The following is a 115343-nucleotide window of genomic DNA, read 5'->3' on the forward strand; positions in this document are numbered from 1 at the left end:
TTGGAACACTTAGAAGAACTTTGGGCTAAAGTTCTCTCTGAAGTAGAAAAGAAAACATCTAAACCAAGTTTTGAAACTTGGCTGAAGTCGACCAAACTACTTTCATATAAAGGAGAAACTGTTACGATAGCTGCACCTAACTCATTTGCTAGAGATTGGTTAGAAAATCATTATGTTCACCTAATAGCTGGCATATTAACCGAGTTAACTGGAAACGAACTATTAATATCTTTCGTTGTGCCGAAAAATCTAGACATGGATGATTTCGACATGCCTAAACCAAAAATCTCTGCAAATAATGGAGATCAACCAGATTTTTCACCAGGAATGTTAAATTCCAAGAATACATTTGACACGTTTGTCATTGGATCTGGGAATCGCTTCGCCCATGCAGCCTCTTTAGCTGTTGCCGAGGCCCCTGCTAAAGCTTACAATCCACTTTTCATATATGGAGGAGTTGGACTAGGAAAAACCCACTTAATGCATGCGATTGGTCATTATGTACAAGAACACAATCCAAATGCTAAAGTGGTTTATTTATCTTCTGAAAAGTTTACAAATGAGTTTATAAACTCTATAAGAGATAATAAAGCAGTCAATTTCCGCAATAAGTATAGAAATGTAGATGTGTTATTAATAGATGATATTCAGTTCCTTGCAGGAAAAGAATCAACTCAAGAAGAATTTTTTCATACATTTAATGCTCTGCATGAAGAATCTAAGCAAATTGTCATTTCAAGTGACCGTCCGCCAAAAGAAATTCCTACTTTAGAGGATCGTTTGCGTTCTCGCTTTGAATGGGGATTAATCACGGATATTGCACCACCAGATTTAGAAACTCGTATTGCTATTTTACGCAAAAAAGCTCGTGCTGATGGATTAGATATCTCAGATGACGTGATGGCATATATAGCAAACCAAATAGACTCTAATATTCGTGAGTTAGAAGGTGCTCTCATCCGAGTAGTAGCCTATTCTTCTCTTATAAATAAGGATATTAATATCGACTTGGCAGCAGAAGCTCTTAAAGATATCTTGCCCAATGCTCGTCCAAGAATTATCACGATTTTAGATATTCAAAAGGTTGTTGGGGAGCATTTTCATATTAGATTAGAAGATTTTGTTGCAAAAAAACGTACAAAGTCCATAGCATTCCCACGCCAAGTAGCTATGTATCTTTCACGAGAGCTGACTGATTTTTCGTTGCCTAAAATTGGAGAAGAATTTGGTGGACGTGATCATACGACCGTTATTCATGCACACGAAAAAATATCCAGAATGCTAAAAGATGATGCAAATCTTCAAGACGATGTAAAACAAATCAAATCTATTTTAGGTAGGTAAAAAAGATTTTGTGGATAAATGCATAGTTTACTAGATTACTTAGACACAACTTATGCACATATGGACAAGTAGGTATACGTTAAGAAAAAGATACTTATCAACATATCCACAAGCCCTAGTACTATATCTATTATTCTTTTAAATAAATATAATTATATAAGTGAGGTATAAAAATGAAATTCGAAGTAATGAGAGATAGTTTATTAGAGGGATTAAGCGATGTTATAAAAGCAGTAAGTTCCAAAACAACAATTCCAATTCTGACTGGATTGAAATTAGAAATTACTAATAAAGGACTTTATATTACTGGTAGTGATTCAGATATTACTATTCAAACTTTTATACCTGTTGAAAAAAATGGTGAACAAGTTATTAGTATTACAGAACCTGGCTCTATCGTCCTACAAGCAAGAGTATTCAATGAAATTGTACGGAAGTTGCCTACCAATAATGTAGAAATTGAAGTTACCAATCAGTTTCAAACACATATTAGATCAGGAAAATCAGAATTTAATCTTATTGGATTAGATGCATCGGAATATCCAATGCTTCCTGAAATAGAGGAAGAAAGACAATTCTTCATTCCATCTGATTTACTTAAGTCAATTATTAAAGAAACAGTATTTGCAGTATCGACTTCAGAAAGTCGTCCAGTCCTTACTGGTGTCAATTGGCAAGTTAAGGATGGGGAACTTCACTGTATAGCTACTGATAGTCATAGATTAGCTAAGAGAAAAACAGCTATTAAAGATTTACCAGAGGAAGAATATAGTATCGTTATTCCTGGGAAAAGCTTAAATGAATTAAATAAAATTTTAGAGGAAACATCATCAGAAGTTGCGATTGTGATGACTCAACAACAAGTTTTATTTAAAACAGGAAACGTGCTATTTTACTCTCGATTATTAGAAGGTAATTATCCGGATACTTCAAGATTAATCCCAAATGAAAGTAAAACAACTATCTTGGTTAACAGTAAATCTTTATTGCAAGCAATTGATAGAGCTTCTTTACTTGCACGTGAGGAAAGAAACAATGTTGTTCGTTTTTCCACTTTAGGAAATGGATTTATAGAAGTTTCTTCTAACTCACCAGAAATAGGTAATGTCGAAGAACAAATTCAAGCTGAAGAAATAGATGGCGAAGAATTAAAGATTTCATTTAGCGCCAAATATATGATGGATGCTTTAAAAGCTATTGATGGTCAAGATGTTAAGATCTTATTCACAGGGGCTATGAGACCATTTATATTGAAATCTGTGCATGATGATTCCATACTACAACTAATTTTGCCAGTTAGAACTTACTAATATTCATGAGGTAGTCACATTTGTGGCTACCTTTTTTTTTAGGGATTTTTTCCTTACATATTGTCCGCGTTGGTTGCGTAGATGCTTGAGTTACTTCCAGATATCGATAAAAGCTAAGGCGGCCTTTTCCTAGAATTCTTCCAGCAATTGATACGCTGATAAGCTCAACGAGGAAGACCATTGTCGGAGCATATATAGGGGCTCACGCTTTTCTTTGCTTATTTCGGTATTTGAGGTAAAATGAAGGGATAATGAAAATGAGAAGAGGTTGAGTTATTGATGGAAGAAATTCGATTTGACTCAGAATATATAACACTTGGGCAATTATTAAAAATGACAGATACAATTAGCTCTGGCGGAATGGCCAAATGGTTTTTAAGTGAGCATGAAGTATTTGTTAACGGAGAAGTAGATCAACGAAGAGGTCGTAAATTACGTCATAATGACGTCGTAAATATTCCGGAAGTAGGAAGATATAAATTGGTTGGACCTGAGAACGGGGCTTGACATGTATATTGAACGTTTAGAGTTAAAAGATTTCCGTAATTATGATTCAATTGAAATGAATTTTTCCTCTAAGATCAATGTATTAATAGGTGAAAATGCGCAAGGTAAAACAAATTTGATGGAGTCTCTCTATGTATTATCCATGGCCAAGTCTCATAGGACCTCAAACGATAAAGAATTGATACGTTGGGACGCAGACTATGGTAAAATAAAAGGGGATATTCAAAAAAAATATGGACACTTACCTTTGGAATTAATTCTTTCCAAAAAAGGGAAAAAGGCCAAGGTAAACCATTTAGAACAAACACGGTTAAGCGATTATATAGGTCAGCTTAATGTCGTAATGTTTGCTCCAGAAGATTTATATTTAGTAAAAGGTAGTCCACAAGTGAGAAGACGATTTCTTGATATGGAAATCGGTCAAATTTCCCCTATTTATTTACATGATTTACTTCAATTCCAAAAAATAATGAAACAGCGAAATCATATTTTAAAACAACATCAAGGGAAGTCTATGTTAAATGATGTGATGTTCGATGTTTATACAGAACAATATATAGAATCCGCTGTAAAAGTGATTCAAAAGAGATTTCACTTTATGCAATTGCTGCAACAGTGGGCAGAACCCATTCACTTTGGGATTTCTAGAGGTTTAGAAAAATTGCGAATTACCTATAACTCTTCAACTGGGATTCAACCAGAATGGTCAACAAATGAAATGAAAAATCATCTCGAAAAAAAAATAGCAGAAAGTCAGAGTAGAGAACTTTACCGTGGTGTATCTTTAATCGGACCACATCGTGATGATTTACAATTTTTTGTAAATGACTATGACGTTCAAACTTATGGGTCTCAAGGACAGCAGCGAACAACAGCATTATCTTTGAAACTTGCTGAAATTGAATTAATAAAACAGGAGGTTGGTGAATCTCCTGTTTTATTACTGGATGATGTTCTATCCGAACTAGATGATTACCGACAATCTCATTTGTTGAATACAATTCAAGGAGATGTACAAACATTTGTAACGACTACAAGTGTAGAAGGAATTGCACATGAAACGATTCAGCAGGCCGAGTTGTTTCATGTGGAACAAGGGACAATAGTAGACCCGTAAAAATTAGTGACGAATATAAATGGTAAACAAAACAATTATTAAATGATTCACCATTATTGAAGGAATGAAAGAGTGGGTGAGCAAGTTGGCTATGGAAGAAAAAGACCTAGAGCAATCTTATGATGCTGATCAGATACAAGTATTAGAAGGATTAGAAGCTGTTCGAAAGCGTCCAGGAATGTATATTGGTACAACAAGTTCAAGAGGGCTTCATCATCTTGTTTGGGAAATTGTTGATAATAGTATTGATGAAGCATTAGCAGGACACTGTGATCATATTATTGTCACTATCGAAAAAGATGATTGGATACGAGTAGAAGACAATGGTCGTGGTATACCAGTCGATAATCAAGAAAAAATGGGTAAACCAGCAGTAGAAGTAATTATGACAATTCTACATGCAGGTGGTAAATTTGGCGGTGGCGGATATAAAGTATCCGGAGGACTACATGGTGTAGGTGCCTCAGTAGTAAACGCCCTATCCGAATATACAGAAGTATATGTTAAACGTGATGAAAAAATTCATCTTATCAAATTTGAACGTGGAGCAGTTTCCGCTCCTTTAGAAGTTATTGGAGAAACAGATGTTACTGGAACAACTACAAGATTCAAAGCTGATAGCGAGATATTCACAGAAACTACAGTATATGAATACGAGATACTTGAACATCGTGTTCGTGAACTTGCGTATTTAAACCGTGGGTTGTCTATAACACTTGCTGATGAAAGAGAAGGAAAAGAAAAAACGATTAAGTATTACTACGAGGGTGGTATTAAATCATACGTAGAAGATTTGAACGAGTCCAAAGAACCTATAACAGAAGAGGCTATCTTCGTTGAAGGGGAAAAGGATGGAATCTCTGTAGAAATTGCAATGCAATACAATTCAGGATACTCTTCTAACATTTTATCTTTTGCTAATAACATAAGTACCTACGAAGGTGGTACGCATGAATCAGGCTTCAAAACAGCATTAACTCGTGTAATTAATGACTATGCAAGAAAAAACGGTTTGTTAAAAGAGGCAGACACCAACTTATCAGGGGATGATGTGAGAGAAGGCTTAACTGCAATTGTTTCTATCAAACATCCAAACCCTCAATTTGAAGGACAAACAAAAACAAAGTTAGGTAACTCCGAAGTAAGTACTATTACTAATAGTCTTTTCTCCGAAGGATTTGATCGATTTTTATTAGAAAATCCTCAAATTTCAAGAAAAGTAGTGGAAAAAGGCTTGATGGCTGCTAGAGCTCGGGTAGCTGCTAAGAAAGCTCGTGAATTTACACGTCGAAAATCTGCATTAGAGGTTTCTAGCTTACCAGGTAAGTTAGCAGACTGTTCTTCTCGTGTTCCCGCAGAAAGTGAACTATATATCGTAGAGGGTGACTCTGCCGGTGGTTCTGCTAAATCTGGTCGAGATCGTCATTTCCAAGCAATATTACCTTTACGTGGGAAAATCCTGAACGTGGAAAAAGCACGTTTAGATAGAATTTTAGGAAATGCTGAGATTCGCGCAATGATCACTGCACTTGGAACTGGTATTGGAGAAGAGTTTACATTAGAAAAAGCTCGTTACCATAAAATTATTATTATGACAGATGCTGACGTAGATGGAGCACATATTCGGACATTGTTACTTACTTTCTTCTTCCGTTTCATGAGACCATTAATAGAAGCTGGCTATGTATATGCAGCCCAACCACCATTGTATCAAGTGAAACAAGGAAAGCATGTAGAGTATTGTTACAACGATGAACAATTAAAAGAAATATTAGATCGTTTACCTAAAACCTCAAAACCAAATATTCAACGTTATAAAGGGTTAGGAGAAATGGATGCAGATCAACTTTGGGATACTACTATGGATCCTGAAGAACGTACATTACTACAAGTAAATTTAGATAATGCAATGGAAGCAGATAAAGTCTTTGAACAATTAATGGGCGAAGAAGTAGAACCAAGACGTCTTTTTATTGAAGAGAATGCTGTATACGTGAAAAACTTAGATATATAAGAAAGTGTGTGACTGGAGGTCTTTAGGATGTCAGAAATACCGAATAAAGGCGTTAAAGGGATTAATATTAGTACAGAAATGAGAACCTCATTTCTAGACTATGCAATGAGTGTTATTGTATCCCGTGCCTTACCAGACGTTCGTGACGGGCTAAAACCTGTACATCGTCGAATTTTATATGGTATGCAAGAGTTGGGGAATACGCCTGATAAACCTCATAAGAAATCGGCTCGTATTGTAGGAGACGTAATGGGGAAATATCATCCACATGGTGACTCATCTATTTATGATGCAATGGTCCGTATGGCGCAAGATTTTAGTTATCGTTATATGCTAGTAGATGGTCATGGAAACTTTGGTTCTGTAGATGGTGACGGAGCAGCGGCCATGCGTTATACAGAATCACGTATGTCTAAAATTGCTTTAGAGTTATTGCGAGATATCAATAAAAACACCATCGATTATAAAGATAACTATGACGGACAAGAAAAAGAACCAGTTGTATTACCTAGTAGATATCCTAACTTACTTGTAAACGGTGCTTCTGGAATTGCTGTTGGGATGGCTACGAACATTCCATCACATAATCTAGGAGAAGTAATTGACGGAGTGTTAGCTCTAGCTGAAAATCCTGCTATTACGATTGAAGAGTTAATGTCGATTATACCTGGACCAGATTTTCCAACGGGTGGTATTATTTTAGGCCGCAGCGGAATTCGTCGAGCTTATGAAACAGGTAGAGGCTCTATATTAATCCGTGCAAAAGTGGAAATTGAAGTAAAATCAAGTGGTAAAGAAGTTATTCTTGTTAAGGAATTACCATATCAAGTAAACAAAGCTCGTTTAATAGAAAAAATCGCAGAATTAGTACGCGATAAAAAAATTGATGGAATTACGCATTTAGCAGATGAATCTGATCGTAATGGAATGCGAATTGTCATTGAAGTACGGAAGGATGCAAATTCTCACGTATTATTAAATAACTTATATAAACAAACTGCATTACAGTCAAGCTTTGGCGTTAATATGCTTGCATTAGTAGATAACCAACCAAAAGTTTTGAATATAAAAGAAATGCTTTATCATTACTTAGAACATCAAAAAGTAGTAATACGTCGTCGCACACAGTTTGAACTGAACAAGGCTCAAGATCGAGCACATATTTTAGAGGGACTTCGAATTGCTTTAGACCATATCGACGAAATTATTAAGTTAATCCGTGCTTCACAAACAGGCGAAGAAGCCAAAAATGGATTGATAGAGACTTTCAATTTATCAGAAAGACAAGCACAAGCTATATTAGATATGCGTTTACAACGTTTAACTGGTTTAGAACGTGATAAAATTGAAGAAGAATATAAAAACTTAATGACACTAATTGAAGAACTAAAATTCATTTTGGCAAATGAGTATCGTGTAGTGGAAATAATTAAAGAAGAAATCTCTGAGATTAGAGATCGCTACGCAGACAAACGCCGAACTGAAATTGTTGCTGGAGGAGCAGAAGTTTTAGAGGATGAAGATTTAATCCCTGTAGAAAATTCTGTGCTTACTTTAACAAACAAAGGATATATTAAACGACTACCTGCTAATACGTATAAGAGCCAAAAAAGAGGTGGACGTGGTGTACAAGGAATGGGTACAAATGAAGATGACTTTGTAGAACATTTATTGTACACATCAACACATGACACAATTCTCTTCTTTACAAACAAAGGGAAAGTTTATCGAGCTCGAGGATTTGAAATTCCAGAATACGGTCGTACAGCTAAAGGCTTGCCAATTATAAACCTATTAGGTGTAGAAAAAGACGAACAGGTTACTGCTATGATTCCAATGGCATCATTTGAAGAGGAAAATTACTTTATCTTCACAACGAAGTATGGGATAACAAAACGTTCTCCTGTTACTGGATTTGCACATATTCGTGCAAATGGATTGATTGCTATTTCATTGCGTGAGGAAGATGAACTTATTGCTGTACGCTTAACTAATGGTGAGAAACAAATCATTATTGGGACAAGACAAGGTAAATTAGTTCGATTCGAAGAAACCGATATACGTTCGATGGGTAGAACTGCCGGAGGAGTAAGAGGGATTCGTCTGAAAGACGATGACTATGTAGTTGGTATGGAAATTATCGAACCTGAGCAAGAGATTTTAGTTGTTACAGAAAATGGATACGGCAAACGAACTCCAGAGTCGGAATATCGCCTGCAAAGTCGCGGTGGTATGGGTGTTAAAACTTGCCAAATCACCGACAAAAATGGTCCTTTATCAGCTGTTAAGGCGGTTAACGGAACAGAAGACTTAATGCTAATTACGATTAATGGAATGCTTATCCGTATGGATGTAAAAGACATTTCTAAAACAGGCCGTAGTACACAGGGCGTTCGCTTAATGAGGTTATCAGGAGATGAATTAATTTCTACTGTAGCTAAAGTTGAAAAAGAAGATGATGACGAAGATATTTTAGAAAATTTAGAAGAAGATTCTACATTGGAAGAAATTGAAACACCATCAACGGAAGAACAATCTGAATAAAAAGTAAAAACACACCCTTAAATAATTTTATTTAAGGGTGTGTTTTTGTATCTAGTTTAAATTCCATATACTTTCATGATGAATATTTAGTATAATAAATGAAATATTAGGAAAGAAGGAATACTTTATGAACCAAAGCCTCATTAACTTAGAGGAATTAAAATTAGGTACGATAATTGCAGAAGATATATTAGTAAACACTAATTCACCTATCATTCATAAAGAGGCAAAGGTAACTAGAGAACTTATTCAAGTGTTGCGAGCTTTTAATATAACTAAAGTACCCGTTGTTCTAGAAAATGTTTTTAATAGATCAGATGAAGAGATTAAAAAGTTAAATGAGGATAGAGTAGAATCTCTTCCAATAGATGAAAAACCGATAGTGACTACGAGTTTTGTTCAATTATATAAAGATGCTGTAGATAGCTTCTATAAAGAATTCATGGGCTGGGAATCAGGCATGAAAGTAGATGTAGCAAAACTAAGGAACATTATTATGCCTTTAGTTGAAAAAGCAATGGTAGAAAAACAAGTATTTTCTCTCTTAAATATGTATTCTAAAATGGATAAATATATAGCACATCATTCTATAGCAGTTGGAATTATTTCAGGAGCAATAGCGAAAAAGTTGAATTACTCTTCTGGTCAAATAACGCAAATGGCTACGGCCGGTCTAATGGCTGATATAGGTATGGCAAAAGTAGATTCCAAAATAAGAGATAAAAAGTCTGCCCTAACTGAATTCGACTTTTCGGAGATAAAAAAACATACCATTTATAGTTTTCAAATGATAAAAGATAGTCCTTTATTAAAACCTGAAATGAAGTTAGCAATTTTCCAACATCATGAACGTTTAGACGGAAGTGGATATCCGAAAAGTGATAAATTGGATAATGTTTCTGTTTACTCACAAATAATAGCAGTAGCTGATGTCTATCATGCGATGACTTCAGAACGAGTTTACCGTGCCAAGAGTTCCTCTTTTAAAGTATTAGAAATGATTCGGGAAGAAGGATTTGGAAAGTATAATATAGAAGTCGTAAACAAATTAATAGAATTAGTAGGGTCTTTACCAATTTCAACGCGGGTTCTTCTATCAAATGGAGAAAAAGGAGAAGTAATTTTCTTACATAGAGATTCTCCTATGCGCCCAATGATTCGATTATCTGATAGTGGGCAAATAATAGATTTAGCTGCTAAAAGAACTCTTCATATAGAAAGTGTTATTAGTTAAAGTAACCTAAACTCTTTCTTCTTTTGTTAGGAGAGGAAAGAGTTTAATATTATTTTACAATAAAGTGTTGACATACTTCCGAAAGCTTGATATTATATAGAAGTCGCCAAAACGACATTACAACAACATGAACATTGAAAACTGAACATGCAAAACGTTAAGAAACATAGCTTTCAACTAACTTGTTAGGATGATAGCAAAACAATTTTGGACATCATTTAATGATGATGCCAGCAAAACAAAATGAGCTTTTAAACTAGTTCTAATTTGTTCGCTTTCAATGTGCTCTGCATACTGGAAGTGAACTATTATGGAGAGTTTGATCCTGGCTCAGGACGAACGCTGGCGGCATGCCTAATACATGCAAGTCGAGCGAATGACGAAGAAGCTTGCTTCTTCTGATTTAGCGGCGGACGGGTGAGTAACACGTGGGCAACCTGCCCTGTAGATTGGGATAACTCCGGGAAACCGGGGCTAATACCGAATAATCCATTTCCTCACATGGGGAGATGTTAAAAGACGGTTTCGGCTGTCACTACAGGATGGGCCCGCGGCGCATTAGCTAGTTGGTGAGGTAACGGCTCACCAAGGCGACGATGCGTAGCCGACCTGAGAGGGTGATCGGCCACACTGGGACTGAGACACGGCCCAGACTCCTACGGGAGGCAGCAGTAGGGAATCTTCCACAATGGACGAAAGTCTGATGGAGCAATGCCGCGTGAGTGAAGAAGGTTTTCGGATCGTAAAACTCTGTTGTGAGGGAAGAACAAGTACGAGAGTAACTGCTCGTACCTTGACGGTACCTCATTAGAAAGCCACGGCTAACTACGTGCCAGCAGCCGCGGTAATACGTAGGTGGCAAGCGTTGTCCGGAATTATTGGGCGTAAAGCGCGCGCAGGCGGTCCTTTAAGTCTGATGTGAAATCCCACGGCTCAACCGTGGAAGGTCATTGGAAACTGGGGGACTTGAGTACAGAAGAGGAAAGCGGAATTCCAAGTGTAGCGGTGAAATGCGTAGAGATTTGGAGGAACACCAGTGGCGAAGGCGGCTTTCTGGTCTGTAACTGACGCTGAGGCGCGAAAGCGTGGGGAGCAAACAGGATTAGATACCCTGGTAGTCCACGCCGTAAACGATGAGTGCTAAGTGTTAGGGGGTTTCCGCCCCTTAGTGCTGCAGCTAACGCATTAAGCACTCCGCCTGGGGAGTACGGTCGCAAGACTGAAACTCAAAGGAATTGACGGGGGCCCGCACAAGCGGTGGAGCATGTGGTTTAATTCGAAGCAACGCGAAGAACCTTACCAGGTCTTGACATCCCGCTGACCGGCCTAGAGATAGGCTTTTCCCTTCGGGGACAGCGGTGACAGGTGGTGCATGGTTGTCGTCAGCTCGTGTCGTGAGATGTTGGGTTAAGTCCCGCAACGAGCGCAACCCTTGATCTTAGTTGCCAGCATTTAGTTGGGCACTCTAAGGTGACTGCCGGTGATAAACCGGAGGAAGGTGGGGATGACGTCAAATCATCATGCCCCTTATGACCTGGGCTACACACGTGCTACAATGGACGGTACAGAGGGTCGCAACCCCGCGAGGGTGAGCAAATCCCATAAAACCGTTCTCAGTTCGGATTGTAGGCTGCAACTCGCCTACATGAAGCCGGAATCGCTAGTAATCGTGGATCAGCATGCCACGGTGAATACGTTCCCGGGCCTTGTACACACCGCCCGTCACACCACGAGAGTTTGTAACACCCGAAGTCGGTGGGGTAACCCTTACGGGAGCCAGCCGCCGAAGGTGGGACAGATGATTGGGGTGAAGTCGTAACAAGGTAGCCGTATCGGAAGGTGCGGCTGGATCACCTCCTTTCTAAGGATAATATCGGAATACGAATTTTTATTCGTATCTTAACGTTTTGCAGTTCAGTTTTGAATGTTCATTTTATATGAAGATTCAACTCTTGTTCTTTGAAAACTGGATAAAACGACATTGAAACAATAAACAACAAGAAATTCTGTTGTGATTATTTACGTAATCACGACGTGTAAGACTTTTTAACTTTTAGGTTAAGTTAATAAGGGCGCACGGTGAATGCCTTGGCACTAGGAGTCGACGAAGGACGGCACTAACACCGATATGCTTCGGGGAGCTGTAAGTGAGCTTTGATCCGGAGATTTCCGAATGGGGAAACCCACTGTTCGTAATGGAGCAGTACATTTGCGTGAATACATAGCGCATCTGAGACACACCCAGGGAACTGAAACATCTAAGTACCTGGAGGAAGAGAAAGAAAATTCGATTCCCTGAGTAGCGGCGAGCGAAACGGGAATAGCCCAAACCAAAAGGCTTGCCTTTTGGGGTTGTAGGACACTCTACATAGAGTTACAAAGGAATGAGTTAGACGAAGCGATCTGGAAAGGTCCGCAGGATAGGGTAAAAGCCCCGTAGTCTAAAATTCATTCTCTCTTGAGTGTATCCTGAGTACGGCGGAACACGTGAAATTCCGTCGGAATCTGGGAGGACCATCTCCCAAGGCTAAATACTACCTAGTGACCGATAGTGAACCAGTACCGTGAGGGAAAGGTGAAAAGCACCCCGGAAGGGGAGTGAAATAGATCCTGAAACCGTGTGCCTACAAGTAGTTAGAGCCCGTTAATGGGTGATAGCGTGCCTTTTGTAGAATGAACCGGCGAGTTACGATCCCATGCAAGGTTAAGTCGAGAAGACGGAGCCGCAGCGAAAGCGAGTCTGAATAGGGCGAATGAGTATGTGGTCGTAGACCCGAAACCAGGTGATCTACCCATGTCCAGGATGAAGGTAAGGTAACACTTACTGGAGGTCCGAACCCACGCACGTTGAAAAGTGCGGGGATGAGGTGTGGGTAGCGGAGAAATTCCAATCGAACCTGGAGATAGCTGGTTCTCTCCGAAATAGCTTTAGGGCTAGCCTCAAACGTTAGAATCTTGGAGGTAGAGCACTGTTTGGACTAGGGGCCCATCCCGGGTTACCGAATTCAGACAAACTCCGAATGCCAATGATTTATGTTTGGGAGTCAGACTGCGAGTGATAAGATCCGTAGTCAAGAGGGAAACAGCCCAGACCACCAGCTAAGGTCCCAAAGTATTTGTTAAGTGGAAAAGGATGTGGCGTTGCTTAGACAACCAGGATGTTGGCTTAGAAGCAGCCATCATTTAAAGAGTGCGTAATAGCTCACTGGTCGAGTGACGCTGCGCCGAAAATGTATCGGGGCTAAACAAATCACCGAAGCTGTGGATTGATACCTTTGGTATCAGTGGTAGGAGAGCGTTCTAAGGGCGTTGAAGTCAGACCGGAAGGACTGGTGGAGCGCTTAGAAGTGAGAATGCCGGTATGAGTAGCGAAAGACGGGTGAGAATCCCGTCCACCGTATGACTAAGGTTTCCTGAGGAAGGCTCGTCCGCTCAGGGTTAGTCGGGACCTAAGCCGAGGCCGATAGGCGTAGGCGATGGATAACAGGTTGATATTCCTGTACCACCAAACCACCGTTTGAGTAATGGGGGGACGCAGAAGGATAGGGTAAGCATGCTGTTGGTTATGCATGTCCAAGCAGTAAGGTGTGAATGTAGGCAAATCCGCATTCTTTAACATTGAGCTGTGATGGCGAGGACGTATGTCTAGAGTTCCTGATTTCACACTGCCAAGAAAAGCCTCTAGCGAGGTGAAAGGTGCCCGTACCGCAAACCGACACAGGTAGTCGAGGAGAGAATCCTAAGGTGAGCGAGAGAACTCTCGTTAAGGAACTCGGCAAAATGACCCCGTAACTTCGGGAGAAGGGGTGCTCTTTTGGGTTCATAGCCTAGAAGAGCCGCAGTGAATAGGCCCAGGCGACTGTTTAGCAAAAACACAGGTCTATGCAAAACCGTAAGGTGAAGTATATGGGCTGACGCCTGCCCGGTGCTGGAAGGTTAAGAGGAGTGCTTAGCGCAAGCGAAGGTGCGAATTGAAGCCCCAGTAAACGGCGGCCGTAACTATAACGGTCCTAAGGTAGCGAAATTCCTTGTCGGGTAAGTTCCGACCCGCACGAAAGGCGTAACGATCTGGGCACTGTCTCAACGAGAGACTCGGTGAAATTATAGTACCTGTGAAGATGCAGGTTACCCGCGACAGGACGGAAAGACCCCGTGGAGCTTTACTATAGCTTGATATTGAATTTTGGTGCAACTTGTACAGGATAGGCAGGAGCCTTAGAGCCCGGAGCGCCAGCTTCGGAGGAGGCGTCGGTGGGATACTGCCCTGGTTGTATTGAAATTCTAACCCATACCCGTAACCCGGGTAGGAGACAGTGTCAGGCGGGTAGTTTGACTGGGGCGGTCGCCTCCTAAAGTGTAACGGAGGCGCCCAAAGGTTCCCTCAGAATGGTTGGAAATCATTCGAAGAGTGTAAAGGCAGAAGGGAGCTTGACTGCGAGACCTACAAGTCGAGCAGGGTCGAAAGACGGGCTTAGTGATCCGGTGGTTCCGCATGGAAGGGCCATCGCTCAACGGATAAAAGCTACCCCGGGGATAACAGGCTTATCTCCCCCAAGAGTCCACATCGACGGGGAGGTTTGGCACCTCGATGTCGGCTCATCGCATCCTGGGGCTGTAGTCGGTCCCAAGGGTTGGGCTGTTCGCCCATTAAAGCGGTACGCGAGCTGGGTTCAGAACGTCGTGAGACAGTTCGGTCCCTATCCGTCGTGGGCGTAGGAAATTTGAGAGGAGCTGTCCTTAGTACGAGAGGACCGGGATGGACACACCGCTGGTGTACCAGTTGTTCTGCCAAGAGCATCGCTGGGTAGCTATGTGTGGACGGGATAAGTGCTGAAAGCATCTAAGCACGAAGCCCCCCTCAAGATGAGATTTCCCATTACGCAAGTAAGTAAGATCCCTCAAAGACGATGAGGTAGATAGGTTCGGGGTGGAAGCGTGGCGACACGTGCAGCTGACGAATACTAATCGATCGAGGACTTAACCAAATTTTGTTTAACGTAACAATGTCGTTTATCCAGTTTTGAGTGAACAAGCACTCTATTTTACATGAGGGTTTCAAGATACAAGCAGTGCTAGGAATCAAGTGAGAGAAGGAAGGAACGTACTAACGTACGTGACTGACAGATCGAATGAAGTTGACAACGCAATGCGCCGTATATTGGAAGCCGAATAAGTCTAGTGATGATGGCGAAGAGGTCACACCCGTTCCCATACCGAACACGGAAGTTAAGCTCTTCAGCGCCGATGGTAGTTGGGGGTTTCCCCCTGTGAGAGTAGGACGTCGCTGGGCACCAAAAAGAAGTCGTTACCGAGTAAAATCGGTAACGACTTCTTTTTATTCTATCCAATACTAAAAAAACTTGATCCTCCGCAGATAGAATAATCTCTTAAAGTATATACCTATCGATAAAATGAAAATTCCACTAAATTTAACATCTATAAAGCACCCCATTTGATCTGGTTAAAATAAGTAGTCTTATATAATTGCTCAAACATTAATTATATTTCTACTTTATATATACATAGTTGATTTAAATAATATAGAAAGAAAAATCCGAATAAACATATTATTTGCGGATTCTTGACACTTACAAGAAGCGCTGATAACCTTGTAATAATATTCATTTAACGAGGAGGAATTTTGAAAAATGTGGGAGTCTAAATTTCAAAAAGAAGGATTAACATTTGATGATGTTTTATTAGTTCCAGCTCAATCGGAAGTTTTACCAAAAGATATCAATTTATCTGTGCAATTAACGGATAAAATTAAATTAAATATACCAATGATTAGTGCAGGAATGGACACAGTAACAGAAGCTAAAATGGCAATAGCAATGGCACGTCAGGGCGGACTTGGAATTATTCATAAAAATATGAGTATTGAAGAACAATCTGAACAAGTACTAACAGTTAAACGTTCAGAAAATGGAGTTATTACAGATCCTTTCTTTTTAACTCCAACTCATCAAGTATATGATGCAGAGCATTTGATGGGGAAATATAGAATTTCCGGTGTCCCTATTGTAAATAATGAAGAAGATTTACAATTAGTCGGCATTATCACCAACCGTGATTTACGTTTTATTCAAGATTACTCTTTAAAAATTGATGATGTAATGACAAAGGAACAACTAGTTACAGCTTCTGTTGGAACCACTCTTGAGGATGCAGAGAAAATTCTTCAACAATATAAAATTGAAAAGTTACCTATCGTTGATGAAAATGGAAAACTAAAAGGATTAATCACTATTAAAGATATTGAAAAAGTGATTGAATTTCCTAATGCTGCAAAGGATCATCATGGACGCTTGTTAGTTGGCGCTGCAGTAGGTGTTACAAAAGATACGATGCTTAGAGTGCAAAAACTTGTAGAAGCACAAGTAGATGTGATTGTTATTGATACAGCACATGGTCATTCTCAAGGGGTTATGGATACGGTAAAAGAAATTCGCAACACTTATCCAGATTTAGATATCGTAGCTGGAAACGTTGCTACTGGTGAAGCAACTAAGGCTTTATTTGAAGCAGGAGCTGATGTTGTCAAAGTTGGTATCGGCCCTGGTTCTATTTGTACTACTCGTGTTGTAGCGGGTGTTGGGGTTCCTCAAATTACAGCTATATACGATTGTGCTACAGAGGCTCGCAAAGCAGGTAAAACAATAATTGCTGATGGTGGTATTAAGTATTCAGGTGATATTGTAAAAGCTTTAGCTGCTGGTGGACATGTTGTTATGTTAGGAAGTTTACTTGCTGGTACGACAGAGAGTCCTGGAGAAACAGAAATTTTCCAAGGCAGACGTTTTAAAACTTATCGCGGAATGGGATCAATTGCAGCTATGGAAAAAGGCTCAAAAGACCGTTACTTCCAAGAAGATGCTAAAAAATTAGTTCCAGAAGGCATTGAAGGCCGTCTTCCTTATAAAGGACCACTTTCTGATACTGTGCACCAATTACTAGGTGGTGTTCGTGCAGGAATGGGGTATTGTGGAACAGGTACACTTGAAGCGCTAAGAGAGAATGCGCAATTCATCCGCATGACTGGTGCTGGATTACGTGAAAGTCATCCTCATGATGTTCAAATTACGAAAGAAGCTCCAAACTACTCTATATCGTAAGTAATTGCACTGGATAGAAACTTTTGCACCCATTTGTCGTCTTAAACTAGGACGAATGGGTGCTTTTTTGTATACAAGTGTCCTACCTTGCTAAAGTATGATAAAATGAGCAATGATAAAACCAAAAGGTGGAGGTACGATAGTGAAGAAGGTATGGATGACATCAATGATAAAGTGGCTTGTACTTCCGATGTTTCTTGTGTCAGTAGTATGTAGTATGCCTGCTGCTACAAAAGCAGAGGAAAGCTTGAATTTAAATGTAGATGCAGCAATTTTAATCGATGCAGAGACAGGAAAAATTTTATATGAAAAGAATTCTGAGACAGCGCTTGGAATAGCAAGTATGACGAAAATGATGACGGAGTATTTGTTATTTGAAGCAATAGCAGAAGGTAAAGTAACATGGGATCAACAATATAATGTTACTGAATATACATACAAAATCTCTCAGGATCGTCGTTTAAGTAATGTACCACTACGTGAAGATGGTAGCTATTCTATTCAAGAGCTTTATGAAGCAATGGCCATATATTCTGCAAATGCTGCTACTATAGCAATTGCTGAAACAATTGCAGGTACTGAAGATAATTTTATAAAGCTAATGAATGAAAAAGCAGCAGAGATGGGACTAGAAGGATATAAATTCGTCAATTCTTCAGGTCTAAATAATGAAGATTTACAAGGTATGCATCCAGCGAGTACTAATGCTTCTGATGAAAACGTAATGCCTGCCAAATCAGTGGCAATTCTTGCATATTATTTGATGAAAGATTTCCCTGAAGTTTTAGAAACTACAAAGATTCCTAAGAAAATATTCCGTGAAGGAACTTCTGATGCAATAGAGATGAGTAACTGGAACTGGATGTTACCAGGTTTAGTATATGAATATGAAGGCGTAGATGGATTGAAAACCGGAACAACAGAATTTGCAGGTCATTCCTTTACTGCAACTGCTCAAAAGAACGGAATGCGTGTTATTTCTGTCGTAATGAAAGCAGTGGGTGCAGATGGAAAAGGTTCGTACAAAGCACGTTTTGATGCAACAAGAGCTCTATTAGATTATGGGTTCTCCCAGTTTTCTAAAGAAGAGATTGTTCCAGCAGGATTTAAAATTCCAAAACAAGCCACATTAAAAGTAGAAAAAGGGAAAGAGGACACAGTTGCAATTGCTGTGAAGGAACCCATTTCTATGATTATTAAGACAAATGAAAAAGAATTGTACAAGCCTGTATTTACACCAACTAAAGAGACGCTTGAAGCAGCTATTAAAAAAGACACAGTTGTAGGTAAAGTTCACTTAGAGAAATCTGAAGGAACTGACTATGGCTATATAACTGATCAAGCGGCAGAAACAGATGTAGTAACTACTGAAGCGGTAGAACGTTCTAGTTGGATAAGCTTAATGTTCCAAGGGATCGGTAAATTTTTCGGTAATTTATGGAACAGCACAACAGACTTTATAGGTGGATTATTTTAAATAGCAGAAGCACCGTAGCTCATCAAGAGTTACGGTGCTTTTTAATTTCTAGTGCTTTCATCAGTTGATGAATAGAAGAAGCAACTTGTTCCATTTTTAGGCCACCAAAACCTAGTACAAGCTTTGGAAAAGTTTGCTCATCTAAATTCGATGAAATGTAATCCTGAAGACCATAAATCCGAATGTCCGCTTGCTCAGCAAGTTTCACTAGTTCTGTCTCTGTTTTAGTTGTACGAATGGTCAGTAAAATATGCATTCCCGCCTGTTCTCCAGAAATACTAACCGTGGGATGGTATTGTAAAATAGTTTTTGTAATAATTTCTAACTTACGTTTATAAATTTTTCTCATTCTATTTAAATGTTTTGCGAAGTAACCATCTTCCATAAAGTTTGCTAGTATATGCTGATCCATTCGAGGAACTGTAGCTGCATAATAAGAAAATCTTTGTTTATATTGTAAGATTAGAGACTTTGGTAGAACTGCATAGGCTATTCGCAAAGAAGGCATTAGTGACTTAGAAAATGTACTCAAATAGATGACCCGTTCATTTTGATCTATACCTTGTAGGGAGGGAATAGGCTTACCCGTGTATCTAAACTCGCTATCGTAATCATCTTCAATAATGTATCTATTATCCTGCTGATATGCCCACGCTAGTAACTGGTTGCGGCGGGTTGCAGACAATACTGCTCCTGTCGGAAACTGGTGAGAGGGAGTCACATACATCACATTTGCAAAAGATTGCTCTAGTTTAGAAACTATGACCCCATCATTATCTACTGCTATAGGTACAGACATCCTACTATCATTAAAAAATAAGTGATGTGTAAGTGGATACCCAGGGTTTTCAAATCCATACACTGCCTTTTCACCAAGCAAATGAATAATGAGCGGCATAATTTGTTCAGTACCTGAGCCTAGAATAATTTGTTCAGGTGTACTCTTTACTCCCCTAGATTGGAATAAGTAAGAAGAAATTTGCTGTCTTAATAAATAATCTCCTTGGGGATGACCTAACTGTAGTAACTCCCCATTTTCTTCATTTACAATGTCCTTCGCATATCTTCTCCAAGTCTTAAAAGGAAAAGAGTCTGTATCAATTTTACCTGTAGAAAGATCGACCGAAAAGGAAGGTGTATCTGTCGATTCCGGCACGATAGAAGCAATACCTTGTTCAATGATCGCTAATTCTTCTAAATTTTGAACAAAGTATCCACGTCGAGGTTCAGATACTATAAACCCTTCAGCAACTAACTGGCTATAGGCAAACTCAATCGTTGTCTGACTGACTGCTAAATATTCGGCAAGCTTTCTTTTAGAGGGAAGCTTAATACCTTCTTCAATTGTTCCGTTTATTATGGCTTTCTTTATGGATTGATATAATTGTTCATATAGTGGGGTTTTTGAATTATGTATTAACTGAAACATTAGGAAATCCATTATTTCTCCCATCTGACCACTTCTTTTGATTTATTTTAGATACTTATAGTATGGTCATATTTCATTATACTAAATTTAATAAAAATAATGGAGCACTTGCATAAACAATTGGAAATCCTTTCACAAACTCTCGTCATGTAGGAAGGCAATGTTATATTGTAGAGAAGATATAGGAAAGTCTTGCAAAAGAAGTTCACGTATAGTAAAGTATGAGTAATTTCATGAATCAAAAACGATGATAGGAAGCAGTAACAAGCTCGTTTTTTATAGAGAGTCAGCGGTTGGTGAAAGCTGATATAAACACTTGTGAATCCGTCCTTTGAGTTGTGCGGCTGAATGATTAGTAGGTCGTGCCGGTTGAAAAGCCGTTAGAGTACAAGTAAGTGGATTCTGTCTATGACAGGATCAATCAGGGTGGCAACGCGGGTATGCTCTCGTCCCTTTTTCATGGGATGGGGGCTTTTTTGTGTTTTCAAAATTTTAAGGAGGAATATTATATGTTGGATGTAAAATTTGTACGTGATAATTATGAAACAGTTAAAGCAAAACTTGCTAAGCGTGGGGAAGATATTTCAGAATTTGATCAATTCCAACCTTTAGATCAAAAGCGTCGTGAATTGATTGCGAAAACAGAAGTGTTAAAGGCTGAAAGAAACGAGTTTTCTCAAAAAATATCTCTGATGAAACGAAACAAAGAAAATGCGGATGAACTTATCGCACGTATGCGTGAAGTAGGCGATGCAATCAAATCATTAGACGATGAGCTACGGGATGTAGAAGAAAAATTTGAACATATGATGATGCGAATCCCGAATATTCCGCATGATAGTGTACCGATTGGTGATTCGGAAGATGATAACGTAGAAATACTTAAATGGGGAGAAGTTCCGTCATTTGATTTTGAAACGAAAGCACATTGGGATATTGCGACAGATTTAAAATTAGTAGATTTTGAACGAGCGGCAAAAGTAACAGGAAGTCGTTTTGCATTTTATCGTGGACTAGGAGCAAGACTGGAACGTGGATTATTAAACTTCATGATGGACCTACATGCTGAAGAGCATGGCTATGAAGAAATGCTTCCTCCTTATTTAGCAAATCGTGCAAGTCTTACAGGCACTGGGCAACTTCCAAAGTTTGAAGAGGATGCTTTCCTAATTGGAGAAGAGGATTATTTCTTAATACCAACGGCAGAAGTACCTGTAACAAATTTTTATAGAGACGAAATATTAGATGGAGCGGAACTTCCACAAGCGTTCACTGCTTATAGTGCTTGTTTCCGTTCTGAAGCTGGATCAGCAGGTCGCGATACTCGTGGGTTAATACGTCAACATCAATTTAACAAAGTCGAGTTAGTTCGTTTTGTAAAGCCAGAGGACTCTTATGAGCAGTTAGAACTTTTAACTGGACATGCAGAAAAAGTATTACAATTGTTAGGTCTGCCATATCGTAAACTTCATATGTGTACAGCAGATCTAGGCTTTACAGCTGCAAAGAAATACGATTTAGAGGTTTGGCTACCAAGCTATGGTGAATACAAAGAAATTTCTTCATGTAGTAACTTTGAAGATTTCCAAGCTAGACGTGCAGGAATTCGTTTTCGTCGTGAAGCTGGAGGAAAACCTGAGTATGTGCATACTTTAAATGGCAGTGGATTAGCACTGGGACGAACAGTAGCGGCTATATTAGAAAATTACCAACAAGCGGATGGAACAGTTATAGTTCCAGAAGTTCTTGTTCCATATATGGGTGGAAAAACTGTTATTAAATAAAAAAAGAACCAGATTCGCTATAAACCGCGTTTCTGGTTCTTTTTTTGTTCACGAAGGTTACGGAAAAATTGAGTGAGTATACTGCCGCATTCTTCTGCTAAAATGCCTTCTGTGACGTCACAGCAATGGTTAAATCTATCGTCATTTAATAGTCTGTACAGGGAATCTACACAGCCGGCTTTGGTATCTCTTGCTCCGTAAACTACTCTAGGAATTCGTGACTGTAAAATTGCTCCTGCACACATAGGGCAAGGCTCCAAGGTAACATATAAAGTTGTTTCTTCTAATCTCCAATTATTAAGTGCTGCACAGGCCTCTTGAATAGCGAGCAGTTCTGCATGGGTTGTGGCATTTAGGCTTGTTTCTCTTAAGTTGTAAGCCGATGCAATAACTTGATCATTATGTACTATTACAGCACCTATAGGAACTTCTCCAATGGCTGCTGCCTTCTTTGCTTCTTCTATGGCTAAATTCATATAATATTCATCCATTTTTCATCGACTCCTTCTTCTTAGTTTAGCATGTTTTTTTGAGAACTTGCATACTCTAAGATGAAGGAGTGATGCATTGATCCATATAGTTAAACAAGGAGATAGTTTATATGCAATCGCCAAACGGTTCGGAACAACAGTGGAAAGTATTGTCTCTATAAATGAAATTCCTGACCCTGATGTATTAGTAATAGGCCAGGCGCTGGTACTACCATCAACTCCAAGTCCAAACAGACCTACCATTGAAACAAATTTGTATGTTGAATGGTATACAGAAGTACCTGCGGAACGTGTGCTAGAGCAAGTAGAGAAGGTAGCCTCCAATTTAACGTATATGATGCCTTTTTCGTATGAAGTACTACGAGACGGCTCATTGACGGAGATGAATTGGGGGACGTTAAGTGAAATTGCTAAAGAGCAACAGGTAGAAACAGTGATTGTGATAGCGAATATTGAAGATTATGGGTTTAATGCTTCTCTAGCTCATACCATTTTCACCGATGAAGCAGTGAAGACCAATTTGTTTAAACAAGCAGTAGCAGAGGCTGAAAAAAGAGGAACGAAGCATATTCATATAGATTTTGAATATATGGAAGCGACGGATAGAGAAAACTACGTGAACTTTATAAAGGAATTTAAAGAATTTGCTAAAGGATATGTTATATCCGTAACACTTCCGCCTAAGACTAGTGCCGATCAACCAGGAAGATGGTATGAAGCTTTTGACTATAAGGCAATAGGAGAAGTAGCAGATTTTGTTGTTATTATGACTTATGAATGGGGATATAGTGGTGGGCCACCGATGGCTGTCTCTCCAATTGGACCAGTTCGTAGAGTATTGGAATATGCAAAGACAGAAATACTGCCAAGTAAAATTATGATGGGGCAAAATTTGTATGGATATGATTGGACATTACCTTATAAGGTAGGAAACCCAAATGCTAGAGCATTAAGTCCACAACAGGCTATTCAACTAGCAAAGGATCGAAATGCCGCAATCGAGTACGATCAAAATGCACAGGCTCCTTTCTTTCACTATTGGCAGAATGGTATCGAACATGAGGTTTGGTTTGAAGATGCACGTTCTATTCAAGCTAAATTCAAACTTTTAATAGAACTGCAGCTGCTAGGAATAGCATATTGGCATAGTGGATTTGACTTTCCACAAAATTGGTACTTACTTCATGAAATGTTCCAAGTGAAGAAAAAATAGAGCAAATTAGCCTTTCCTTGGAAAGGTGGATTTGCTCTATTTTTCGTTTTCAGCGTGTGCTAAAATAGATGATACGACTTGAAATCTTAGAGTGAGGTTAAAACTTATGTCCATTCCATTTATAACAGTAGAAGGTCCAATAGGGGTTGGGAAGACTTCCCTGGCGAAAGCTATTTCGGCCAAATATCAATTTGCATTACTGAAAGAAATTGTGGATGAGAATCCTTTTTTAAACAAGTTTTACGAGGATATAGCAGAGTGGAGTTTCCAAACAGAGATGTTTTTTCTGTGTAATCGTTATAAACAATTAAGTGATATAGAGAAAAAATATTTATCAAAAGAAAATCCAGTTGTGGCTGATTATCATATTTTCAAAAATCTAATTTTCGCGAAACGTACATTGAGTGAAGTAGAATATGAAAAGTATGAATCAATATATCAAATCCTAACAAAGGATATGCCTGTTCCTAATATGGTCATATATATAGATGCAAGTATAGATGTACTTCTTAGTCGAATTGATATGCGAGGAAGGGATTTCGAGAAAAAAATTAGCCCTGACTACTTAGAGCAGCTCTCAGCAGATTATCGAATGTTTATCGATGACTTCGAACAAAAGCATCCTGAAGTACCAGTTCTTCGAATAAGCGGAAACGAGATAGATTTTGTTCAAAATGGTAAGGACCTACAAATAATACTAGAAAAAGTAGATGCAACATTGCATAAAAGGAGTTATTAATAATGAGTTTAAGAGAGAAATATGGCATCCCTTCAAATGCAGTCATTACAATTGCAGGAACTGTTGGAGTGGGTAAATCAACAATGACTAAAGCATTAGCAGAAGCATTACATTTTAAAACGTCTTTTGAAAAAGTAGATACCAACCCTTATTTAGATCGTTTTTACGAAGACTTTTCTAAGTGGAGCTTTCATTTACAAATCTACTTCCTAGCTGAACGTTTTAAAGAGCAAAAAAGAATGTTTGAGTATGGCGGTGGCTTTATACAAGACCGTTCTATTTATGAAGATACTGGTATATTTGCACAAATGCATAAAGAAAAAGGTACGATGGATCCTGTAGATCATGAAACCTATACGAGCTTGTTTGAAGCTATGGTAATGACTCCATATTTCCCACATCCAAACTTACTAATATATTTAGAAGGATCAATGGATGACATTATCGATCGAATTCACGATAGAGGTCGCCCAATGGAGCAGCAAACCCCTATCTCTTACTGGGAAGAAATGCATGGACGCTATGAGCGATGGATTGATGCATTCAATGGTTGTCCAGTACTTCGTTTGAATATTAATGATTATGATATTATGACAAACCCGAATGACGTAGAAACAATTTTAGAACGCGTTGGTCAATTCATGGAACAAACTGCTATTATTCGTAAATAAATAAAATCCTCCTGTGATTATTTACAGGAGGATTTTTATATAAGTAAGTTATTTTGGCATAAAAAAAGAAGCTAACGGATATCGCTACCTTCTTAATATTCTGAACACAATGTTTTAAGAAAAATTCGTTACCTATGTAACGAATTCAATCTCAAATTTATGCGTGTGTATATAAAATGGAGGAGGAAGAGGGATTCGAACCCCCGCGCGGTATGACCCGCCTGTCGGTTTTCAAGACCGATCCCTTCAGCCAGACTTGGGTATTCCTCCGAAGTACATCAACTAATTTATCATAGAAGAAAATGAATGTCAACATATTTTTAGTCAAATGAGTGTGAGAAACTATATATGACCATTGTGAAAAGAAACGAGCGAATATTATCTCTATTTTTTAAAAAATCTTTATGTTATTACTATAAAATAGTAAATGTATATAAATTTACTTGTGCTTTATCATTGATTTTTGTCTATAAAAAAAGTATACTTGTAAATGCCGTGCTAGGTGGGAAGGTAGCGGTGTCTTGTAACTCGCAATCCGCTCTAGCGAGACTGAACTCCTTCTCTGAGGTTGAATACATGTAGGGTCTGGTATTTGCACGTGACGTTGACGTTTGGGTCCTGCGCAATGGGTACCCATGAACCATGTCAGGTCCGGAAGGAAGCAGCATTAAGTGGTGTTTTCTCATGTGCCGCGGGGTAGCCTAAACTGAGTTAACGACAAAGGTGCCGCTTATGTGTTTCAATCGAAGGAAGGTGCACGGCATTTAATATTAAACTTCAACTCATTTGTCTAATAGACAGATGAGTTTTTTATTTGGAAAAAAGATTTACTATACATAAATAAGCGAAGTCTAGTTAGCTTTATGGTATAATAGAAACCATTAACAATTAGAAATGAGAAGGAGGGAAATGATTGTCGTATCAAGCTTTTTACCGTGCTTATAGGCCACAATCGTTTGCGGAAATGTCCGGTCAAACTCATATTAAGCAAACTCTTCAAAATGCCCTCCTTTACAACAAAACAACACATGCTTATTTATTTTCTGGTCCTCGAGGTACAGGTAAAACTAGTGCAGCGAAAATATTTGCAAAGGCTTTGAATTGTGAAAATGGTCCAGCAAAAGAGCCTTGTAATACATGTGAAACTTGTAAAAGTATAACAGAAGGCTCAAATACAGATGTGATTGAATTTGACGCAGCTTCTAACTCTCGAGTAGAAGAAATGCGTGATATTATCGAAAAAGTACGATTTGCACCTTCTAATGCTAAATATAAAGTGTATATTATCGATGAAGTGCATATGCTTTCCACGAGTGCATTCAATGCATTACTGAAGACACTAGAAGAACCACCAGCCCATGCTGTGTTCATCTTAGCAACAACAGAACCACATAAAATACCATTAACTATTATCTCTAGGTGTCAGCGTTTTGATTTTAAACGAATTACATCCAGTGATATTGTCTCTCGCATGGAAGAGGTATTAACGGATGCAAAAATTGAATACGATGAAGATGTACTGAAAATCATTGCGCAATCAGCCGCCGGCGGTATGCGTGATGCACTTAGTATGCTCGATCAAGTTGTATCCTTTAGTGCTGATAAAATGACCATTGAAGATGCATTACTGGTAACTGGTTCAATCGGGCAGGAAGTCTTTTTTCAATTAGCAGATGCATTGATAGACAAAGATATAGCCAAGGCCTTAGCTTGTATAGAAAAGTTAATCGAAGATGGCAAAGATCCAGTTCGATTAACAGAGGATTTTATAACTTTCTATAGAGACTTACTTGTCCTGCTTGTTGCTCCTGAGCAAACTGAATTACTAGAAATAGCGACAGGAGACTCTATGTTTTTAGAGCTTGCTTCCAAGTTTCAAGTAGATACCTTATACAAAGGCATTTCTATCTTGACAAATACACAACAAGAAATGCGTTTTTCTAATCATGCGAAAGTATATCTAGAAACAGCAATAATTCGATTGGCACACGTACCAAAAGAAGGAACCGTATCAAGTGAGAGTAACTCGGAGTTAGAAACAAAGGTACGAGTACTTGAAACACAATTACAACAACTACAACAGCAATTAAGCCAAGGGATGACATTGCAAGCTACTACTGGAACGCAAGATCAACCAAAGCGTCAAAGACAAAAGTCCTCTGGAGGCGTCAAAGTATCGAGTGGTCGGATATCAGAAATTTTGAAGACCGCCACAAAAACCGATATCCAGGTGATTAAATCTCAGTGGGCAAGTATTTTACAACAATTGCAAAAATCTCATGCTGCTTTATTAAATGATGCAGAGCCTGTAGCAGCATCTTCTAATGCATTTGTGTTAAAATTCAAGTATGATATTCATTGTCAAATGGCCATGGAGAACAAAACATTTTCTACTTCGTTTCCCCAGTTAATTGCTAACTTAACAGGGACTATGTATGAAGTGTTATATGTGCCTGAAGAAAATTGGTTAAAGATTCGAGAAGACTTTATTAAGCAAAACGGTTTAAAACAAAGCACTCCAGAAACTGATGGAAATTCCTCTGAGCCAAATGACTCAATGGAACTATTACAGGCGATGGAACAAGTATCAGAGGATCCGTTGATAGTAGAGGCGGAGAAATTATTCGGAAAAGAATTTGTAGAAGTACAAGATAACTAAGGAGGAAAATTATTATGCGTGGAATGGGAAATATGCAAGGTATGATGAAACAAATGCAAAAAATGCAAAAGAAGATGGAAGAGGCACAAGAAGAACTAGCTACTCAACGTTTTGAAGCAGTAGCCGGTGGTGGCATGGTGAAAGTTATAGTTTCAGGACAAAAGGAAGTACTAGAAGTAGAACTAGATCCAGCAGTAGTAGATCCAGATGATATTGAAATGCTTCAAGATTTAATCGTTATTGCTACAAATGATGCTATTAAAAGAGCAGAAGAAACAGCGAACTCCACAATGGGTCAATTCACGAAAGGGTTGAACCTTCCTGGCATGTTCTAGGAGGAATAATAGATGCATTATCCTGAACCGATATCAAAACTAATTGATAGTTTTATGAAATTGCCGGGAATAGGGCCGAAAACAGCGGCCCGTCTGGCTTTTTTTGTCTTAACCATGAAAGAAGATACTGTTTTAGATTTTGCAAAAGCTTTAGTTGATGCAAAACGAAATTTAAGCTTTTGTTCTGTATGTGGGCATATAACCGATATTGATCCTTGTCATATTTGTCAGGATCAACAAAGAGATGCATCTTTAATCTGTGTGGTTCAAGATACAAAAGATGTAATTGCCTTGGAAAAGATGAGAGATTATAACGGACGATACCACGTACTTCATGGAGCAATTTCACCAATGGATGGAATTGGCCCAGAAGATATCAATGTACCTTCGCTTTTGAAAAGATTGCAAAATACAGAAATCGAAGAACTAATACTAGCTACCAATCCTACTATAGAAGGAGAAGCAACGGCGATGTATATTTCACGTCTTGTTAAACCGTCTGGTATTAAAACAACTAGAATTGCTCATGGATTACCTGTAGGTGGAGATTTAGAGTATGCAGATGAAGTAACTCTCTCTAAAGCTCTAGAAGGTCGCCGAGAGTTGTAGGAGGATGTGTTGGTGTGATGTTTTCTAAAAAAGGGAAAATGAAAAAGGAATTCGATGAGCAATTCATTACACTCATGAAAGAAACAAAGTCAGAGTGGCATCAAGCCCAGTTAATAGAGGATTACTTAAATGACTACGATTTAGATGCAGTTGCTAAAAGGAAAATGGCAGAAAGTATCCACTTCTATCTATATAAAGAAGCAAGGATCCGAAATGTCATCCTCAAATAGAATAACAAGAGCAATAGTTACATATAATGATAGATATGATTTTATGGAGGGTGTAACTCATGAAGTTTGTTATCATTATATGTTCACTATTGCTTTTATCTTTTTTGTTATTTCGTAATTCATTCCCAAAGTTTTTTGAAGGACTATCTATCTTGTTGTTTCGTTTAGGTTTTTCCATACTCTTATTATATGGTGTACATTTATTGGTGGGGTCAATGGGTTATGCAATACCGGTGAATTTGTTTACAGGTACTGTAGCGGCAGTGTTAGGTATACCCGGAATCATCTCTGTTGTAGCGATTTCTATATTAATTTAAAAAAGTTTGCAAAAAGTGTTGACTTTATCATGAGAAGCGAGTAATATTGTAGAAGTCGCCAAGAGGTAATACATTATGGCAGACAACATGAACATTGAAAACTGAACATGCAAAACGTTAAGAAACATAGCTTTCAACTAACTTGTTAGGATGATAGCAAAACAATTTTGGACATCATTTAATGATGATGCCAGCAAAACAAAATGAGCTTTTAAACTAGTTCTAATTTGTTCGCTTTCAATGTGCTCTGCATACTGGAAGTAAACTATTATGGAGAGTTTGATCCTGGCTCAGGACGAACGCTGGCGGCATGCCTAATACATGCAAGTCGAGCGAATGACGAAGAAGCTTGCTTCTTCTGATTTAGCGGCGGACGGGTGAGTAACACGTGGGCAACCTGCCCTGTAGATTGGGATAACTCCGGGAAACCGGGGCTAATACCGAATAATCCATTTCCTCACATGGGGAGATGTTAAAAGACGGTTTCGGCTGTCACTACAGGATGGGCCCGCGGCGCATTAGCTAGTTGGTGAGGTAACGGCTCACCAAGGCGACGATGCGTAGCCGACCTGAGAGGGTGATCGGCCACACTGGGACTGAGACACGGCCCAGACTCCTACGGGAGGCAGCAGTAGGGAATCTTCCACAATGGACGAAAGTCTGATGGAGCAATGCCGCGTGAGTGAAGAAGGTTTTCGGATCGTAAAACTCTGTTGTGAGGGAAGAACAAGTACGAGAGTAACTGCTCGTACCTTGACGGTACCTCATTAGAAAGCCACGGCTAACTACGTGCCAGCAGCCGCGGTAATACGTAGGTGGCAAGCGTTGTCCGGAATTATTGGGCGTAAAGCGCGCGCAGGCGGTCCTTTAAGTCTGATGTGAAATCCCACGGCTCAACCGTGGAAGGTCATTGGAAACTGGGGGACTTGAGTACAGAAGAGGAAAGCGGAATTCCAAGTGTAGCGGTGAAATGCGTAGAGATTTGGAGGAACACCAGTGGCGAAGGCGGCTTTCTGGTCTGTAACTGACGCTGAGGCGCGAAAGCGTGGGGAGCAAACAGGATTAGATACCCTGGTAGTCCACGCCGTAAACGATGAGTGCTAAGTGTTAGGGGGTTTCCGCCCCTTAGTGCTGCAGCTAACGCATTAAGCACTCCGCCTGGGGAGTACGGTCGCAAGACTGAAACTCAAAGGAATTGACGGGGGCCCGCACAAGCGGTGGAGCATGTGGTTTAATTCGAAGCAACGCGAAGAACCTTACCAGGTCTTGACATCCCGCTGACCGGCCTAGAGATAGGCTTTTCCCTTCGGGGACAGCGGTGACAGGTGGTGCATGGTTGTCGTCAGCTCGTGTCGTGAGATGTTGGGTTAAGTCCCGCAACGAGCGCAACCCTTGATCTTAGTTGCCAGCATTTAGTTGGGCACTCTAAGGTGACTGCCGGTGATAAACCGGAGGAAGGTGGGGATGACGTCAAATCATCATGCCCCTTATGACCTGGGCTACACACGTGCTACAATGGACGGTACAGAGGGTCGCAACCCCGCGAGGGTGAGCAAATCCCATAAAACCGTTCTCAGTTCGGATTGTAGGCTGCAACTCGCCTACATGAAGCCGGAATCGCTAGTAATCGTGGATCAGCATGCCACGGTGAATACGTTCCCGGGCCTTGTACACACCGCCCGTCACACCACGAGAGTTTGTAACACCCGAAGTCGGTGGGGTAACCCTTACGGGAGCCAGCCGCCGAAGGTGGGACAGATGATTGGGGTGAAGTCGTAACAAGGTAGCCGTATCGGAAGGTGCGGCTGGATCACCTCCTTTCTAAGGATAATATCGGAATACGAATCTTTATTCGTATCTTAACGTTTTGCAGTTCAGTTTTGAATGTTCATTTTATATGAAGATTCAACGCTTGTTCTTTGAAAACTGGATAAAACGACATTGAAACAATAAACAACAAGAAATTCTGTTGTGATTATTTACGTAATCACGACGTGTAAGACTTTTTAACTTTTAGGTTAAGTTAATAAGGGCGCACGGTGAATGCCTTGGCACTAGGAGTCGACGAAGGACGGCACTAACACCGATATGCTTCGGGGAGCTGTAAGTGAGCTTTGATCCGGAGATTTCCGAATGGGGAAACCCACTGTTCGTAATGGAGCAGTACATTTGCGTGAATACATAGCGCATCTGAGACACACCCAGGGAACTGAAACATCTAAGTACCTGGAGGAAGAGAAAGAAAATTCGATTCCCTGAGTAGCGGCGAGCGAAACGGGAATAGCCCAAACCAAAAGGCTTGCCTTTTGGGGTTGTAGGACACTCTACATAGAGTTACAAAGGAATGAGTTAGACGAAGCGATCTGGAAAGGTCCGCAGGATAGGGTAAAAGCCCCGTAGTCTAAAATTCATTCTCTCTTGAGTGTATCCTGAGTACGGCGGAACACGTGAAATTCCGTCGGAATCTGGGAGGACCATCTCCCAAGGCTAAATACTACCTAGTGACCGATAGTGAACCAGTACCGTGAGGGAAAGGTGAAAAGCACCCCGGAAGGGGAGTGAAATAGATCCTGAAACCGTGTGCCTACAAGTAGTTAGAGCCCGTTAATGGGTGATAGCGTGCCTTTTGTAGAATGAACCGGCGAGTTACGATCCCATGCAAGGTTAAGTCGAGAAGACGGAGCCGCAGCGAAAGCGAGTCTGAATAGGGCGAATGAGTATGTGGTCGTAGACCCGAAACCAGGTGATCTACCCATGTCCAGGATGAAGGTAAGGTAACACTTACTGGAGGTCCGAACCCACGCACGTTGAAAAGTGCGGGGATGAGGTGTGGGTAGCGGAGAAATTCCAATCGAACCTGGAGATAGCTGGTTCTCTCCGAAATAGCTTTAGGGCTAGCCTCAAACGTTAGAATCTTGGAGGTAGAGCACTGTTTGGACTAGGGGCCCATCCCGGGTTACCGAATTCAGACAAACTCCGAATGCCAATGATTTATGTTTGGGAGTCAGACTGCGAGTGATAAGATCCGTAGTCAAGAGGGAAACAGCCCAGACCACCAGCTAAGGTCCCAAAGTATTTGTTAAGTGGAAAAGGATGTGGCGTTGCTTAGACAACCAGGATGTTGGCTTAGAAGCAGCCATCATTTAAAGAGTGCGTAATAGCTCACTGGTCGAGTGACGCTGCGCCGAAAATGTATCGGGGCTAAACAAATCACCGAAGCTGTGGATTGATACCTTTGGTATCAGTGGTAGGAGAGCGTTCTAAGGGCGTTGAAGTCAGACCGGAAGGACTGGTGGAGCGCTTAGAAGTGAGAATGCCGGTATGAGTAGCGAAAGACGGGTGAGAATCCCGTCCACCGTATGACTAAGGTTTCCTGAGGAAGGCTCGTCCGCTCAGGGTTAGTCGGGACCTAAGCCGAGGCCGATAGGCGTAGGCGATGGATAACAGGTTGATATTCCTGTACCACCAAACCACCGTTTGAGTAATGGGGGGACGCAGAAGGATAGGGTAAGCATGCTGTTGGTTATGCATGTCCAAGCAGTAAGGTGTGAATGTAGGCAAATCCGCATTCTTTAACATTGAGCTGTGATGGCGAGGACGTATGTCTAGAGTTCCTGATTTCACACTGCCAAGAAAAGCCTCTAGCGAGGTGAAAGGTGCCCGTACCGCAAACCGACACAGGTAGTCGAGGAGAGAATCCTAAGGTGAGCGAGAGAACTCTCGTTAAGGAACTCGGCAAAATGACCCCGTAACTTCGGGAGAAGGGGTGCTCTTTTGGGTTCATAGCCTAGAAGAGCCGCAGTGAATAGGCCCAGGCGACTGTTTAGCAAAAACACAGGTCTATGCAAAACCGTAAGGTGAAGTATATGGGCTGACGCCTGCCCGGTGCTGGAAGGTTAAGAGGAGTGCTTAGCGCAAGCGAAGGTGCGAATTGAAGCCCCAGTAAACGGCGGCCGTAACTATAACGGTCCTAAGGTAGCGAAATTCCTTGTCGGGTAAGTTCCGACCCGCACGAAAGGCGTAACGATCTGGGCACTGTCTCAACGAGAGACTCGGTGAAATTATAGTACCTGTGAAGATGCAGGTTACCCGCGACAGGACGGAAAGACCCCGTGGAGCTTTACTATAGCTTGATATTGAATTTTGGTGCAACTTGTACAGGATAGGCAGGAGCCTTAGAGCCCGGAGCGCCAGCTTCGGAGGAGGCGTCGGTGGGATACTGCCCTGGTTGTATTGAAATTCTAACCCATACCCGTAACCCGGGTAGGAGACAGTGTCAGGCGGGTAGTTTGACTGGGGCGGTCGCCTCCTAAAGTGTAACGGAGGCGCCCAAAGGTTCCCTCAGAATGGTTGGAAATCATTCGAAGAGTGTAAAGGCAGAAGGGAGCTTGACTGCGAGACCTACAAGTCGAGCAGGGTCGAAAGACGGGCTTAGTGATCCGGTGGTTCCGCATGGAAGGGCCATCGCTCAACGGATAAAAGCTACCCCGGGGATAACAGGCTTATCTCCCCCAAGAGTCCACATCGACGGGGAGGTTTGGCACCTCGATGTCGGCTCATCGCATCCTGGGGCTGTAGTCGGTCCCAAGGGTTGGGCTGTTCGCCCATTAAAGCGGTACGCGAGCTGGGTTCAGAACGTCGTGAGACAGTTCGGTCCCTATCCGTCGTGGGCGTAGGAAATTTGAGAGGAGCTGTCCTTAGTACGAGAGGACCGGGATGGACACACCGCTGGTGTACCAGTTGTTCTGCCAAGAGCATCGCTGGGTAGCTATGTGTGGACGGGATAAGTGCTGAAAGCATCTAAGCACGAAGCCCCCCTCAAGATGAGATTTCCCATTACGCAAGTAAGTAAGATCCCTCAAAGACGATGAGGTAGATAGGTTCGGGGTGGAAGCGTGGCGACACGTGCAGCTGACGAATACTAATCGATCGAGGACTTAACCAAATTTTGTTTAACGTAACAATGTCGTTTATCCAGTTTTGAGTGAACAAGCACTCTATTTATGAGGGTTTCAAGACACGAGTAATTCGAGGAAACAATTGAGAGAGGAAAGGAACATACTACCGTATGTGACTGACCGAACGAATGAAGTTGACGAAGAAGTACGATGTGTATTGGAAGCCGAAAGAGTCTAGTGATGATGGCGAAGAGGTCACACCCGTTCCCATACCGAACACGGAAGTTAAGCTCTTCAGCGCCGATGGTAGTTGGGGGTTTCCCCCTGTGAGAGTAGGACGTCGCTGGGCACCAAAAAGAAGTCGTTACCGAGTTATATCGGTAACGACTTCTTTTTTCTATACTGAGTCAAAAAAATAGACGATCATGCTCCAACCTTCACTAACGGAGTACTATACCCTGTATTCATTGGAGTGCCCGTGGAAGCGTCCACCTACTTGTATATCGCTCTACACTACCTTCAAAGAATGAAAGTGTGTTGAAACGGAAACAAGGAGTATTTTTCATTCTTTCCTCTCTTATGAATCCAGTGTTTGCAGGACACTTTTTAAACTTAAGGACAATTCATGTATAATAGAGAAGGAAATTAGAACGTATTGTGAGGTAAATATGATGCAAGAAAAAAGACCATTAGTTGAGGCATTGGAGCAATTTCATAAGAAAAAGTCGATTTCTTTTCATGTGCCTGGACATAAACATGGACTTTTATCCAATCTACCACAACTTATTAGCAATTCGATGCAATATGATTTAACTGAGTTAGATGGATTAGATGATTATCACCATCCAAAAGAAGCAATTAAAGAAGCAGAAGAGTTACTTACTAGACTATATAACACCGATGACAGTTTCTTTTTAGTGAATGGAACGACTATTGGAAATATAGCTATGATATATGCGACTTGCCAGTACGGTGAACAAATTATTGTGCAACGGAATGCGCACAAATCTATTTTTCATGCAATTGAACTGGTGGGCGCAGAGCCAATTTATGTATCACCTATATGGGATGAACATAGTAAGACGGCATCTTATGTACCGTTAGAGGTGATTGAAGAAGCAATTCAACAGTATCCTTTTGCTAAAGCAGTTGTCCTAACCTATCCAAACTATTATGGAGTTTGTTCTCGGGACTTAGAGGAGATCATTAACCTTTGTCATAGTCTGGAAATGCCTGTGCTAGTAGATGAGGCACATGGCGCACACTTCCAGTCACATAAAGAGTTTCCAAAGTCAGCTTTGTTATATGGAGCTGATGTGGTTGTCCAATCAGCACATAAAACACTACCTTCGCTAACAATGGGTTCATATATACATATTCGCTCTCACTTGATTGAAAGTAAGAGAGTTAATAAATACTTAAGAATGTTACAATCCAGTAGTCCTTCTTATTTAATCTTAGCCTCTCTTGATGATGCAAGAAGTTATGTGGAAAGATATAGCCCGATGGATTATAAACAGTTGTTGGATAGAAGAGAAGTGTTTATAGATGCATTAGAAACTATTCCATTAATAGAGGTAGTCCAAGTAGACGATCCTTTAAAACTGTTAATACGAGTCGGAAAATATTCTGGGTTTCAAGTGCAGCAAGCTTTTGAAAAACAAAATATATATGTTGAGCTTGCTGATATATATCAAGTCTTACTCATTCTCCCTTTACTAAAAGTAGAACATGAATTTCCGTTTGCAGAGATTAGAAAACGAATGAAATATGCTATAGAGGACTTAAAAAAAGAGACTCCAGAGTATACGAGTAGCACACTTTACATGGAACAAAAAAATATTTCTACCTTACAGATGCATTTAGAACTAGTCAATGAGAAACAAGGAGAATGGATTCCTTATGCAAGGTCAATCGGTAGGATAGCCAAGGGGATGATTGTTCCCTATCCCCCTGGGATTCCACTACTTCTACCAGGGGAAAAAATTACTGTTCCCATTCTAACGGAATTAGAGGCATGGATTGAAAAAGGTGCTTCATTTCAAGGGGAACATCAATTAGAGGAAAAGTTAATATATGTTGTGGAGGAGTAACTGTGCAAAAAAAAGGGTATTTTATAACAAGTGAAGGTCCAGAAGGTGCAGGAAAAACAACTGTTATGAATTTATTGGGTGAACGACTAATAGATGAAGGCTACGAGGTAGTAATGACTCGGGAGCCTGGTGGTATTATGATTTCCGAAAAGATTCGGGACATAATCTTGAATAATGAGCATACAATGATGGAAAGCCGCACAGAAGCACTATTATATGCTGCGGCTAGGAGACAACATTTAGTAGAGAAGGTTCTTCCAGCGTTAGCAGCTGGGAAAATTGTGATTTGTGACCGATTTATTGATAGTTCCTTGGCATATCAAGGGTTTGCTCGTGGTATTGGCGTAGAAGAGATATGGGCTATTAATAAGTTTGCTATCGGAGACACAATGCCAGAAAAAACATTGCTATTTGATATTGATCCAGCAGTAGGACTAGCTAGAATAAATGCTCATAAGGAACGAGAAAAAAATCGATTAGATGTAGAAAATTTAGCATTCCATCAAAAAGTAAGAGCAGGTTATTTGTCATTAGTTGAAAAATACCCGGAACGTATACAAGTAATCGATGCCTCTCAAACAATTGAGAACGTTTTAGACGAAACATATGTAATCATCAAACGCGAGTTAGAAATAATTAGATAATTCGTGGTATAATAAAGAAAAAATATTAATAGGGGTGAGTATCGATGAAATTGATAGTAGCGGTAGTTCAAGATCAGGATAGTAATAGGTTGTCTAATGCATTAACTAAGGCAAAGTTTAGAGCAACAAAACTGGCAAGTACAGGTGGTTTCTTAAGATCTGGGAATACTACATTTCTAATCGGTACCGATGATTCTCTAGTTGCTTCAGCTTTAGAGCTTATAAGAGATAATTGTAGAGCTAGAGAGCAGATGGTAGCGCCTGTATCTCCAATGGGAGGAAATGCAGATTCGTATATTCCATACCCGGTTGAGGTTGAGGTTGGAGGGGCTACAGTATTCGTACTCCCAATTGAACAATTCCATCATTTTTAATAATGAAGGAAGGAGTAGTAAACAGTGAAGATTAACCAAGATATGCGTGTCGGCATAGATAATATACGAAAAGACGCTATGCAGAATGGAAATCAGTCAGTAAAATTTGGCCAAATGGTTATAAAACAAGAACAACGCATGCAGACAGATACGATGACAAGGCTACTAGGAGACATTTCCACAGCTGGAGATCGTCTCGCACGTTCCCGCAACCTACGTGATATGGCCAAATTTAAAATGCTTATCCGAAAATTTTTACACGAAGCCGTAGATTTTGGAATGGGGTTAAAGCAGTCCCATACATGGAATCGTTTCGGTGAAGGTAGAAAATTGAAACTTGTAGAAACAATCGACGAAAAATTAGTGGAATTGGCAGAAGAAATCTTAAACCAAGAAAAAAGTTCAATAGATTTGTTGGATAAAATTGGGGAGATAAAAGGATTACTGATCAATTTATACACGTAAGTTTCCCGTGTTTTCGCTTACTGCGAAACGCGGGATTTTTCACAAGGAAGTATATGCTTACACGAAGATTGCTGCAGAAGAACAGGTTGTTTCTTACATAAGTAATTTTTCTTTTCTATAGAAAGAGGTGAAAGTTATGGAAAACTGGTCGATAGAGGATGTAGACAGATTACAACCTACCGTAGTTAAACAAATTCAAACAATTGTCTCTAAAAATCGAATCGGACATGCCTATATTCTAGAAGGGGCTAAAGGAACTGGGAAAGTGAAAGTAATGCAATTTTTCGTTCAGCTTCTTTTTTGTGAAAGTCCCGTAAATAATGTTCCATGTGAAACATGTCGATCATGTAAAAGATTAAAATCCTTCAATCACCTTAACTATATGCAACTAGAACCGGATGGTCAGTTTATAAAAAAAGGACAAGTAGATGAACTGGTTCATGCTCTAAGTAAAACAACTATTGAAAAGCAAAGAAAAATATATGTAATACATCATGCAGATCAACTAAATGCAAGTGCTGCAAACACATTATTAAAGTTTTTAGAGGAACCTCAAAGCGAGATAACGGCGATTCTATTAACAGATAAAATGCATGCATTACTTCCAACTATTCGATCAAGATGTCAGCATTTAAGTTTATCTCCAATGCCAACTGCTATCTTAAAACAGAAGTTAATACAAGAGGGAATCACTGACTCCATGGCATCTACAGTTTCTAAAATGACGAATCAAGTAGAAGAAGCAATTAACTTGGCGAAAGATGAGCAGTTTGGACTTGTAAGGAAATCAGTGTTAAAATTGGTTGAAGCGAATGGAAGAAGTGTTCAGGATGCATTGATGTGTATTCACGAAGATTTTGGACCTTTGCTCAAAGAGAAAGAGCAGGCTGAACAAGCGTTAGATTTACTACTATTTGCATATCGTGATATAGTAGCTATAAAAGCAAGTCCCATCGCAGATTGTACTTTTCCAGATATGATTTCTTATTGGAAACAAATTGCTCTGCAAACAACGTATGAGCAATTATCAAAGCAATTAGAAATGATTTTACATGCAAAACAAAACTTGCATAAAAATATGAACCGGACACTGATGATGGAGCAGTTAATGCTTAACCTGCAGGAGGGATTTACTTTTGTATAATGTTGTAGGAGTCCGTTTTAAAAAAGCGGGTAAAATATATTATTTTGATCCAGTAGAATTTGCTTTAGTGAAAGATGATTATGTAATCGTCGAAACAGCTAGAGGCGTAGAGTATGGTAAAGTTGTAGTTCCGATTAAGCAAGTTGAGGAACATGACGTTGTGCTTCCTCTAAAACAAGTAGTTAGGCCTTCTACTGATAAAGATCGCATCCAAGTAGAAGAAAATAGATTAGAGTCAGCCCAAGCCCTTGCACTAGGGACGGAAAAGATTATCGAAAGAAACCTAGAAATGAAGCTTGTAGATGTTGAGTATACATTCGACCGAAATAAGATTATTTTTTATTTTACCGCAGAAGGTCGCGTAGACTTCCGAGATTTGGTTAAAGATTTAGCATCCGTATTTAGAACTCGTATTGAGCTTAGACAAATTGGAGTTCGTGATGAAGCGAAAATGTTAGGTGGCATAGGTCCTTGTGGCCGAATGCTTTGCTGTTCAACATTTTTAGGTGATTTCGAGCCGGTTTCTATAAAAATGGCAAAAGATCAAAACTTATCACTTAATCCATCTAAGATTTCTGGATTATGTGGACGTCTGATGTGTTGCTTAAAGTATGAGAACGATGAATATGAAACTGCTAGAGAACAGATGCCGGATATTGGAGATAAAGTTGAAACTCCTGATGGCTTAGGTCGAGTAGTAAGTATGAATATTTTAGAGCGAGTTTTACGTATAGAGTTACCTGATCCACAACGTGTTCTAGATTATACGTTAGAAGAAATTACAAACCATGCGACAAATCAAGTGCAATGGTCGGGGCAATGAGGTGAATGTGTGATGGACCGCAATTTTTTTGATACAATTATAGATTTTGAAAAACAATTAGAGTCCACGCAGCTGCAATTTCGCGCTTTAAAAGAATTTGTGGCGATAATGGTTGAAGAACGTGAAGCGCTACAACAAGAGAATAATCATTTAAGACAACGACTCGATGAAATACATGAAAAAGAAGCAATGATTGAGAAATTACGAGATGAGAAATTGCATAAACTTGATGTAGGAGAGGGCCATGATAATCTAGCTCGACTATACCAAGAAGGCTACCATGTGTGTCACGTTCATTTTGGGAGTTCTCGTAAAGAAGAAGATTGTCTATTTTGTCTTTCATTTTTAAACAAACAAAACATTTAAACAATTGACTGATGCCACTCCATAAGTGGGTGTCAGTCTTTTGTTTTGCTTGGGGGTAATAAATATGGAAAAATGGTTAAAGGATGACGAACGATTAGATTATTTGTTGGCAGAAGATTTACGTATTATTCAAAGTCCTTCTGTCTTCTCTTTTTCTTTAGATGCAGTGTTGCTAGCAAGGTTTGCATATGTACCGATGAAAAGAGGTAAAATCATCGATATTTGTTCAGGAAATGGAGCAATTCCATTATTTTTAAGCGCGCGAACAAATGTAGAAATTATTGGAGTGGAATTACAAGAAAGATTAGCAGATATGGCTACGAGAAGTGTTCAATTTAATAATCTGACCAACCAGATTACTATTGTGGAAGCTGACGTTAAAGGGATTGCGAGAGAGCTTGGTTCAGAAAAGTTTGATGTTGTTACTTGTAATCCACCTTATTTTCCAGCTCATGAGGCAAGTGAGAAAAACTTAAAAGAGCATTTAGCAATTGCCCGACATGAAATTCACCTTACTCTAGATGAAGCGGTTCAATCAGCTAGTGAATTATTAAAACAAGGTGGAAAAGCTGCTTTTGTTCATCGTCCCGGGAGACTTTTAGATATCGTCACTGCAATGAGAGCGAATCGTTTAGAACCAAAGCGAATCCGCTTCGTCTATCCAAAAGAAGGAAAAGAAGCTAATACGTTGTTAATAGAAGGTATAAAGGATGGAAAACCTGATTTGAAAATACTAGCGCCTCTATACGTGTATGGAGACGATGGTAAATACACGCAAGAAGTTAAAGAGATGCTGTATGGAAAAGAGTGAAAAACAGCATACTTTTTACGTCTTGGAATGCAAAGATGGATCTTATTATGCCGGTTATACAAATGACCTAGCGAAAAGAGTGAAGGTACATAATGAAGGTAAGGGAGCAAAATATACTCGAGCCAAACGGCCAGTCACTTGTATATACAGTGAAATGTATGAAACTAAGCAAGAGGCTATGCAAGCTGAATATGCATTTAAGCAGCTGACGAGAAAACAAAAAATAACATATATGGGGGCAAGTAAATGATTAAATCTCAGAAATCGACCGAACATGAACAGGGCAGCTGCTTGTATTTAGTTGCAACACCCATTGGTAACTTAGAAGATATGACGATGAGGGCTATTCGCATATTAAAAGAGGTAGATATTATTGCAGCAGAAGATACAAGAAATACTAAGAAACTGTGTAACTACTTTGAAATTTCTACACCACTGCTAAGTTATCATGATCATAACTTACAAGTTGGTGGAGAAAAATTATTAGAATTATTAAGAGAAGGTAAAAGCATAGCATTGGTTAGTGATGCGGGTCTTCCTTGTATTTCTGATCCTGGAGCAGATATTGTTGCTAAAGCAGTTCAAGAAGGTTTTGCGGTTGTACCAATCCCGGGTGCAAACGCTGCATTAAGTGCACTTATAGCATCCGGACTTTCGACACAGCCCTTTTTCTTTTATGGCTTTTTAAGTCGCAATAAAAAAGACAGAAAAGCAGAAATTGAAAAGTTGCAAAAAAGACAGGAATCCGTGATTTTATATGAGTCACCACACCGTTTAAAAGAATCATTACGGGATATGCAATCTATAATGGAAGGAACTCGCAAAATCGTATTAGCACGCGAGCTAACAAAGAAGTTTGAAGAGTTTTTAAGAGGTACAATTGACGAGGCTGTTGAGTGGGTGGAGCAGGCAGAGATACGTGGAGAATTCTGTATTGTTTTAGAAGGGAACGAAGAGGTTTCAGAAACAAGTGATGAAGCACAATGGTGGTCAGAACTAACCTTAGAAGAGCATGTGGATCGCTTAATAGCAGAGAAACAATGTACTTCAAAAGAAGCTATTAAAGAAGTTGCGATTCAAAGAGGACTGTCTAAACGAGAAGTATATCAAAACTACCATGTAGAATAGAAAATTGTACGCCTAGGTGAGCCCCGACGTTCTTCTGAGAAGAAGTTTTGTGGAGGAATAAGATCATAGGATCTACTCTTTATTCTATTTAATTATAAAAAAACCGCAAACTTAGTTAAGTTTGCGGTTTTTACAAAAATTATATGTAACTATTGGAATTTCAAAATTACTTAATGTTATTTTGAATCTCTTTAATTAGTAATTCTGCACCTTCTGGGCTTAAAATCAGTTTTCCACCAACTAGACGTAGGTTGTCATCTGATACTTCACCAGTTACAGCACAAGTCATATTTGGCATATATTTTTTTAGAATGATTTTATCATCATCTACGTAAATCTCTAATGCGTCTTTTTCAGCAATACCAAGCGTGCGACGTAATTCAATTGGAATAACTACACGACCTAATTCATCAACCTTACGTACAATACCTGTAGATTTCATATGAAAATTATTCTCCTCTCAAGAGTGCATATTTTTCGCCAAGATTCGACATAAACCTCTTTTATGTAATATATCATACCAAGTACTCCCATTTCCGTCAATAATTAATGCTTTAGCGAAAGAGAGAGCGACGATATAAATTTGATAATAAGTCAATTTTTTGTTAAAAAAATGATTATTTATTATGTAAATAGGAATTATTTTGATATATTATCTATTTTTTTGAAATTAATTATTTTATAATTTTCGTTCGACAAGACTGTATAAATGAATTGATTGAAACAAACTCTTCATTTAGATAGAATAAAGAATAAAGAGAATCAACATTGGAGGCATCTTTACATTGAAAGATCAACAGAAAACATTCTATTTAACAACGCCGATTTATTATCCGAGTGGAAAATTTCATATTGGCACCGCATATACAACCGTTGCTTCCGATGCGATGGCAAGATATAAAAGACTTAGAGGGTATGAAGTTCGTTTCTTAACCGGAATGGATGAGCACGGTCAAAAAATTCAAGAAAAAGCTCAAGAAGCGGGAAAAGAACCTCAAATTTATGTAAATGAAATTGCAGAGGCTGCAAAAAAGGTTTGGGCTTTAATGGATATTTCCTATGATGATTTTATCCAAACAACGGAAGAACGCCATACAAAAGTAGTAGAGAAAATATTCCAGAAGTTCTTGGATAATGGAGATATTTACAAGGGAGAATATGAAGGATGGTATTGTACACCTTGTGAATCCTTTTTCACTGAGACTCAGTTAGTAGAAGGAAACTGTCCAGATTGCGGTCGTCCAGTTCAAAAAGTAAAGGAAGAATCATACTTCTTTAATATGAAAAAGTATGCTGACCGTTTGTTGAAGTATTATGAGGAAAATGTAGATTTTATAGAGCCAGAATCTAGAAAAAATGAAATGATCAATAACTTCATTAAACCAGGTTTAGAAGATTTATCGGTATCAAGAACATCCTTCGATTGGGGTATAAAAGTGCCTAGCGATCCAAGACATGTAATCTATGTGTGGGTAGATGCTTTAACTAATTATATTACTTCATTAGGTTATCTATCAGATGATGATTCCTTATTCCAAAAGTTCTGGCCTGCGGATGTTCATGTAGTAGGTAAAGACATTGTCCGTTTCCACACAATCTATTGGCCAATATTCCTAATGGCTTTAGATTTACCGCTACCTAAAAAGATTTTTGCTCATGGATTTATCATGATGAAAGACGGTAAAATGTCTAAATCCAAAGGAAACGTTGTTTATCCAGAAGTGTTAGTGGAACGTTATGGATTAGATGCAACACGTTATTTCCTATTGCGCGAACTTCCTTTTGGTCAAGATGGGGTATTTTCTCCAGAGTCTTTCGTAGAGAGAACAAACTTTGACCTTGCAAATGACTTAGGAAATTTGTTGAATAGAACCGTTTCGATGATCAATAAATACTTTGATGGTAAAATTCCAGTAACACTAAGTGAAACAACCGAGTTTGATGCAACTCTCCAGAACTTTGCCAAAAGCACAATCAATAAATATCAGGAAAATATGGAGAATATGCAGTTTAGCTTAGTACTTGGAGATTTATGGGCTTTAGTTTCCCGCACTAATAAGTATATTGATGAAACTCAACCTTGGGTACTTGCGAAAGATGAAACTACTCGAGGACAATTAGCATCTGTTATGACTCATTTGGCAGAAAGTCTTCGTCAAATTGCAACACTAGCTCAACCATTTATGACCAATAGTCCAAAACAAATTGCAGAACAACTTGGTTTTACTGAGGATTATTTAAAATGGGACAATTTAGGATCATTTAATGTTATTAATGACGGTATAACAGTTATAAAAACAGGGGTTCCTATTTTCCCGAGACTAGATGTTGAAGTTGAAGTAGCTTATATTCGTGAACAAATGCTAGGTTCGGTTCAAACTCCTCAGGAAGAAGAAAAAGAAGAGGAACCTCAGGTAGAAGAAATAACAATTGATGACTTTTTTAAAGTAGACTTACGCGTTGCAACAGTATTATCTTGTGAAGCAGTGCCTAAAGCTGATAAATTATTAAAGTTGCAATTAGATATGGGGTATGAAAAGCGTCAAGTAATTTCAGGTATTGCACAGCATTTTAAACCGGATGAGGTTATTGGTAAAAAAGTAATCGTAGTAGCAAATCTCAAACCAGTGAAGTTAAGAGGAGAGTTATCTCAAGGAATGATTCTTGCTGGTGAAAAAAATGGTTATCTGACTTTAGCTACAGTAGATGAAAATCTTGAAAATGGCGCTCAAGTGAAATAAATTTCTAAATAGACCTGTCATTTTTAGACAGGTCTATTTTTATTCATATAATATTTTGAAATACTATTTAAAATATTGCATATTACTGCAACCCTTATTAGAGTAAAGGAAGATTTGAAGAAAGTATTACTAAAATAGTATTAAAAAGAGTGTAATTTAACCTATAAAAGGCAGGGAGTAGTTCATATGTTTATCGATACACATGTACATTTAAATGCAGATCAGTATGAAGAAGATTTACAGGAAGTGATTGATCGTGCTTTGGAAGCTAATGTAAAAAAAATGGTCGTTATTGGGTTCGATCGTATCACAATTGAAAGAGCTATGAAGTTAGTGGAAGAATATTCTTTTATCTATGCTGTAGTTGGATGGCATCCTGTCGATGCGATTGATTGTACAGAAGAAGATTTAAGATGGATTGAAGAACTTGCGGCACATGAAAAGGTTGTAGGCATAGGGGAAATGGGACTGGATTATCATTGGGATAAATCTCCTAAAGATATTCAACAAGAGGTATTTCGGAAACAAATAAGGTTGGCTCAAAAAGTAAAATTACCAATTATTATTCATAATCGCGACGCAACAGAAGATGTGATTCGTATTTTACAAGAAGAAGAAGCGTATCTTACAGGAGGTATCATGCATTGTTTTGGGGGAAGTGTTGAAACAGCAAAGCAATGTATAGATATGAATTTTATGATATCACTTGGAGGGCCTGTAACGTTTAAAAATGCAAAGAAACCTAAAGAGGTTGCAGCAGAAATTCCACTGGAGTATTTGTTGATCGAAACAGATGCACCATATTTAGCTCCGCATCCACATCGAGGAAAAAGAAATGAACCCGCACTTGTACCACTTGTTGCCGAGGAAATAGCGCGGTTAAAAGGAATTTCAATTGAAGAGGTCGCTGAAGCAACCACCAAAAATGCAGAAAGGTTCTTTAATTTAGCAAAGTAAAAAAGCGTTAATTAAGAGGTGTATAATTTATACCTTTTAATTAACAAGTTAACCTAATCGGTTGACAAGCTCTTTGGGACTCTATATAATCACTTCAGTGAACAAGGAGGCGTTTTTCATGTTACATAATCCCATGAAAAATCTGTTCTTTAATTCATTGAGGAGCAAGCAAACCTTAGTAAGTATAGTATCTTTACTATTGTTTCTTGCAGTGATTTCTTTCGTTTTATTCGAAGGAACAAAGAAAACTGTTGCTTTAACAGTTGATGGCAAACAACAAGAAATATTAACGCATGCAAATACAGTTGGTGAATTATTAAAGGATCACAAAATAGTAGTAGCCAATGAAGACTTTTTACATCCCTCAGTGAACACTTCAATCGAAAATAATTTATCGATTGAGTGGGAGCAGGCAAGACAGATAAAAATATCAGTAGACGGAGAAATTCAAACTCTTACAACTACTGAAGATTTAGTTTCAGAAATACTCGCGAAGGCTAATGTTGCAGTTACTGAACATGATGCAATAACACCTGCTGCAGATGCAGAGGTTGGACCTGATAACAATATTGCTATTGAAAAAGCATTTGAAATAACGCTTTTAGATGGTGGTGAAGAGAAGAAGGTACGGTCCACTTCGACTACGGTCGCTGACTTTTTAAAACAACAAAACATTCAATTGAGTGAATTCGACCGAGTAGAACAGAAAATGGATGAATCAATAGTTCCTAATTCTATAATACAAGTAGTGCGAGTAGAAAAGGTCACCGATGTAGTTGAGGAAGCAACAAACTTTGCTGTAGAAACGAAAAAAGAAGACTCGCTACTAAAAGGGAAAGAAAAAGTAGTACAACAAGGTGTAAATGGAACGGTTTCACGGACTTATGAAGTAGTGAAAGAAAATGGTAAAGAGATTTCTCGTAATATGATGAGTGAGAAGATAATTAAAGAACCCACTAAAAAAGTAGTGGCAGTTGGAACGAAAGTAATGACTGCTAGTGTTTCGCGTGGAACAAACTCAGCGGCAGCTCCATCTGGAGGGAAAGAGTTTTATGTAACTGCGACGGCATATACTGCTTATTGTAATGGATGTTCTGGCGTAACTGCGACAGGGATGAATTTGAAGACTAATCCTAATTTGAAGGTTATTGCCGTAGACCCTAGTGTTATTCCACTGGGTTCAAAAGTATGGGTAGAGGGCTATGGACATGCGGTAGCTGGGGATACTGGGGGAGCTATCAAAGGGAATAAGATTGACCTTTTCATGGCTTCTAAATCACAGGCATATGACTTCGGTCGTAAAAAAGTACGTGTAAAAGTTTTAAACTAATCGTTATAGCTTTCCCTTTCATTGATTGGGAGAGCTTTTTTGCGTTATGATAGCTATAGCAAAAAGAAAGAAAAGAGGAAAACCGGTTGCAAATAAAAGAAATAATAGTTGTAGAAGGAAAAGATGATACAACTGCCATAAAACGTGCTGTAGAGGCAGATACTATTGAAACGAATGGTTCAGCCATTTCTAAAGAAACGCTTATGAAAATAAGTCATGCTCAAGATAAACGTGGCGTCATTGTCTTTACTGATCCTGATTATCCAGGAAGACGTATTCGTGCTATTATCGAAGAACAGGTTCCGGGTGTAAAACATGCATTTTTATCCAAGGAAAAAACGATTGCGAAAAACGGCAAGGGTTTAGGGATTGAACACGCGAAAGATGAAGATATTCGTACTGCTCTTTCTAATGTTTATACCCCAAAATCAGACACAGAAACGTTTTTAGAAATCCCGTTGTCTATTTTAATAGACGGACAACTAATAGGTCATCCCCATTCGAAGGAAAGAAGAACAAGATTGGGTGAACTATTGAAAATAGGCTACACTAATGGAAAACAGCTACAGAAACGACTATCTATTTTTCAGATTAGCCAACAGCAAGTGGAAGAAGCGATAGCACAACTTAATATGGAGGAAAAATAAAATATGCAAAAAGATATAGCTACACCAATACGGACACAAGAGATATTAAAGAAATATGGTTTCTCATTCAAAAAAAGCTTAGGGCAAAACTTTTTAATAGATCCAAATATATTACGTAATATTGTCAGTCATGCAGATCTTACGAAGGATTCCGCAGCAATTGAAATTGGGCCTGGAATTGGAGCATTAACCGAGCATCTAGCAAGAGCAGCAGGAAAAGTGGTTGCATTTGAAATCGACCAAAGGTTGCTACCAGTTTTAGCAGATACTTTATCTCCATATGACAACGTAGATGTTATTCATGCAGATATTTTAGAAGTAGATGTGAAACAAATTTTTGAAGAACAGCTTAAAGATTACAAAGACGTTATGGTGGTTGCCAATTTACCTTACTACGTTACAACTCCAATATTATTGAAACTTTTAATGGATCGTCTCCCTATCCGTGGGTTGGTAGTCATGATGCAAAAGGAAGTAGCTGATCGAATCACGGCATTTCCGGGAACGAAAGCATACGGATCACTATCTATTGCTATTCAGTACTATATGCAAACAGAAATCGCAATGATTGTTCCAAAAGCAGTGTTTATGCCACAACCAAATGTTGACTCAGCGGTTATAAAACTTACTCGACGTGAAGCGCCACCGGTTCAAGTCATTGATGAAGAGTTTTTATTTAAAGTTTCTCGTGGTTCTTTTGTTCAACGAAGAAAAACGATTATTAACAATCTACAATCATCCCTTCCTAATGGAAAAGCTAAGAAGGATTTAATCATCCAAGCGCTAGAAAAAGTAGGGGTGGATCCAACGAGACGTGGAGAAACTTTAAGCATTGAAGAGTTCGGGAAATTATCCAATGAACTATATGCAGAATTTCATTAATGCTACTTGTTACAAAATAAGTAATATTTATAAAAAAAATGAGTACCTCAAACAAATAAAAACGTTGACAAGTATGCATAAGGATTGTTAAAATATTTTGTTTGACAAAAATATAAAAAGGTGGTAAGATAGGTATTAGTGAGGTGTATGCGAAATGACAAAAACTTTAGCTGATATTAAGAAGTCATTAGATCATCATTTAGGCAAACGTTTGCAATTAAAAGCAAACGGAGGACGTAAGAAAACAATTGAGCGTGCAGGTGTACTTAGAGAGACATATCATGCAGTATTTGTTATCGATTTAGATCAAGATGAAAACTCTTTTGAACGTGTATCTTATAGTTATGCAGATGTTTTGACTGAAGCAGTAGAAATCACTATTTTTGACGAAGCAAATAATTTAATAGTTGTAAAATGATATTTAGAACTTTTATTTTTTTATAATTTTAAAAACCCCTTTTCTATTTTATTAAATAGAAAAGGGGTTTTCTTTTGATTTGTGGACATACTAAAAAAGCTAGTTGTTCCAAAGGAGGATTCACCTATGTCTAGAAAAGGGATAATGTCTAAAGAATTAAAAGAAGAGATAGCCAAAGATCTTGGATTTTATGATGTAGTCAAAACCGAGGGCTGGGGAGGAATTAAATCACGTGATGCAGGTAATATGGTAAAACGAGCAATTGAAATGGCCGAACAGCAAGCAAGATCACCAAAGTAAATAATCATTTACCGAAATTAACGTAAAAATGCGCACGAGAAGAAACTAAAGAGCAACTAGCAAAAAGAAAAGGCGGAGCAATCCGTCTTTTCTTTAATGTAAAAGCACATTTAAGAGGGTTAGATCTAATGTGCTTACCCTTTTAAATGTCTATTGTGGAATCCACATTGATAGAAGAAGTAAGTAATCTCATAGATTATAAATAAGCTTCACTTCCCATCTGCTCCTTCCCTAGGTTCTATCAAAGAAGAGAAGCTTAATCTCACTTCCGTATTCCTTATACACTGTGTTAAAATAGGGGACAACATATTTGGGGGAAGGAGCAGATGGAATGTATTACGTAAAAGCACCTGCTAAAATAAACTTAACATTAGATGTATTACATAAGCGTCCAGATGGTTACCATGAAGTTGAAATGATAATGACTACTGTGGATTTAGCAGACCGTATAGGACTAGAGGTAAGAGAAGATGGAGCAATACATATATTATCAGTAGATCGCTTTGTTCCAAACGATCATCGGAATCTAGCATATCAAGCTGCAAAGATTCTAAAAGAAACCTATCGAGTGAAAAAGGGAGTTTCTATAACAATCGAAAAGAATATACCTGTAGCTGCTGGTCTAGCGGGTGGTAGTAGTGATGCAGCTGCCACTTTAAAAGGGCTCAATATTATTTGGGAATTAGGTCTTTCCCTGGACGAGCTTGCTCAAATTGGCACCAAAATAGGTTCAGATGTGCCGTTTTGTGTGTATGGAGGTACTGCTTTAGCTACCGGAAGAGGAGAGCGAATACAAGAACTTCCTTCGCCTGCTAATTGCTGGATCATTCTTGCTAAGCCGACGCTAGGGGTATCTACTGCAGATATTTACGGTAATTTAAAAGTAAATGAAATAAAACATCCGAATACTACTAAAATGATAGAATCTATTCATCAAAAAGACTTTGATCTAATGTGCGCTTCCGTCGGAAACGTATTGGAGGATGTAACACTCAAGCTATATCCAGAGGTTGCTGTTTTAAAAGAGCAAATGAAAAGATTTGGAGCGGACGCTGTATTAATGAGTGGAAGTGGTCCAACTGTATTTGGAATAGTTGATCATGAGACAAGAGTCCAGAGAATATATAATGGTCTTCGCGGATTTTGCGATGAAGTATATGCAGTTCGATTAATGGGAGATCGGGAACCGCTTGCTTAAAACCGGATGTTTGTGTTAAGTTTTCTATAAAACATTCGTCTTTGGAGGTGATAGTATGAAATGGAAAAGAAGTGAACGGCTTGTAGATATGACTCAATATCTTATGGAGCATCCACATAAATTAATCCCTTTGACATTCTTTGCTAATTTATATCAATCTGCTAAGTCTTCTATAAGTGAAGATTTAACCATTGTAAAAGAAACATTTGAAGCGAGAGGTAGAGGCTTGCTTGTCACTGTTCCTGGAGCGGCAGGCGGAGTCAAGTTTATCCCAACAGTAGCAGAAGAAGATGTGCTAGAAATAGCAGAAGATTTGATGACACAACTTTCTAAAGTGGATCGGTTGTTACCGGGTGGTTATTTGTATATGACGGACCTGTTAGGAAACCCGTCACTTATGAATAAGATCGGTAAAGTATTCGCATCTGCATTTGCGAATTCGAAAATTGATGCCATCATGACGGTAGCTACTAAAGGTATTCCAATTGCACATGCTATAGCAAGACATTTAAATGTACCTGTAGTCATTGTACGAAGAGATAGTAAAGTAACAGAGGGTCCAACGGTAAGTATTAATTATGTGTCTGGCTCAGCACGACGTATTCAAACAATGGTTCTTTCTAAAAGAAGTATGGAAAAAGGGCGACGTGTCTTAATCACGGATGACTTCATGAAAGTCGGAGGAACGATTAATGGCATGAAGAGCTTGCTAGAAGAATTCAATTGTGAGTTAGCTGGTATAGCTGTACTAGTAGAGGCAGAGCATCAAGGGGAACAATTAGTTGATGATTATTTATCTCTAGTAAAGCTTCACGAGGTAAATGAAAAAGATGGAACAATTGCTTTAACACAAGGAAATTACTTTGAGAAAGGTGGCAAATTAAATGAAAGCAGTATCAACAACTAATGCACCTGCAGCAATCGGTCCATATGTACAAGGGATGGTTGTGAATGGAATGTTTTACAGTTCAGGTCAAATTCCGTTAACATCTGCAGGAGAAGTGGTAGAGGGCTCTATTACAGAGCAAACAGCTCAAGTATTTGCTAATTTAGAGGCAGTTTTAACAGAAGCAGGCTCTTCCTTGACTCAAGTAGTAAAGACCCTTGTCTTTTTAAAAGACATGAATGATTTCGCAGAATTTAACGAAGCTTATGAGAAGCATTTTAACGGTCACAAGCCTGCACGTTCTGCGGTAGAAGTTGCGAGACTACCAAAAGACGTAAAGGTAGAAATAGAAGTAATTGCAGTAGTATAAAAGTAGATGAAAGGTGTTTCCTCGGAAACGCCTTTTTTGATATAGGAAACACCATAATATTACTGAAAAAGGGATGCTAGTTGGTTGTGACGACAGTCGCATCCAACTAGCATCCCTAAGTTCTATATCGAAATGGTTGTCTAAAGTACCTCGAAAAGGGGATAAACTGGTTTCGCTCTAAAGGAGCAGGTGTCTTTCGTTTTAAGGGACTTGTATAAGAATGAACAATTAGATGACTATATTCCGTTCAGGTGGAGTCTTTGCTTAACGCTTTTTTCACTTCTGGATTTTTCTTACTGGTTTGATTATAATCTCCATTTGTATCGTTTTAGAATTAATAATTTAAAATATTTAAAATATTTCTTGTAAAAAGAAGGAATTCAGAAGTTTTTGTGGAATAACAAATGAAAGAGATATTTGCAACTTTGAAAAAGGGTGGTGAGAGAATGGAAGTAACAGACGTAAGATTACGAAAAGTGACTACTGATGGTCGTATGAGGGCTATCGCTTCCATTACACTGGACAATGAGTTCGTTGTCCATGATATTCGTGTAATAGATGGAAATAATGGTTTGTTTGTAGCAATGCCAAGCAAAAGGACAACAGAAGGTGAGTTTAGAGATATTGCTCACCCTATTAACGTAGGAACACGTACAAAAATTCAAGATGCTATTCTTTATGCCTATCATTTAAGTAATGAAGTAGAAGAAAAAGTTGGAGAGCCAACTGTATAAGGGCAAATAAAACCATTTCTCTGAGAGATGGTTTTTTTATGTCGATTTCTCAAAGATTAGCAAAACTAGTATAGATTAGTCGATTATTTAAGAAATTCAAATATATTACTTGTTTTGTCATGTATTTGTCAAGAGATATTTCCTTGAAATCTTGCTTCATTTCGGCTATAGTCAAAAGAGTAAATTAGCCCACTGGAGGGAACTTGAAAAATGACAAATACTTATGCGGTTGTATTAGCAGCTGGTAAAGGTACACGTATGAAGTCTAGTTTATATAAAGTATTACATCCTGTATGTGGGAAGCCAATGGTAGAACATGTAGTAACAAACATGGAACTACTTGGTGTAAAAAAAATCGTCACAATCGTAGGGCACGGAGCAGAAGAAGTACAACGTCGATTAGGCGAAAGAAGTGAATATGCTTTACAAGAAGAACAGTTAGGAACTGCTCATGCAGTCTTACAGGCAGAAGAAGTGTTAAAGAACTTATCTGGAACAACTATTGTTATTTGTGGTGATACGCCACTAATTACAGCAAAAACAATGAGTGATTTGTTGGAGCATCATAAATCTACAGGAGCAAAAGCAACAATTTTAACAGCTATTGCAGAAAATCCCACAGGTTACGGTAGAGTTATTCGTTCTGTAGATGGGAATGTTCAAAGTATTGTAGAGCAAAAAGATGCTACAGCAGAGGAACAACTTGTACGTGAGATTAACTCGGGAACATATTGTTTTGACAATGAAGCACTATTTAAATCATTAAAGCTAGTTAATAATAATAATTCTCAAGGCGAATACTATTTGCCGGATGTCATAGAAATCTTACAAAAAGAAAACGAAATCATCTCAGCGTATGCGGCAGATGAATTTGAAGAAATATTAGGCGTGAATGATCGCATCGCATTATCTCAAGCAGAAGAGACTATGCGTTTACGTATTGCCCAACACCATATGCGTGAAGGGGTTACAATCATCGATCCTAGAAATACATATATCAGCAGTGAAGCTATAATTGGAGCAGACACTGTCATTCAACCTGGAGTTATCATTGAAGGTAAAACAACCATTGGTATGAACTGTACGGTTGGTCCGAATAGCCATATAGTATCAAGTACTATAGGTGATGAAACGATAATACATTCGTCAGTAGTACTATCCAGCGAAGTTGGGGACCATACCTCTATCGGTCCGTTTGCTCATATTCGACCGCAATCAGATGTCGGCAATGACGTGAAGATTGGTAACTTTGTTGAAGTGAAAAAGTCAACAGTTGGCAATGGAAGTAAAATCTCTCATTTAAGTTATATGGGTGACGCTTCAATTGGAACTAATGTTAATGTGGGTTGTGGAACAATTACAGTGAATTATGATGGAAAAAATAAATTTACCACAACAATTGAAGATGATGCATTTGTTGGATGTAATTCAAACTTAATAGCACCAGTGACTATTGGAAAAAAAGCTTATGTTGCAGCGGGTTCCACTATTACAAAGGATGTACCTGGTGAAGCACTTGCAATTGGAAGAGCACGACAAGAGAACAAAGATGGCTATGTGAACAAACTAAACATAAAATAACCCATTATCCAGGAGGACAATCATGCCAGAACAATATGCAAATTCGAAGTTGAAAATATTCACACTAAATTCCAATAGGGAATTAGCGGAAGAAATCGCAAAAGAAGTAGGAGTACCTCTAGGTAAAAGTACAGTTACTAGATTTAGTGATGGTGAAGTACAAATCAATATCGAAGAAAGTATTCGTGGATGCGATGTATTCATTGTTCAGTCAACTTCAGGTCCTGTAAACGAACATATTATGGAACTATTAATAATGCTTGATGCTCTAAAACGTGCTTCAGCTCGTACAATTAGTGTAGTGATTCCTTATTACGGATATGCACGTCAAGACAGAAAAGCACGTGCTCGTGAACCAATCACGGCTAAACTTGTAGCAGATCTATTAACAACTGCAGGTGCAACTCGTGCAATTGTACTTGATTTACATGCTCCACAAATCCAAGGATTCTTTAATATTCCAATTGATCATCTAGTTGCAGCACCAATTTTATCTGACTACTTCCTAGGTAAAAACTTTGACCCGGCAGAATTGGTAATCGTGTCTCCTGATCACGGTGGTGTTACTCGTGCTCGTAAGATGGCAGATCGCCTTAAAGCACCAATTGCTATTATTGATAAACGTCGTCCTCGTCCGAATGTGGCAGAGGTTATGAATATCGTAGGTAATGTTGAAGGGAAAACGGCTATTCTAATAGACGATATTATTGATACAGCTGGAACTATCTCTATTGCAGCAGCAGCATTGATGGAAAGTGGAGCGAAAGAAGTTTATGCTTGCTGTACGCATCCAGTATTATCCGGTCCTGCTATTGAACGTATAGATAACTCAGTTATTAAAGAACTAGTTATTACAAACTCAATCCAATTATCGGATGATAAAATGTCACCGAAGATTAAAGAATTGTCAGTTGCTAAATTACTAGGCGATGCAATTGTACGTGTTTTCGAACAAAAGTCAGTTAGTACATTGTTTGATTAATTTCTAAAATGTTTGAACTTTCCTGAAGATGGGTATTTATATTTATAGAACGCAATTCAGGAGGATGAAGAATATTATGAGTACAGTAGTGAAAACACAAAAACGAGATAAAAAAGAAAATGCAAAACTTAGAAATAGTGGGTTTATACCTGCAATAGTATACGGTTATGAAGTGGAATCTCAGTCTATCGCTGTTAGTGAAAAGGACTTTACAAAAACACTTCGTGAAGTTGGTCGTAATGGTGTCATGAAATTAGACATTGATGGTAAATCAGTAAACGTTGTATTGAGTGACTATCAGACGAATATTCTAAAAGGACAAATGATACATGCCGACTTTTTAGCGATCAACATGAAAGAAGAGTTAGAAGTAAATGTTGCAGTTAATGTTACTGGAACTTCCGTTGGTGTTTCTGAAGGTGGTATGCTTCAACAGCCAAATCGCGAACTTACAGTTACTGTGAAACCTTCAGATATTCCAGATAGTATTGATATAGATGTATCTGGAATGGCTATCGGAGATACATTGACCGTAGCAGATATTAGAGAAAAAGTGGATTATCCAATTACAAACGAAGATGACTATACATTGGTTACAGTATCGGCACCTCGAGTAGAAGAGGAAACAGAGGATACTGAGGAAGAGCCAGAAACAACAACAACAACAACAGAAGAATAATAAAACAAAAGAGGTTGTCTTTAGGCAACCTCTTTTGTTTTATATATGGTAAAATTAATTAAAACTTGTAATAAGGGAATGGAACGAATGAAAATTATCGTTGGTCTTGGAAATCCAGGGAAACAATATGAGGCTACGCGTCACAATATTGGTTTCCATGTAATCGATGAACTTTCTAAGAGATTAGATATACCACTTACACAGTCTAAATTTAATGGGATGTACGGTATTGGGCATGTTGGTACTGAAAAAATTATGCTTTTAAAACCATTAACGTATATGAATCTATCTGGGGAATGTATTGTACCAATGATGGATTACTATGAAGTAAATGATGATGAAATAGTTGTTATTTATGATGATTTAGACTTACAGGTAGGGAAATTACGACTTCGACAAAAAGGTAGTGCTGGTGGACACAATGGTATTAAGTCAATTATCCAACACTTAGGCTCTCAGGAATTCAACCGCATTCGAATTGGTGTAGACCGTCCTAAAAATGGTATGAAAGTTCCGGACTATGTGTTATCAAATTTTAGTGAAGATGAAAAAATAGAAATGATACATGCTGTAAAGAATAGTGCAAATGCATGTGAAGATTGGGTAACGAAAAAATTTCTAGATGTAATGAATACATACAATGGTGCATAAAAAGTAAAGAAAAAGCCTATACTTCCTAAAAAGGAGGTTTTATGGCTATGCCAATTCGTTATAAATGTCGCCATTGTGAAACAGAAATTGGGCAGTTGCCATTCGATCACATAGATGACCAGTTTCTACAAAAACATGAGCTTACAAAAGAAGATCAACATATATACATTAAAAATGAAGCAGAGGGCGACTACACTGTGCAGTGTATTTGTGAAGAGTGCCAGGAGTCCCTTCAAAAATTCCCAAATTACTATGCGTTAAAAAAATGGATACAGTAGATGCTTTGGCACGAATTTCGTGCACAAAGCCTTTTTCTATTTAGATTGGAGGTATACAGATGGAACCTTTAAGTAACTTATTGATGGAAGACACACAAATACAAAAGCTAGTAAAAGAATTAGAGAGTGGTAGAGACCAACAGTTATTAACCGGTCTTACTCCTAGTGCTAGAGCTGTCTTTACTAATATGCTTTATAACACAAGGCAGGGAGCTATACTAATCGTAACGCCTAACCTTTTGCATGCTCAAAAACTAACAGAGGATCTAGTAAAACTAATTGGGGAGGACCATGTACGTTTATATCCTGCGGATGAGTTAATTGCAGCTGATATATCTGTTGCCAGTCCAGAACTTCGTGCACAAAGACTAGAAGCAATAGATCATATGTTAACACATGATAAAGGTGTTTATATCGTTCCTATTGCGGGGTTAAAAAAACATATGCCCTCCAAAAAAGACTGGCAAGCTAGTAGCATATCGATTGCAGAAGGGGAAGAGATCAGTTTAGATTCCTTTTTACAAAGGCTTGTAAATATGGGGTATGTACGCCAGTCTATGGTGACAGCACCTGGAGAATTCGCTATACGCGGAGGAATAATCGATATTTATCCACTTTATCTAGAAAATCCTATTCGTATAGAACTATTTGATACAGAAGTGGATTCTATTCGGACCTTTTCTGCAGAAGACCAACGCTCGTTGGAAAAACGAAAAGATATACGAATTTTACCCGCTACAGAATTTGTGTTAACTGAAGAGAAAAAAATGCTGTTAGCAGAGAAATTAGAAGAGGCATTAGCCGAAAGTCTAGAAAAAGTTAAAATACCAGAAGTAAGGGATCTCTTCTACCAAAATATTCAGCAAGATATTGAGTTGTTAAAGCAAGGCGAACAACCGCAAGAGTATATGAAATATGTTTCCTTGCTGGAAGAGACTAGTAGTTTTTTAGGGAACTACTTTAACAAAAATGGAACCGTTTTATTTGATGAGCTTGGAAGAATTCAAGAAGTAACAGAGACTTTAGAAAGAGAGGAAAATGATTGGATTCTTTCATTATTAGAAGAAGGTAAAACTGTACACCGTGTAAAACCCTCTTTTAATCTAAAAGAAATCATCCAGATGTTTTCTAATGAAAAGCTATACTTTTCGTTATTCTCTCGTACTTTTTCAGGAATTTCGATTAAAAAGAATATTAGTTTCTCTTGTAAGCCAATGCAAAACTTCCATGGACAAATGCATTTATTGAAGAATGAAATCGAGCGATTTACGCAAGGGAAGTTCCGCTTGTTTATACTAGCGGATGGGAAAGATCGCATCCAAAAAATACATGAAGTGTTAGAAGATTATGAGATTCCCTCACAACTAGGTGCTTCAGCCAATGATATGATGTCACCTGGTATTTTTATCATAGAGGGAGATTTAGAAGCTGGTTTTGAACTTCCATTACAAAGAATAGCTGTTATTACCGACTCTGAGTTGTTTAAACAAAAGCATAAGAAAAAAACGAGAGCTCAAAAGGTAACGAATGCGGAGCGTATAAAAAGTTACTCCGAGATAAAACCAGGAGATAACGTTGTACATATACATCATGGTATTGGGAAATATATTGGAATCGAAACATTGCATGTTAATGGAGTTCACAAAGATTATCTTCATATTCGTTATCGTGGAGAGGATAAATTATTTGTTCCTGTTGATCAAATAGATCTTATTCAAAAGTATGTGGCATCTGGTGAAAAAGATCCAAAACTTCATAAGCTAGGCGGAGCAGATTGGAAGAAGACCAAAACAAAGGTATCAGCAGCAGTTCAAGATATTGCGGATGAGTTAATAAAGCTTTATGCAAAACGGGAAGCAGAAGTAGGTTATGCATTTGAACCAGATAGCGATATGCAGCAGTCCTTTGAAGCAGCATTTCCTTATGAGGAAACGGAGGATCAGCTTCGTACTATAATAGAAGTGAAAAAGGATATGGAAAAACCTAGACCAATGGATCGTCTAGTCTGTGGAGATGTAGGTTATGGAAAAACAGAAGTTGCCATCAGAGCAGCATTTAAAGCCGTCATGGAAGGTAAACAAGTAGCCTTTCTCTGCCCAACAACTATATTGGCCCAACAGCATTATGAGACTATGTTAGAACGTTTTCAAGATTTTCCGATTGAGGTTGGTCTACTAAGCCGCTTCCGCAACAAAAAACAACAAACTGAAACAATTAGTGGGTTGAAAAAAGGACTAGTAGATGTAGTGGTAGGTACACATAGAATTCTATCCAAAGACGTGGAGTATCACGACCTAGGTCTTTTAGTTGTGGATGAGGAACAACGATTTGGAGTTAAACATAAAGAACGGATTAAACAAATGAAGACAAATGTAGATGTCATGACGTTAACAGCTACACCTATACCTCGTACATTACATATGTCGATGATTGGAGTACGTGATCTTTCTGTCATTGAAACTCCCCCTAAAAACCGTTTCCCGGTTCAAACCTATGTGATGGAGCAAAATAGTGGGCTAGTCCGTGAATCAATTGAAAGAGAACTAGCTCGCGGGGGACAGGCATTTTATCTATACAATCGAGTGGAAGATATTACGAGAAAAGTAGATGAAATACAAATGTTAGTTCCAACTGCAAGGGTAGGATTTGCACATGGACAAATGAGTGAAACGGAATTAGAGTCCGTTATCATTAGCTTTATAGAGGGAGAATACGATGTTTTAGTTACTACGACTATCATCGAAACAGGTATCGATATCCCAAATGTAAATACACTTATTATTCAAGACGCTGATAAAATGGGACTTTCCCAATTATATCAACTACGTGGTCGGGTAGGACGATCTAATCGTGTTGCTTATGCTTATTTAATGCATCAAAGAGATAAAGTTTTGACGGATGTCGCAGAAAAACGATTGCAGGCTGTAAAAGAATTTACAGAGCTAGGTTCTGGCTTTAAAATTGCAATGCGTGATCTATCTATTCGGGGTGCCGGAAACCTATTGGGCTCTCAACAGCATGGTTTTATTGACTCAGTTGGGTTTGACCTTTATACACAAATGTTAGAAGAAGCTATTGCGGAAAAACGTACTGGTATTAAAAAAGAAGATATACCAGATATGGAAATTGTCCTATCTACGGATGCTTATATATCCGATGAATATATTCCTGATGGATACCAAAAGATCCAAATGTATAAACGTGTTAAAGCAATGGAAAAAGAAGAGGAATATTTTGATCTCCTAGATGAATTCCAAGACCGGTTCGGGGATATACCTCTCGAAGCAGAAAAATTACTTCGTATAGCCCGTATGAAAATTTGGGGCATAGAAGTAGGAGTAGAATCTATTAAGGAAGTAAACAAAGTTATATCAATTTCTATAAGTGCAGAAGGAACAAGGGATATTAATGGAGCGAAACTGGTAGAAGAATCTATGAAGTATGGACGTGCGGTTGGTTTTAATATGGATAACGGTAGTTTAGTACTGACAATTGATGAACGTAAAACAGGTAAATTTAATCCATTTGATGTATTGGAAGAAATGATGAGACTTTTGCCTGAATCTAAAAAAGAAATAGCAGATGTTAAATAGGTCTTTGCATATTTTTGGCTAACATGATGCATACTATGGCAGAAATGAACTTTAGTTTCCAATCTGTCGAAAGTGAGGCATATTACATGAAAGCAACAGGCATCGTACGTCGTATTGATGATTTAGGTAGAGTAGTAATTCCCAAAGAGATACGTCGAACCCTTCGAATCCGAGAAGGAGATCCATTGGAAATTTTCACGGATAGAGAAGGAGAAATAATCTTAAAAAAATATTCACCTATTAGTGAGCTTGGAGATTTTGCGAAAGAATACGCGGAAACCTTATATGAAACTTTAGGTACTCCGGTATTAATATGTGACCGTGACGAAATGATTGCAGCAGCGGGACTCTCAAAGAAGGATTATTTGAATCGTAGGTTAAGTCCTGGGATTGAAGACATTATAGGTCTGCGCTCCATCGTAATGGAGAAACATGAAAACTCAGTTGAGTGGATTCCTGGAGTAGTTGAAACTGTAAAATCATATTGTATTGCCCCGATTATTGCTTCGGGAGATCCAATTGGAGCTGTACTCATTATTTCAAAAGTACATTTTATAGGCGAAGCTGAACTAAAAGCAATTGAAACTGCAGCAAACTTTTTGGCAAAACAAATGGAAAGTTAATAAAATCTTCCTCTTCTACAAAAGAGGAAGATTTTTTTTGTTATACTATTCCTATCGTATTATGGGAGTAGGATTGGTTATGAGTAATGACTGGAATATGAAAACTTATATGAAGGGTGCAGCTATGCTGACGATTGCTGCTATTATCGTCAAGTTACTAAGTGCTGTTTATCGGGTGCCTTTTCAAAATTTAGTAGGCGATGAAGGATTTTATATATACCAACAAGTGTATCCATTCATTGGCATTATCACTACTTGGACATCGTTTGGTTTCGCAGTTGCGCTGTCTAAAATACTATCGGATTATAAAGCGCTTGGAAAAGAGTATGCTATTCCAAGGATAAAAAAAATTACTTTTTATTATATCGGATTTATTTCTATTTTATTTTTTATTTTATTGTTTATGGGAGCTGGATTCTTAGCTGAAGCTATGGGTGATGCAAATCTTGCGCAGTTATTAAAAGCTGGTTCTTTCGTCATTTTACTAATGCCCATGCTTGCTGTATTAAAAGGGGATTTTCAATCGGATGGGCGCATGCAGCCAGTGGCTTATGCACAGGTGTTGGAACAGGCAGTGCGCGTTTTTGTCATATTATTTGGTACTTGGATTATCGTGTCTACAAGTTTTGATCTATATAAGGCGGGAAGTATGGCTATGTATGGTGCAGTGGCAGGTGAATTAGCTGGCGTCGTACTACTATCCTTTATTTATTGGAAATCGATGAAACATACAAAGACTGAAAAGGCTCAACAAAATGTACCTGTGTGGCCAATTATAAAGAACTTAACGCTACTGAGCTTAAGTGCTAGTATAAGTGCACTATTATTCTTACTATTTCAGCTAGTCGATTCGTTTACAGTCTTTCAAGTCCTGATGGAAAGTGGTATGGAAAGACAACAGGCAATGGAGAAAAAAGGCGTCTATGACCGAGGACAACCACTTGTCCAATTAGGTATTGTCATAGCATCTACGCTTTCTTTAGCAATCGTTCCTCTGGTAGCGCACCGGATGGGTAAAAACTCGGGAAGAACAGCAGTGCCTTTCATGCAACTAACATACCGAGTAGCATTTACTTTTGGAATTGCGGCAGCTCTAGGGCTAATTGTTGTTCTTCCATATGTAAATGAGATGCTATTTCAAACAAAAGAGGAATCTATGACGTTAATGGTTTTTTCTTTTCAAATTGTATGGATGTCTTTAATACTTACATTAATGGCAATGTTACAGGGCAGTGGAATGGTGAAGATACCTACGTTTTTCTTGCTGCTTGGAGTTTTGTGTAAGTGGTTGTTAAATAGTTTACTGGTCCCCAATTATGGAGTATTAGGAGCAGCTATCTCAGGTAATGTTAGTTTAGCGATTATCTATGTGTTGATGTGTTATTATTTTAAAAAGACTTGGAATATCCAATTTGCTCCTGCAGTTTTCTATAAAGGGATTACAAAAGCCTCCCTATTAATGATCGTGTGTGTTGTTGCTTATGTAGTATTGGCTGATGCCGTGTTATTTGATAATCTTTCTAGTAGAATACAATCGGTTGTCATTTCGTTAACTGCAGTTATGTTGGGTGCGGCAATTTTTTTAGTAAGTATAGCAAAAGATCGTGTGATAGCAGAGAAAGAGTGGTTTCTATTGCCATTTGGTAGACGAATGGCGACTTTTCAGCTTTGGTTAAATAAAGAAAAGTAAGGTTGTGAGTAATATGAATGAAATTACGATTATTGGTCTTGGAGCGGGTGACCTAGATCAGCTGCCATTAGGTATATATAAAAAGTTAAAAACGGCCGAGTACTTGTATGTTCGGACGGAGCAGCACCCAGTTTTAGAAGAGCTAAAAGCAGAAGGACTTTCCTTCACTAGTTTCGATACAGTGTACGAAAATAATGATCAATTCGAAGGTGTCTATGAAGAAATTGTAAAACGGCTTCTAGAATTGGCACAAGAGCAATCAGTTATATATGCAGTACCTGGACATCCATTAGTTGCCGAACAAACGGTTCAGCTCTTAATTGAAGCGGAAAAACAAGGGGAAATTAAAATCCGTATAGAAGGTGGACAAAGTTTTCTAGACCCCATTTTTGGCGCTTTACGGATTGATCCCATTGAAGGGTTTCAATTACTAGACGGAACAAGCTTTAAGCGTGATGAAGTTCAAATGAATGCACATGTGCTAATTGGACAAGTATATGATGCATTTAGTGCTTCCGAAGTAAAGCTAACTCTAATGGAAAAGTATCCCGACGACTATGAGGTAACGATTGTAACTGCTGCAGGGTCTGCTACAGAAAGTTTAACGAAGGTCCCATTATTTGAACTGGACCGAGTGATGAAGTTAGATAATCTTACTACATTATACGTTCCGCCAATCTATAAAAAAGAAGATCGCTTAAAAGAGTGGCAAACACTTCGGCAAATTGTTTCTGAACTAAGGGGTCCTAACGGGTGTCCGTGGGATAAGGAACAAACACATACAACCTTAAAGAAATACGCTGTAGAAGAGGTGTATGAGCTTCTACAGGCGATTGACGAGGAAGACGATGATCATATTGTAGAAGAATTAGGCGACGTTCTGTTACAAGTGTTTTTACATGCACAAATAGGAGAAGATAACGGATATTTTAGTATGGAAGACGTATTAAACGCTATTTCTGACAAAATGATTCGTAGACACCCTCATGTATTTGGTGAAGTAACAGTAGATAGCACGGAAGACGTTCTCCGTAATTGGCAACAAATAAAGGCAGAAGAAAAAAGAGATTCTGGTGATTCTTTATTAGAAGGAGAAATGCGAGCGGACTCTTCCTTGCTTACTTCTTTTAATTATCAAAAGAAAGTTGCGAAGGTTGGTTTTGACTGGCCAGACGTTTCAGGGGCTTGGGAAAAGTTTGAGGAAGAGCTCGGCGAATGGAAGAAAGAATTAGCGGAGGGTACAAAAGATTCACAAGTAGATGAATTAGGTGATTTGCTATTTACTATTGTAAATTTAGCGCGTTTTTATAGTTTATCTCCCGAGCAGGCAATGATTCAGGCAAATAAAAAGTTTAAAAGCAGATTCCAATTTATAGAGAGAAGTGTGAAGAGTGGAAAAGGAGACTTTTCTCACTATACTTTAGAAGAGCTAGATATCTTTTGGAAAGAAGCTAAAAAATTAGAGGGGCAGTGACGAAATGAGATTAGATAAATACTTAAAGGTTTCCAGACTTATCAAGCGTAGAACATTAGCAAAAGAAGTAGCGGACCAAGGTAGAATAACGATTAATGGCAAAGTAGCAAAAGCAAGCGCAGATGTAAAAGCTGGGGATGAATTGTCCATTAGATTTGGTCAAAAAGTAGTAACTGCATCGGTAGATGCGGTTAGAGATTCTGCGAAAAAAGAAGAGGCATCATTGATGTTTACAATTATAAAAGAAGAGAGATTAGAAAAAGTAGATCCAGAATTTATTGATGATGAAGATTAGTTAGATATTTTACGTCTAAAACTGTTTCTGTAGTATTTGAATGGCTTTGGACTGGCGGGTCGCTACATTATTACCGAGTGAATTTTTAAAGAGGTGGTTGTGACAGAAGTCACATCATGCCTCTTTTTCTATCGGAAATTTTATGGCTTTTGTCTGTCCGCCATCCTTCTATAACTCTTAGAAACAGGTTAGTGCATTTTGAGATAACTAGAGATATAATACTTTCCTACTTAAAGAGGAAGCTCATGAGGATACAATTTACGAGCTACTTCGCTTCACTATTGGCTATATACTTACTATTTCTCTAGATTTCCACTAGATAATAGAAAATCTACTTTCTTCATCCTTCATGATGAAATAGTATTCCTAATTCAACTCTTATAGTAATGTACTACTCACATAATTGATTGTAGTGAAAGGTGGCGACTCCGACGGTGATAGCTCATCGCTCACCCCTCGGAGGCCAACAGGATGTTGGTCACGAAGGCGTTGCCACACGAGTGGCGCTCTTAGCCTTTGAACTCCACCTGTAACGGAAATCAGTAGTGTTATTATTCCATAGATCTAATTCTTTAGTATTCAGGTACTCGAGAATCTAAAGAAGTACCAAATAGAAATTAAATAGTTTCTTGTGAAAAAAAGCATGGTAGTTTGTCATGCTTTTTTTTTTGGAGCATACAATAAAATAGGACAAGAGAGGAGAGAGTATATATGCAATATCAAGCAGAAAATCAAACAATTACTATTCCATCGGGGGACCATTTGATTTCGCTTAGAAATCGTAAGCGCATGGACTTAACGTCTGTAAAATCTATTGAAAAATTTGATCAACAAGAATTTTATGTGAGAACTTCTCAAGGTATACTTCACATCAAAGGAGAAGACTTAAAAATTGTCCATCTTGATGTTGATAAAGGATTATTAACTTTGGAAGGAATCGTTCGAGCAATGCAATATGATGATGAGCAAAGTTTAGACGGAGCTAGAGGATTACTTCATAAATTATTCGGATGACACTCTCATTACAATTCTTTAGTCTATTACTAATGGTCTGTAGTGGGGTATTGGTAGGGGCAATAATCGAAGGAACGCGCTTTATAACGGAAAGTTTCCCGAGGCGTTCCTACGTTTATAAATATCGTGTAGTACTGGAGGTATTTGTTTGGATCGCACTGGGTTTAGGCTCATTTTATATACTTTTTGATGTGCGGGATGGCGTATGGAGAATTTACGACCCATTAGCACAAATAGTAGGTATTCTCTTATACGATCAATTATTTCAGCCAGTGTTTCGTTTAACAGGTAGAATTATCTTGCGTTTGATCTTCCAACCAATTTGGTGGATAATTCATTTCATTTGGATAGTTATTAATAAAGTTATTCATCTTATTTGGATGCTCATCTCCTTCATCTTAAAACCATTTCAATATATATTTCGAAAAACGTGGCATTTGGCCCTTCAGAAAAAGCCAAACTTCCGTTATAATAGAAAGTACACAAAAAAATTGAAATAGTTTGATAGGAGAGAGCAAAATGGGAGAGAAGCAAAGAAACATACCTACACGGAAACAAATTGCATCGATTAATACTGATTATGTTCGCTCTATCGAACGCCAAGAAAATCGGATCAAAGCAAAAAAGGTTCGTTTAGCTAGACGATTAGTATTATTTACAATTTTATCTTTTGCTTTAGTTGGATTATTAGTATCTACCCTATTGAATAGCAAAAGTGCATATGAAGAAAAACAATTACAAAAAGAGCAAGTGGCTCAGGAGTTGGAACAAGTTAAGGAAGAGCAAGAAATTCTTAAAGTGCAAATTTCAAAACTTAACGATGATGAGTACATTGGCAAACTATTAAGAAAGCAATATTTCCTTTCTGAGGAGGGTGAAATAATATTCACTTTGCCTGGAAAAGAAGAAAAATAACTTTAAAAAAACAAAAGCAAAAGAGTAGTCTTATTGACACTCTTTTTTTGTTAGCTATAATAAAGGTAGGGATTTGTACGGAAAAGCGTATAAGTTCGAAAAAAGAGTCGCTTAAATTTTAAGGAGGAGCATTTTTTTTATGTCAATTGAAGTAGGCAGCAAGGTAGAAGGTAAAGTAACAGGAATCACAAATTTCGGAGCATTCGTCGAACTACCAGGAGGCTCAACAGGTCTTGTTCACATTAGTGAAGTGGCGGACAATTATGTAAAAGATATTAATGAGCATCTGAAGGTTGGAGATGTGGTTGAAGTTAAAGTGATGAATGTTGAAGCGGATGGCAAAATCGGATTATCTATTCGAAAAGCAAAGCCTCAAGCGGAAAGACCAGAGAGACCCGAACGTCCTCAACGTCCACGTGGTGGTAATAATCGTCCAAATGATCGCGATCGTCCAATGAAAGAGAATTTTGAGCAAAAAATGACTAGATTCTTGAAGGATAGCGAAGATCGTTTGTCTACGTTGAAGCGCGCGACAGAATCTAAGCGCGGTGGCAGAGGCGCTAAAAGAGGATAATTTGCTGTCTGTTTTATAGGTAGAAAAAATGTCATATAGATGAAAAGGTGTTGGGCTATGCTAACACCTTTTTTTTGTACACAAAATAGAAGATTAAGCATATCCTTAAAGTAAGGTAACATTAAAAACATAGATATGTTTGAATTTTCAAGGAGGTTATTAGATGGATGCAATGGATGTACTAACGAATATAGAACATGTTAAAGCATATTATCAACCAATTTTTAGTGCGGACGAACATATTGTAATTGCGTATGAAGTATTAGGGAAGTTAGTCAACAAAGAGCAGCTTATAAATTTAAATACCTTTGCATATGATGAGGATATTCCGGTAGAGTATCGATTAGAAGTTGAACGTAAAATATTGCGCTTAGCTCTATCAGAGTTATTGGAAAAGACTAATGACTATGATATATACTTGCCGTGCAACGCGAATTTACTAATACTAGACTATGGAGAGAGTTACTTAGATATTATTAATGAGTTTGTCTCAGAAGACTCTCTTTCAAGAATTGTACTAGTCCTTTCAGAACATGATTATAAAGGTGATTTTGGTAAACTTAGTAATATACTGAAATATTACCGTACTTACGGTATAAAGATAGCTATAAATCAGGTAGGTTCGGAAAGTCATATAGATTATATAAAAATGTTGTCACCAAATATATTAAAAGTAAATATAGAAAAATTGAGTTATGAGTCTTGGAGTGCGCAAAATGACTTATTTACATCCTTAGGATCGCTTGCTCGGAAGATAGGGGCTAATATGCTGTTTGAAGGGATCGATAGTGTACACCAACTTCAATTTGCTTGGAAAAATGGCGGACGATATTATCAGGGGAAATATCTAGCAACAGCTCAAGCAGATACAGTTTCAAGAGAATTGTTAAAAGATCATTTTAAAGAAAAGTTTCAGCAATTTATAACAACAGAAAAGCGATTACTTGAAGAGAAATATATTGAATTAAAAAATTTGCAGAATATGTTAGAAACAGCAATTGGACATATAAATCCAACTAGTGACAATATAGAGCAGCTTTTATTACTTGCAGAAGAGTTAAATGATTGCTCATTCCGAATATATATTTGTAATGAAGATGGATTTCAACTATCCCCTAATATTATGCAAGTCGACAAAAAGTGGACAGTGCAAGAGGATGCTGTCAACAAAAATTGGAGTTGGCGTCCATACTTCTTAAAAACAATAATAAAAATGCGTAATGACCAAAGTGGTGTATTTTCGGACATGTATAGCGACATTGAAACAGGAGAAATGATGCGTACATTCTCCATTCCACTTAACGATAGGGAATATTTGTTTATTGATATCTCATACGACTATTTATTTAAATATAATATTTTTAGGTAAACTCATAAATAATGGGGGCTAAGCTTGTGACGAAAGAGGAACTATTAAAATCTTATAATAAATATATCAATTGGCTGGATTCTTTATATATATTAGACGAAATAAGAGCAACTGCACCATATGCGAACGGAAAATGGTCCCCAAATGAAATAGTGATGCATCTTGCAGAATGGGACCGATTTACTGTGGAACAGCGCCTACCAAATATGAAAGAAGGGGAAAGGTTTGAAGGGTATCCTGATTTTGAAGCATTTAACGCAAAAGCCGCAGCCCTTGCTCATGAACAAACATTTAAAGAAACCCTTTCTTATGCCAAAAAACAACGTCAAAAAATTATCGAAAAACTTCAGCAAATTGATGAAATAGATTGGAACAAAGTTTTTTATATTGGTAATAGTGAGTGTACTGTTCGTAGTTATTTCACAGACTTTTTGGAGCATGATGCGCACCATAGAAAACAAATATCGGCTCTATGAAGGGTCTTGCATTTGTAAGGTTAAAAGGAATCTTTTTAAAGAACTTCGACAAATTGCATACTTTTCAACATAAAAAAGCAGTTCCTAAAATTCTTAGGAACTGCTTTTTGAGATGACCCCTACGGGATTCGAACCCGTGTTACCGCCGTGAAAGGGCGGTGTCTTAACCGCTTGACCAAGGGGCCGTAAAATATGGCGGCCGAGGGGATCGAACCCCCGACCTCACGGGTATGAACCGTACGCTCTAGCCAGCTGAGCTAGGCCGCCGTTTTAACGAACAAATTATATATTACAAGCGTTTTGCCAAAGTGTCAATGCTTCTTTAAGAGAATTTTAAAAAGATTAAAAGAAAGTTTGTTGCAAATATTCAAATCATTTAATTTATTAGCTGATGAAGTCGAAAAGTTATTTTAAGTTCACGTCAGAAACAGACATACTTTTTGTAGTAATACTAGGTATACTTCCATCAATAGTTGAATAGGAGGTATTCGCTTTGAAGGTTTACGAACAGGAACAAAAACGCGGTATATCGATAAGAAAGATTATGGAGGGTTTCAAAGCCAAGAGAGTAACGCTTTTCTTTTCTATCATTTTTCTACTTCTATCATTTTTTCTAGCACAAGTTGTATTGTTCGAGGCCTCGGTTCCATTTTTCCTTCCTCTTTGGGCACTGGTTAATCTGAGGTTTCAACGTTTCGTGCCTTGGACAGTTGCAGGTGCTATTCTAGGAAGCTTTACTCTCGGATTTGGACAAGTAATTATTCATGCTATGCAGGCATTATTATTTCCGTTTTATCAAAATCGATTTATTAGGAAGATCCCACTACCTTTATATGTACTAATAGACGTCGTATGTATACAAATTGTGTGGCAGTTCGTTTCTTATGGGGGAGAGATTCCAGTTTCAATCTGGCTAGCCATTGGATATGAAGGCATACTAAGTCTATTTATGACCATATTTTTGTTTCAGTTATTTCTTCCCTTTCCGGACCTATTGCACAAAAGGTGGACAGGAGAAAGAATGGGCGCTGCATTACTTATAGGAGCACTTGTCTTGACTGGAATGTCTTCGTATATATTTGGTTACGTATCGATTCCGTTAATGGCGGCTCATTTGGTCATAGCGGTATCAGCGGCAATCGGAGGAGTCCAACTGGCAACGGTAGTAGCTGTACTTTCTGGAACAATATTAAGTATTTCGAAGCTTAGCTTTAGCGGTATGATCGCTGTCTACGCGGTAACTGGCTTCTTGGCAGGACTTCATAAGCCTTTTGGGAGACTGTGGCAAGCGTTTAGTATGCTCGGTGCAACATTTTTCTTTATATTATATGATCGCACCTTACCTTTAGACTCTGTATATATAGGATCACTTGTAATTGCCTCTCTATTATTCTTTATGGTTCCTTCTGCGTGGATTAAGCAATTGAAAGATCAATTGTATCCTGATACAACAAGTGTTCTTTTAAGAAGACAAAAGTGGATGACAGAAAAAGTAAATCATCAGCTCCAAGAGTTTCAGCATTTTGTCGACTTTATCACACGGTTTATATCGGAGAAATTTGATTCGAAGGCGCTGAGAAAGGATGAAAAAACAGTGCCACTCCCAATTTGTCGTTCATGCTTTCAATATGAAAAATGTTGGGGAGAAAAATCCAATGGTATGCCTGTATTGATAAAGGAATGGGAAGACCAACCTAAAAAGTCTAGAATGCAAACAGAGAATCGAATTCAATATAAATGCGTAAAACCAATACAAGTGATGCATGAACTGAAGGAAAAAGAAGCTAAACAACAGCTTACGTATGAATTACAGCATGGAAAGAAGATGTTTGCGCTCAAATTGAAAGACATGGGCAATCACATGAGTGGGTTGATGAGCAATTTAGAAAACAATATAACTATGTATTCTTCTCATGAAGAAGTGATTAAAGAAAAGTTCCAACAAGCAAATATTCCCTTCTTCCAAATAGATGTGTTGAATATTGAGATAGGACAAATGGAGATTGTTTGTTGTTTACCAATTGAAGCAAGAGCAAAAATGGTAGGGGAACGTTTAATTGTTCCATTATTATATGACCTGTTGAACGAACCGTTTGAAATTACATCTATGAAAGAAATCCATCACCCATACGAGCATATTCAATTAACGTGCAAATCGTCTGTTCGTTTTCAACTTACACATGATGTGTATACATCATCAAGTAAAAACACCATCTATTCGGGGGATGCCCATGCAGTATTCCCATTGCATCCAGGATTGATGGCAGTTATTTTATCAGATGGAATGGGGAATGATGTAGAGGCGCATAGAGAAAGTAGACGTGTTATGCAGTTCATGAGGGAGTGTTTAAATAAAAAAATGGATCCAGAAACAACCATGCATACACTGCACTATATGATGAGTCTACAAAATGACAATGATAGCTATGCAACTGTAGACCTTGCATTGATAGATCTGCAAAAAGGAGAATTGTGGTCTTGGAAGGCCGGAAGTATGTCGACATATCTAATTCGCGGAAATGAAATGAGAAAAATAGAAAGCAAACATGTCCCATTCGGATTCCTACCTACTTTCTCAATAGAAGCCAGAAAAATGGACATAAAAGACGGAGATGTATTGGTTATGCTATCAGACGGTGTATTCTCAGGAAACACGACTGTCGAAAAACAGGAGCAATATTATCAAAAAATACTACAAGACCCAACCATGAATGCAGAACGCTTTGTGAAAATGTTAGAACAAACTTACTCACTACCAGGAGACGACCGCACAGTTATTTTCATGCATGTAGAGCATGTAGTACCAGAATGGTCCCTATTCACACCACGCCAAACAGCCAAACACCAAGAAAGAATGGTACACTAATAGAAAAGCGAAAGGTGCCCGTAAGCCTCGACCAGCGCTGGAAGACAAACGGTAAAGGTGCACTTTGCCTTAACCGCTTGTCTGAAGCGACTCGAGAGGCTGGCACCTGTAGCTAGACAGAATAGAAAAGCGAAAGCGCCTATGTCTGCCCTGGCAGGCACTGGAAGAATTTCATGGAAAGGCGACCTTGCCTTTCTCGAGATTCTGAAGTGACCCGAAGGGCAAGGCGCTGTAGCTAGACAGAGAAGAAAAGCGAAAGCTCCTATAGGGAAGGGTAGTCTAGGATGCACATCGTGTCCTAGACTGCATAACCCTCATCGTGCGGACCCGTCAGGTCGAGTATTCACTAGGAGAGGGACCAATAATAGAGGTGGAAAAATGCATCCTTTCATTTTAAAAGTAAAAAAATATATAGATAAGTACCAGCTAATACAAAGGGGTGATCGTCTTCTTCTAGCTTGTTCTGGAGGAGCAGACTCGGTTGCTGCAGTGCTTACCTTTCATGAACTTAAGAAGTTATATAATTTACAGCTGGGTATTGTTCATACGGATCACCAGCTTCGAGGGGCAGAGTCGGCAGAAGATATGCACTTTGTTGAACAATTAGCTTTTCGATTAGACATTTCTTTTTATGGCACTACACTGGAAGTGCCTTCTAGAGTCGAGGCAGAAGGTGGAAATGTTCAGGTGATATGCAGAGAAGAAAGGTATGCTTACTTTGATACTGTTATGAAACAAGAAAACTTTGATAAGCTAGTATTCGGTCACCATGCTGATGACCAGATAGAAACAATAATAATGTCATTGGTAAGAGGGACGTTGGCATCTTCTCTTACAGGAATACCGATAACAAGACCTTTTTCAAACGGTAGCATCATTCGTCCATTCCTATGTGTAACGAAGGATGAGATTTTGGATTATGTTCAGTTTCAAAAACAAGCATTTAGACATGACCCCAGTAACGATAAACATACATATACAAGAAATCGTTTACGCCATACTGTTGTACCTCTTTTGCGTCAAGAAAATTTACATGTGGCCGATAGTATCCGGACGTTCGTAGAAAAACAACAACAAGATGACGACTTTTTACAGACACTTGCAAAAGAGAAGTTTGACCAGCTTGTGACAGTTAAAAGTAAATCGAGCTTTTTTATGGATTCAAAGCAGTTTAGGGAAATTCCAGTTGCTTTACAAAGAAGAGTGATTCTAATACTATTAAAGTATCTGTATGATAGCTCTAGTGCGCTATTAAATAATCGCTTAATTGAATCTATTTTAACTGCTTGTAATGAGCAGGATGGGAATACAGTGATTCATTTACCAAAAGATTTTTCCCTCATACGTCATTACAGTCAAATCCAGTTTTCCTCCGCTCCCCTAAAGTCTCTACCAATTCAAAGTCAAATAATTGATGAAGACTGCTGGGTAGAAGTTGGCACTGGTTATTCGATATACTTGACTAGAAACTTAAACGAGCAGATTCCTTCCGATGAAAAGTGGTTTATCCAATTGGATAGTGATTCATTACCTCTTTCTATACGAACGAGGATAGAAGGAGATCGAATACATTTAAAAGGGATGTCTACTCCAAAAAAAGTTTCACGATTGTTTATTGATGAAAAAATTTCGAGTGAAAAACGAGAGGGTTGGCCAATACTTATATCAGCTAAAAATGATATAATGGCTGTAATAGGTCTTCGTTGCGGGCAGCAACTTGAAAAGAATAGAACTACGCAAAATTTTGTATTATACGTGAAGAGATATTAAGCCATAGGAGGATTTAACGATGTTAGAAAAGGATATTTTAGAAGTTCTGTTATCTGAGGAACAAATCAATCAAAAAACACGTGAATTGGGAGCCTTATTAACTGAAGAGTACAAGGATCAATACCCACTAGCAATTGGAATTTTAAAAGGTGCAATGCCTTTCATGTCTGATTTGATGAAACGTGTGGATACATACATTGAAATGGATTATATGGATGTATCAAGTTATGGCAATGCAACAGTTTCTTCTGGAGAGGTTAAAATCGTAAAAGATTTGAACACAAGTGTGGAAGGAAGAGATATTTTAATAATCGAAGACATAATCGATAGCGGGATGACATTAAGTTACTTAGTGGACCTTTTCAAATATCGTAAAGCAAAATCGATTAAAATTGTTACTTTGTTAGACAAACCAACTGGTAGAAAAGTAGACTTAAAAGCAGACTTTGTAGGCTTTGAAGTTCCAGATGCATTTGTGGTTGGATACGGATTAGATTATGCAGAAAAGTATCGTAACTTACCATATGTAGGTGTATTGAAGAAAGAAGTTTACAGTTTTTAGTTTTAAGCCTAGTTAAAAGGCTTTTCATTGTACGTCCAAAAATTCGTATGATAAGATAATCATTAGTTTTTCTGTTTACCTTGTGAGGAGGCTGGGAATGAATCGAGCATTGCGCTACGCCATATTATACTTATTAATATTCTTTGTAATCGTTGGGATTTTTGCTACATTCAACACGAGCAATACGACTACTAAAAATATTAAGTTTAACGAGTTTATGACTTCTCTGGAAAAAGGAGAAGTAACAAGTGTTACATTACAACCTGAATCGGGTGTATATTACGCTGAAGGTGAAATGAAAGGCTATAAAAAAGGAGAAAAGTATTTAGCGATTCTCCCATATAATAGCGAAGATTTACAAACAAAAATTTATACATTGGCAACATCCAATTCAGTGCCTGTAGAATATAAAGAAACTCCTAAAACAAGTGGTTGGGTTCAATTCTTCACTGGATTATTGCCGTTCTTAATTATTATCATTTTATTCTTCTTCTTATTAAGCCAATCACAAGGCGGTGGTAACCGTGTGATGAACTTCGGTAAGAGTAAGGCGAAGTTATACGATAATGATAAGAAAAAAGTTAGATTTAATGATGTTGCTGGTGCAGATGAAGAAAAAGCTGAACTAGTTGAAGTAGTAGATTTCTTAAAAGATCCACGCAAATTCGTGGAAATTGGAGCTCGTATACCTAAAGGGATTCTATTAGTAGGTCCTCCGGGTACTGGTAAAACATTACTTGCTCGTGCAGTTGCGGGTGAATCTGGCGTGCCGTTCTTCTCTATTAGTGGATCGGATTTCGTTGAAATGTTTGTTGGAGTAGGGGCTTCCCGAGTACGTGATTTGTTTGAAAACGCTAAGAAAAATGCACCATGTATTATCTTTATAGATGAGATTGATGCAGTAGGTCGTCAACGTGGAGCTGGACTTGGTGGAGGTCACGATGAACGTGAGCAAACACTAAACCAACTACTTGTTGAAATGGATGGTTTCGGTGCAAACGAAGGTATTATTATCATTGCTGCAACAAATAGACCAGACGTATTAGACCCAGCACTTCTTCGTCCAGGTCGTTTTGACCGTCAAATTACTGTAGGTCGTCCAGACGTTAAAGGTCGTGAGGCGGTACTTCAAGTACATGCTCGTAATAAGCCACTTGATGAATCAGTTGACTTAAAAGCGATTGCACAGCGTACACCAGGATTCTCTGGAGCAGACTTAGAAAACTTATTAAACGAAGCAGCTTTAGTAGCAGCTAGACGTGATAAGAAAAAAGTCGATATGCGAGATATAGATGAAGCGACTGACCGTGTTATTGCAGGTCCGGCAAAAGCTGGAAAAGTCATTTCTGAAAAAGAAAGAAATATTGTTGCATACCATGAAGCAGGGCATGTGGTTGTTGGTTTAACTTTAGATGATGCAGATATCGTTCATAAAGTAACAATCGTTCCTCGTGGTCAAGCAGGTGGATATGCAGTTATGCTTCCTAGAGAAGATCGTTATTTCATGACAAAACCGGAATTACTAGATAAGATTGCTGGTTTGCTTGGTGGTCGTGTAGCAGAGGATATTATTTTCGGTGAAGTTTCTACCGGAGCACATAATGACTTCCAACGCGCAACAGGTATTGCTAGAAAAATGGTTACAGAATATGGGATGAGTGACAAGCTAGGGCCAATGCAATTCGGTCAAGCACAAGGAGGCAACGTCTTCTTAGGTCGTGATTTTAACTCTGAACAAAACTATTCGGATGCAATTGCTTATGAAATAGATCAAGAAATGCAAATAATGATTAAAGATCAGTATACTCGTACGAAACAAATATTAACGGAAAAACGTGAATTATTAACATTAATCGCAAAAACGTTACTAGAGGTAGAAACACTAGATGCTGCTCAAATAATGCATTTACAAGAGCATGGTACCCTTCCTGAACGCTCATATGATGAGATAGATCAAAAAGCTGCTATTGAGCTGAAGAAAGAAGAAGTATCGGATGCAGTAGGTGCACCTGCGGATCCATCTATTAGTGATTTACCAAAAGAAGAGGGTTCACTAAGAGAAACAGAAAGCCCAGTTCAAGAAGAACGTAGAGATTAATAGATAAGAATAAGCTGATTGCCTCCTTATAACTCGAGGCAATCAGCTTTTTTCTTCGTATATATATATGGTATGATGTGTGGGAAACGCAACAAAAAGGTGAGGATAAGCTAGATGATACTTGTTTTAGATACAGGAAATACTAATATTGTGTTAGGGGTTTACGAAAACGATAAGCTGATACATCACTGGCGTATGGAGACAGATCGTTTAAAAACGGAAGATGAGTATGGAATGCAGGTGAAGGCATTATTTACTCATGCCGCCATTTCTTTTGATCAAATAGAAGGCATCATAATCTCTTCTGTTGTTCCACCTATTATGTTTTCCTTAGAAGCTATGTGTAAAAAATATTTTGGCATTAAGCCCATTGTGGTTGGTCCTGGAGTCAAAACGGGATTGAATATTAAATATGAAAATCCGCGTGAAGTCGGGGCCGATCGAATAGTAAATGCGGTAGCTGCTATTCATGAATACGGAAGTCCTCTAATCATTGTAGATTTTGGAACTGCTACGACCTATTGTTTTATCAATGAACTTGGAGAGTATATGGGTGGGGCCATTGCTCCGGGTATAGGTATCTCAACAGATGCCCTATTTAATAGAGCTAGTAAGCTTCCGCGTATAGAGTTGACAAGGCCTGAAAATGTCATTGGGAAAAATACAGTTGCTGCAATGCAAGCAGGAATCGTGTACGGTTATGTAGGGCAAGTGGAAGGTATCGTAAACCGTATGAAGCAAGTATCAAAGAAAACACCTAAAGTAATAGCTACAGGTGGTATGGCTTCCTTAATAGGGGACGAAACGACTATAATGGATGTTATTGATCCATTCTTAACGTTGAAAGGTTTATATATAATATATCAACGAAATATTGATGAAAGAGGTAATAAATAGATGAGTGATTATTTAGTAAGAGCTATAGCATTTGAAGGGAGTGTACGTGCCTTTGCGGTTCGTACAACTGACACAGTAGGAGAAGCACAAAGACGTCACGGGACTTGGCCAACCGCATCTGCTGCACTTGGAAGATCGATGACGGCTTCACTAATGATGGGTGCTATGTTAAAAGGTGAGGATAAAATAACGGTAAAAGTAGAAGGAAATGGTCCAATTGGTCCAATGATTATTGATAGTAATGCAAAAGGTGAAGTACGTGGTTATGTAACTAATCCTCAAACCCATTTCGATTTAAACGAACATGGTAAATTAGATGTTCGTCGTGCTGTAGGGACAGAAGGTACACTTACGATTGTAAAAGATTTGGGCATGCGAGACTTTTTTACAGGACAAGTTCCAATTGTATCGGGTGAACTTGGCGAAGACTTCACTTATTATTTTGCTATTTCTGAACAAGTTCCTTCTTCTGTTGGACTTGGCGTTCTTGTAAATCCAGACAACACTATTCTGGCGGCTGGCGGATTTATAATACAATTACTACCTGGAACAGATGATGAAACGATTACAATTATTGAAGAGCATTTATCTAAGATGGAGCCTGTTTCTAAACTAATCGAAAGAGGTTTAACTCCAGAAGAAATACTATTTGAAATTCTTGGTAAAGATAATGTTCGGATTTTAGATTCTGCACCAGTTTCTTTTGATTGTAATTGCTCTAAAGAAAGATTCGGGAAGGCCATTTTCACACTAGGTGAAAAGGAAATTCGTGAAATGATCGAAGAAGACGGAGGGGCCGAAGCACACTGTCATTTCTGTATGGAGAAATACAATTATTCAGTAGATGAATTGGAGTCATTTATCGATGAAATTAACGCATGATAATAATGCCCCTACTAAAAAGCGCTTAAAAACTAAACCGGTATTAGTTGTTCTGAGTATCCTGTTGCTAGGTAATTTACTGTGGTTCATCGCATGGTTAATACCAAACGATACGACTAAATCTAATGATTCGGAAGAAGTTGCGTCCGTAGCGGGAAAAGTTATTACGAAAGAACAATGGATGGCTTCTATGGAGTCTATCTACGGTAAAGAAGTTTTGTTAGATATTGTGAATGCAGAAGTTATGGAAGCTGCGGCTAAAAAATATAAGATTAAAGTAACGGATGACGAAGTGGATTTAGAACTTGCTTTAATACGTTCAACGCAAGACGGCGTGTCCTTACAAACCAATGATGAAGACCTTGTTAGAAAGAGTATTCGTTCTCGCTTAATTCTAGAAAAAGTATTAGCCAAGGATATTGTCATTGAGGACGAGGCGATTAAAGCATTTTATGACAATAACAAAAATCTATACAATACTGCAACATCTTATCGAACAAGTGTCATTTATGTAAGCACAGAGGCTGAAGCCGAAAAAGTTGCAAAAGAGTTAGAAAATGGTTCGTCTTTTGAAGGACTTGCTAGAGAACGATCTGCTGATCCAAGTTCGGCAAGTCTAGGTGGAGATATCGGTTATATATCCGAAGGAAATGAATCGGTGGATAAAGTTTTAATTGATGCAATTCAGAAGACGAAAAAAGGTAAATGGAGTAAACCAATTACATTAGCGGATGGAAGATTCGCTGTAGCAATGGTGAAGAGTATATTCGAAGGTAAATCCTTTTCCTATCCTGATGTACAAGATCATATTCGCAGAGAACTGGCGCTTGATCAAATTCCACAATCAGTTACACAAGAAGCTTTTTGGAAAGAGTTTGATGCAGATTGGGTTTATAGTGAGTAATTCATATATTTAGAGACCATCTTTTATAATAAAGATGGTCTTTTCTAATTTAGATGATATGAAAAGTAGCGTGTGTCACTTTATTCCTTCCGCGTTCCTTAGAAGAATAGAGTGCTTTATCTGCATGTGCCATAATAGAAGAGGTTGTATCCATAGGATTACTAGTCGCTACACCAATACTCACGGTAATTTTCATGATCTCCCATTTAGCAAATTGAATGGTACTTCTTAATAGCTCTGCTTCTTTTAAAGACTCTTCCTCATTTCTCAAAGGCAAAATTACAACGAATTCCTCACCACCATATCGAGCGATCGTATAGTCTTTTGGGAAAAAATCCGCCAATAGCTTAGCTAATTGTATTAAAACCTCATCGCCTATAAGATGTCCATGTGTATCATTGACCGATTTAAAATGATCAATATCTAATATTAACAGTGAAAAGAGGCAATTGGTTTGTTTATATTGCACTAAGTATTCATCTAGTTTTTCAATGAAGCATCTGCGGTTTTTTAAACCTGTAAGTCCGTCGGTAATGGAAAGTATCTCGAGCTTATTATTTAGTTTTAGTAATTCTATTTGCTTATGCTCAAGCTCAAGATGTAGTTCTTCCATTTTTACTAAAGCGACATTTTTCTCACGATAGGCTTCCTCTACCAGTATTTTAGCTTTACGTATTTCTTGTTCATAATCTATTCGTCTACCCATATGTACAAAAATACAATCTACAACATCAGTTTCCTCATAATATTTCCCGTTAAATAATACTGGAATATCTGTACCATTACTTCCTTTTAAGTTAAAATATATTTCATCCACATATCCATTTAGTTGGATAAAAGGATAAAAACAGGAGTGGAACAATAATTTATTGGCAACGGACATAATAGATTCAATATGATGGGAGATTAAATTGTCTTGTGTGTAGTTTCCCATCTCAAGGAATGTTCTATTTACATCTAAAATTATTCCTTGCGGGGTCATGGAAATGTAACCACACGGCAAACTATACAATCTCTTATCCATCAAAGTACATCCTTCCAATTCAAATATTTAAGTCAATAGAAAATTATTTATATAACTAATCGTTTCTTTGGGATGGCTAAGGTGAGGGTAATGCCCCTTAGCTTCCATTAAGTAAAGCGTACTATTCTTCATATGCTCGTGTAAATAATTGCCTACTACTAGAGGTACGATACTGTCATCAGAACATTGCATTATTAACGTAGGTGTTGTTACTTTATCTAAATCTGCACGATGGTCAGAAAAGAAAGTAGTCTCAGCGAATTGTCTAGTTATTAAAGGATTTGATCGAGTAAAGCTCTTTTCAAGTTCTTCTGTTAGTGCAGGGACGTCAGGGTTTTTCATACCGAGAGGTGCCATAAAGCTGGCCCAACTAAAATAATTCATCTCCATCATAGTGAGTAGTTCTAGGACATCCTTTTCTTCGAACCCACCATGATATATGTCCCCCTTATTGATATAGCAAGGAGAAGGTCCAATCATTATCATTTTACTGAAGTATTCAGGGCGTTCAATAGATGCAAGCATGCCAATCATGGAACTGACCGAATGTCCGATAAATATAACATTCTTTAATTTGAGTGTTTCCAGAATGTCTAAAACGTCCTGAGCGTAGCCATGGAGTGTGCTGTACTTTTCGAAATCATACGCAGTTAAATCTGAATTTCCTGACCCTACATGATCAAACAAGATTATTTGATAATTTTTTTCAAAAAATGGTGTAATATATCTCCACATATTTTGATCGCATCCAAAACCATGTGCGAATATAATAGTACGGTCGCCTTCACCTAAAATTTTCACATTATTTCTAACTAGTATATTATTCATTAAAAAAACCCCGATCATCTTAGATTTGTTTTCATTAAATTTAAGTTGACGTTTGCACAAAAAATTCTCCGAAGTATAATCATTGTAAATAATCAATTATACACGAGTTACTTTTAGTATTCTATCGCTTAAATGATAATATGGATAAATTTACATGATGGAATATTCAGAAATATTGAATGTAAATTTATTGACATTTTCACTGAATCATTGGTATGATTAAGAAATAAAACCTATTAGACAAGTAGGGATTGGGAGTGGAGAAATGACGAAGTTAGCGCAATCTGTATTGGATTTGATCGGAAATACACCAATCGTAAAATTAAACCGTGTAGGAAACCCTGAAGATGCTGAAGTATATGTAAAACTTGAATACTTTAATCCAGGGAGTAGTGTAAAGGATCGTATCGCAATGGCCATGATTCAAGCTGCTGAAAAAGAAGGTAAGTTAAAAGAAAATGGCACAATTATAGAGCCTACAAGTGGTAACACAGGGATTGGTCTTGCTATGATAGCGGCAGCAAAAGGCTATAATGCTGTATTAGTTATGCCTGATACTATGAGCTTAGAGCGTAGAAACCTACTTCGCGCTTACGGAGCGGACCTTGTATTAACTCCAGGTGCTGACGGTATGAAGGGTGCTATTGCAAAAGCGGAAGAGCTTGCAAAAGAAAATGGTTGGTTTATGCCCCAACAATTCAATAATGGAGCAAATCCAGAAATCCATCGCTTAACAACTGGTCCTGAAATCGTAGAGGCATTCGATCAATTAGATGGATTTGTATCAGGTATTGGTACTGGTGGAACAATTACAGGAGCAGGTGGAGTGTTAAAAGAAAACTTCCCAGGTATCCATATTGCTGCAGTAGAGCCAACTGATTCAAATATATTATCTGGTGGTAAACCAGGCCCTCATAAAATTCAAGGTATTGGTGCAGGATTTATACCAGAAGTTCTGGATACAAAGCTTTATGACTCAATCATTCAAGTAACGAATGACGATGCATATGCCACTTCTCGTGAAGTAGCAAAACTAGAAGGTATTCTTGGTGGAGTTTCTGCAGGTGCAGCAATTTATGCAGCCCTTCAACTTGCTAAAGAACTTGGAAAAGGGAAAAAGGTATTAGCGATTGTTCCGGATAATGGAGAGCGTTACTTAAGCACACCTTTATACAAATTCGAAGATTAATAACAAATAGGTAGAAAATATGAAGAGAGGGAGCAGTTAATGCTTCCTCTTTTTTTTGTATTTCTATTTTATAAATAGTTTCAATTATTTTCTTAGTGGCGAAAAGGAGTAGTTTCAAGTTAAGATGAAATCAAATCGTTTATAGGGGGATTTGAGAAAGTGAATATCAAACTAGAGACACATACCTTTCATATGACAAAGGAAACTTTTTTCTATGCTTATAAAATGTTAACAAAAGAGCAACCATATAACGTGTTTTTAGAGAGTGGCAGGGGTGGTCACTTATCTGTTGCAGCTTGGAATCCTATAGCTATAGCAAAGTCAGTAGAAAATGGCTTGCAGATTCATTGGAGAAGTGGAGAAAGGGAAGTTCGTGAAGGAGAGGCACTAGAGGAGTTAGAAAAACTAGTTTCTGAATATAAGTTGCCTTTTCAGCAAAATCTACCCGACTATCAAGGTGGAGCTATTGGTTTTATTAGTTATGATTATGCAAGGAAGATAGAAGTTTTACCGGATTTGGCTGAGAATGATTTACATATTCCAGATATCTATTTCCATCTATACGATTGTTGGGCAGTATTAGATATAAAAACAGAAGTGGTCACGTTAATGAAGCTCTCTACTTGTGATGTAGATTTAATGGAACTAAAGCAAGAGTATATGGAAGCTGCTGAAAAGGGAATGGATTTAAGGAAGTTTCATCCTGGTTCTGCAATGGAAGTAGCGGAAGACCCAGCTGAGTTAAAGGTGTCGGTTAGCTCAAGTGAGTTTGAATCTGCCGTATTGAAAGTTCAACAATACATAGCGCAAGGTGACGTTTTCCAGGTTAACTTATCTGTCAGACAATCGAAACAATTGAAAGTAAGTCCAATAGAGATGTATGAAGCATTGCGTGCATTCAACCCTTCTCCTTATATGGCTTATATACAAGCACCAGAGTTCTCAATTGTCTCAGGATCCCCCGAATTATTAGTAAAGAAAAAGGGGACTGAGTTATCTACTAGACCAATTGCTGGAACAAGACCACGGGGGAAAAGTGACTCGGAAGATATCTTGTTAGCAAATGAATTGATTGAAAATGAAAAAGAGCGTGCGGAGCATGTGATGCTTGTCGACTTGGAGCGAAATGACCTTGGCCGTGTTTCGTCCTATGGAACAGTGGAAGTGGATGAGTTTATGGTTATAGAAAAATACTCTCATGTGATGCATATTGTCTCTAATGTAAAAGGGACACTTCAATCTGGTACATCCAATAAAGAGATCATTCGTGCAATGTTCCCTGGAGGTACGATAACCGGTGCGCCTAAAATTCGGACGATGGAAATAATCGAAGAGCTAGAGCCAGTGCGTAGAGGGCTTTATACAGGGTCAATTGGGTGGTTAGGATTTTCCGGAGATTTAGAATTTAATATTGTAATACGCACTGCATTTATTCAAGATCGGATGGCTCATATACAAGCTGGTGCTGGCATTGTCATTGACTCGGTACCGAGCGCGGAATATGCGGAATCATTAAACAAAGCAAAAGCAGTGTGGCAGGCGAAGGCTATGGCAGAAGGAGGGTACAAATGATCTTAATGATTGATAACTATGATTCTTTTACTTATAATCTCGTTCAATATATAGGAGAGTTAGAAATTGAAGTAAAGGTGGTTCGTAATGACGAAATAACTATAGAGAATATTCTAGAACTGGACCCTCAAGTCATTGTTGTGTCGCCTGGACCATGTACACCAAATGAAGCTGGTATTAGTTTGGAGGTAATTACGTATTTTGCAGGGAAGATTCCTATTCTGGGTGTTTGTTTAGGTCACCAGGCTATTGGACAAGCATTTGGAGGGAAGGTTATACGTGCCGAACGATTGATGCATGGGAAAGTTTCTCCAGTTTTCCATGACGAAACTGGTGTGAATAGCGATATGCCAAATCCTTTTCAGGCGACAAGGTACCATTCCTTACTTGTGGAAAGAGAATCATTACCGGACTGTTTGGAGATTACCGCTTGGACAGAAGAAGGGGAAATAATGGGACTTCGTCATAAAAAGTATGCTGTAGAGGGAGTTCAATACCATCCGGAGTCAATCATGACCGAAGAGGGTAAAAAAATCATCCGTAACTTTGTTGAAACGTATAACTTTACCGCTAAGGAGAGTCATTAAATGGATGCATGGAAAGATGGAAGACTTTACCGCGCAGACGAACTAATGGTATCGGCATATGATCATGGCTTTTTATATGGACTTGGCTTTTTTGAAACGTTTCGTACATACAATGGAAAAGTTTTTTTATGGGATGCGCACTGGAATCGTTTATGCCGGGCACTTTCCGACTTCCGAATAGAGTTGCCCTATAAAGAACAGGAGCTAATTGCAGCGGTAGCAGCACTTACAGAAGCGAATCATGGGGAGGATGGCTATTTTCGGTTGAATATTTCGGCTGGTCCCCACGACATTGGTTTGCAACCTTCGTATTATAAGAAGCCGACAGTAATTTTATATCGTAAAGCATTGCAAATTGCACCTAGGGGCACAGAGAAATCTGCTATCTGGCTAGAGACAGTTAGAAATACTCCTGAAAGTGGTGTGCGTCATAAATCCCACCACTATGCGAATAACGTACAAGCTAGATTCGAGTTAGAGTCGCTAGCTTCTTGTGAAGGTTTTTTCCTAACGGTAGATGGATTTGTAGCAGAGGGAATAACATCGAACATTTTTTGGTCCACTAATGGGAAGTTGTATACTCCATCTTTACAAACGGGTATTTTAGCGGGTACGACACGTGAGTGGGTGAGAAACTGTTCTTTATTTGAAGTAGAAGAAGGTTTCTTCACAAAGGATGAATTAGAAAAGGCGGATGAAGTATTTATCACTAATGCGGTACAGGAAATAATACCGATTAAGCAATTGGGGAAAATCCAGTTTTGGGGTAATGCGGGACCAGTTTATAAGGCGTTACATGATAGCTATAAAAGATGCATACAGCAAGAAGGGATCGAATGATGAATTTACACAAAAATAGTGGCAAGTTTGAAGCTGGTGGAGTTGCGTTAGACTTTCAGAAGGAAACGATTGTGATGGGTATATTAAATATTACTCCTGACTCTTTTTCAGACGGTGGAAAGTTTAACGAAATAGAAACTGCTGTTGCAAGAGCGAAACAAATGGTTGCTGATGGTGCCAAAATAATAGATATTGGCGGTGAATCTACAAGACCTGGCTATACCCGTATTTCAGATGATGAGGAAATTGCTCGTGTTGTTCCTGTCATTCAAGCGATAAGAGCAGAAGTAAATACAGTAATCTCGATTGATACATATAAATCTGCAGTTGCAAAAGCTGCAGTACTTGCGGGTGCACATGTGATAAATGATATTTGGGGAGCTAAGAGAGACCCTGAAATAGCAAAAGTTGCAGCTGATCATGGAGTTCCGATAATATTGATGCACAATAGAGACAATGAAGAGTATACTGATTTCTGGTCAGAAGCAAAACAAGATTTAGAAGAGAGTATTCAAATAACGAAAGCAGCTGGAGTTCCAGACGAGCATATATGGTTGGATCCGGGTATTGGTTTCGCCAAATCAACTACTCAAAACATCTGGATGATACAGCATTTAAGTGATTTAGTTGAGATGGGTTACCCTGTATTATTGGCAACGTCTCGTAAACGATTAATCGGCAACGTTTTAAATCTTCCTGTCGATGAACGAATGGAAGGTACTGGAGCAACAGTTTGTTATGGTGTTCAAGTTGGGTGTCATTTGGTGCGAGTACATGATGTAAAAGAAATAACTCGTATGACGAAAATGATGGATGTATTGACTGGAAAAGTGAAATATAAGGAAAGTGAGGCGTAATATAAATGGATTACATACATTTGAATGACTTAGAATTTTACGGATTTCACGGAGCATTGCCAGAGGAAACAAAGTTAGGTCAAATATTTAGAGTAACCATCACGTTAGCATGTGATTTGAAAAAAGCGGGTGAAACCGACAATTTAGAGGAAACTGTAAACTATGCAGAGGTCTTTGAGCTATGCAAAGGAATAGTAGAAGGTAAACCGTATTTATTAATAGAAGCAGTTGCAGAAAAAGTCGCTACATCTATCTTACAAGAATATGCAGAGAAGGTTAGTGGCTGCCGTATCCAATTAGTAAAACCGAATCCCCCGATTGTTGGACATTATGCTTCTGTGGCCGTCGATATTACTAGAGGTACATTATGATGAATACTGTATTTATATCGCTAGGATCAAACATAGGAAATCGTTTGGAGTTCCTTCAGCAAGCAGTGCGGTTGTTGCAGCAAGTAGAAGGAGTGAATGTAGTCAAAGTATCTTCGGTTTATGAAACAGACCCGGTGGGGTATGAGGATCAGGCTGCATTTTTGAATATGGTAGTAGAGATTGAAACGTTATGTAGTCCACATGAAATATTAAAAAAGTGTAATGAGATAGAGGCACAATTAGGGCGAACTCGAGAAATCCATTGGGGCCCCCGAACTGTAGACCTTGACATTTTGTTGTATAATAAAGAGAATATGAAAACGGAGGACCTTATTATCCCACATCCACGGATGATGGAAAGAGGCTTCGTGCTTATACCACTTGTGGAATTACAAGCGGATTTAGTAGATCCGCAATCTAAGCAGTTAATAGCAGATGCTGCGCAAGTTCAGAAAGAAGGCGTCCATTTATGGAGAACATTCGATGGGGTCGGCGCATTCGTGCATTTCGTAGGTTAAAAATGGTGAAGCAGGTTGAACTTGCAAAAGAAATGGAAATGTCTGTGTCTATACTTGGTCAAATTGAGCAGGGTAAACGAATTCCGAGTGAGGAGCAATTAGAAAAGATTGCCTCTATACTTCATATACAAGTAGAAGAATTAAAAGGAGAAACAAAGGTAGGTGAACAATGATGGCAAATGCATCGACAAAACCATTTAAAATAGGTAATCACATAATGGATAATCGAGTAGTATTAGCACCAATGGCTGGTATTTGTAATTCAGCATTTCGATTGACTGTAAAGGAATTCGGAGCTGGCTTAGTATACGCTGAGATGATCTCGGATAAAGGGATTGTACAGAAAAACGAAAGAACCTTGAGTATGCTTTATATTGACGAGCGTGAAAATCCACTATCACTTCAGATTTTTGGTGGAGAAAAAGAAACTCTTGTAGAAGCAGCTAAGTATGTTGACCAAAACACGTCAGCGGATATCATTGATATCAATATGGGTTGTCCTGTAAACAAAATCATTAAATGTGAGGCCGGAGCTAGAATGCTTTTGGATCCTAACAAGATTTATGAAATGGTTGCAGCGGTAGTAGATAACGTTAAAAAACCAGTAAGTGTGAAAATGCGTACTGGTTGGGATGAAGAACATCTATATATGGTGGAAAATGCCCAAGCTATAGAACGCGCTGGCGGATCAGCAGTAGCTGTCCATGGTCGTACACGCGTCCAAATGTATGAAGGACATGCAAACTGGGATTTAATACGTCAAGTGAAAGAGGCAGTGAATATTCCTGTTATCGGAAATGGTGACGTAAATACACCTCAAGATGCAAAACGTATGCTAGATGAGACAGGTGTAGATGCAGTTATGATTGGTCGTGCTGCGCTAGGTGATCCGTGGATGATTTACCGTACAGTAGAGTACTTGGAATCGGGTCTGTTAAAACCAGAACCAACTGTACAAGAAAAGATGGACATATGCTTACTGCATTTTGAACGTTTAATGGACCTAAAAGGTGAAAATATTGCGGTTAGAGAAATGCGCAAACATGCATCTTGGTACTTAAAAGGTATTCGGGGCAATGGTATAGCAAGAAACAAGATTAATCAAACTGAATCTGCACAAGAGTTAAAAGACTATTTACGTTACTTTGCAGAAGAGTCTTCTAAAGAATATGAGGCTGCAGAATCTATCCTGATTTAATCGATAAACCAAAGGGCTGTCACTATAGGTGGCAGCTTTTTCCGTTTAAAACCATAATCAGAATAATAGAAAAAGTATTCTTATATTAGAAAAAGATGATTAGAATGCAGAAATTGTGTACAATAAATGCAACGTGAAAAAGTAATTACGGATAATAGATAGTGGAGGAGTGACGAACATGTCTAATATGGAAGAATTAAACGATCAACTTTTGGTGAGAAGACAAAAGATGGCTTCAATACAAGAAAAAGGGCTAGATGCTTTTGGTAGTAAATTCGTACGTTCACATTTAAGTAATGAAGTAGTTACTGAGTTTGATCAATTTACAAAAGAACAATTAGAAGAAACACTACATGAAGTGATTATTGCTGGTAGAATTATGACGAAGCGTGGAAAAGGAAAAGCAGGATTTGCGCATATTCAGGATCTTGGTGGCCAAATTCAAATTTATGTACGTAAAGATGCTATTGGTGATGACGCTTATGAGTTATTTAATACAGCTGATTTAGGAGATATAGTGGGTATACGTGGAAATGTATTCCGTACACAAGTTGGAGAGCTATCTGTAAAAGCAACTGAGTTCACATTCTTAACTAAATCTCTACGACCGATGCCGGAGAAATTCCATGGCTTAAAAGATGTCGAACAACGTTATCGTCAACGTTATTTAGATCTAATGACTAGTGAAGAAAGTAAAAATACATTTATAACGAGAAGTCGTATTATTCGTGCTATGCGTCGTTACTTAGATAACGAAGGCTACTTAGAGGTGGAAACACCAATGTTACATACAATAGCAGGTGGAGCAGCAGCTCGTCCCTTCATAACGCATCATAATGCGTTAGATATGGAATTATATATGCGTATCGCAATTGAATTACATTTAAAACGCCTTATCGTAGGTGGATTAGAGAAAGTCTATGAAATTGGTCGTGTATTCCGTAACGAAGGAGTATCTACACGCCATAACCCAGAGTTTACGATGATTGAATTGTATGAAGCTTATGCAGACTATAATGATATTATGAATCTAACGGAAAACTTAGTTGCTCATGTAGCGCAAGATGTTTTAGGGACAACTACGGTAACTTACGGGGAAGATCAGATTAATCTTGCGCCGGGTTGGAGACGTTGGCATATGGCTGATGCGGTAAAAGAAACTACGGGTGTTGACTTCTGGGCAGAGCTTACAAAGGAAGAGGCGCACGCTTTAGCTAAGGAGCACGGAGTAGATGTAAGACCATCTATGGAAGTAGGACATGTATTAAATGAATTCTTCGAACAAAAAGTAGAAGAAACACTGGTGCAACCGACATTTATCTTTGGTCACCCAGTAGAAGTATCACCACTTGCGAAGAAAAATCCAGAAGACGGCCGCTTTACTGATCGTTTTGAATTATTCATCGTCCGTCGTGAGCATGCGAATGCTTTTACAGAGTTAAATGATCCTATTGATCAACGTCAGCGCTTCGAAGCACAAATGGTAGAAAAAGAAGCTGGTAATGACGAAGCGCATGAAATGGATGAAGATTTCTTAGAAGCGCTTGAGTATGGAATGCCGCCAACAGGTGGTCTAGGTATTGGTATAGATAGATTAGTGATGTTATTAACTAACTCAGCCTCTATTCGCGATGTACTATTATTTCCGACAATGCGTCATAAAGATTAAGATAGATATTATAAAAAGCGAGTTACTACTATTAGTAGTGGCTCACTTTTTATATTTATACTATATATTGTGTGTAGAATAGTCGTTAGAAGTTTTTAAATAAAATTTAAGAAAACCACTTGTCAGAACGTTTTGCAGGTGGTATAGTTATCAAGTTGTCATTTTCATTAGTGACTTACACGAAAAACAAATTAAATAAAGTTGTTGACAACGATATCAGGATTTGATATGATATTAAAGTCGCCAAAACGACATTACAACAACATGAACATTGAAAACTGAACATGCAAAACGTTAAGAAACATAGCTTTCAACTAACTTGTTAGGATGATAGCAAAACAATTTTGGACATCATTTAATGATGATGCCAGCAAAACAAAATGAGCTTTTAAACTAGTTCTAATTTGTTCGCTTTCAATGTGCTCTGCATACTGGAAGTAAACTATTATGGAGAGTTTGATCCTGGCTCAGGACGAACGCTGGCGGCATGCCTAATACATGCAAGTCGAGCGAATGACGAAGAAGCTTGCTTCTTCTGATTTAGCGGCGGACGGGTGAGTAACACGTGGGCAACCTGCCCTGTAGATTGGGATAACTCCGGGAAACCGGGGCTAATACCGAATAATCCATTTCCTCACATGGGGAGATGTTAAAAGACGGTTTCGGCTGTCACTACAGGATGGGCCCGCGGCGCATTAGCTAGTTGGTGAGGTAACGGCTCACCAAGGCGACGATGCGTAGCCGACCTGAGAGGGTGATCGGCCACACTGGGACTGAGACACGGCCCAGACTCCTACGGGAGGCAGCAGTAGGGAATCTTCCACAATGGACGAAAGTCTGATGGAGCAATGCCGCGTGAGTGAAGAAGGTTTTCGGATCGTAAAACTCTGTTGTGAGGGAAGAACAAGTACGAGAGTAACTGCTCGTACCTTGACGGTACCTCATTAGAAAGCCACGGCTAACTACGTGCCAGCAGCCGCGGTAATACGTAGGTGGCAAGCGTTGTCCGGAATTATTGGGCGTAAAGCGCGCGCAGGCGGTCCTTTAAGTCTGATGTGAAATCCCACGGCTCAACCGTGGAAGGTCATTGGAAACTGGGGGACTTGAGTACAGAAGAGGAAAGCGGAATTCCAAGTGTAGCGGTGAAATGCGTAGAGATTTGGAGGAACACCAGTGGCGAAGGCGGCTTTCTGGTCTGTAACTGACGCTGAGGCGCGAAAGCGTGGGGAGCAAACAGGATTAGATACCCTGGTAGTCCACGCCGTAAACGATGAGTGCTAAGTGTTAGGGGGTTTCCGCCCCTTAGTGCTGCAGCTAACGCATTAAGCACTCCGCCTGGGGAGTACGGTCGCAAGACTGAAACTCAAAGGAATTGACGGGGGCCCGCACAAGCGGTGGAGCATGTGGTTTAATTCGAAGCAACGCGAAGAACCTTACCAGGTCTTGACATCCCGCTGACCGGCCTAGAGATAGGCTTTTCCCTTCGGGGACAGCGGTGACAGGTGGTGCATGGTTGTCGTCAGCTCGTGTCGTGAGATGTTGGGTTAAGTCCCGCAACGAGCGCAACCCTTGATCTTAGTTGCCAGCATTTAGTTGGGCACTCTAAGGTGACTGCCGGTGATAAACCGGAGGAAGGTGGGGATGACGTCAAATCATCATGCCCCTTATGACCTGGGCTACACACGTGCTACAATGGACGGTACAGAGGGTCGCAACCCCGCGAGGGTGAGCAAATCCCATAAAACCGTTCTCAGTTCGGATTGTAGGCTGCAACTCGCCTACATGAAGCCGGAATCGCTAGTAATCGTGGATCAGCATGCCACGGTGAATACGTTCCCGGGCCTTGTACACACCGCCCGTCACACCACGAGAGTTTGTAACACCCGAAGTCGGTGGGGTAACCCTTACGGGAGCCAGCCGCCGAAGGTGGGACAGATGATTGGGGTGAAGTCGTAACAAGGTAGCCGTATCGGAAGGTGCGGCTGGATCACCTCCTTTCTAAGGATAATATCGGAATACGAATCTTTATTCGTATCTTAACGTTTTGCAGTTCAGTTTTGAATGTTCATTTTATATGAAGATTCAACGCTTGTTCTTTGAAAACTGGATAAAACGACATTGAAACAATAAACAACAAGAAATTCTGTTGTGATTATTTACGTAATCACGACGTGTAAGACTTTTTAACTTTTAGGTTAAGTTAATAAGGGCGCACGGTGAATGCCTTGGCACTAGGAGTCGACGAAGGACGGCACTAACACCGATATGCTTCGGGGAGCTGTAAGTGAGCTTTGATCCGGAGATTTCCGAATGGGGAAACCCACTGTTCGTAATGGAGCAGTACATTTGCGTGAATACATAGCGCATCTGAGACACACCCAGGGAACTGAAACATCTAAGTACCTGGAGGAAGAGAAAGAAAATTCGATTCCCTGAGTAGCGGCGAGCGAAACGGGAATAGCCCAAACCAAAAGGCTTGCCTTTTGGGGTTGTAGGACACTCTACATAGAGTTACAAAGGAATGAGTTAGACGAAGCGATCTGGAAAGGTCCGCAGGATAGGGTAAAAGCCCCGTAGTCTAAAATTCATTCTCTCTTGAGTGTATCCTGAGTACGGCGGAACACGTGAAATTCCGTCGGAATCTGGGAGGACCATCTCCCAAGGCTAAATACTACCTAGTGACCGATAGTGAACCAGTACCGTGAGGGAAAGGTGAAAAGCACCCCGGAAGGGGAGTGAAATAGATCCTGAAACCGTGTGCCTACAAGTAGTTAGAGCCCGTTAATGGGTGATAGCGTGCCTTTTGTAGAATGAACCGGCGAGTTACGATCCCATGCAAGGTTAAGTCGAGAAGACGGAGCCGCAGCGAAAGCGAGTCTGAATAGGGCGAATGAGTATGTGGTCGTAGACCCGAAACCAGGTGATCTACCCATGTCCAGGATGAAGGTAAGGTAACACTTACTGGAGGTCCGAACCCACGCACGTTGAAAAGTGCGGGGATGAGGTGTGGGTAGCGGAGAAATTCCAATCGAACCTGGAGATAGCTGGTTCTCTCCGAAATAGCTTTAGGGCTAGCCTCAAACGTTAGAATCTTGGAGGTAGAGCACTGTTTGGACTAGGGGCCCATCCCGGGTTACCGAATTCAGACAAACTCCGAATGCCAATGATTTATGTTTGGGAGTCAGACTGCGAGTGATAAGATCCGTAGTCAAGAGGGAAACAGCCCAGACCACCAGCTAAGGTCCCAAAGTATTTGTTAAGTGGAAAAGGATGTGGCGTTGCTTAGACAACCAGGATGTTGGCTTAGAAGCAGCCATCATTTAAAGAGTGCGTAATAGCTCACTGGTCGAGTGACGCTGCGCCGAAAATGTATCGGGGCTAAACAAATCACCGAAGCTGTGGATTGATACCTTTGGTATCAGTGGTAGGAGAGCGTTCTAAGGGCGTTGAAGTCAGACCGGAAGGACTGGTGGAGCGCTTAGAAGTGAGAATGCCGGTATGAGTAGCGAAAGACGGGTGAGAATCCCGTCCACCGTATGACTAAGGTTTCCTGAGGAAGGCTCGTCCGCTCAGGGTTAGTCGGGACCTAAGCCGAGGCCGATAGGCGTAGGCGATGGATAACAGGTTGATATTCCTGTACCACCAAACCACCGTTTGAGTAATGGGGGGACGCAGAAGGATAGGGTAAGCATGCTGTTGGTTATGCATGTCCAAGCAGTAAGGTGTGAATGTAGGCAAATCCGCATTCTTTAACATTGAGCTGTGATGGCGAGGACGTATGTCTAGAGTTCCTGATTTCACACTGCCAAGAAAAGCCTCTAGCGAGGTGAAAGGTGCCCGTACCGCAAACCGACACAGGTAGTCGAGGAGAGAATCCTAAGGTGAGCGAGAGAACTCTCGTTAAGGAACTCGGCAAAATGACCCCGTAACTTCGGGAGAAGGGGTGCTCTTTTGGGTTCATAGCCTAGAAGAGCCGCAGTGAATAGGCCCAGGCGACTGTTTAGCAAAAACACAGGTCTATGCAAAACCGTAAGGTGAAGTATATGGGCTGACGCCTGCCCGGTGCTGGAAGGTTAAGAGGAGTGCTTAGCGCAAGCGAAGGTGCGAATTGAAGCCCCAGTAAACGGCGGCCGTAACTATAACGGTCCTAAGGTAGCGAAATTCCTTGTCGGGTAAGTTCCGACCCGCACGAAAGGCGTAACGATCTGGGCACTGTCTCAACGAGAGACTCGGTGAAATTATAGTACCTGTGAAGATGCAGGTTACCCGCGACAGGACGGAAAGACCCCGTGGAGCTTTACTATAGCTTGATATTGAATTTTGGTGCAACTTGTACAGGATAGGCAGGAGCCTTAGAGCCCGGAGCGCCAGCTTCGGAGGAGGCGTCGGTGGGATACTGCCCTGGTTGTATTGAAATTCTAACCCATACCCGTAACCCGGGTAGGAGACAGTGTCAGGCGGGTAGTTTGACTGGGGCGGTCGCCTCCTAAAGTGTAACGGAGGCGCCCAAAGGTTCCCTCAGAATGGTTGGAAATCATTCGAAGAGTGTAAAGGCAGAAGGGAGCTTGACTGCGAGACCTACAAGTCGAGCAGGGTCGAAAGACGGGCTTAGTGATCCGGTGGTTCCGCATGGAAGGGCCATCGCTCAACGGATAAAAGCTACCCCGGGGATAACAGGCTTATCTCCCCCAAGAGTCCACATCGACGGGGAGGTTTGGCACCTCGATGTCGGCTCATCGCATCCTGGGGCTGTAGTCGGTCCCAAGGGTTGGGCTGTTCGCCCATTAAAGCGGTACGCGAGCTGGGTTCAGAACGTCGTGAGACAGTTCGGTCCCTATCCGTCGTGGGCGTAGGAAATTTGAGAGGAGCTGTCCTTAGTACGAGAGGACCGGGATGGACACACCGCTGGTGTACCAGTTGTTCTGCCAAGAGCATCGCTGGGTAGCTATGTGTGGACGGGATAAGTGCTGAAAGCATCTAAGCACGAAGCCCCCCTCAAGATGAGATTTCCCATTACGCAAGTAAGTAAGATCCCTCAAAGACGATGAGGTAGATAGGTTCGGGGTGGAAGCGTGGCGACACGTGCAGCTGACGAATACTAATCGATCGAGGACTTAACCAAATTTTGTTTAACGTAACAATGTCGTTTATCCAGTTTTGAAAGAATAAAACTTTTTTAAAATAACTCTTGTATTATTCTACAGAGTTGTTATAATAAAGGATGTCTTTCAAAAGTATTCAAGTCTAGTGACGATAGCGAAGAGGTCACACCCGTTCCCATACCGAACACGGAAGTTAAGCTCTTCAGCGCCGATGGTAGTTGGGGGTTTCCCCCTGTGAGAGTAGGACGTCGCTGGGCTTGCAATAAAATTATATATCCCATGGAGGATTAGCTCAGCTGGGAGAGCATCTGCCTTACAAGCAGAGGGTCGGCGGTTCGAGCCCGTCATCCTCCACCATATATTTACTCCTGCCGGAGTAGCTCAACTGGTAGAGCAACTGACTTGTAATCAGTAGGTTGAGGGTTCAAGTCCTTTCTCCGGCACCACTTTTTTCGAGCCATTAGCTCAGTTGGTAGAGCATCTGACTTTTAATCAGAGGGTCGTAGGTTCGAATCCTACATGGCTCATCACTTTTTATAGTGAATTATATTTTTTGCGGGTGTGGCGGAACTGGCAGACGCACTAGACTTAGGATCTAGCGCCGCAAGGCGTGGGGGTTCGACTCCCTTCACCCGCACCATTTAATTTAATAACCGAGCGGAAGTAGTTCAGTGGTAGAACACCACCTTGCCAAGGTGGGGGTCGCGAGTTCGAACCTCGTCTTCCGCTCCAAAGATTCACTAAAGTGCCGGGGTGGCGGAACTGGCAGACGCACAGGACTTAAAATCCTGCGGTAGGTGACTACCGTACCGGTTCGATTCCGGTCCTCGGCACCACTTTTTTGAAACATTGCGCTCGTAGCTCAATTGGATAGAGCACTTGACTACGAATCAAGAGGTTGCAGGTTCGAGTCCTGCCGAGCGCACCATATAACGGGAAGTAGCTCAGCTTGGTAGAGCACTTGGTTTGGGACCAAGGGGTCGCAGGTTCGAATCCTGTCTTCCCGACCAGTTATTATTTTCGGGGCCTTAGCTCAGCTGGGAGAGCGCCTGCCTTGCACGCAGGAGGTCAGCGGTTCGATCCCGCTAGGCTCCACCATGAACATTGAAAACTGAACATGCAAAACGTTAAGAAACATAGCTTTCAACTAACTTGTTAGGATGATAGCAAAACAATTTTGGACATCATTTAATGATGATGCCAGCAAAACAAAATGAGCTTTTAAACTAGTTCTAATTTGTTCGCTTTCAATGTGCTCTGCATACTGGAAGTAAACTATTATGGAGAGTTTGATCCTGGCTCAGGACGAACGCTGGCGGCATGCCTAATACATGCAAGTCGAGCGAATGACGAAGAAGCTTGCTTCTTCTGATTTAGCGGCGGACGGGTGAGTAACACGTGGGCAACCTGCCCTGTAGATTGGGATAACTCCGGGAAACCGGGGCTAATACCGAATAATCCATTTCCTCACATGGGGAGATGTTAAAAGACGGTTTCGGCTGTCACTACAGGATGGGCCCGCGGCGCATTAGCTAGTTGGTGAGGTAACGGCTCACCAAGGCGACGATGCGTAGCCGACCTGAGAGGGTGATCGGCCACACTGGGACTGAGACACGGCCCAGACTCCTACGGGAGGCAGCAGTAGGGAATCTTCCACAATGGACGAAAGTCTGATGGAGCAATGCCGCGTGAGTGAAGAAGGTTTTCGGATCGTAAAACTCTGTTGTGAGGGAAGAACAAGTACGAGAGTAACTGCTCGTACCTTGACGGTACCTCATTAGAAAGCCACGGCTAACTACGTGCCAGCAGCCGCGGTAATACGTAGGTGGCAAGCGTTGTCCGGAATTATTGGGCGTAAAGCGCGCGCAGGCGGTCCTTTAAGTCTGATGTGAAATCCCACGGCTCAACCGTGGAAGGTCATTGGAAACTGGGGGACTTGAGTACAGAAGAGGAAAGCGGAATTCCAAGTGTAGCGGTGAAATGCGTAGAGATTTGGAGGAACACCAGTGGCGAAGGCGGCTTTCTGGTCTGTAACTGACGCTGAGGCGCGAAAGCGTGGGGAGCAAACAGGATTAGATACCCTGGTAGTCCACGCCGTAAACGATGAGTGCTAAGTGTTAGGGGGTTTCCGCCCCTTAGTGCTGCAGCTAACGCATTAAGCACTCCGCCTGGGGAGTACGGTCGCAAGACTGAAACTCAAAGGAATTGACGGGGGCCCGCACAAGCGGTGGAGCATGTGGTTTAATTCGAAGCAACGCGAAGAACCTTACCAGGTCTTGACATCCCGCTGACCGGCCTAGAGATAGGCTTTTCCCTTCGGGGACAGCGGTGACAGGTGGTGCATGGTTGTCGTCAGCTCGTGTCGTGAGATGTTGGGTTAAGTCCCGCAACGAGCGCAACCCTTGATCTTAGTTGCCAGCATTTAGTTGGGCACTCTAAGGTGACTGCCGGTGATAAACCGGAGGAAGGTGGGGATGACGTCAAATCATCATGCCCCTTATGACCTGGGCTACACACGTGCTACAATGGACGGTACAGAGGGTCGCAACCCCGCGAGGGTGAGCAAATCCCATAAAACCGTTCTCAGTTCGGATTGTAGGCTGCAACTCGCCTACATGAAGCCGGAATCGCTAGTAATCGTGGATCAGCATGCCACGGTGAATACGTTCCCGGGCCTTGTACACACCGCCCGTCACACCACGAGAGTTTGTAACACCCGAAGTCGGTGGGGTAACCCTTACGGGAGCCAGCCGCCGAAGGTGGGACAGATGATTGGGGTGAAGTCGTAACAAGGTAGCCGTATCGGAAGGTGCGGCTGGATCACCTCCTTTCTAAGGATAATATCGGAATACGAATCTTTATTCGTATCTTAACGTTTTGCAGTTCAGTTTTGAATGTTCATATTAATATATGGAAATTCAAAGAGGGCCTATAGCTCAGCTGGTTAGAGCGCACGCCTGATAAGCGTGAGGTCGATGGTTCGAGTCCATTTAGGCCCACCATACCCTTTTTTTGTTTCGGGGCCTTAGCTCAGCTGGGAGAGCGCCTGCCTTGCACGCAGGAGGTCAGCGGTTCGATCCCGCTAGGCTCCACCAAAGATTTTAATTTGTTCTTTGAAAACTGGATAAAACGACATTGAAACAATAAACAACAAGAAATTCTGTTGTGATTATTTACGTAATCACGACGTGTAAGACTTTTTAACTTTTAGGTTAAGTTAATAAGGGCGCACGGTGAATGCCTTGGCACTAGGAGTCGACGAAGGACGGCACTAACACCGATATGCTTCGGGGAGCTGTAAGTGAGCTTTGATCCGGAGATTTCCGAATGGGGAAACCCACTGTTCGTAATGGAGCAGTACATTTGCGTGAATACATAGCGCATCTGAGACACACCCAGGGAACTGAAACATCTAAGTACCTGGAGGAAGAGAAAGAAAATTCGATTCCCTGAGTAGCGGCGAGCGAAACGGGAATAGCCCAAACCAAAAGGCTTGCCTTTTGGGGTTGTAGGACACTCTACATAGAGTTACAAAGGAATGAGTTAGACGAAGCGATCTGGAAAGGTCCGCAGGATAGGGTAAAAGCCCCGTAGTCTAAAATTCATTCTCTCTTGAGTGTATCCTGAGTACGGCGGAACACGTGAAATTCCGTCGGAATCTGGGAGGACCATCTCCCAAGGCTAAATACTACCTAGTGACCGATAGTGAACCAGTACCGTGAGGGAAAGGTGAAAAGCACCCCGGAAGGGGAGTGAAATAGATCCTGAAACCGTGTGCCTACAAGTAGTTAGAGCCCGTTAATGGGTGATAGCGTGCCTTTTGTAGAATGAACCGGCGAGTTACGATCCCATGCAAGGTTAAGTCGAGAAGACGGAGCCGCAGCGAAAGCGAGTCTGAATAGGGCGAATGAGTATGTGGTCGTAGACCCGAAACCAGGTGATCTACCCATGTCCAGGATGAAGGTAAGGTAACACTTACTGGAGGTCCGAACCCACGCACGTTGAAAAGTGCGGGGATGAGGTGTGGGTAGCGGAGAAATTCCAATCGAACCTGGAGATAGCTGGTTCTCTCCGAAATAGCTTTAGGGCTAGCCTCAAACGTTAGAATCTTGGAGGTAGAGCACTGTTTGGACTAGGGGCCCATCCCGGGTTACCGAATTCAGACAAACTCCGAATGCCAATGATTTATGTTTGGGAGTCAGACTGCGAGTGATAAGATCCGTAGTCAAGAGGGAAACAGCCCAGACCACCAGCTAAGGTCCCAAAGTATTTGTTAAGTGGAAAAGGATGTGGCGTTGCTTAGACAACCAGGATGTTGGCTTAGAAGCAGCCATCATTTAAAGAGTGCGTAATAGCTCACTGGTCGAGTGACGCTGCGCCGAAAATGTATCGGGGCTAAACAAATCACCGAAGCTGTGGATTGATACCTTTGGTATCAGTGGTAGGAGAGCGTTCTAAGGGCGTTGAAGTCAGACCGGAAGGACTGGTGGAGCGCTTAGAAGTGAGAATGCCGGTATGAGTAGCGAAAGACGGGTGAGAATCCCGTCCACCGTATGACTAAGGTTTCCTGAGGAAGGCTCGTCCGCTCAGGGTTAGTCGGGACCTAAGCCGAGGCCGATAGGCGTAGGCGATGGATAACAGGTTGATATTCCTGTACCACCAAACCACCGTTTGAGTAATGGGGGGACGCAGAAGGATAGGGTAAGCATGCTGTTGGTTATGCATGTCCAAGCAGTAAGGTGTGAATGTAGGCAAATCCGCATTCTTTAACATTGAGCTGTGATGGCGAGGACGTATGTCTAGAGTTCCTGATTTCACACTGCCAAGAAAAGCCTCTAGCGAGGTGAAAGGTGCCCGTACCGCAAACCGACACAGGTAGTCGAGGAGAGAATCCTAAGGTGAGCGAGAGAACTCTCGTTAAGGAACTCGGCAAAATGACCCCGTAACTTCGGGAGAAGGGGTGCTCTTTTGGGTTCATAGCCTAGAAGAGCCGCAGTGAATAGGCCCAGGCGACTGTTTAGCAAAAACACAGGTCTATGCAAAACCGTAAGGTGAAGTATATGGGCTGACGCCTGCCCGGTGCTGGAAGGTTAAGAGGAGTGCTTAGCGCAAGCGAAGGTGCGAATTGAAGCCCCAGTAAACGGCGGCCGTAACTATAACGGTCCTAAGGTAGCGAAATTCCTTGTCGGGTAAGTTCCGACCCGCACGAAAGGCGTAACGATCTGGGCACTGTCTCAACGAGAGACTCGGTGAAATTATAGTACCTGTGAAGATGCAGGTTACCCGCGACAGGACGGAAAGACCCCGTGGAGCTTTACTATAGCTTGATATTGAATTTTGGTGCAACTTGTACAGGATAGGCAGGAGCCTTAGAGCCCGGAGCGCCAGCTTCGGAGGAGGCGTCGGTGGGATACTGCCCTGGTTGTATTGAAATTCTAACCCATACCCGTAACCCGGGTAGGAGACAGTGTCAGGCGGGTAGTTTGACTGGGGCGGTCGCCTCCTAAAGTGTAACGGAGGCGCCCAAAGGTTCCCTCAGAATGGTTGGAAATCATTCGAAGAGTGTAAAGGCAGAAGGGAGCTTGACTGCGAGACCTACAAGTCGAGCAGGGTCGAAAGACGGGCTTAGTGATCCGGTGGTTCCGCATGGAAGGGCCATCGCTCAACGGATAAAAGCTACCCCGGGGATAACAGGCTTATCTCCCCCAAGAGTCCACATCGACGGGGAGGTTTGGCACCTCGATGTCGGCTCATCGCATCCTGGGGCTGTAGTCGGTCCCAAGGGTTGGGCTGTTCGCCCATTAAAGCGGTACGCGAGCTGGGTTCAGAACGTCGTGAGACAGTTCGGTCCCTATCCGTCGTGGGCGTAGGAAATTTGAGAGGAGCTGTCCTTAGTACGAGAGGACCGGGATGGACACACCGCTGGTGTACCAGTTGTTCTGCCAAGAGCATCGCTGGGTAGCTATGTGTGGACGGGATAAGTGCTGAAAGCATCTAAGCACGAAGCCCCCCTCAAGATGAGATTTCCCATTACGCAAGTAAGTAAGATCCCTCAAAGACGATGAGGTAGATAGGTTCGGGGTGGAAGCGTGGCGACACGTGCAGCTGACGAATACTAATCGATCGAGGACTTAACCAAATTTTGTTTAACGTAACAATGTCGTTTATCCAGTTTTGAAAGAATAAAACTTTTTTAAAATAACTCTTGTATTATTCTACAGAGTTGTTATAATAAAGGATGTCTTTCAAAAGTATTCAAGTCTAGTGACGATAGCGAAGAGGTCACACCCGTTCCCATACCGAACACGGAAGTTAAGCTCTTCAGCGCCGATGGTAGTTGGGGGTTTCCCCCTGTGAGAGTAGGACGTCGCTGGGCACTAAAAGAAGTCGTTACCGATTAAAATCGGTAACGACTTCTTTTTACATATTTATGATTTAGTGTGTTTTCAAATTCTATAACAATAGAATGAATGTTTATCTTAGCTAGTGTTCATGGATTATGTGGGAACCAATACTGTTTGTAATAAAAATGCACACCAAGTGAGTTAGCAATATATCTGCATTCTGGAATTTCAGCGAGATCATTAAAACTCTTCTTTTAAGATAGAGTACATTTTTAAATCTCGATGTTCTCCTTTCACAAATATACCTTTTCTAATTATTCCTTCAAAATTCATTCCTGCTTTTTCCATTACTCGTGCTGAAGCAATATTTTCTACATCACACCTTGCTTGAACACGAACCAAATCCATTTCTTCAAAGCCAAACTTTACTAATTCCTTTGCTACTTCAGTAGTTAGGCCTTTTCCCCAATAGTCTTTAGAAATAACATATCCGATTTCAGCAATTTTATGATTTGGTTGCCACCAAACAAAATCGATAGTCCCGATAAACTTTCCGTTTTCCTTATATTCGATTCCCCACGGTGACACCTGCTTATTTTCATATTTATTCAATACAAATTCAACAAAACCTTTTGTATCCGCTATTGTTTCATGAGTATTCCAAGTTACATACTTAGATACTTCTTCATCTGAACCGTACAAATACATATCCTCAATATCTTCTTTCGTGACTTTTCTAAGAATAAGATGTTCTGTTTCAAGGGTAGGTAAATCACTATATATTTTCTCAATGTTCATTTAATCCCCTCCATTAACTATAGTCAGAAGTAAAGTAGTAGGTATCATCATCCCATTCTACTATAAAAATCCTTTCCCTTCCCTTACACATTCCCCCGAAAAGTTAGCAGCAGTCAGTTCCTCTATAGAAGAAATCTGCCGTCTATCTGCTTTTGTAGCCCGGGAAATGGAGGTTAAGCTTTGTCTCCAATAATAGCCGGGGTCTCTCTTGTCAGAGTAGGGTACGATGGGCAGTAAAAAGCAATCGTTACTAAGCAAAATGGTAACGGCTTTTACGTCTATTTTAAAGTACTTCTATATTTTCCCTACTAACTACTTGCTGTATTACAATTAAACAGACACAATACGTAGTAACTACATTTATATAGGAGGGTTAAAGTGGCAGTAATATTAGCAGTAGACGATGATATTCATACACTTGAACTAATTTCGATTTATTTATCTCAATCTGGGTACCGTGTTATTAAAGCTGTAAATGGAACAGAGGGATTACATATGTTGGAACGTCAACTTCCAGATCTCGCAATAATTGACGTCATGATGCCTGTTATGGATGGCCTTCAACTAACCAGGTTAATACGAGAACAATACAATATTCCTGTATTGCTTTTAACAGCAAAAGGAAAACTAGAAGATAAAGAAAAAGGATATATTGCTGGGTCAGATGATTATTTAGTAAAACCTTTTGAACCTAAGGAATTGTTATTTCGTATCCGCGCTATTTTAAGAAGGTATGATAAAACAAGCGATGTGAACATCCGCTTTGGTAATATGTTAATCAATCGTAAGAGCTTTGAAGTACTAGTGGGAGAGGAAATTTTAGTTTTACCATTAAAAGAGTTTGAGTTGCTATCTAAGTTGGCTTCTAAACCAAACCAGGTGTTTACTCGAGATCAGTTAATAGAAACAGTATGGGGGATTGATTTTGAAGGAGACGAACAAACATTAAGTGTTCATATAAAAAGGATAAGAGAGCGACTAACTAAACTAGAAACGGCTGTACAGATTACTACTGTCCGTGGCGTGGGTTATAAGTTGGAAGAGTCTATATGATGAAAACTTTATATAGTAAGTTCGTGTGGATGACCTTGTTGATAATGATCGCTAGTGGAACGTTGGGATTTATGGTAGTAAATACGTATTACCACCACAATCTTAAGGAGAAAAATGATGAAAAAAATGTATTAGTTGCAAGATCAATTGTTGAAAGTATTAATATGTCTAATAGTGATCTGGATCCTCTTCTCCACTCATTAGGCAATACGGGGTATCAGTTATACGTCGTAGGCGAAAATGGGTTTAAAAGAGCTTACGGGGGTGAATTTCGAGTTCAGAAGATTGATCAGACAATTGTTGAAAGTGTTTTAAGTGGGGAAACTTATCATGGTATGAGAGAGTTTCCTAAAGAAACTTTTATAACAGGTTATTTTTCAAATGAATTAACTAATACGGTTGGTGTCCCGTTTACCTACGGAGGGGAAAATTATGCCTTATTTCAACGACCGAATATTAAATTCTTATTCAATGAAATTCATCTGTTATTAGGTGGATTAGTGGCGATAATGATTATTTTAAGTGTGATAGCGATGTTGGTAGTGGCTAAAATAATGGTTGTGCCGTTAACTAAATTGACGATAGCAACAAATAAAATAGCTAATGAAGATTTCCAAGCAGAGTTACCGGTATATCAGCGAGATGAAATAGGACAACTAGCAGATAGCGTTCGAAATATGGCCAAGCAACTGGATGCAACTGATCGGTACAAAAAGGAATTCATCTCCAGAGTATCCCATGACTTTCAAACACCACTTTTGAATATACAAGGATATGCTCATTTATTAAAAGAGGGAGATCTAAACCCGATTGATCATTTAAAGTACGTTACAATTATTCAACAAGAATCCAAGCGGCTCTCAAATGTTATGAAGCAGCTACTAGTTCTTACTTCATTTGATCAAGCTCACAGCCGTACAAAAAAAGAATTCTTTTCACTAGATATTCAGTTAAAACAAGTCATTCAAAAATTTAGGTGGCTACTGGATGAAAAAGAGATATCTATTAATATAAAGTTAAGACCTGTAATTATATACGGTGATAGTGAAATGCTTGAGTATGTTTGGGAAAATATTATTTCTAATGCTATAAAGTATAATCACTCTTCTGGGGAAATACATATTGCTTTAGAAGAAAGAGAAGAATTTGTAACTGTCACTGTTCAGGACACAGGAAGTGCAGGTAAGCATACTAAATATAACCAATGGACAGAAAGATTTTATAGAGAGGACGAGGCTCGTTCAACTCAGATTGAGGGAAGTGGACTAGGCCTAGCAATTGTTCAGGAAGTTATACAATCACATGAAGGTATTCTTTCTTTTGAAAGTGTTGTACCTCATGGAACCAAAGTAATTATCCAATTAAACAAGCTGTAATTATCTGTTCATCTTCCGTTCACTTTCAACTTGTATAGTACCTCTTATAAGGAAATTCAATAGGAGGTACAGTTATGAAAAATAAACGGAACTGGCTAGTTATTATAGTTAGTTGGCTTATAGTGTTAGGAATACTTTCGTTCTTTGCTCCTTCCAGTAAAGAAGTAGCAAGCACATCAAAAAATGCAGGACTTCCAGAAACTGCGTTATCGATTCAAGCAGATAAAGTTATGAAAGAAAACTTTTCTAATAACAAAGGAATCCCTCTATTCATCGTTTTTGAGAGTAAAAAGGAAAATACTGAGGAGGAAATTCAAAGCGTATTAGAATTAATGGAACAAAATTATGCAAGTATACCGAAGTTTTCTAAAATTTCTAGTGAGGAACGAAATTCTTTTGTGTCTGAAGATAAAAAAACATTCTTTGTGCCTTTAATTTTAGAAGGGCAGCTAGAAAGTAAAGAGATTCATAAAAAAGTAGAAGAAATAAAAAATAACGTATCTGATTTTATCCCATCAGATTTTAATATTTTTTATACTGGACCGGCGGGTATAGCAAGCGACACAATTGAGCTATTTTCACAGGCAGATCTAGTTTTACTACTAGCAACAGTAGGAATTATTTTCATCCTACTAATCATTATTTATCGCTCATTCATTCTTGCTATCATACCCCTAATTGGCGCAGGCATAGTGTACGGAGTAGTGGATAGAATTATTGGCCTTACAGGTAAGTTTACATCCGTTACGATTGAAAGCCAGGCATTGTCAATTATGATGATCTTGTTGTTTGCTGTGATAACTGATTATTCCTTATTGCTATATGCGAGATATAAAGAAGAACAGGACATGAAGGTAGCACTTGCTAAGACAAGAGAAACCATTCTTTTCAGTGGGGGTACTATTTTAGCGGGAGTTGCAACACTTGCTTTTGCCATATATGAACCATATCGAAATTTTGCACCAGTATTTGCGATTGCCGTAGTTATTATGCTAATCGCTGGACTAACATTATTGCCGGCTTTGTTTGCAGTAGTAAAAATGCCGAAAAAGAAAGAAAAAACAACGAAGATTTGGATAAATGCTGGAAATGTTAGCACGAAAAAACCATGGAAAGTAGCAGTGCCGATTTTGTTACTGCTAGGGATTGGAGCATGGCATGCAACAACAATCATCTATTCATACGATTTGTTGGCATCTTTCCCAGTAGAGTTATCTTCCAGAGAAGGTTTTACAAAACTTGGGGATGCATTTTCAGAAGGAGAAATAGCACCAACAACGATTCTTGTAAAATCAAAGGATGAGAAAGTTATTGCAGATATTCATGAGAAAATAGAAGATAGACCACTTGTAAGTCAGATACGGCCATCGACTTCAGAAAGCGACTTATACACACAGTTTTCTATCATATTAAAAGGAAATCCTTACAGCCAGGAAGCTTTGAATGAAGTGGAAATGATAAGAAGTGAATTAGAAGACCAACAGGTTTTAGTAAGTGGAGAGACAGTGAAACACGTCGATATCCGGAATATTAACAATAGAGATACATTACTCGTAATGGGGTTGATGACGGTATTGATCGGATTAATGCTTGCTTTCCAAACTAGATCAATTAGGGCATCGTTGTTGATGATGTTTTCCATTTTATTGTCATTCGGAGCAGCTTTGGGATTCTCTACATGGATTTTTGATGTCTTCCTCGGATATTCATCTTTTAGTTATCGAATCCCACTTTACACGTTTGTTTTTTTGGTAGCACTAGGTGTAGATTACTCGATTATGTTAATGAGTAGGTTGAAAGAAGAACGAAAACAGTATGATGAACGAATGGCAATTGCGAAAGCGGTAGAAAAAACAGGTGGTGTTATTTCTTCGGCAGGATTAATACTCGCGGCTACATTTGCTGTTTTAATATCGCAGCCAGTTATGGAGCTTAAACTATTCGGTTTTGCTGTCGCGGTAGGTGTTCTGTTGGATACGTTTATCGTTCGACCGTTATTATTACCTGCGTTATTAACAATTACAACGAAAAATAGGGGGAAATGAATATGCAAAAAAGATGGAGTATACGACTAGTTAGAGCAGGAGCATTATTTGGATTATTGGGAGCGTATCTTGGTTCTCATATGGCAGGTGCGGGATCATATGCACTTCGCCCAATTCATGCCCATATATTATTGGTAGGATGGTTGTCATTGTTTGTGTATGGACTATTTTATAAATTATACAAAGTTAAGTTTCCTAAGCTTGTTACGTTTCATGGGTGGTCCGCTATTATTGGGGCAATTGGTTTAACGGCGGGAATGTACCTACAGTTCATCCAACCGTTCAATATAAACGAAACGTTTGCTTTAGTTGCGTATATTATTGGTGGATCTACTTTATTGCTGAGCTTTGCAATCTTTGTACTCGTGACTTTTACAATTGAAATAGAATAAAAAAAAGCTGGAGGTTATATATTAACCTTCAGCTTTTTGTTTTTTCGATTATCGGCATATGATGGAATACACATTCCCAATAAAATGATCACTATTCCTGCTACTTGTAATATAGAAAGAGCTTCACTTAACACAATAACTGATACGATAACAGCAACTGGCAACTCCATTGCACTTAATATGGAAGAAACCGCACCGCCAACTTTAGGAACTGCAATTACAAAGAAGTAAATTGGGATGATGATACCCATTAATCCAAGAGCTAGTCCATAAAATAATAGTGGTTCTGTAAACAGTTTTCCATTCCACATAATTTCTGGACTTTGGAAGATGGCAATCATAATCATTGCGATAAAAGAGACGAATAATAGACGAGTTGTTGTATTCATACCTTCTACTTGCTTTGTGTTGACATTCATATTTAAGGAAAAAGAAACGGCAGCAGCTAAACCATAAACCCAGCCTCTCCAGTCAATTCCACTTAAGTCGACATCTAGTATTCCTGCAGCTAGAATAGTTCCTATAAATAAGATAATAAGAGAAATAGTTTCTGCTCTAGATGGAAGTCTTTTTCTAATAATACAATCGATTAATGTTCCAATCCATGTAAATTGGAAAAGCATAACAACTGCAAGAGAGGCAGGTAAGTATATGAGAGACATCCCGTACACAATTCCTGTTGTAGCGGTAAACACACCTGCCAATAAAATTATCTTAAAGCCACCATTTAAACGAGGCAGTTTTCGTTGTGTTAACAGATATATTAATAATGCTAAAAGAAATCCAACGATATATTGACTAGAAATTGCTTCTGAAGCCGTATAGCCATCTCCAATTGCTAGTTTAACCATAGTTGATAATGTCCCGTAACTACTTGCAGCAAACACAACCATTAGGGGGTAAATCCATAATTTCATAAAAAATTCTCCTTTAATTTGCAACTACTGTTTTCACCATATGATGAAAAGGCTCACCAATAATTGTCCAAGGACATAGGGTAACAAATCCTAGACGATTATACAAGCGAATTGCTGCATCTTTCTCCATCTCCACATTCAAGGCTAGCTTACCGCCACCTGAACTTTTAACTAAATGTTCAGCATAACTCAATAATTTCGTGCCTATGCCATGACCACGGTAGGCTGGATTAACTACAACCGTGTCTATATACCATTCTCCCGGGGCAGTTTCCGGATCTATAGTGACAGCAGCACCTTTTTTGTTAGAAAGATAAGCTTCTAAATTTGCATCAAGGCTAATTGCCTGTTCCGAATTATAAAATACCAGTACACCCGCAACATGACCATTCAGTTCTGCAATATACGTATTTAAATAAGAATGTCGATTATCAGTCCGTGTAAATAGGTGTATAAATTCTTTGGTAATGGCTACTTCTTCTGTTTCACCAGTCATCTGCATAGAGATGTCTCCAATAGCCTCCATGATAAGAGGAATAGCCTGAGCTGCGTCTTCTTTGTAAGCTTTTCTGATTAATATTTCCATTTAATGTTCACCTTCCAACTCGTAATTATACCATAAGTTGTCTAAATAGACTTGTTGACTATTTAGGATTATAAATAATGGGAAAATTAAAAAAATAAATGAAACCTTCCTGTTCTATATATAGTAGAATAGAAAGAGAAAAGGAGGAATAGCAATGGACTTGAATTCAATACCTTGGAACCTCATCTTACCTGTTCTAGTAATTCAATTATTATTAGTAGTGGTCGCATTAATCGATCTAGTACGTGTCAAGAGCACCAATGGACCAAAGTGGATGTGGGCACTTATCATTGTTTTTATTAATATTATTGGTCCTGTTGTGTATTTTATATTGGGGAGGCGAAATGATTGAAAACATTTCTACATGTACAGGCACTAACAAAGGAATATGGCAAAGAAAAAGCGGTAAATCAAGTTACTTTTTCATTATATAAAAATACTGCAACGGCTTTGATTGGTCCTAATGGTGCTGGGAAAACAACCACTCTGTCTATACTAGCGGGGTTATTAAAACAGACTAGCGGATCGGTAGTTATTGATGGAGACATACAAGGAGATATTAGAAGTGAAATTGGCTTCTTGCCTCAGTATCCTCAGTTCTATTCGTGGTTAACAGCACTTGAATTTATCGAGATGGTAGCGAAGTTAAGTGGAATAGACGGGAAAATGATTAAATCTCAGTCAGTTAGAACATTAGATTTTGTTGGTCTAGCAGATGCTAAAAACAAGAAAGTAGGAACATTTTCTGGGGGCATGAAGCAACGACTTGGGTTAGCGCAAGCAATCGTTCACAAACCTGGTTTGCTTTTGCTAGATGAACCTGTATCTGCATTAGATCCGATGGGTAGACGTGAAGTTTTGAATTTACTGAAAGAACTACAAGAACATACGACTATTTTATATTCAACTCATATTTTAAATGACGCCGAAGAAATGACCGACCAGTTATTGTTCTTAAGGAAAGGGGAATTAGTTGAGCAAGGATCCTTAAAGGAAGTGCGAGACAAATACGCAAATCCCCAGTATAGAATCTTATTTGCTGATACGGAAGAAGCAGCAAAATTTGTCGAAATTAGCCCATGGCCTGCTAGACAGGAAAATGAGGTTGCCTTTGTCCATCTGGAAGATAAGAAACCGATAATGAATGAAGTATTACAGGTACTTGCTAATAGCAATTTACGCTTATCGAAGGTTGAGCGAGCATCGGCTAGTTTAGAAGAAATCTTTTTGCAGGTGGTGAATAAACATGAGTAACTTCTCAATACTATTTCAAAAAGAGTGGCGTGAAAATGTACGGAATTTTAAAATTTTATGGATACCGCTTGTATTTATCCTGTTTGGTATTTCTGAACCTTTGACTTACTATTATTTGCCACAAATTTTAAATACAGTAGGGAATATGCCAAGTGATATGGTGTTTCAGCTTCCCGAGTACACCCCAGAACAAATTGTTATGTCAACTGTAGGGCAATATCAGTTTATCGGAATGTTAATCATAGCATTTGGGTTTGCCGGTATCATTGCTAGGGAGCGCAAAAACGGAACAGCAACAATGTTATATGTAAGACCAATTTCTTATAACGCATACGTGTTTAGTAAGTTAGCTATTATGGGCATCTTAATAGTAGGAAGCGCATGTATAGGTCTGTTGGCAAATCTCTATTACACGTATATTTTATATGGAGCAGTAGAAACGGCAGCATTTATTGGGTTCTTAGGAACATACAGTATTTGGTTGTTGTTTGCCATTAGTATTGTTATTTGTAGCAGTGCAGCTTTTTCTACAGGAGTTGCTTCTGTTACATCGATTTTCTTTCTCATAATTGTACCGTTAGTAGATGGTCTCTTAGGTACTTACTGGACTATTTCACCATGGAAGTTACCAATGTATGCGGGAGAAATATTAATTAGCAGTATAGACAATACACCTTATATTTGGAGTTTGATTGTAACATTGGTGATAATTGTACTATTAATCGTCGGAGCAGCTTTTATAACAAAAAGAAATGTATCAAAGGCAAAAATATAATAATGAGGTGATTTAAGATGGTGGCTCGTAACTCTGATAAATTTATTGTATCCTACAACCGAATAGACCAATTGATGAAAGATCTTCTTGGTACGAATGAACATATGGCATTTTTTAGATTAATTGATTTTGCTAAAAAGAAAAACGCCATAATCAGACGGTATGAGGCAGATTTACGAGAATTTGGTGATTTAAGAAATGCCATTATACACCATCGTACCTCATTGGAATACGCTATTGCTGAACCTCATGATGACGTTGTAAAAAAAATGGAGGAAATTGAAGGGGCATTAGCTAAGCCAATTACAGTAGCTCAAATGTTTCAGACAAATGTGACGATCTTTCAAGAGACCGATTCACTTAGCTATGCCCTAAAAGTAATCAAAGATAAAAAGTACAATCAATTCCCAGTATATAAGGGAAATACTTTTAAAGGTTTAATCACCCCTGTAGGCATAACTAAGTGGATGGCAAGTAAAGTGGATTCAGATTCCTTCTCAAGAAAGAGAACAATGTTATCAGAAATACTGGCACATGAAAGCAATAGAGATAATCACCGATTTATACAATCGAAAGCATCTGTTTTTGAGGCAGTAGATATATTTAAATCTTCTGTTACACGTGGGAGGCGCTTAGAAGCACTGCTCATAACAGAAGATGGAAAAGCAAGCAATAAATTAATCGGGATTATTACTCCAATGAGTCTACTGAAAATAGAATAATTCTTAAAAAAGTAGTCTTTTTCTAGGGCTATGTCATAATAATAAAGTAGGCACTAAAGTATGTGAAAGTCGAAAAAGGGGGGATTTGGTGGATTCTTTAGAGAAAGTGCAAGAACAGCGATATGACAATTTTGAAAAGACTAGTAATGAGATGACAGTTGGGGATTGGTTAATTACGACGCTTATACTAATTATTCCAATTGTTAATATTGTTATGCTGTTCATTTGGGGTTTTGGAAATCCAGACCCAAGACGTAACTACGCACGAGCTTCACTAATCTGGATGGCAATCAGTATTGTATTAATGCTTATTTTTTATGGAGTAGTATTTGCATTTTTTTTTAATTCTTTTAATAGTTATTAAGTATTTCCTGGGAAATAGCATAGTTCGACACGACCGAGTATTCCTTTGTAAAAGAAGGAATACTCTTTTTGATGTTATAATAAAGAAAAGCGAAAGCGCCTATGGAAGCCCTGACTAGCACTGGAAGGATTTCATATAAAGGCGTTCTTTGCCTTTATATACTGAAGAAGTAACTTGAGAAGTTTAGTACTAGACGGAAACTAACTAAAAACATAAGATTAGTTCTTTTTAAGGGAGATGAAATAGATGAAAGTAGCACTCTTTGGAGCCACTGGACGTGTGGGACATGCTATTCTAACGTTATTATTAGAACAGGGTATAGAAGTTACTGCAATGGTAAGAAACCCTGAAAAGATGCAACCTCATGCTAAATTATCCGTCCTACAAGGCGACGCAAAAAATAGTGCAGATATTGTAAAAGCTACGCTAGGAGTAAATGCAATTATAAGTGCACTTGGAACCGACAAAACAAGTGTATTAACAGAGTTCACCTCACACATAGTTCCCATTATGCACCAACAGCAGCTAAAGCGGATTATTACAATTGGTACTGCGGGAATATTAAATAGTAGAGCAGAACCAGGATTGCTTCGTTATCAATCATCTGAATCTAAGCGTAAATCGGTAACGGCTGCACAAGAACACCATAAAGTTTTCAATATATTAATAGATACTGCACTCGACTGGACAATTGTTTGTCCAACCTATTTACCGACTGGAGCTTCTACAGATGATTACATTGTAATGAGAGATTACCTGCCAGAGGGTGCTGTGCAAACTACCACTGGAGATACTGCCTTATTCACTGTAAAAGAGCTAATGAAAAATGAACATTTGGGTTACAGAGTAGGTATAAAGAGTCCACGATACTAGGAGAAAATAAATGAAGAAATTGTTAATGTTAATCGTAGTGGTTATTACTTTATTGTACATAAGTAATAGTAGGATTCAAACTACCGAAATTATTGTAGAATCAGATAAAGTTCCTATGAGTTATGATGGAGTGAAAATCCTGCAGATTTCGGACTTACATGATGCAACCTTTGGAGAAAACCAGGAGAACTTAGTTGAAAAGATAAAGAAAACAAAAGCAGAACTTATTTTTATCACAGGAGATCTAGTTGATAGTAACCGATATAATTTGGACCAAAGTTTAGAATTAGTAAGGCAGATTATAGATTTTGCTCCCATTTATTACGTAACGGGAAACCACGAAATCGCTACTAATGACACCGAGAACATAAAGAATTCCTTAACTGAACTTGGCGTAAATGTCCTGTCTAATGAGGAACAAATAATAGAACATAAAGGGGAAGACATTCGAATTATTGGTATCGAAGATCCTCTAAATGGAGTTTTAGTGAGCGAGGCTTTAAGTCAATTTGCGGATAATGATTTATTTACTCTCGTACTTTCCCATCGACCTGAGACTTTTCAAGATTATGTAGAGAACAAAATGGATGTTGTTTTTACTGGACATGCACATGGTGGGCAGTTTCGACTTCCAGGACTTGGGGGACTAGTGGCACCAGGACAAGGCTTTTTCCCAACATACACTGCTGGAATGTATACCGAGAACAGTACGCATATGATTGTGAGTAGGGGATTGGGTAATAGTGCAATTCCGTTTAGAATATTCAATTCACCTGAGATCGTCGTTGTGACATTAAAAAGTATCTAAAAGGAAAAAGACCGCTGACTAATTTACTTAGCCAGCGGTCTTGCTTTTATAAGTGTTTATCTTTACGGTCGAAGCGGTCTTTTAGTTCTCCTACTTCTTGTTGAACTTCACCTTTTAACTTATCCACTTTACCTTCTGCTTGTAATTTATGATCGTTGGTTGCATTTCCAACTTGGTCTTTTGCTTCACCTTTTGTTTTGTTTACGGCACCTTTAACTTTGTCAGATAATCCACTCATGTAAATTCCTCCTTCAGTTTTTATACTCTACTATTTAAATACCCTGGTGGAGAAGTTTTAAACTTACTCTACTATCTTAAACTCTTGCAGCATGGCATAAAATCTTGCGCCATGGCCTTCCGCTGCTTCTAAAAAATATTTTTCTGTAATGACAAAGCTTCCACCTTTTAAATTATCTACAACGTATACATTTGTTACAGGACTATTCCATTCTGATCCGCTAATACCGTGTAATTTAAAACCTTCTACTGGATCAGACACAGATTCTGTTTCTGTCACCTTTGTATATTCCGAAGCAAGGTCTGTTTCTAGGGTCATGACCATTTCTTGAGGAGTGATATCTGTATACTGTTTAATTTCCATTGAGACTTCGGGATACCTTTTTTCTAATGGCTCTTTAGTTGTGATAATATCAGACGTTTCACCTGGTACAAGTTTATAGCGGTCTTCATCTATATAGATAATATAGTTGGAATCCTTCCCTTCTTGTAGATTTACATTAGTTTCTTCGTTGTTTCCTTCAATACTTTGTATAATCTCTTTTTCCGGAACGAACATATCTTTTATTTGTTTAATAAAGGCATTACCTGACTCCGTTTGTGTACTAAATAGAATCATTACTCCAGCTGCCGCAGCAATAGCGATTGGAATTATTTTGGATTTCCTTTTCTTCTCTTTTTGGCTTTTCGTTTGGAAGAGTTCTTGGTCTATTTGGCTCCAAATATCATCTTTTAATGCAGAAGGAGTATCTTTCGTATGGTCTAAAATTTCTTTCTTAACTCGATCATCTAATTGGTCCATCTTTAACGTCCCTCCATTTCCAGCAATTCTAATTGAGTCTTTAACAAGTTTCTTCCGTTAAAAAGCCTCGATTTCACAGTGTTCTGATTCAAATCGAGGATAGTAGCAATTTCTTTCTCAGAAAAACCTTTTATATATTTGAGTAAAATAGGAATGCGATATATGTCAGCCATATTTTGAATCATGCTATACAAGTCGGATAAATTCTCTTTTGAATGCTCCCTCAGCTGTTCCTTATTTTCCATTGTAGAAGTGTCGATTGGAGTATTTTTCTTTTCTTTTGATAAAATACGATAACATTCATTAACTAAAATACGATAAAACCATGCATCGAACGGAAGAGTGGAGTTGTAGGAAGATATATTGCGATAAACTCGTATAAAAGCTTCTTGCACTGCATCCTTTGCGTGTTCGTCATTTCTTGTTATTGCTTTTGCTGTTCTAATCGCATAGTTTTCATACATATCGTAAAACTGTTTAAAAGCATCACGGCTACCGTTTCTAATGTCTTCTAAGATGTCATCATTCATGTACGCTTTTTCACTCCCTTCACTATATATACCCTGCGAGTTCTCAAAAAGTTTAGTCCATAACAAAAAAAGCTTAAAGCAGTGTGCTTTAAGCTTTTACGATTACTATTTAAACCATCCTTTTTCTTTAAATCTAGAAATGGCCTCAATTCGATTTCCAACGTCTAGTTTATCTAAAATAACGGAGATATAATTGCGGACAGTGCCCGTTGTGATAAATAGTTCGCCGGCAATTTCTTTTGTGTTTTTTCCATTTGCTATTAACTCCAGAACCTGACTTTCACGTTCTGTAAGAGGATTTTCTTCTTCGTAAGCCATATCCACAAGCTCAGGAGCGTATATTCGACGACCATCCATAATTACACGAATAGAATTTGCTAGCTCTTCACTTGGACTATCCTTTAATAGGTACCCATTTACGCCTGCTTTGCGTGCACGCTCAAAATATCCAGCCCTTGCAAAGGTGGTCAAAATGATTACCTTACAATCATTTTCTTTTAGTTCTTCTGCGGCATCCAGTCCAGTTTTAATAGGCATCTCAATATCCATAATACAAACATCTGGTTGCAATTGTTCAATCAGTTTTAATACTTCTTCACCATTATTGGCCTTACCTACAACTTCCATATCCTCTTCCAAATCGAGTAGTGAACCAAGAGCTCCTAGCACCATTCGTTGATCTTCTGCAATGACAATTCGTATCATGTCTATTCCTCCTGACTGGGTTGCTGTATAACATTGGGTACCCGTATATTCAGTGTAGTTCCATTTTTCGAATGAATATCTAAGGTTCCATTTACAAATTCAAGTCTTTCTTTCATGCCACGTAGGCCATGCCCCTTAGACCAATTTACCTTTTCTCCCATACCTTGGCCGTTATCATACACTTTTAGTAGAGTTTCTTTCGCTGATTGTTTGATAGAAATAGAGCAAGTAGATGCGCTACTATGTTTCACTACATTATTTACTGCTTCTTTTAAACACATACTAAGTACATTTTCTACAAGCAATGGAGTATTTACTAATTTAGGTGTACCAGTTACCGTACACTCTATCTGTGCAGCTTTTAGTATTTGGTTGATCCGGAAAAGTTCATCTTCAAGTTTAGTTCCGCGCATATTTGTAACCAATTCTCGAACCTCTTTTAAGACAGAACGCGCGGTTTGGTTGATATCCAATATTTCTATTTTA

The 115343-nt window shown here is 39.2% G+C and carries 96 protein-coding genes, 14 tRNA genes, 12 rRNA genes, 1 other RNA gene and 1 other annotated feature (1 of these 124 running past the window's edge); of the genes, 107 read left to right on the top strand and 16 right to left on the bottom strand.

Going from position 1 to position 115343, the window contains the following annotated elements:
• The 12 genes from dnaA to MHI40_RS00060 all read left to right on the top strand — a co-directional run bounded on the left by dnaA (position 1) and on the right by MHI40_RS00060 (position 18662).
• Positions 1–1344, top strand: coding sequence for a chromosomal replication initiator protein DnaA (gene dnaA, locus MHI40_RS00005; protein ID WP_093538017.1), 1344 nt, complete (start codon positions 1–3; stop codon positions 1342–1344).
• A gap of 173 nt (positions 1345–1517) precedes the next feature.
• Positions 1518–2654, top strand: coding sequence for a DNA polymerase III subunit beta (gene dnaN / locus MHI40_RS00010; RefSeq protein ID WP_093538018.1), 1137 nt, complete (start codon positions 1518–1520; stop codon positions 2652–2654).
• Between the two features lie 279 nt (positions 2655–2933).
• The gene (gene yaaA / locus MHI40_RS00015) at positions 2934–3161 is read left to right on the top strand and encodes a S4 domain-containing protein YaaA (protein WP_093538030.1); all 228 of its coding nucleotides are present in this window, start codon (positions 2934–2936) and stop codon (positions 3159–3161) included.
• A 1-nt stretch (position 3162) separates the two neighbouring features.
• On the top strand, positions 3163–4278 hold the full coding sequence (recF, locus tag MHI40_RS00020) for a DNA replication/repair protein RecF (protein WP_340761058.1): 1116 nt from the start codon (positions 3163–3165) through the stop codon (positions 4276–4278).
• A 91-nt stretch (positions 4279–4369) separates the two neighbouring features.
• Positions 4370–6292: a DNA topoisomerase (ATP-hydrolyzing) subunit B gene (gyrB, locus tag MHI40_RS00025; protein ID WP_175496307.1), complete on the top strand. Its 1923-nt coding sequence runs from the start codon at positions 4370–4372 to the stop codon at positions 6290–6292.
• 27 nt (positions 6293–6319) lie between these two features.
• Positions 6320–8836, top strand: coding sequence for a DNA gyrase subunit A (gene gyrA / locus MHI40_RS00030; RefSeq protein WP_093538021.1), 2517 nt, complete (start codon positions 6320–6322; stop codon positions 8834–8836).
• Positions 8837–8963: 127 nt separating this feature from the next.
• Complete coding sequence (locus MHI40_RS00035; protein WP_340761060.1) at positions 8964–10070, top strand: HD-GYP domain-containing protein; 1107 nt, start codon at positions 8964–8966, stop codon at positions 10068–10070.
• A 307-nt stretch (positions 10071–10377) separates the two neighbouring features.
• Positions 10378–11931: ribosomal RNA gene (locus tag MHI40_RS00040) — 16S ribosomal RNA — on the top strand.
• A 195-nt stretch (positions 11932–12126) separates the two neighbouring features.
• Positions 12127–15055: ribosomal RNA gene (locus tag MHI40_RS00045) — 23S ribosomal RNA — on the top strand.
• A gap of 189 nt (positions 15056–15244) precedes the next feature.
• Positions 15245–15360: ribosomal RNA gene (rrf, locus tag MHI40_RS00050) — 5S ribosomal RNA — on the top strand.
• Together the 16S, 23S and 5S rRNA genes form the textbook arrangement of a ribosomal RNA operon.
• Before the next feature lie 358 nt (positions 15361–15718).
• Positions 15719–17185 (top strand): IMP dehydrogenase, encoded by a 1467-nt coding sequence (guaB, locus tag MHI40_RS00055; protein ID WP_093538730.1) that lies wholly within the window; start codon positions 15719–15721, stop codon positions 17183–17185.
• A gap of 142 nt (positions 17186–17327) precedes the next feature.
• On the top strand, positions 17328–18662 hold the full coding sequence (locus tag MHI40_RS00060) for a serine hydrolase (protein ID WP_419957682.1): 1335 nt from the start codon (positions 17328–17330) through the stop codon (positions 18660–18662).
• A 22-nt stretch (positions 18663–18684) separates the two neighbouring features.
• Here MHI40_RS00060 and pdxR read toward each other — a convergent pair whose 3' ends face one another.
• Positions 18685–20103, bottom strand: coding sequence for a MocR-like pyridoxine biosynthesis transcription factor PdxR (pdxR, locus tag MHI40_RS00065; protein WP_419958828.1), 1419 nt, complete (start codon positions 20101–20103; stop codon positions 18685–18687).
• A 226-nt stretch (positions 20104–20329) separates the two neighbouring features.
• Positions 20330–20548 (top strand) — a binding site (T-box leader).
• Between the two features lie 52 nt (positions 20549–20600).
• Between pdxR and serS the strand changes: the two genes are divergently transcribed.
• A complete protein-coding gene (gene serS / locus MHI40_RS00070; protein WP_340761063.1) occupies positions 20601–21875 on the top strand; it encodes a serine--tRNA ligase in 1275 nt (424 codons plus the stop codon).
• 17 nt (positions 21876–21892) lie between these two features.
• Here serS and tadA read toward each other — a convergent pair whose 3' ends face one another.
• Positions 21893–22366, bottom strand: coding sequence for a tRNA adenosine(34) deaminase TadA (gene tadA, locus MHI40_RS00075; protein ID WP_093538733.1), 474 nt, complete (start codon positions 22364–22366; stop codon positions 21893–21895).
• 76 nt (positions 22367–22442) lie between these two features.
• Between tadA and MHI40_RS00080 the strand changes: the two genes are divergently transcribed.
• The 3 genes from MHI40_RS00080 (at position 22443) to MHI40_RS00090 (ending at position 24989) form a co-directional block, all read left to right on the top strand.
• Positions 22443–23579, top strand: coding sequence for a glycosyl hydrolase family 18 protein (locus MHI40_RS00080; RefSeq protein WP_093538734.1), 1137 nt, complete (start codon positions 22443–22445; stop codon positions 23577–23579).
• Between the two features lie 106 nt (positions 23580–23685).
• A complete protein-coding gene (locus MHI40_RS00085) occupies positions 23686–24318 on the top strand; it encodes a deoxynucleoside kinase (RefSeq protein ID WP_093538735.1) in 633 nt (210 codons plus the stop codon).
• A 2-nt stretch (positions 24319–24320) separates the two neighbouring features.
• A complete protein-coding gene (locus MHI40_RS00090; RefSeq protein ID WP_093538736.1) occupies positions 24321–24989 on the top strand; it encodes a deoxynucleoside kinase in 669 nt (222 codons plus the stop codon).
• 177 nt (positions 24990–25166) lie between these two features.
• Here MHI40_RS00090 and MHI40_RS00095 read toward each other — a convergent pair.
• Positions 25167–25259: transfer RNA gene (locus tag MHI40_RS00095), tRNA-Ser, on the bottom strand.
• A gap of 223 nt (positions 25260–25482) precedes the next feature.
• On the opposite strand from MHI40_RS00095, the gene ffs reads away from it, so the two are divergent.
• The 19 genes from ffs (at position 25483) to rsmI (ending at position 41885) form a co-directional block, all read left to right on the top strand.
• Positions 25483–25750: signal recognition particle sRNA large type (gene ffs / locus MHI40_RS00100), an RNA gene on the top strand.
• 152 nt (positions 25751–25902) lie between these two features.
• The gene (dnaX, locus tag MHI40_RS00105; RefSeq protein WP_340761064.1) at positions 25903–27648 is read left to right on the top strand and encodes a DNA polymerase III subunit gamma/tau; all 1746 of its coding nucleotides are present in this window, start codon (positions 25903–25905) and stop codon (positions 27646–27648) included.
• A 14-nt stretch (positions 27649–27662) separates the two neighbouring features.
• Complete coding sequence (locus MHI40_RS00110) at positions 27663–27983, top strand: YbaB/EbfC family nucleoid-associated protein (RefSeq protein ID WP_340761065.1); 321 nt, start codon at positions 27663–27665, stop codon at positions 27981–27983.
• 12 nt (positions 27984–27995) lie between these two features.
• Positions 27996–28592 carry a recombination mediator RecR gene (gene recR / locus MHI40_RS00115; protein ID WP_093538739.1) on the top strand — a complete coding sequence of 199 codons (597 nt, stop codon included), beginning with the start codon at positions 27996–27998 and terminating at the stop codon, positions 28590–28592.
• Between the two features lie 17 nt (positions 28593–28609).
• Positions 28610–28822 carry a YaaL family protein gene (locus MHI40_RS00120; RefSeq protein ID WP_340764307.1) on the top strand — a complete coding sequence of 71 codons (213 nt, stop codon included), beginning with the start codon at positions 28610–28612 and terminating at the stop codon, positions 28820–28822.
• A 59-nt stretch (positions 28823–28881) separates the two neighbouring features.
• Entirely contained in the window at positions 28882–29139 is a 258-nt protein-coding gene (locus MHI40_RS00125) for a pro-sigmaK processing inhibitor BofA family protein (RefSeq protein ID WP_093538741.1), read from the top strand.
• Between the two features lie 267 nt (positions 29140–29406).
• Positions 29407–30960, top strand: a 16S ribosomal RNA gene (locus MHI40_RS00130).
• 195 nt (positions 30961–31155) lie between these two features.
• Positions 31156–34084: ribosomal RNA gene (locus MHI40_RS00135) — 23S ribosomal RNA — on the top strand.
• A 186-nt stretch (positions 34085–34270) separates the two neighbouring features.
• A 5S ribosomal RNA gene (rrf, locus tag MHI40_RS00140) occupies positions 34271–34386 on the top strand.
• Between the two features lie 319 nt (positions 34387–34705).
• Positions 34706–36130 (top strand): aminotransferase class I/II-fold pyridoxal phosphate-dependent enzyme, encoded by a 1425-nt coding sequence (locus MHI40_RS00145; RefSeq protein WP_340761066.1) that lies wholly within the window; start codon positions 34706–34708, stop codon positions 36128–36130.
• Between the two features lie 2 nt (positions 36131–36132).
• Positions 36133–36774, top strand: coding sequence for a dTMP kinase (gene tmk / locus MHI40_RS00150; RefSeq protein ID WP_093538621.1), 642 nt, complete (start codon positions 36133–36135; stop codon positions 36772–36774).
• A gap of 44 nt (positions 36775–36818) precedes the next feature.
• Positions 36819–37148 carry a cyclic-di-AMP receptor gene (locus MHI40_RS00155; RefSeq protein WP_093276576.1) on the top strand — a complete coding sequence of 110 codons (330 nt, stop codon included), beginning with the start codon at positions 36819–36821 and terminating at the stop codon, positions 37146–37148.
• A gap of 24 nt (positions 37149–37172) precedes the next feature.
• Positions 37173–37613: a YaaR family protein gene (locus MHI40_RS00160; protein WP_340761067.1), complete on the top strand. Its 441-nt coding sequence runs from the start codon at positions 37173–37175 to the stop codon at positions 37611–37613.
• A gap of 136 nt (positions 37614–37749) precedes the next feature.
• Positions 37750–38757: a DNA polymerase III subunit delta' gene (gene holB, locus MHI40_RS00165; protein WP_093538623.1), complete on the top strand. Its 1008-nt coding sequence runs from the start codon at positions 37750–37752 to the stop codon at positions 38755–38757.
• Positions 38750–39580: a PSP1 domain-containing protein gene (locus tag MHI40_RS00170; protein WP_093538624.1), complete on the top strand. Its 831-nt coding sequence runs from the start codon at positions 38750–38752 to the stop codon at positions 39578–39580. The genes holB and MHI40_RS00170 overlap by 8 nt, the downstream gene beginning before the upstream one ends.
• Before the next feature lie 12 nt (positions 39581–39592).
• Entirely contained in the window at positions 39593–39946 is a 354-nt protein-coding gene (gene yabA / locus MHI40_RS00175) for a DNA replication initiation control protein YabA (RefSeq protein ID WP_175496343.1), read from the top strand.
• A gap of 64 nt (positions 39947–40010) precedes the next feature.
• Positions 40011–40757 carry a tRNA1(Val) (adenine(37)-N6)-methyltransferase gene (locus MHI40_RS00180; protein WP_340761068.1) on the top strand — a complete coding sequence of 249 codons (747 nt, stop codon included), beginning with the start codon at positions 40011–40013 and terminating at the stop codon, positions 40755–40757.
• A complete protein-coding gene (locus MHI40_RS00185; RefSeq protein WP_340761069.1) occupies positions 40744–41007 on the top strand; it encodes a GIY-YIG nuclease family protein in 264 nt (87 codons plus the stop codon). The genes MHI40_RS00180 and MHI40_RS00185 overlap by 14 nt, the downstream gene beginning before the upstream one ends.
• A complete protein-coding gene (gene rsmI / locus MHI40_RS00190) occupies positions 41007–41885 on the top strand; it encodes a 16S rRNA (cytidine(1402)-2'-O)-methyltransferase (protein ID WP_340764311.1) in 879 nt (292 codons plus the stop codon). Before MHI40_RS00185 ends, rsmI begins: the two co-directional genes overlap by 1 nt.
• Positions 41886–42051: 166 nt before the next feature.
• Here rsmI and MHI40_RS00195 read toward each other — a convergent pair whose 3' ends face one another.
• Complete coding sequence (locus tag MHI40_RS00195; RefSeq protein WP_093538628.1) at positions 42052–42327, bottom strand: AbrB/MazE/SpoVT family DNA-binding domain-containing protein; 276 nt, start codon at positions 42325–42327, stop codon at positions 42052–42054.
• Between the two features lie 343 nt (positions 42328–42670).
• Here MHI40_RS00195 and metG point away from each other — a divergent pair, with 343 nt between their 5' ends.
• From metG to MHI40_RS00330, 27 genes are all read left to right on the top strand, one after another.
• Positions 42671–44626, top strand: a complete 1956-nt coding sequence (metG, locus tag MHI40_RS00200) for a methionine--tRNA ligase (RefSeq protein ID WP_340761070.1) — start codon at positions 42671–42673, stop codon at positions 44624–44626.
• A 186-nt stretch (positions 44627–44812) separates the two neighbouring features.
• On the top strand, positions 44813–45583 hold the full coding sequence (locus MHI40_RS00205; RefSeq protein WP_093538630.1) for a TatD family hydrolase: 771 nt from the start codon (positions 44813–44815) through the stop codon (positions 45581–45583).
• Between the two features lie 118 nt (positions 45584–45701).
• Positions 45702–46913 carry a G5 and 3D domain-containing protein gene (locus tag MHI40_RS00210; RefSeq protein ID WP_093538631.1) on the top strand — a complete coding sequence of 404 codons (1212 nt, stop codon included), beginning with the start codon at positions 45702–45704 and terminating at the stop codon, positions 46911–46913.
• 86 nt (positions 46914–46999) lie between these two features.
• Complete coding sequence (gene rnmV, locus MHI40_RS00215) at positions 47000–47560, top strand: ribonuclease M5 (protein ID WP_093538632.1); 561 nt, start codon at positions 47000–47002, stop codon at positions 47558–47560.
• Between the two features lie 3 nt (positions 47561–47563).
• Entirely contained in the window at positions 47564–48442 is an 879-nt protein-coding gene (rsmA, locus tag MHI40_RS00220) for a 16S rRNA (adenine(1518)-N(6)/adenine(1519)-N(6))-dimethyltransferase RsmA (protein ID WP_340761071.1), read from the top strand.
• A gap of 154 nt (positions 48443–48596) precedes the next feature.
• Positions 48597–48860: a biofilm formation stimulator Veg gene (veg, locus tag MHI40_RS00225; protein WP_093538634.1), complete on the top strand. Its 264-nt coding sequence runs from the start codon at positions 48597–48599 to the stop codon at positions 48858–48860.
• Between the two features lie 126 nt (positions 48861–48986).
• Complete coding sequence (locus MHI40_RS00230; protein ID WP_093538635.1) at positions 48987–49160, top strand: small, acid-soluble spore protein, alpha/beta type; 174 nt, start codon at positions 48987–48989, stop codon at positions 49158–49160.
• Between the two features lie 331 nt (positions 49161–49491).
• Positions 49492–50358, top strand: coding sequence for a 4-(cytidine 5'-diphospho)-2-C-methyl-D-erythritol kinase (gene ispE, locus MHI40_RS00235; RefSeq protein ID WP_093538667.1), 867 nt, complete (start codon positions 49492–49494; stop codon positions 50356–50358).
• Positions 50359–50413: 55 nt separating this feature from the next.
• The gene (gene purR / locus MHI40_RS00240; protein ID WP_093538636.1) at positions 50414–51265 is read left to right on the top strand and encodes a pur operon repressor; all 852 of its coding nucleotides are present in this window, start codon (positions 50414–50416) and stop codon (positions 51263–51265) included.
• Entirely contained in the window at positions 51243–51614 is a 372-nt protein-coding gene (locus MHI40_RS00245) for a RidA family protein (RefSeq protein ID WP_340761072.1), read from the top strand. Before purR ends, MHI40_RS00245 begins: the two co-directional genes overlap by 23 nt.
• 446 nt (positions 51615–52060) lie before the next feature.
• Positions 52061–52348, top strand: a complete 288-nt coding sequence (spoVG, locus tag MHI40_RS00250) for a septation regulator SpoVG (RefSeq protein WP_093538668.1) — start codon at positions 52061–52063, stop codon at positions 52346–52348.
• A gap of 210 nt (positions 52349–52558) precedes the next feature.
• Complete coding sequence (glmU, locus tag MHI40_RS00255) at positions 52559–53929, top strand: bifunctional UDP-N-acetylglucosamine diphosphorylase/glucosamine-1-phosphate N-acetyltransferase GlmU (RefSeq protein WP_340761073.1); 1371 nt, start codon at positions 52559–52561, stop codon at positions 53927–53929.
• A 22-nt stretch (positions 53930–53951) separates the two neighbouring features.
• Positions 53952–54911, top strand: a complete 960-nt coding sequence (locus MHI40_RS00260; RefSeq protein ID WP_093538639.1) for a ribose-phosphate diphosphokinase — start codon at positions 53952–53954, stop codon at positions 54909–54911.
• A 76-nt stretch (positions 54912–54987) separates the two neighbouring features.
• On the top strand, positions 54988–55590 hold the full coding sequence (locus MHI40_RS00265; RefSeq protein ID WP_340761074.1) for a 50S ribosomal protein L25/general stress protein Ctc: 603 nt from the start codon (positions 54988–54990) through the stop codon (positions 55588–55590).
• An 87-nt stretch (positions 55591–55677) separates the two neighbouring features.
• Positions 55678–56241: an aminoacyl-tRNA hydrolase gene (gene pth / locus MHI40_RS00270; RefSeq protein WP_340764317.1), complete on the top strand. Its 564-nt coding sequence runs from the start codon at positions 55678–55680 to the stop codon at positions 56239–56241.
• Positions 56242–56282: 41 nt separating this feature from the next.
• Positions 56283–56519 (top strand): anti-sigma-F factor Fin, encoded by a 237-nt coding sequence (locus MHI40_RS00275; protein ID WP_340761076.1) that lies wholly within the window; start codon positions 56283–56285, stop codon positions 56517–56519.
• A gap of 59 nt (positions 56520–56578) precedes the next feature.
• Entirely contained in the window at positions 56579–60112 is a 3534-nt protein-coding gene (gene mfd / locus MHI40_RS00280) for a transcription-repair coupling factor (RefSeq protein WP_340761077.1), read from the top strand.
• A gap of 86 nt (positions 60113–60198) precedes the next feature.
• The gene (spoVT, locus tag MHI40_RS00285) at positions 60199–60735 is read left to right on the top strand and encodes a stage V sporulation protein T (protein ID WP_340764319.1); all 537 of its coding nucleotides are present in this window, start codon (positions 60199–60201) and stop codon (positions 60733–60735) included.
• A 79-nt stretch (positions 60736–60814) separates the two neighbouring features.
• A complete protein-coding gene (locus tag MHI40_RS00290) occupies positions 60815–62425 on the top strand; it encodes a putative polysaccharide biosynthesis protein (RefSeq protein WP_340761079.1) in 1611 nt (536 codons plus the stop codon).
• A gap of 13 nt (positions 62426–62438) precedes the next feature.
• Positions 62439–63899: a nucleoside triphosphate pyrophosphohydrolase gene (gene mazG / locus MHI40_RS00295; RefSeq protein ID WP_340761080.1), complete on the top strand. Its 1461-nt coding sequence runs from the start codon at positions 62439–62441 to the stop codon at positions 63897–63899.
• 4 nt (positions 63900–63903) lie between these two features.
• On the top strand, positions 63904–64194 hold the full coding sequence (locus tag MHI40_RS00300) for an RNA-binding S4 domain-containing protein (RefSeq protein ID WP_340761081.1): 291 nt from the start codon (positions 63904–63906) through the stop codon (positions 64192–64194).
• A 711-nt stretch (positions 64195–64905) separates the two neighbouring features.
• Positions 64906–65208 carry a sporulation protein YabP gene (yabP, locus tag MHI40_RS00305; RefSeq protein ID WP_093538644.1) on the top strand — a complete coding sequence of 101 codons (303 nt, stop codon included), beginning with the start codon at positions 64906–64908 and terminating at the stop codon, positions 65206–65208.
• Complete coding sequence (gene yabQ, locus MHI40_RS00310; RefSeq protein WP_340761082.1) at positions 65205–65708, top strand: spore cortex biosynthesis protein YabQ; 504 nt, start codon at positions 65205–65207, stop codon at positions 65706–65708. Before yabP ends, yabQ begins: the two co-directional genes overlap by 4 nt.
• Positions 65709–65727: 19 nt before the next feature.
• Positions 65728–66123 (top strand): FtsB family cell division protein, encoded by a 396-nt coding sequence (locus MHI40_RS00315; protein ID WP_093538646.1) that lies wholly within the window; start codon positions 65728–65730, stop codon positions 66121–66123.
• A 139-nt stretch (positions 66124–66262) separates the two neighbouring features.
• Complete coding sequence (locus MHI40_RS00320) at positions 66263–66697, top strand: S1 domain-containing RNA-binding protein (protein WP_093496479.1); 435 nt, start codon at positions 66263–66265, stop codon at positions 66695–66697.
• Positions 66698–66860: 163 nt separating this feature from the next.
• Entirely contained in the window at positions 66861–68066 is a 1206-nt protein-coding gene (locus MHI40_RS00325; RefSeq protein ID WP_340761083.1) for an EAL-associated domain-containing protein, read from the top strand.
• Between the two features lie 26 nt (positions 68067–68092).
• Positions 68093–68542, top strand: a complete 450-nt coding sequence (locus MHI40_RS00330) for a DinB family protein (protein ID WP_340761084.1) — start codon at positions 68093–68095, stop codon at positions 68540–68542.
• A gap of 113 nt (positions 68543–68655) precedes the next feature.
• Here MHI40_RS00330 and MHI40_RS00335 read toward each other — a convergent pair.
• A tRNA-Glu gene (locus MHI40_RS00335) sits at positions 68656–68727 on the bottom strand.
• Between the two features lie 8 nt (positions 68728–68735).
• Positions 68736–68809: transfer RNA gene (locus tag MHI40_RS00340), tRNA-Met, on the bottom strand.
• Positions 68810–69035: 226 nt separating this feature from the next.
• On the opposite strand from MHI40_RS00340, the gene MHI40_RS00345 reads away from it, so the two are divergent.
• The 7 genes from MHI40_RS00345 to MHI40_RS00375 all read left to right on the top strand — a co-directional run bounded on the left by MHI40_RS00345 (position 69036) and on the right by MHI40_RS00375 (position 78521).
• Positions 69036–71408 (top strand): SpoIIE family protein phosphatase, encoded by a 2373-nt coding sequence (locus MHI40_RS00345; protein WP_340761086.1) that lies wholly within the window; start codon positions 69036–69038, stop codon positions 71406–71408.
• Between the two features lie 378 nt (positions 71409–71786).
• A complete protein-coding gene (gene tilS / locus MHI40_RS00350) occupies positions 71787–73178 on the top strand; it encodes a tRNA lysidine(34) synthetase TilS (protein WP_340761087.1) in 1392 nt (463 codons plus the stop codon).
• 19 nt (positions 73179–73197) lie between these two features.
• Positions 73198–73740, top strand: coding sequence for a hypoxanthine phosphoribosyltransferase (gene hpt, locus MHI40_RS00355; RefSeq protein WP_093538651.1), 543 nt, complete (start codon positions 73198–73200; stop codon positions 73738–73740).
• A gap of 97 nt (positions 73741–73837) precedes the next feature.
• Positions 73838–75838 carry an ATP-dependent zinc metalloprotease FtsH gene (gene ftsH, locus MHI40_RS00360; RefSeq protein ID WP_340761088.1) on the top strand — a complete coding sequence of 667 codons (2001 nt, stop codon included), beginning with the start codon at positions 73838–73840 and terminating at the stop codon, positions 75836–75838.
• A 114-nt stretch (positions 75839–75952) separates the two neighbouring features.
• Positions 75953–76735: a type III pantothenate kinase gene (locus tag MHI40_RS00365; RefSeq protein WP_340761089.1), complete on the top strand. Its 783-nt coding sequence runs from the start codon at positions 75953–75955 to the stop codon at positions 76733–76735.
• The gene (gene hslO / locus MHI40_RS00370; protein ID WP_340761090.1) at positions 76736–77617 is read left to right on the top strand and encodes an Hsp33 family molecular chaperone HslO; all 882 of its coding nucleotides are present in this window, start codon (positions 76736–76738) and stop codon (positions 77615–77617) included.
• Positions 77601–78521 (top strand): peptidyl-prolyl cis-trans isomerase, encoded by a 921-nt coding sequence (locus tag MHI40_RS00375; RefSeq protein ID WP_340761091.1) that lies wholly within the window; start codon positions 77601–77603, stop codon positions 78519–78521. Before hslO ends, MHI40_RS00375 begins: the two co-directional genes overlap by 17 nt.
• 49 nt (positions 78522–78570) lie before the next feature.
• Here the strand turns inward: MHI40_RS00375 and MHI40_RS00380 are convergent, their stop codons facing one another.
• Both MHI40_RS00380 and MHI40_RS00385 read right to left on the bottom strand, forming a co-directional pair.
• On the bottom strand, positions 78571–79545 hold the full coding sequence (locus MHI40_RS00380) for a sensor domain-containing diguanylate cyclase (protein ID WP_340761092.1): 975 nt from the start codon (positions 79543–79545) through the stop codon (positions 78571–78573).
• A 27-nt stretch (positions 79546–79572) separates the two neighbouring features.
• A complete protein-coding gene (locus MHI40_RS00385) occupies positions 79573–80373 on the bottom strand; it encodes an alpha/beta fold hydrolase (protein ID WP_340761093.1) in 801 nt (266 codons plus the stop codon).
• Between the two features lie 265 nt (positions 80374–80638).
• Between MHI40_RS00385 and cysK the strand changes: the two genes are divergently transcribed.
• The 27 genes from cysK (at position 80639) to rrf (MHI40_RS00520) (ending at position 100652) form a co-directional block, all read left to right on the top strand.
• Positions 80639–81562: a cysteine synthase A gene (gene cysK / locus MHI40_RS00390; protein ID WP_093538658.1), complete on the top strand. Its 924-nt coding sequence runs from the start codon at positions 80639–80641 to the stop codon at positions 81560–81562.
• Between the two features lie 192 nt (positions 81563–81754).
• The gene (locus tag MHI40_RS00395; RefSeq protein ID WP_340764321.1) at positions 81755–83134 is read left to right on the top strand and encodes an anthranilate synthase component I family protein; all 1380 of its coding nucleotides are present in this window, start codon (positions 81755–81757) and stop codon (positions 83132–83134) included.
• Positions 83131–83721 (top strand): aminodeoxychorismate/anthranilate synthase component II, encoded by a 591-nt coding sequence (gene pabA, locus MHI40_RS00400; RefSeq protein WP_093538659.1) that lies wholly within the window; start codon positions 83131–83133, stop codon positions 83719–83721. The genes MHI40_RS00395 and pabA overlap by 4 nt, the downstream gene beginning before the upstream one ends.
• A complete protein-coding gene (gene pabC, locus MHI40_RS00405) occupies positions 83722–84561 on the top strand; it encodes an aminodeoxychorismate lyase (RefSeq protein ID WP_340761094.1) in 840 nt (279 codons plus the stop codon).
• The gene (gene folP, locus MHI40_RS00410) at positions 84561–85418 is read left to right on the top strand and encodes a dihydropteroate synthase (RefSeq protein WP_340764323.1); all 858 of its coding nucleotides are present in this window, start codon (positions 84561–84563) and stop codon (positions 85416–85418) included. Before pabC ends, folP begins: the two co-directional genes overlap by 1 nt.
• A gap of 5 nt (positions 85419–85423) precedes the next feature.
• Positions 85424–85789, top strand: a complete 366-nt coding sequence (gene folB, locus MHI40_RS00415) for a dihydroneopterin aldolase (protein ID WP_093538661.1) — start codon at positions 85424–85426, stop codon at positions 85787–85789.
• Positions 85786–86307, top strand: coding sequence for a 2-amino-4-hydroxy-6-hydroxymethyldihydropteridine diphosphokinase (folK, locus tag MHI40_RS00420; RefSeq protein ID WP_340761095.1), 522 nt, complete (start codon positions 85786–85788; stop codon positions 86305–86307). The genes folB and folK overlap by 4 nt, the downstream gene beginning before the upstream one ends.
• A complete protein-coding gene (locus tag MHI40_RS00425; protein ID WP_093538663.1) occupies positions 86259–86480 on the top strand; it encodes a helix-turn-helix domain-containing protein in 222 nt (73 codons plus the stop codon). The genes folK and MHI40_RS00425 overlap by 49 nt, the downstream gene beginning before the upstream one ends.
• Complete coding sequence (gene dusB / locus MHI40_RS00430; protein WP_340764325.1) at positions 86480–87505, top strand: tRNA dihydrouridine synthase DusB; 1026 nt, start codon at positions 86480–86482, stop codon at positions 87503–87505. The genes MHI40_RS00425 and dusB overlap by 1 nt, the downstream gene beginning before the upstream one ends.
• A 178-nt stretch (positions 87506–87683) precedes the next feature.
• Positions 87684–89174 (top strand): lysine--tRNA ligase, encoded by a 1491-nt coding sequence (gene lysS, locus MHI40_RS00435; RefSeq protein ID WP_340761096.1) that lies wholly within the window; start codon positions 87684–87686, stop codon positions 89172–89174.
• 444 nt (positions 89175–89618) lie between these two features.
• A 16S ribosomal RNA gene (locus MHI40_RS00440) occupies positions 89619–91172 on the top strand.
• A gap of 195 nt (positions 91173–91367) precedes the next feature.
• Positions 91368–94296: ribosomal RNA gene (locus MHI40_RS00445) — 23S ribosomal RNA — on the top strand.
• A 121-nt stretch (positions 94297–94417) separates the two neighbouring features.
• Positions 94418–94533, top strand: a 5S ribosomal RNA gene (gene rrf / locus MHI40_RS00450).
• Between the two features lie 24 nt (positions 94534–94557).
• Positions 94558–94633: transfer RNA gene (locus tag MHI40_RS00455), tRNA-Val, on the top strand.
• Between the two features lie 13 nt (positions 94634–94646).
• Positions 94647–94722: transfer RNA gene (locus MHI40_RS00460), tRNA-Thr, on the top strand.
• A gap of 8 nt (positions 94723–94730) precedes the next feature.
• Positions 94731–94803: transfer RNA gene (locus MHI40_RS00465), tRNA-Lys, on the top strand.
• A gap of 28 nt (positions 94804–94831) precedes the next feature.
• Positions 94832–94916: transfer RNA gene (locus MHI40_RS00470), tRNA-Leu, on the top strand.
• Between the two features lie 17 nt (positions 94917–94933).
• Positions 94934–95008: transfer RNA gene (locus MHI40_RS00475), tRNA-Gly, on the top strand.
• A 15-nt stretch (positions 95009–95023) separates the two neighbouring features.
• A tRNA-Leu gene (locus MHI40_RS00480) sits at positions 95024–95112 on the top strand.
• A gap of 15 nt (positions 95113–95127) precedes the next feature.
• A tRNA-Arg gene (locus MHI40_RS00485) sits at positions 95128–95204 on the top strand.
• A 5-nt stretch (positions 95205–95209) separates the two neighbouring features.
• Positions 95210–95286, top strand: a tRNA-Pro gene (locus MHI40_RS00490).
• A gap of 12 nt (positions 95287–95298) precedes the next feature.
• Positions 95299–95374, top strand: a tRNA-Ala gene (locus MHI40_RS00495).
• A 179-nt stretch (positions 95375–95553) separates the two neighbouring features.
• Positions 95554–97107, top strand: a 16S ribosomal RNA gene (locus MHI40_RS00500).
• A 94-nt stretch (positions 97108–97201) separates the two neighbouring features.
• A tRNA-Ile gene (locus MHI40_RS00505) sits at positions 97202–97278 on the top strand.
• A gap of 17 nt (positions 97279–97295) precedes the next feature.
• Positions 97296–97371, top strand: a tRNA-Ala gene (locus MHI40_RS00510).
• Positions 97372–97486: 115 nt separating this feature from the next.
• A 23S ribosomal RNA gene (locus MHI40_RS00515) occupies positions 97487–100415 on the top strand.
• A gap of 121 nt (positions 100416–100536) precedes the next feature.
• Positions 100537–100652: ribosomal RNA gene (rrf, locus tag MHI40_RS00520) — 5S ribosomal RNA — on the top strand.
• A gap of 208 nt (positions 100653–100860) precedes the next feature.
• Here the strand turns inward: rrf (MHI40_RS00520) and MHI40_RS00525 are convergent.
• Positions 100861–101418, bottom strand: coding sequence for a GNAT family N-acetyltransferase (locus MHI40_RS00525; protein ID WP_340761097.1), 558 nt, complete (start codon positions 101416–101418; stop codon positions 100861–100863).
• A 378-nt stretch (positions 101419–101796) separates the two neighbouring features.
• On the opposite strand from MHI40_RS00525, the gene MHI40_RS00530 reads away from it, so the two are divergent.
• The 4 genes from MHI40_RS00530 to MHI40_RS00545 all read left to right on the top strand — a co-directional run bounded on the left by MHI40_RS00530 (position 101797) and on the right by MHI40_RS00545 (position 106284).
• Positions 101797–102471, top strand: coding sequence for a response regulator transcription factor (locus MHI40_RS00530; RefSeq protein ID WP_340761098.1), 675 nt, complete (start codon positions 101797–101799; stop codon positions 102469–102471).
• Entirely contained in the window at positions 102468–103847 is a 1380-nt protein-coding gene (locus MHI40_RS00535; protein ID WP_340761099.1) for a sensor histidine kinase, read from the top strand. The genes MHI40_RS00530 and MHI40_RS00535 overlap by 4 nt, the downstream gene beginning before the upstream one ends.
• Positions 103848–103921: 74 nt before the next feature.
• A complete protein-coding gene (locus MHI40_RS00540; protein WP_340761100.1) occupies positions 103922–105892 on the top strand; it encodes an MMPL family transporter in 1971 nt (656 codons plus the stop codon).
• Positions 105893–105894: 2 nt separating this feature from the next.
• On the top strand, positions 105895–106284 hold the full coding sequence (locus MHI40_RS00545; protein ID WP_340761101.1) for a hypothetical protein: 390 nt from the start codon (positions 105895–105897) through the stop codon (positions 106282–106284).
• Positions 106285–106298: 14 nt separating this feature from the next.
• Here the strand turns inward: MHI40_RS00545 and MHI40_RS00550 are convergent, their stop codons facing one another.
• Together MHI40_RS00550 and MHI40_RS00555 are read right to left on the bottom strand one after the other, a co-directional pair.
• Positions 106299–107201, bottom strand: a complete 903-nt coding sequence (locus MHI40_RS00550; protein ID WP_093536692.1) for an EamA family transporter — start codon at positions 107199–107201, stop codon at positions 106299–106301.
• Positions 107202–107214: 13 nt separating this feature from the next.
• Positions 107215–107787, bottom strand: coding sequence for a GNAT family N-acetyltransferase (locus MHI40_RS00555; RefSeq protein ID WP_340761102.1), 573 nt, complete (start codon positions 107785–107787; stop codon positions 107215–107217).
• A gap of 154 nt (positions 107788–107941) precedes the next feature.
• Between MHI40_RS00555 and MHI40_RS00560 the strand changes: the two genes are divergently transcribed.
• The 7 genes from MHI40_RS00560 to MHI40_RS00590 all read left to right on the top strand — a co-directional run bounded on the left by MHI40_RS00560 (position 107942) and on the right by MHI40_RS00590 (position 112583).
• On the top strand, positions 107942–108139 hold the full coding sequence (locus tag MHI40_RS00560) for a PLD nuclease N-terminal domain-containing protein (protein WP_093536688.1): 198 nt from the start codon (positions 107942–107944) through the stop codon (positions 108137–108139).
• Positions 108136–109041, top strand: a complete 906-nt coding sequence (locus MHI40_RS00565; RefSeq protein ID WP_093536686.1) for an ABC transporter ATP-binding protein — start codon at positions 108136–108138, stop codon at positions 109039–109041. The genes MHI40_RS00560 and MHI40_RS00565 overlap by 4 nt, the downstream gene beginning before the upstream one ends.
• Complete coding sequence (locus tag MHI40_RS00570; RefSeq protein WP_340761103.1) at positions 109034–109816, top strand: ABC transporter permease; 783 nt, start codon at positions 109034–109036, stop codon at positions 109814–109816. The genes MHI40_RS00565 and MHI40_RS00570 overlap by 8 nt, the downstream gene beginning before the upstream one ends.
• 17 nt (positions 109817–109833) lie before the next feature.
• The gene (locus MHI40_RS00575) at positions 109834–110538 is read left to right on the top strand and encodes a CBS domain-containing protein (RefSeq protein ID WP_093536682.1); all 705 of its coding nucleotides are present in this window, start codon (positions 109834–109836) and stop codon (positions 110536–110538) included.
• Positions 110539–110626: 88 nt separating this feature from the next.
• Positions 110627–110902 carry a hypothetical protein gene (locus tag MHI40_RS00580; protein WP_340761104.1) on the top strand — a complete coding sequence of 92 codons (276 nt, stop codon included), beginning with the start codon at positions 110627–110629 and terminating at the stop codon, positions 110900–110902.
• A gap of 246 nt (positions 110903–111148) precedes the next feature.
• Positions 111149–111775 carry an NAD(P)-dependent oxidoreductase gene (locus MHI40_RS00585; protein ID WP_340761105.1) on the top strand — a complete coding sequence of 209 codons (627 nt, stop codon included), beginning with the start codon at positions 111149–111151 and terminating at the stop codon, positions 111773–111775.
• Between the two features lie 10 nt (positions 111776–111785).
• The gene (locus tag MHI40_RS00590) at positions 111786–112583 is read left to right on the top strand and encodes a metallophosphoesterase (protein WP_340761106.1); all 798 of its coding nucleotides are present in this window, start codon (positions 111786–111788) and stop codon (positions 112581–112583) included.
• A gap of 46 nt (positions 112584–112629) precedes the next feature.
• Here the strand turns inward: MHI40_RS00590 and MHI40_RS00595 are convergent, their stop codons facing one another.
• From MHI40_RS00595 to MHI40_RS00615, 5 genes are all read right to left on the bottom strand, one after another.
• On the bottom strand, positions 112630–112821 hold the full coding sequence (locus MHI40_RS00595; protein WP_093536676.1) for a CsbD family protein: 192 nt from the start codon (positions 112819–112821) through the stop codon (positions 112630–112632).
• A gap of 63 nt (positions 112822–112884) precedes the next feature.
• A complete protein-coding gene (locus tag MHI40_RS00600) occupies positions 112885–113622 on the bottom strand; it encodes a hypothetical protein (protein WP_340761108.1) in 738 nt (245 codons plus the stop codon).
• 2 nt (positions 113623–113624) lie between these two features.
• A complete protein-coding gene (locus MHI40_RS00605; protein WP_340761109.1) occupies positions 113625–114152 on the bottom strand; it encodes an RNA polymerase sigma factor in 528 nt (175 codons plus the stop codon).
• A 105-nt stretch (positions 114153–114257) separates the two neighbouring features.
• Positions 114258–114857, bottom strand: a complete 600-nt coding sequence (locus MHI40_RS00610; protein ID WP_093536674.1) for a response regulator transcription factor — start codon at positions 114855–114857, stop codon at positions 114258–114260.
• Positions 114858–114859: 2 nt separating this feature from the next.
• A protein-coding gene (locus tag MHI40_RS00615) for an ATP-binding protein (RefSeq protein ID WP_093536672.1) crosses the window boundary here: on the bottom strand, positions 114860–115343 show its 3' portion. It continues 647 nt past the right edge of the window; only the last 484 of its 1131 coding nucleotides appear in the window; its start codon lies off the right edge, out of view; the stop codon is at positions 114860–114862.

The sequence above is a fragment of the Psychrobacillus sp. FSL H8-0510 genome (assembly GCF_038008345.1).
Lineage (GTDB): Bacteria > Bacillota > Bacilli > Bacillales_A > Planococcaceae > Psychrobacillus > Psychrobacillus psychrotolerans.

Excerpts from the sequence above, each read along its gene's own strand:
- dnaN (WP_093538018.1), top strand. The coding sequence starts at position 1,518 with ATGAAATTCGAAGTAATGAGAGATAGTTTATTAGAGGGATTAAGCGAT.
- yaaA (WP_093538030.1), top strand. The coding sequence starts at position 2,934 with ATGGAAGAAATTCGATTTGACTCAGAATATATAACACTTGGGCAATTA.
- recF (WP_340761058.1), top strand. The coding sequence starts at position 3,163 with ATGTATATTGAACGTTTAGAGTTAAAAGATTTCCGTAATTATGATTCA.
- gyrB (WP_175496307.1), top strand. The coding sequence starts at position 4,370 with ATGGAAGAAAAAGACCTAGAGCAATCTTATGATGCTGATCAGATACAA.
- gyrA (WP_093538021.1), top strand. The coding sequence starts at position 6,320 with ATGTCAGAAATACCGAATAAAGGCGTTAAAGGGATTAATATTAGTACA.
- MHI40_RS00035 (WP_340761060.1), top strand. The coding sequence starts at position 8,964 with ATGAACCAAAGCCTCATTAACTTAGAGGAATTAAAATTAGGTACGATA.
- guaB (WP_093538730.1), top strand. The coding sequence starts at position 15,719 with ATGTGGGAGTCTAAATTTCAAAAAGAAGGATTAACATTTGATGATGTT.
- pdxR (WP_419958828.1), bottom strand. The coding sequence starts at position 20,103 with ATGGATTTCCTAATGTTTCAGTTAATACATAATTCAAAAACCCCACTA.
- serS (WP_340761063.1), top strand. The coding sequence starts at position 20,601 with ATGTTGGATGTAAAATTTGTACGTGATAATTATGAAACAGTTAAAGCA.
- tadA (WP_093538733.1), bottom strand. The coding sequence starts at position 22,366 with ATGGATGAATATTATATGAATTTAGCCATAGAAGAAGCAAAGAAGGCA.
- MHI40_RS00085 (WP_093538735.1), top strand. The coding sequence starts at position 23,686 with ATGTCCATTCCATTTATAACAGTAGAAGGTCCAATAGGGGTTGGGAAG.
- MHI40_RS00090 (WP_093538736.1), top strand. The coding sequence starts at position 24,321 with ATGAGTTTAAGAGAGAAATATGGCATCCCTTCAAATGCAGTCATTACA.
- MHI40_RS00110 (WP_340761065.1), top strand. The coding sequence starts at position 27,663 with ATGCGTGGAATGGGAAATATGCAAGGTATGATGAAACAAATGCAAAAA.
- recR (WP_093538739.1), top strand. The coding sequence starts at position 27,996 with ATGCATTATCCTGAACCGATATCAAAACTAATTGATAGTTTTATGAAA.
- MHI40_RS00120 (WP_340764307.1), top strand. The coding sequence starts at position 28,610 with ATGTTTTCTAAAAAAGGGAAAATGAAAAAGGAATTCGATGAGCAATTC.
- MHI40_RS00125 (WP_093538741.1), top strand. The coding sequence starts at position 28,882 with ATGAAGTTTGTTATCATTATATGTTCACTATTGCTTTTATCTTTTTTG.
- MHI40_RS00145 (WP_340761066.1), top strand. The coding sequence starts at position 34,706 with ATGATGCAAGAAAAAAGACCATTAGTTGAGGCATTGGAGCAATTTCAT.
- MHI40_RS00155 (WP_093276576.1), top strand. The coding sequence starts at position 36,819 with ATGAAATTGATAGTAGCGGTAGTTCAAGATCAGGATAGTAATAGGTTG.
- holB (WP_093538623.1), top strand. The coding sequence starts at position 37,750 with ATGGAAAACTGGTCGATAGAGGATGTAGACAGATTACAACCTACCGTA.
- yabA (WP_175496343.1), top strand. The coding sequence starts at position 39,593 with ATGGACCGCAATTTTTTTGATACAATTATAGATTTTGAAAAACAATTA.
- MHI40_RS00180 (WP_340761068.1), top strand. The coding sequence starts at position 40,011 with ATGGAAAAATGGTTAAAGGATGACGAACGATTAGATTATTTGTTGGCA.
- MHI40_RS00185 (WP_340761069.1), top strand. The coding sequence starts at position 40,744 with ATGGAAAAGAGTGAAAAACAGCATACTTTTTACGTCTTGGAATGCAAA.
- MHI40_RS00195 (WP_093538628.1), bottom strand. The coding sequence starts at position 42,327 with ATGAAATCTACAGGTATTGTACGTAAGGTTGATGAATTAGGTCGTGTA.
- MHI40_RS00205 (WP_093538630.1), top strand. The coding sequence starts at position 44,813 with ATGTTTATCGATACACATGTACATTTAAATGCAGATCAGTATGAAGAA.
- MHI40_RS00210 (WP_093538631.1), top strand. The coding sequence starts at position 45,702 with ATGTTACATAATCCCATGAAAAATCTGTTCTTTAATTCATTGAGGAGC.
- rsmA (WP_340761071.1), top strand. The coding sequence starts at position 47,564 with ATGCAAAAAGATATAGCTACACCAATACGGACACAAGAGATATTAAAG.
- veg (WP_093538634.1), top strand. The coding sequence starts at position 48,597 with ATGACAAAAACTTTAGCTGATATTAAGAAGTCATTAGATCATCATTTA.
- MHI40_RS00230 (WP_093538635.1), top strand. The coding sequence starts at position 48,987 with ATGTCTAGAAAAGGGATAATGTCTAAAGAATTAAAAGAAGAGATAGCC.
- ispE (WP_093538667.1), top strand. The coding sequence starts at position 49,492 with ATGTATTACGTAAAAGCACCTGCTAAAATAAACTTAACATTAGATGTA.
- purR (WP_093538636.1), top strand. The coding sequence starts at position 50,414 with ATGAAATGGAAAAGAAGTGAACGGCTTGTAGATATGACTCAATATCTT.
- MHI40_RS00245 (WP_340761072.1), top strand. The coding sequence starts at position 51,243 with ATGAAAGCAGTATCAACAACTAATGCACCTGCAGCAATCGGTCCATAT.
- spoVG (WP_093538668.1), top strand. The coding sequence starts at position 52,061 with ATGGAAGTAACAGACGTAAGATTACGAAAAGTGACTACTGATGGTCGT.
- glmU (WP_340761073.1), top strand. The coding sequence starts at position 52,559 with ATGACAAATACTTATGCGGTTGTATTAGCAGCTGGTAAAGGTACACGT.
- MHI40_RS00260 (WP_093538639.1), top strand. The coding sequence starts at position 53,952 with ATGCCAGAACAATATGCAAATTCGAAGTTGAAAATATTCACACTAAAT.
- MHI40_RS00265 (WP_340761074.1), top strand. The coding sequence starts at position 54,988 with ATGAGTACAGTAGTGAAAACACAAAAACGAGATAAAAAAGAAAATGCA.
- pth (WP_340764317.1), top strand. The coding sequence starts at position 55,678 with ATGAAAATTATCGTTGGTCTTGGAAATCCAGGGAAACAATATGAGGCT.
- MHI40_RS00275 (WP_340761076.1), top strand. The coding sequence starts at position 56,283 with ATGGCTATGCCAATTCGTTATAAATGTCGCCATTGTGAAACAGAAATT.
- mfd (WP_340761077.1), top strand. The coding sequence starts at position 56,579 with ATGGAACCTTTAAGTAACTTATTGATGGAAGACACACAAATACAAAAG.
- spoVT (WP_340764319.1), top strand. The coding sequence starts at position 60,199 with ATGAAAGCAACAGGCATCGTACGTCGTATTGATGATTTAGGTAGAGTA.
- MHI40_RS00290 (WP_340761079.1), top strand. The coding sequence starts at position 60,815 with ATGAGTAATGACTGGAATATGAAAACTTATATGAAGGGTGCAGCTATG.
- mazG (WP_340761080.1), top strand. The coding sequence starts at position 62,439 with ATGAATGAAATTACGATTATTGGTCTTGGAGCGGGTGACCTAGATCAG.
- MHI40_RS00300 (WP_340761081.1), top strand. The coding sequence starts at position 63,904 with ATGAGATTAGATAAATACTTAAAGGTTTCCAGACTTATCAAGCGTAGA.
- yabP (WP_093538644.1), top strand. The coding sequence starts at position 64,906 with ATGCAATATCAAGCAGAAAATCAAACAATTACTATTCCATCGGGGGAC.
- yabQ (WP_340761082.1), top strand. The coding sequence starts at position 65,205 with ATGACACTCTCATTACAATTCTTTAGTCTATTACTAATGGTCTGTAGT.
- MHI40_RS00315 (WP_093538646.1), top strand. The coding sequence starts at position 65,728 with ATGGGAGAGAAGCAAAGAAACATACCTACACGGAAACAAATTGCATCG.
- MHI40_RS00320 (WP_093496479.1), top strand. The coding sequence starts at position 66,263 with ATGTCAATTGAAGTAGGCAGCAAGGTAGAAGGTAAAGTAACAGGAATC.
- MHI40_RS00325 (WP_340761083.1), top strand. The coding sequence starts at position 66,861 with ATGGATGCAATGGATGTACTAACGAATATAGAACATGTTAAAGCATAT.
- tilS (WP_340761087.1), top strand. The coding sequence starts at position 71,787 with ATGCATCCTTTCATTTTAAAAGTAAAAAAATATATAGATAAGTACCAG.
- hpt (WP_093538651.1), top strand. The coding sequence starts at position 73,198 with ATGTTAGAAAAGGATATTTTAGAAGTTCTGTTATCTGAGGAACAAATC.
- ftsH (WP_340761088.1), top strand. The coding sequence starts at position 73,838 with ATGAATCGAGCATTGCGCTACGCCATATTATACTTATTAATATTCTTT.
- MHI40_RS00365 (WP_340761089.1), top strand. The coding sequence starts at position 75,953 with ATGATACTTGTTTTAGATACAGGAAATACTAATATTGTGTTAGGGGTT.
- hslO (WP_340761090.1), top strand. The coding sequence starts at position 76,736 with ATGAGTGATTATTTAGTAAGAGCTATAGCATTTGAAGGGAGTGTACGT.
- MHI40_RS00375 (WP_340761091.1), top strand. The coding sequence starts at position 77,601 with ATGAAATTAACGCATGATAATAATGCCCCTACTAAAAAGCGCTTAAAA.
- MHI40_RS00380 (WP_340761092.1), bottom strand. The coding sequence starts at position 79,545 with ATGGATAAGAGATTGTATAGTTTGCCGTGTGGTTACATTTCCATGACC.
- MHI40_RS00385 (WP_340761093.1), bottom strand. The coding sequence starts at position 80,373 with ATGAATAATATACTAGTTAGAAATAATGTGAAAATTTTAGGTGAAGGC.
- cysK (WP_093538658.1), top strand. The coding sequence starts at position 80,639 with ATGACGAAGTTAGCGCAATCTGTATTGGATTTGATCGGAAATACACCA.
- MHI40_RS00395 (WP_340764321.1), top strand. The coding sequence starts at position 81,755 with ATGACAAAGGAAACTTTTTTCTATGCTTATAAAATGTTAACAAAAGAG.
- pabA (WP_093538659.1), top strand. The coding sequence starts at position 83,131 with ATGATCTTAATGATTGATAACTATGATTCTTTTACTTATAATCTCGTT.
- pabC (WP_340761094.1), top strand. The coding sequence starts at position 83,722 with ATGGATGCATGGAAAGATGGAAGACTTTACCGCGCAGACGAACTAATG.
- folP (WP_340764323.1), top strand. The coding sequence starts at position 84,561 with ATGAATTTACACAAAAATAGTGGCAAGTTTGAAGCTGGTGGAGTTGCG.
- folB (WP_093538661.1), top strand. The coding sequence starts at position 85,424 with ATGGATTACATACATTTGAATGACTTAGAATTTTACGGATTTCACGGA.
- folK (WP_340761095.1), top strand. The coding sequence starts at position 85,786 with ATGATGAATACTGTATTTATATCGCTAGGATCAAACATAGGAAATCGT.
- MHI40_RS00425 (WP_093538663.1), top strand. The coding sequence starts at position 86,259 with ATGGAGAACATTCGATGGGGTCGGCGCATTCGTGCATTTCGTAGGTTA.
- dusB (WP_340764325.1), top strand. The coding sequence starts at position 86,480 with ATGGCAAATGCATCGACAAAACCATTTAAAATAGGTAATCACATAATG.
- lysS (WP_340761096.1), top strand. The coding sequence starts at position 87,684 with ATGTCTAATATGGAAGAATTAAACGATCAACTTTTGGTGAGAAGACAA.
- MHI40_RS00525 (WP_340761097.1), bottom strand. The coding sequence starts at position 101,418 with ATGAACATTGAGAAAATATATAGTGATTTACCTACCCTTGAAACAGAA.
- MHI40_RS00535 (WP_340761099.1), top strand. The coding sequence starts at position 102,468 with ATGATGAAAACTTTATATAGTAAGTTCGTGTGGATGACCTTGTTGATA.
- MHI40_RS00540 (WP_340761100.1), top strand. The coding sequence starts at position 103,922 with ATGAAAAATAAACGGAACTGGCTAGTTATTATAGTTAGTTGGCTTATA.
- MHI40_RS00545 (WP_340761101.1), top strand. The coding sequence starts at position 105,895 with ATGCAAAAAAGATGGAGTATACGACTAGTTAGAGCAGGAGCATTATTT.
- MHI40_RS00550 (WP_093536692.1), bottom strand. The coding sequence starts at position 107,201 with ATGAAATTATGGATTTACCCCCTAATGGTTGTGTTTGCTGCAAGTAGT.
- MHI40_RS00555 (WP_340761102.1), bottom strand. The coding sequence starts at position 107,787 with ATGGAAATATTAATCAGAAAAGCTTACAAAGAAGACGCAGCTCAGGCT.
- MHI40_RS00560 (WP_093536688.1), top strand. The coding sequence starts at position 107,942 with ATGGACTTGAATTCAATACCTTGGAACCTCATCTTACCTGTTCTAGTA.
- MHI40_RS00570 (WP_340761103.1), top strand. The coding sequence starts at position 109,034 with ATGAGTAACTTCTCAATACTATTTCAAAAAGAGTGGCGTGAAAATGTA.
- MHI40_RS00575 (WP_093536682.1), top strand. The coding sequence starts at position 109,834 with ATGGTGGCTCGTAACTCTGATAAATTTATTGTATCCTACAACCGAATA.
- MHI40_RS00585 (WP_340761105.1), top strand. The coding sequence starts at position 111,149 with ATGAAAGTAGCACTCTTTGGAGCCACTGGACGTGTGGGACATGCTATT.
- MHI40_RS00590 (WP_340761106.1), top strand. The coding sequence starts at position 111,786 with ATGAAGAAATTGTTAATGTTAATCGTAGTGGTTATTACTTTATTGTAC.
- MHI40_RS00595 (WP_093536676.1), bottom strand. The coding sequence starts at position 112,821 with ATGAGTGGATTATCTGACAAAGTTAAAGGTGCCGTAAACAAAACAAAA.
- MHI40_RS00600 (WP_340761108.1), bottom strand. The coding sequence starts at position 113,622 with ATGGACCAATTAGATGATCGAGTTAAGAAAGAAATTTTAGACCATACG.
- MHI40_RS00605 (WP_340761109.1), bottom strand. The coding sequence starts at position 114,152 with ATGAATGATGACATCTTAGAAGACATTAGAAACGGTAGCCGTGATGCT.
- MHI40_RS00610 (WP_093536674.1), bottom strand. The coding sequence starts at position 114,857 with ATGATACGAATTGTCATTGCAGAAGATCAACGAATGGTGCTAGGAGCT.